Below are 114164 nucleotides of genomic sequence, written 5' to 3' on the forward strand. Positions count from 1 at the left end.
GCGCGCTGCCGCAGATCCCCCATGAGATCGACGAACATCGTGAGGCTGAGCTTGACCCGCCACGCCCAATCCGCCGCCGCCCGAAGCCAGAGATCGCCGGGCGCCTGCCCCTCGATGCCGATGGCCGCCGCCACGATGCCCACCAGACGCTCCTGACCCTCTTCGCCGGGCGCGATATCGAGCGTCACGATCCCCTCTTTCGAGGCCCGCAACAGCGCCAGCGCCCGGTGCGACGGGATCGTGGCCCAGGCCTCGCTATGGGCGAAATAATCGGAAAACTTGGCGCCTTCCTCTTCCTTGCCCGCCACGACCCTTGCGCTGATCTGCGCCTCGGCCTGCATCACCTCACGCAACCGTCCCAAGAGCGCGGCATTCTCCGCCAGCCCCTCGATCAGAATGTCCCGCGCCCCGGTGAGCGCCTCTTTCTCGCTCGGCACCGCCTCGCTGAGATAGGCCTTGGCCAGCACCTCAGGCACAGCCGACCGATCCGCCAAAATCGCCTCGAGCAGCGGCTCGAGCCCGTTCTCGCGCGCAATCGTCGCCTTGCTGCGGCGCTTGGGCTTGTAGGGCAGGTAGAGATCCTCGAGCGCCGATTTCGTCTCGGCCGCGTTGATGTCCCGCGCCAGCGTGTCGCTGAGCTTGCCCTGCGATTTGATCTCGCCCAGAATCGCCTCGCGCCGCTTTTCCAGCTCGCGCAGATAGTCGAGCCGCTCGGCCAGCTGGCGCAGCTGCGCATCGTCGAGCCCGCCGGTGGCCTCCTTGCGATAGCGCGCCACGAAGGGCACCGTATCGCCCCCGTCGAGCAGCGCCACCGTAGCCGTCACCTGATCGACACGGGCGTCGATATCCTTGGCAATGGTCCGAACGATACGATCTGCGGCTGCGGTCATGGGGCTCTCCTTTGGAACGGGCCTTTGAAACGGGTCTTGGGCACTGGTGCTGGGCACTGGGACGCATGTGATAGCGCCCCGCTGACGCGCCGCCAAGACCCCGCAGCATCGCATCGGCCGCATTTGGCCATGGCCAAGCCGCGCCCGCCCACCTATAGTCGCCGACCGACCAGACACCGACCGACCAGCCCCCTCTGACACGGGCCCGCCCGCGGCGACCCGGCCCTCCGGGGGGGATATTTGGGGCCAAAAGAAACATGGACGCGCTCAAACACAAGCTGATCGCACAGGCCGAGGCCGAAGGGTTCGACCTCTTGCGCGTCTGCCGTCCCGGCGATGTGCCGCAGGTGCCCGCGCGGTTGGCGGAGTTTCTGGCCGAGGGCCGGCATGGCCAGATGGGCTGGCTCGCCGAGCGCAGCCATTGGCGCGGCGATCCCGCCGCGCTCTGGCCCGAGGCGCGATCGGTCATCATGCTGGGCGAAAGCTACACCCCCGAGGAAGACCCCACCGCCACGCTGGAGCAGCCCGAGATCGGCACCGTCTCGGTCTATGCGCGCAATCGCGACTATCATGATCTGCTCAAAAAGCGGCTCAAGCGGCTGGCGCGCTGGCTCATCGCCGAGGCCGAGAAGGCGGGGGTCGAGACCCCGCAGGTCAAGGTGTTCGTCGACACCGCGCCGGTGCCGGAAAAGCCGCTGGGCGAGGCGGCGGGTCTAGGCTGGCAGGGCAAGCACACCAATCTGGTGAGCCGCGATCTGGGCAATTGGTTCTTTATCGGCTCGGTGTTCACCACGCTGGAAATCGACCCTGATACAGCGGAAAAGGACCATTGCGGGTCTTGCCGGGCCTGTCTCGACGCCTGTCCGACCGACGCCTTTCCCGCGCCCTATCAGCTCGACGCGCGACGGTGCATTTCCTATCTCACCATTGAACATCACGGCCCGGTGGACGAAGAGCTTCGGCCCTTGCTCGGCAACCGCATCTATGGCTGCGACGATTGTCTCGCCGCCTGCCCGTGGAACAAATTCGCCGTCACCGCCCGTGAGGCGCGGTATCACGCCCGCGCCGATCTCATCGCGCCGCCGCTGGCCGATCTGGCGGCGCTCGATGACGCGGGCTTTCGCGCGCGGTTCTCCGGCTCGCCGATCAAGCGCATCGGCCGCGACCGGTTTCTGCGCAATGTGCTCTACGCCATTGGCAATTCCGCCCGGCCCGATCTCCTGCCCGCCGCGCGGGCCCATCTCGACGATCCGGACCCCACGGTGGCCGATGCGGCGCGTTGGTCGGTTGCGAGGCTGGAAATTGCCGCAAACAGGCTGGATTCGGACGCATAAGCCGCATACCCCGGTCTGAGACAGGAAAGAGAAGGGCAGACCATGGCGCTATTGCTGGGGGTGGATACGGGCGGCACCTATACCGACGCGGTTTTGATGCGCGACGAGGAAGAGGTGATCGCCTCGGCCAAGGCGCTCACCACGCGCCATGACCTGGCCATCGGCATCGGCGGCGCCGTCGCCCGGGTGCTTGAACAGAGCGGCACCGATCCCGCCGCCATCGGGCTTGCCTCGCTCTCGACGACGCTCGCCACCAATGCGCTGGTCGAAGGGCAGGGGGGCCGCGTCGGCCTCGTCTATATCGGCTTTCGCGACCGCGATCTCGAAACCCATGGTCTCGCCGAGGCGCTGGCGGGCGATCCCTCGCTCGTCCTCGCCGGGGGGCATAGCCACGCCGGCGGCGAGGCGGCACCGCTCGACCTCGACAGCCTGCGTGCCTGGCTCTCCGAGGATCATGGCATCTCGGCCTTTGCCGTCGCAGGGCAATTCGCCACCCGCAACCCCGCCCATGAACTGCAGGCGGCCGAGCTGATCCGCGAGAAGACGGGACGACCGGTGTCCTGCTCGCATCACCTTTCGGCGCGGCTCAACGGGCCGAAACGGGCGCTGACCGCGGTGCTCAACGCGCGGCTCATCGGCATGATCGCCCGGCTCATCGACCGGGCCGAGGACGGTCTGCGCGATCTCGGCATCACCGCGCCGCTCATGGTGGTGCGTGGCGATGGCGCGCTGATCAGCGCCGACCAGGCCCGCGAACGTCCTATCGAGACGATCCTTTCGGGCCCGGCGGCGAGCATCGTCGGCGCGCGCTGGATGACCGGGGCGCAATCGGCGCTGGTCTCGGACATTGGCGGCACCACCACCGATGTCGCCGTGCTCCGCGATGGCCGCCCCGCCATCGACCCGGCAGGCGCGCAGGTCGGCCCGTGGCGCACCATGGTCGAGGCGGTGGCGATGCGCACCACCGGGCTTGGCGGTGACAGCGAGGTGCATGTGCAGGACGAAGGCCTCATCGGTGGCGTGACGCTCGGACCGCGCCGCGTCATCCCGATCAGCCTCATCGCGCATGAAGCCCCCGACGTCGTGCACCCCGTGCTCGACGATCAGCTGCGCAGCACCACCCCCGGCGAATTCGACGCGCGGTTTCTGCGTGCCGTGCCCGGTATCGACGCGGGCGGGCTGCAGGACCGCGACCGCGTGCTGCTCGACCGGATCGGCGATGCCGTGCGCCCGGTCTCCGAGGTGCTCAAGACCCGGATGGAGGCGCAGGCGCTGCGCCGTCTCGTCACCCGCGGTCTGGTGCAGGTGGCGGGCGTCACCCCCTCGGATGCGAGCCATGTCCTGGGCCGCGTCGACGCCTGGGATGCCGAGGCCGCGCGCAAGGCGCTCGATCTCACCGCACGCAAACGCACCGGCGCCGGCAACCGGCTTGCCCCGGACCCGGAAACGCTCGCCCGGATGATCGTCGACCAGCTCACCCATCAGACGTCATTGGCCTTGTTAGAGACTGCTTTTGCCGAGGACGCGCATGAGTTCGACCTGCCCCCCGAAACCCTCGCCCGGCATGTGCTGATGCAGCGCGGGCTCGACCTTCATCGCGGATTGGTCCGGCTCGATGCCGGGCTCGACGTGCCGGTGATCGGGCTCGGCGCCTCGGCCCATTGCTATTACCCGGCGGTGGGCGCGCGGCTCGGCACCGAGATGATCCTGCCCGAACATGCCGGTGTCGCCAATGCCATCGGCGCCGTGGTGGGCCGCGTCACCATCCGCCGCGCCGGCACCGTCACCGCCCCGGGCGAAGGCCGCTACCGCATCCATCTCGACAGCGGGCCGCAGGATTTCACACAGGAGGACGAGGCGCTCACCGCGCTCTCCGATCACCTCCTGCGCGAGGCCCGCGACACCGCCATCGCCGCCGGGGCTGAGGACATCCAGCACAAGATCGCCCAGGACATCCGCAAGGCCCAGGCCGAGGGCCGCGAGGTCTTTCTCGAGGCCGAGATCACGGTCGAAGTCTCGGGCCGTCCGCGCATCGCCGCCTGAGCGGCAGGAAACCATCGAATTTCGCGGGCGGCTTTGCCATGCTGCCCGCAGCCACAGATCGGAAACAGATCAGAAACAGATCAGAAGGAGCCCGCCATGAGCGCCGCCGACCGTTTCAACGACGACATCAACAGCCGCCTCGAGGGGCTCAGATCTGACGGGCTCTACAAGACAGAGCGCGTCATCACCTCGATGCAAAAGGGGCAGGTCTCGCTCGCCTCGGGCGACGAGGTGATCAACCTCTGCGCCAACAACTACCTCGGTCTCGCCGACAATCCCGATATCATCGACGCCGCCCATGCAGGGCTCGATCGCTACGGCTTCGGCATGGCGAGCGTGCGCTTCATCTGCGGCACCCAAGAGGAACACAAGGCGCTCGAATCCCGCATCGCCGGCTTTCTCGGCAAAGAGGACAGCATCCTCTACGCCGCCGCGTTTGATGCGAATGCCGGTTTGTTCGAGACGATTCTCGGCCCCGAGGACGCGATCATCTCGGACGCGCTCAACCATGCCTCGATCATCGACGGCGTGCGGCTCTGCAAGGCCCAGCGCCTGCGCTACGCCAATTCCGACATGAAGGATCTCGAGCGCTGCCTGCAGGAGGCAAGCGGCGCGCGCCACCGCCTCATCGCCACCGATGGCGTGTTCTCGATGGATGGCTATTACGCCCGGCTCGACGAGATTTGCGATCTGGCCGACCGCTATGACGCGATGGTCATGGTCGATGATTGCCACTCCACCGGCTTTGTCGGCCCCACCGGGCGCGGCACCGCCGAGAAATTCGGCGTGACCGACCGGGTCGACATCATGACCGGCACGCTGGGCAAGGCGCTCGGCGGCGCGTCGGGCGGCTATACCGCCGCCTCCGCCCCGGTGGTCGACTGGCTGCGGCAACGCTCGCGCCCCTATCTCTTTTCCAACACGCTCGCCCCGGTCATCGCCGCCGCCTCGCTCAAGGTCTTTGACCTGCTCGAGACCGAAGGCGACGCGCTCCGCGCCCGGCTTTGGGACAATGCCGCCTATTTCCGCGAGAAAATGTCGGCGCTGGGGTTCGAATTGCTGCCCGGCGAACATGCGATCATCCCGGTGATGCTGCGCGATCCGAAACTGGCCCAGGAAATGGCCGCGCGGCTCGGGGCCCAAGGCGTCTATGTCACCGCCTTCTCCTTCCCCGTCGTGCCCCGCGATCAGGACCGCATCCGCACCCAGATGAGCGCCGCCGTCACCCGCGACATGCTCGACCGCGCCATCGCCGCCTTTGAAACCGTGGGCCGCGACCTCGGCGTGATCGCATGATCCTGCCCTCGGTCATCGACGCCATCGGGGACACGCCGCTCGTGTCTCTCGATCGTGTCGTGACCGAGCTGGGGCTTTCGGGCCGCATTCTGGCCAAGCTCGACTATCTCCTGCCGGGCTTTTCCAAGAAAGACCGCGCCGCCCGCACCATCATCGAGGCGGCCCGCGCCTCGGGCGAGCTGCGCGACGGGCAGCCGGTGATCGAACTGACCTCCGGCAATATGGGCACCGGGCTCGCCATCGTCTGTGGCGTGCTCGGCCATCCCTTCATCGCGGTGATGAGCGAAGGCAATTCCCCCGAACGCGCCCGCATGATGCGCGCGCTGGGGGCCGAGGTGGTGCTCGTCCCGCAGGCCAAGGGCAGCCGCCCGGGCGAGGTTTCGGGCGCCGATCTGGCCCGCGTCGAAGAGGCCGCGCAGAGGATCACCCGCGAGCGCGCCGCCTTTCGCGCCGATCAATTCGCCCGCCCCGGCAACCCAGCGGCGCATTTTCACGGAACCGCCCCGGAAATCTGGGCGCAATCCGGTGAAACAGTCTCTGTTTTTGCCGATTTCGCAGGCTCCGGCGGCACGCTCGCGGGCTGCGCCGCCTATCTCGCCCCACGCGGCGTACGCTGCTACGCGGTCGAACCTACGGGCGCCGAGGCCATCGGCGGCGGCGACCGTTCCACCCCGGCCCACCCGATCCAGGGTGGCGGCTATGACATGGACGCGCTCGCCCATCTGAAATCCACAGATTCGGCTGGAACAGTGACTGTTTCCGGCAACGAGGCGCGCGATCACGCCCGGCTTCTCGCGCGCCGCGAAGGCATCTTTGGCGGCTTTTCCTCGGGCGCCAATCTCGCCGCCGCCGTGCAGCTCCTGCGCGGGCCCGAACGCGGCGGCACCATTGCCATCGTGATCTGCGACAGCGGCCTCAAATACCTCTCAACCGATCTCTGGGACGATCCCCCACCCCAATAGCCAGCCGGAGCCAGCCATGCCCTATCCCCGCCTGTCCTCGCCCTATCAGCTGCGCCACAAGACCGTGCGCAACCGGATCACCTTTGGCGCGCATACCGCCAATATGGCGCAGGACGGCCTGCCGGGGCCGCAGTTCGGGGCCTATCTGCTGGAACGCGCGCTGGGCGGCGCGGGGATGATCGTCTGCGAACCGGTCCCGGTGCACCGCACCGGCGTGCTCACCCGGGGCAATTTCCGCCACGAGGATGATAGCGTCATCCCCGCCTTCCGCCGCATCGTCGAACCGGTGCAAGACGCGGGCGCGGTCATCTTGCAACAGCTCTACCATGTCGGTGCCCATGGCGACAGCGACCTGAGCTTCGCCCCGCATTGGAGCCCCTCGGGCCAGCCCTCCTACCACGACAGCGACGGCAGCCACGCCATGACTGAGGCCGAGATCGAGGACATCATCGCCGCCTTCATCGCCGCCGCGCGCCGCTGTCAGCAGGCAGGCTTTGACGGGGTCGAAATCTGGGCCGCCTATCATTCGCTCCTCGATCAGTTCTGGACCCCCTGGAGCAACCGGCGCGACGACCAATGGGGCGGCTCGCTCGAAAACCGCACCCGGTTGTCGATGCGCATTCTCGAAGGCATCCGCCGCGCCTGTGGCGAGGATTTCATCGTCGGTTTGTCGGTGAGCCAATCGCACAGCACAGAGGTGCTCAACAGCCCCGAGGCGCTCTGCGACATCGTCGCCCGTCACGACGCCACCGGCCATCTCGATTATGTCACCTGCGGCGCCGGCGGCTATCTCGATTTCGAACATCTGATGCCCACTTTCGTGCTCGGGGAAAAGCCTACGGTCTCGACCACCGCCCTGCTGAAATCGACCCTAACGCACGCCAAAGTACAGGCCGAGGCCGGCATTCGCACGCCCGAGAACGCCGAATCCGTGCTGAGCGCGGGCGAGGCCGACATGGTCTCCATCGTGCGCGGTCAGATCGCCGACCCGCATCTCGCCCGCAAGGCGCTCGACGGCCACGCCCAAGACATTCGCGGCTGCATCTCCTGCAATCAGATGTGCTGGGGCCGCCGCTCGCGCGACTATTGGATTTCCTGCCTGATCAACCCCTCCGCCGGGCGCGAATATCTCTGGGGCGGCGACAGGTTCACCCAGGCTGACACACCGCACCATGTGCTCGTCGTGGGCGCTGGCCCCGCCGGGCTCGAGGCGGCGCGCGTTGCCGCCGAACGCGGTCACCGGGTCGAGATCCACGAAGCCGCGCCGCTCATCGGCGGTCAGTTCCGCCTCGCCGGGCAACAGCCCCGCCGCGCCCAGATCCTCGACCTGCTCGACTGGTATGAACGTCAATTCACCCGGCTCGGCGTCACGCTCCATCTCAACTCCTACCTCGAGGCCGAAGAAATCCGCACCATCGCCGCCGATCGCGTGGTGCTCGCCACCGGCTCGCTCCCCGACGAGGACGCGACGCAACGCTGGCTCCCCGATCTCGGCCCGCTGCCGGGGCGCGAGCGAGGCCATGTCTTTGCCCCCGAAGAGGTGATGCGCCGCGAGGCACGGCTCGGGTCCCGGGTTCTGGTCCTCGACGAAGGCGGCAATATGCGCGGCCTCGGCACCGCCTGGCATCTCGCCGAAGAGGGCCACGAGGTCACGCTGATCACCCCCGGCCCGATGGTCGGCGCCGAACTGGCCCGCACCTCCGCCGACATCCCGATCCGCGCCCGGCTCGCCCGGCTTGGCGTGTTGATGCTCACCGAACATGGGCTGACCCGCTGGCATGATCAGGGCGCGCGGCTGAAAAACCTGCTCACCGGTGTCGAGTTCGAACAGCCGGCCGACGATCTGGTCATCGCCACGACGAACCGCGCTTTCGACCCTATTTCAGGCGAAATCGCTGATTTGTCCCCGGTGATCCTCGGCGATGCGCAGGCCCCGCGACAGGCCCCTTACGCCTTCTACGAGGGCCGCGCCTGCGGTCTCGCCCTCTGACCACCACGAGGATCGGCCCGGCGGCCCCATGTCGCCACCGGGCCGCTTGCGTCGCAATTGGGCAAGCCGTTTGCCCCCGCGTCACTAGACCCGTGACAGCCACCCCCCCCGCGCGCAGGGCCGCCATGGACACCAAACCGAAACGCTATGTTTTTCTGCTCATCCCGGGCTTTTCCCCGCTTGGCATGACCTGCGCCCAAGAGGCGCTGGCGCTGGCCAACCGCTTTCACGGCGGCCGCCAATATTACGAATGGATGCTGCTGAGCCATGATGGCGCCCCCGTCACCGCCTGGAGCGGGCTACAGGTCGGCGTCGATGCCGGGCTCATCGACCTGCACCGCGACGACACGCTCATCGTCTGCGCCGGGGTCGACGCCCCGGCCGGCAGCACCAAGCGCATCCTCGGCTGGCTCCGCCGCGAGACCCGCAAGGGCATCGACTTCGGCGCGCTGTCGAGCGGCACGCTCACCCTCGCCATGGCCGGTCTGCTGGGCGGACGGCGGGTCACCACCCATTGGGAATATTCCTCGGCCCTGGCCGAATCCTACCCCGATGTCGAGGTCGACGATGTGATCTACGCGGTCGATGGCCGGGTCTTCACCTGCGCCGGCAGCGCCAGCTCGATGGACCTCATGCTCGACCGCATTCAGCGCGACTATGGCGCCGAGCTCGCCTCCTGGGTCGCCGATCAGATGGTCTATACCGCGCCGCGCCCCGAAACCCAGGCCCAGCGCGGCCCGCTCGCCGGTCAGATGGGCCTGCGCCACGCCTCGCTCAGCCACGCGATCGAAATCATGCGCCAGAATCTCGAAGACCCGCTGCCGCCCTCCGAGATCGCCACCATGGTCGGCGTCTCGACACGACAGCTCGAACGGCTCTTCGCCCGCTACCTCGGCTCGTCGCCCAACAAATACTATCTCGGCCTGCGCCTCGAAAAGGCCCGCAATCTCCTGTCGCAAACCACGCTGAGCCTGATGGAAATCTGCGTGCTCTGCGGCTTCAAAGCGCCGTCGCATTTCTCCAAAACCTATCGCAAGGCCTTCGGCGTCCCACCAAGCCGCGACATGGGCGGCTCCAATCTTCTTGGGTTGCGCAAATAGACCCGGATTTTTTCCTTTGAAATGGCTCCTTTACAGTTTCTAATGACGCTGGGTCAGGGGAGGGGCCCAGGGGATGGAAGAACGGGCATTGCTCGCAGGAGGAAGCTTTTGGGGGCTTCAACATCTCCTGCGTGATCTCGACGGGGTGCTCTCGTCGCGCGTGGGCTATACCGGCGGCGATAGCGCGCGCCCGACCTATCGCGATCACGGCACCCATGCCGAGGCGGTCGAGATCCGCTTTGATCCCCGCGTGCTGGGCTATCGGGCCTTGCTCGAATATTTCTTTCGCATCCACGACCCGACCACCCCCGACCAACAGGGCCCGTTCATCGGGCTGAGCTACCGCTCGGCGATCTATTACATGAACGATCCCCAGAAATTCGAGGCGATCCGCACCATAGCGGATATCAACGGCTCGGGCGTTTGGCCCGCCAAGCTGGTGACCGAGGTGCTCCCGGCGGGCGAATTCTGGGAGGCCGAGCCAGAGCATCAGGACTATCTTCAGCGGGTGCCGGACGCGCTCTGCTCGCATCATCTGCGCCGTCACTGGGTCTTGCCGCGCAAACGCTGACGGGGCCGCGCGGGGCCATCGTGGCGCAATGGGTATTTGCCACCAGAAAGAGCGCCCGGCTGCTCTTGACCTCTCCGGTCAAAGAGCGCAGCACTGGCGCCAGGAGGACCGCCCATGCACCCGGTCAAAGGCATCACCCTGAAACTCTGCGCCGTCATGATGTTCATAATCATGGCCTCGCTGATCAAGGCCACGGCGGATCATGTCCCGGCGGGCGAGGCGGTGTTCTTCCGGTCGTTCTTTGCGCTGCCGATCATCCTTGGCTGGCTGGTGATGCGCGGCGACCTTTCGACCGGGCTCAAGGTGAACTCGCCCATGGGGCATTTCTGGCGCGGCTTTGTCGGCACCGCCGCCATGGGGCTGAGCTTTCTGGCGCTGGGGCTGTTGCCGCTGCCCGAGGCCACCGCGCTTGGCTATGCCGCGCCGCTTCTGACGGTGATTTTCGCCGCCATGTTCCTTGATGAGAAAGTCGGCATGTTCCGCATCGGCGCGGTGCTTTTGGGGCTCGCCGGGGTGATCATCGTGCTGAGCCCGCGGCTCTCCACCTTTGCCGGGGAATCGGTCGAGACGATGCAGGCGGTCGGCGCGCTCTGTGCGCTGATGGGGGCGACCTGCGCCGCGCTGGCCCAGATCTATATCCGCAAGATGGTCGCCACCGAACAGACCTCGGCCATCGTGTTCTACTTTACCGTGACCTCGACGCTGCTGTCGCTGATCACGCTGCCCTTTGGCTGGGTCATGCCGGCGCCGCGCGAGCTGGTGCTGTTGATCTCGGCGGGTCTCTTGGGCGGTCTGGGGCAGATTTTCCTGACCTCCTCTTACCGCTTTGCCCATGCCTCGGTGGTCGCGCCCTTTGACTATGCGTCGATGATCTTTGCGCTGGGGATCGGCTTTCTCGTCTTTGACGAGGTGCCGACCGGGACCATGCTCGCAGGCGCGGCGCTGGTCATTCTGGCCGGCATCATCATCATCCTGCGCGAACGGCAGCTCGGGCTGAAAGAGGGGCGCGCGCGCGCGCGTTCGATCCGCACGCCGCAGGGCTGACCCGCGTCAATCGCCGCGCAGCGCCGCCCAGCCATAGAGCGGCCACATGAGCTTGCGCCGATAGGGGCCGAGCGGCATCCGCTCGGGCGGGCGTTTCATGATCTCGGGATGCAGATGGCCGCTGCGCCCGAGGATCTGATCGGCCAGAAGCGCCCCGGCATAGCTTCCCATCGCGACGCCATTGCCGTGATAGCTGATCGAACAAAACGCATTCGCCATCCCCGGAATCGGCCCGGTATAGGGCGTGCGATCGCGCGCGATGCTCAGCAGCCCGTTCCAGTAATGCGCCACCTCGACCCCGGCCCAGGCCGGGAACATCCGGTCGAAATGGCCCTTGATCACCCGGCCCATCCGGGCATCCCCGCCGGGCGAACAGCGCAGCCCCGCCCGCATCCCGAAAAGCATCCGCCCATTCGGCATGAGCCGGAAGTAATGCAGGAAAAACCGGTCGTCATAGCACATCTGTCGGCTGGTCCAGCCCTGCGCCGCGAGCTCGTCCTGCGACATCTCTCGTGTCACGATCACGTTCGACTGGGTCGGCAGATACCGCCCGCGCAGCCACTCCGGCAGATCGTCCGAGCTATAGCCATTGGTCGCCACCACGATCCGCCGCGCCCGGATCTGCGCGCCTTCGGTGGCGAGCGTATAGCCCCCCGCCTCGGCATCGATCCGGCGCACCGCGCTCTGCCCGAAAATCCGCACCCCCGCGTCCCAGGCCGCCTGCGCCAGACCGGTCACATATTTCGCTGGGTTGAGCGCCATGCCGATGGGCGTGGTCATCGCGCCGTAAAACGGCCCCGTCATGCCATGGGCCGCGAGGTCGCCTTCGCCGATCACCTGCGGTGTCACATCGTAATCGGCCTCGATCTGCCGGGCGCGCGCCTCGAACCCCTGCGCCGCCGCCCGGGTATGCGCCATGAGGGTCTCGCCCTCGGAATGGGCATCGACCTCCATCCCATGCCGCGCAATCAGCCCCCGCGCCAGATCGACCGCCGCGATCTCGGCCCGGCAGAACTCGCGCCGCGCCGCCTCGCCATAGCTGCGCCGCAACGCCTCTGCCGGGGCCGCCGATCCGCCGAGACAGCAAAACCCGCCATTGCGCCCCGACGCGCCCCAGCCGGGGCTTTCCGCGTCGAGCACCACCACATCGACGCCCGCCTCCGCCAGATGCAGCGCCGCCGACAGCCCGGTGAACCCGGCGCCGATCACCGCCACATCGGCGCGGATCTCTCCCCGCGCTTGCGGCGGGTGCATCATCTCGATGGTCTGCGGCCAATAGCACCCCGCCCGGGGCGCGGCGCTATAGGCATGGGCAGGGTAGATGCGCGTCATGTGCGGTCGGCGGCCCGTTCCTCGGCGCTCTGCCGCAGCATCGAGCGTTTCGAGATGAGCGAGGCGCTGATCACCCCCACCGTCACGATGCCGATCATGATGGTCGAGAGCGCGTTGATCTCGGGCGACACACCCAGACGCACCGCCGAAAAGATCTTGATCGGCAGCGTCGTGGCCGAGGGCCCCGCGGTAAAGGACGCGATCACCAGATCGTCGAGCGACAGCGTAAACGCCAGAAGCCAGCCCGAGATCACCGCCGGCGCGATGATCGGCAAGGTGACGAGCCGGAACGCCTCGAACGGCGTACAGCCAAGATCGAGCGCCGCCTCCTCCAAGGACCGGTCAAAGCTCACCAGCCGCGACGACACCACCACCGAGACATAGCACATGGCGAAGGTCGTATGCGCCAGCACGATGGTCATCACGCCCCGGTCCATGCCGATGCCGATGAACAGCAGCAGCAGCGACAGACCGGTGATCACCTCGGGCATCACCAGCGGCGCATAGATCATCCCCGAAAACAGCGTCCGCCCCGCGAACCGCCCCGCCCGGACCAGAACATAGGCCGCCATCGTCCCGAGGATCGTCGCCAGGGTCGAGGACATCACCGCCACCTTGACCGTCACCCAGGCCGCATCGAGAAACGCCTCGTTGCGCATGAGCTCGCCATACCAGCGGGTCGAAAACCCGCCCCAGACGGTGACCAGCTTCGACGCGTTGAAGCTATAGACCACCAGAATGACCATCGGCAGATAGAGAAAGGCAAAGCCAAGCGTCAGCGCCGTGGTGTTGAACCAGGTTAGCTTTCTCATCCTTCCGCCTCCCGCTGTTTCTGCTCGTTGCGCTGGAAGAGGATGATCGGCACGATCAGCAACAGCAGCAGGATCACCGCCACCGCGCTCGCCACCGGCCAGTCCCGGTTGTTGAAGAACTCTTCCCAGAGAACCTTGCCGATCATCAGCGTCTTGGACCCGCCAAGCAGCGAGGGGATCACAAACTCACCGAGCGCCGGGATAAAGACGAGGAACGACCCCGCGATCACCCCCGCCTTAGACAGCGGAAAGGTCACCAGCCAGAAGGCCGAGAACCGCGAACAGCCAAGGTCTTCGGCCGCCTCCAGAAGAGATCCGTCAAGCCGCTCGAGCGAGCTGTAGATCGGCAGGATCATGAAGGGCAGATAGGTGTAGACGATGCCGATATAGACCGCGACATTGGTGTTCAGAATGGTCAGCGGCTCGCCAATGATCCCGATGCTGATCAAGAGCTGGTTGAGATAGCCCTCAGTCGCCAGGATGCCCATCCAAGAATAGACCCGGATCAGGAACGAGGTCCAGAACGGCAAGATCACCAGAAGCAAAAGCGTCGGCCGCCAATGCTCGGGCGCCTTGGCCATGCCATAGGCAATCGGATAGCCCACCAGCAGCGTCAAAAAGGTCGAGATGGCCGCGATCTGGAGCGACGAGAGATAGGCCCGCCAGTAGAGATCGTCACTGGCCAGAAACTCGAAGTTTTCAAAATCGAGCCCCGCCAGAAACTCTTTCACCCCGGCCCAGCCCTCGCGCAGGTCGAGCTCGGGCGTATAGGGCGGAATGGCCAGCGCCGTGTCGCTGAGGCTGATCTTCACCACGATGAGAAACGGCACGAGAAACAGCGCCAGCAGCCACAGATAGGGCACGGCGATGAGGGTTAATCTCCGCATGGATCAGCCCTCCAACAAGACGGCGGCGGTGTCCGTCCAGCCGAGCCACACCTCGTCTTCCCAGGTGAACGGCCGGTTCGACAGCCGTCGCGTGTTGGCGGTCTGGCTCTTGATGATCTGCCCGTTCGGCAGCCGCACGTGATAGGTCGACAGATTGCCGAGATAGGCAATGTCGAGGATCTTGCCGCGCACCACATTGGGCAGGTCATCGGGCCGCTCGGTCGAAATCCGCACCTTCTCCGGCCGGATCGCGAGATAGGCGGTCGATCCCGCCTGCAATTTCTTGTCGCTCTTGGCATGCAGCGCCGGTTCGCCCTCGGCAAAGGCAATGTCATAGCCATCGCCGGCAGGCGTCGCGCGGCCTTCGATGATGTTCACATCGCCGATGAAATCCGCCACATAGACCGATCCGGGCATCTCATAGATGCGCGCCGGCGTGTCGGCCTGAATGATCTTGCCGTGATCCATCACCGCGACGCGGCTCGCCACGGTCATCGCCTCTTCTTGGTCATGGGTCACGATCACGAATGTCGTGCCGGTCTTTTCCTGAATATCCATCAGCTCGAACTGCGTGTCCTGCCGCAGCTTGGCGTCGAGCGCGCCGAGCGGCTCGTCGAGCAGCAAGAGCTTCGGCGCCTTGGCGAGGCTCCGCGCCAGCGCCACCCGCTGCCGTTGCCCGCCGGAACATTGATGCGGCTTGCGGCGTGCGAATTTCTCGAGCCGGGTGAGCTTGAGCATCTCCTCCACCCGTGCCGCGATCTGCTCCTTGGGCAGCCCGTCACGCTTGAGACCAAAGGCGATGTTTTCCCAGATCGACAGATGCGGAAACAGCGCATAGCTCTGGAACATCATGTTCACCGCCCGCTTGTTCGGCGGGATCGGCGCGATGTCCTGACCGCCCAGAAGGATCGTGCCCTCGCTCGGCGCCTCGAACCCGGCGAGCATCCGCATCATCGTCGTCTTGCCACAGCCCGACGGCCCCAGCAGCGCGAAAAACTCGCGCTCATAGATGTCGAATGTCTGATTGTCGATCGCCGTAAACTCGCCGAAACGCTTGGTTACATTTTTGAACTGAATGAGCGGCGTCTCATTCGGGTCAGTCCACGGCGCAAACACTTTCTCGCCCATCACGGCCCCCTGCTTGTCTTGAAAAAAGCCCGCACGACAATGCCGTGCGGGCCAACCTATGAGGTTCCGGGTCTTAGGTGCCCGATTTGATCTTGGTCCAGAGCCGCGTCACCACACGCTGCACCTTCGAATCGTAGGGCCGGGTGGTGTAGAGGTTCTGCAGGGTCTCTTCATCGGGATAGACCGCCGGATCGCCGATCACATCCTCGATGAGATGCTCCTGGCTCGCCTTGTTGCCATTGGCATAATAGACATAGTTCGAGGCCGCCGCGATATTCTCGGGGTCCATGATGAAGTTGAGGAACTTATGCGCGCCCTCGGGGTTCGGCGCATCCACCGGAATCGCCATCTGGTCGAACCACATCAGCGCGCCTTCCTTCGGCGCGAAATAGGCGATCTCATTGCCATTGTCGGCCTCTGCCGCGCGGTCCCGCGCCTGCAGCATGTCGCCGGACCAGCCGAACGCCACGCAAATATCGCCATTGGCCAGCGCGTTGATATATTCCGAGCTGTGGAATTTCTGCACATAGGGCCGCACGCGCGCCAGAATCTCTTCGGTCTTGGCGATCACGTCCGGGTCATGGCTGTCCGGGTCTTCCCCGATATAGGCGAGCGCGGCCGGGATCATCTCCACCGGCGCATCGAGGAAATGCACACCGCAGCTTGCCAGCTTTTCCATGTTCTCCGGCTCAAAGATCAGCGCCAGCGAGCCCATCGGCGCGTCTTCACCCAGAACTTCCTTCACCTTGCCGACATTCACGCCAAGCCCGGTGGTGCCCCACATGTAGTTGATCGAATATTCATTGCCGGGGTCGTATTTCTCGGTCCGCTCGGCGATCTGATCCCACATATGTTCGAGATTGGGCAGCTTGTCCTTGTCGAGCTTCTGGAACGCGCCGGCCACGATCTGACGCTGCAGGAACGTGCCCGAGGGCACCACCACGTCATAGCCCGACCCACCGGCCAGCATCTTGGTCTCGAGCAGCTCGTTGCTGTCGAACACGTCATAGATCAGGTCGATCCCGGTCTCGCTCTCGAATTTCTCGATCAGCGATTCGTCGATGTAATCGGACCAGTTGTAGACGCGCACCTCTTCGGCCTGGGCGCTGAGCGCGCCAAGCGCCACGGCGGCGGTGCTGGTCAGAATGAGCTTCTTCATGATATTCTCCCGTTGGGCGGCATGTTGGTCTGCCATGGTCGAGGATTTGATCAAAAAATTCCCCGCATGGCAATATGGTAATGTTTCCACGGGCCAGCTAAACTCGCAATAGATGCCGCGATCTAGGATTAAAAACAGTCCGTGACCATGCAAGACCTCGCAGATTTCCCAGGCCAGGCGACGCCCTCCAAGGGCAACCTCCCGGCGCATGAACTCGTCTATCGCAAACTGCGTGCGATGGTGCTCTTTGGCGATCTCGCTCCGGGGCAGGCGGTGACCATCCAGGGCCTCATCGACGAGCTCGACGTCGGCATGACCCCGGTGCGCGAGGCGATCCGCCGTCTCGTGCCACAAGGTGCGCTTGAATCGCGCGGCAACCGCCGGGTCAGCGTGCCGCTGCTCGAAGCCTCCAGCATTTCACAGATAATCGTGGCCCGCCAATGGCTTGACCCCCATCTCGCCATCAAGGCCTGCGAACGCGCAACCGATGCCAGCGTGGCCCAGCTCGCCGCCATCGACAGCCAGCTCGACGCCGCCATCCTGGCCGGCGATCACCGCGGTTACCTGCAGCTCAACTACCTCTTCCACCGCCGTATCTACGACATGGCCGAGGCCCCGATCCTCGCCGAAATGGCCGAAGGTCTGTGGCTCCGCTTCGGCCCCTCCATGCGGGTCGTCTGTGGCCGGGTCGGCACCCAGAACCTGCCCGACCGGCACAAGGAAACCGTCGAGGCCATGCGCGCCCGTGATGCCGAGGCCGCCGCCCATGCGATCCGCGAGGATGTGCTGCAAGGGATGGAGCAACTGCGCATCGCTTTCGAGGGCTCGGGCGGGTTAACCTGATTCGGTTGACATAAAATAATTTGATCATATTCTGCGCGGACCGGCCCGAAATTGAGGCAGGCTGTTAACATTCGCACCGCCCCTCGCCGGGCGACCGCAGAGGAAAGGCCCCGCGCATGAACATGATCACCAACCATATGCCGACCGCAGAGCTTCAGGCGCTGGATGCCGCTCACCATATGCACCCGTTCACCTCGGGCACCGAACTGGCCGCCAAGGGCGCGCGCGTCATCACCCGTGCCAGCGGCGTCACCCTGACCGACAGCGAAGGCAATGAAATGCTCGACGCCATGGCCGGTCTGTGGTGCGTCAACCTCGGCTATGGCCGCGACGAACTGGCCGAGGCCGCCGCCCGCCAGATGAAGGAACTGCCCTATTACAACACCTTCTTCCAGACGACCCATGTGCCCGCCATCGCGCTCTCGTCGAAACTGGCGGAACTGACGCCGCATGATCTGAACAACGTCTTCTTCGCAGGCTCCGGCTCCGAGGCGAATGACACCAACATCCGTCTCGTGCGCACCTATTGGGCCGAAAAGGGCCAGCCCGAGAAAAAGATCATCATCAGCCGCAAGAACGCCTATCACGGCTCTTCCGTCGGCAGCGCCTCGCTCGGCGGCATGCAGCCGATGCACGCCCATGGCGGCCTGCCGATCGAGGACATCCACCATATTGACGAGCCGAACTGGTACGCCCAGGGCGGCGACATGTCGCCTGCGGAATTCGGTCTCGAACGCGCGCGTCAGCTTGAGGCCGCCATCGAGGAATACGGCGCCCACCGCGTCGCGGCCTTCATCGGCGAGCCGATCCAAGGCGCCGGCGGCGTCATCATCCCGCCGGAAACCTACTGGCCCGAGATTCAGCGCATCTGCGATAAGCACAACATCCTGTTGATCGCCGACGAGGTCATCACCGGCTTTGGCCGCACCGGCAAATGGTTCGGCTGCGAAACCCTCGGCATCCGCCCGCATATCATGACCATCGCCAAAGGGCTGAGCTCGGGCTACGCGCCGATCGGCGGCTCGCTGCTCTGCGACGAGGTGGCTCAGGTGATGAATGATTGCGACTTCGCCCATGGCTACACCTATTCCGGTCACCCGGTGGCCTGTGCCGTGGCGCTGGAAAACCTGCGCATCCTGCAAGAAGAGAAAATCGTCGATCGCGCCGGGTCCGAGGTCGCGCCCTATCTCAAGGAAAAATGGGACACGCTGAACGATCACCCGCTGGTCGGCGAAACCGCGCTCTGCGGTCTGATGGGCTCGCTCGCGCTCTCGCCCGATCCGTCCTCGCGCGCCATGTTCGCCGCCGACAAGGGCACCGCCGGTCTGATCTGCCGCGAACATTGCTTCGCCAACGGTCTGGTGATGCGCCATGTCGGCGACCGCATGGTGATCTCGCCGCCGCTGGTCATCACCCATGCCGAGATCGACACGCTGGTCGAACGCGCCCGCAAGGCGCTCGACCTCACCCATGCCGAGCTCAAGGACAAGGGGCTGATGGTCGCGGCCTGATCGGCAAAACCGGCCAGCTGCAAACCGGCCAGCCTAACCCGAAAACAATGCGCGCGCCGTTACCCCGGCGCGCGCTGTCTTTTCAAACGGGGCTTTGCTCAATTTCCGGGCAAATCCATACTGTCGCAATACCGACGTCTTACCGACGCGATGCCGAACCCCCGGAAATCCGCCAAACCCCTATTTCTTAACGCGCTCACTTCACAAAGAGCTTGCGCGGCCGGTCACAGAAACATTCCGCCGGCCCTTCCTCCTTGATGAGGATGGATTCGGTGATCTCAAGCCCCCATTCGCTCATCCAGAGCCCGGGCATGAAATGAAAGGTCATCCCCGGTTCAAGAACGGTCTCATCCTCAGAGCGCAGCGAAATCGTCCGCTCGCCCCAATCCGGCGGATAGCTGAGCCCGATCGGATAGCCACAGCGCGCCCCGCGCTCGATCCCCGCCCGCTCCAGCGGCGCCGCCAGCGCATTGGCGATGTCACAGGCCCGGTTCCCCGCCCGCGCCATCTCGAGCCCGGCCTCCAGCCCTTCGACCAGTGCCGCCTCGGCGCGCAGGATCGTGTCATCGGGCTTTCCAAGGAACAGCGTGCGGCAGAACGGCGCGTGATAGCGCCGGTAACAGCCTGAGATTTCAAAGAAAGTCGCCTCACCTTCCGCAAAGGGCCGCCCGTCCCAGGTGAGATGCGGCGCCGCCGCGTCACTGCCCGAGGGCAACAGCGGCACAATCGCCGGATAATCGCCCCAGGCATCCGGCGTGCCATGGATCGCATCGCGGTAAATCTCGGCGACAATCTCGTTCTTGGGGATGCCCGGCTCGACCCGTTCCATCACCCCATCGACGATCTTTTCGGAAATTTTCGCCGCCTTGCGGATGAATTCCAACTCCACATCCGACTTGATCGCCCGCTGCCAATTGACCAGCGCCGTGGCATCGGCAAACCGCGCATTCGGCAGCTCGGCCTTGAGCACCTCATAGGCCTTTGCCGAGAAATAGTAATTGTCCATCTCGACCCCGATCCGCGCCGATCCGCGCCCCAGATCGTCGAGAAACGCCGCCAGATCCTGCATCGGATGGCGCACCGTGGATTGCACGAAATGGTCCGCATAGCCGCGCACCTTGCTGTCATCCATCCACACCGTGCGCAGCGCCCCATTGGCGTCCTGCCGCCGTCCCCACCAGATCGGATCATGGTCCGGCAGCACGATAACCCCTTGATGCACATAGAAAGACCAGCCGTCATACCCGGTGAGCCAATGCTGGTTCGACGGGTCCGTCACGAACAGGATATCCAGCCCCGCATCTTCCATCGCGGCCCGCGTCTTGGCGAGGCGGCGGTCATATTCATCCAAGGCGAAGGGGACGGATTTTCGAATCATGGGATTTGGCTCCGGGCAGGTGGTCTTTGCCCGGATGCTGGCCGAAACCCCGGCTCAGTCCTAGCGTTTTTTCGCTGCTGCCAAACCGTGCGATTACAATCTAGGCGCTAGTTTTCTGCGCCTGCACAGCCTCTTGGCGGGTGGCGTGTCGCAACTTCCCAGATTTTCGTCGCACTCCGCTTGCATCCTAGCCCCATTCGCGTTTTAGTTTCATTTGAACACAGAGAAACTGTGACTGATAAAAAACAGGGAGCCAGATTTGGCCGATAGTACAACGGGTGAGGCATTCGTCGAATTCGAACGGGTGCAGAAAAGTTATGATGGGGAAAATCTGGTCGTCAAAGACCTGAACCTCTCCATGCCGAAAGGCGAGTTTCTGACAATGCTGGGGCCCTCCGGGTCGGGCAAAACCACCTGCCTGATGATGCTTGCCGGGTTCGAAACCGCGACCCATGGCGACATCCGTCTCGGTGGCACGTCGATCAACAATATTCCGCCGCACAAACGCGGCATCGGCATGGTGTTTCAGAACTACGCCCTGTTCCCGCATATGACCATTGCCGAGAACCTGAGCTTCCCGCTCGAGGTCCGCAAAATTGGCAAGTCAGAACGCGAGAAAAAAGTTCAACATGCGCTGGATATGGTCGAAATGGGCGCCTTTGGCGGCCGTCGCCCGGCCCAGCTCTCCGGCGGCCAGCAACAGCGAATCGCTCTGGCCCGCGCCCTGGTGTTTGAACCCGAACTGGTCCTCATGGACGAACCTCTCGGCGCGCTGGACAAGCAGCTGCGCGAGAAGATGCAGTTCGAAATCACCGACCTCGCGCACCGTCTCGGCATCACCACGGTCTATGTGACCCATGACCAGACTGAGGCGCTCACCATGTCCGACCGCGTCGCCGTCTTCGACGATGGCCGCATTCAGCAGCTGGCCCCGCCAGACCTGCTCTATGAAGAGCCGGAAAACAGCTTCGTCGCGCAATTTATCGGTGAAAACAACACGATGCTCGGTGTCGTCAAGGAGATCCGCGGCGAAGAGGCGCTGGTCCAGCTTGACGGTGGCGAGCTGATCGACTGCAAGCCGGTGAACGTCACCGCGGTGGGCGATCGCACCCGCGTCTCGATCCGTCCCGAGCGCGTCGAATACAACCCCGAACGGCTCAAGCCGGGGGCGCATACGCTCAAGGCCGAGGTGCTCGAATTCATCTACATGGGCGACATCTTCCGCACGCGCCTGCGTGTGGCGGGCAATGACGAATTCATCATCAAGACCCGCAACGCCCCCGACCAGCGCCGCCTCTCGCCCGGCGAACAGATCGAAATCGGCTGGCTGCCGCAGGATTGTCGCGCTCTGGACGCATGATCAAAGGCTTTCCCGCACTCCGCCCGGGGTGTGGCGAAACAGGGGATTTGGGTCGAAACCCGTGACCAGGATCCCTGAAAAAAACAACGGGTAGACTTAGGGAGAATTTGAATGACTTTGACCAAAACTCTTCTGACGACGACGGCCCTGACCGTTGCCGCAGGGGCCGCTTCGGCTCAGGAAATGACCATCGTGTCTTGGGGTGGGGCCTACTCCAAATCGCAGCAAAACGCCTATCACGAACCCTATATGGAAAAGACCGGCGTCAAGATCATCAACGATGACAGCTCGAACGAAGCCGTGGCCAAGCTGCGCGCCATGAACGAAGCCGGCAACATCACCTGGGATGTGGTCGACGTTGTGGCCGCCGACGCGCTGCGCCTTTGCGACGAAGGTCTGGCGATGGAAATCGACCCGGACGAGCATCTCGCTGCCGCCCCCGACGGCACCCCGGCCTCCGAGGATTTCGGCGACCTGCTGGTGGGCGATTGCTTCATCCCGCAGATCGTGTACTCGACCACCTTCGGCTATCGCACCGACATGGTCGGCGACACGCCCCCGGATGACATCTGCGACGTGTTCGACCTGGAAACCTATCCCGGCAAGCGCAGCCTCGAGAAACGCCCGATCAACAACATGGAATGGGCGCTGCTCTGCGACGGCGTGGCCAAGGATGACGTCTATGACGTTCTCGCCACCGACGAAGGTCAGGATCAGGCTCTCGCCAAGCTCGACACCATCAAGGACAGCGTCATCTGGTGGTCCGCCGGTGCCGACACGCCGCAGCTTCTCGCCGATGGCGAAGTTGTCATGGGCTCGACCTATAACGGCCGTCTGTTCAGCGTGATCGAAGAGCAGAAACAGCCCGTCGCCATGCTCTGGGACGCGCAGGTGTTCGATCTCGACGGCTGGATCATCCCCGCCGGTCTGAGCGAAGAGCGCAAACAGCAGGCGCTGGACTACATCATGTTCGCGACCGACACCCAGCGTCTCGCCGATCAGGCGAAATACATCTCCTACGGTCCGGCGCGTAAGTCCTCGGCACCGCTGGTGGGTCAACACGCTGAGCTGGGCATCGACATGGCACCCCATATGCCGACCGATCCCAACAATGCCAAGAACACGTTCCTCTACAACTACGAGTTCTGGGCTGACTATCGCGACGACATCGACGCCAAGTTCCAAGCCTGGCTCGCACAATAAGATAGGGTCGGGGGCGCGCCTGCCGCGCCCCCATCCACCACCCAAAAGAGCACGGGCTGCACGCATGGCCCGCGCCGCATGACAGGGACGACCGCAGACCATGCCCAAGGGCTATATTATCGGCCATATCACCGTGCACGATCCCGAGGCCTACCAAGAGTATGTCGACCGGGACACGCCAATCCTCGAAGGAATGGGGGGCCGGTTCATCGTCCGGGGCGGGGCCTCGGAAACGCCCGAAGGCCGCTGCGAAGACCGTCATGTCGTGATCGAATTTCCAAGCTACGAGGCCGCGCGCGCCGCGTATAATGATCCCGCCTATCAACAGGTGGCCGAGATCCGCAAGCGCACCGCCACGAGCGTAATCACACTGGTCGAGGGGACCTGAGATGAGTGATGCAAGTGATGCCACCACCGCCAAGCGCGGCCCCACACCCGACGACGGGCTGAAGGTGGCCAAGAGCGGCCCGGTGCTGGCCGCCGACGGCACGCCGCTAAAGCGCAGCCTGGCCCGCGCCCTGCGGATGCAGAAGATGCGCGCGCTGATGCTCATCGCGCCGCTGCTGGTCTTTGTGCTGCTGTCCTTCATCGTGCCGATCGTCTCGATGCTGTTCCGCTCGGTCGAGAACGAGATCGTCGAAAACACGCTGCCCTATACCACCGAACAGCTCGCGCAATGGGATGGCACCACCGACCAATTGCCCGGCGAACCGGTTTATCAGGCGCTCTATTTCGATATGTTTCTCGCCGCCGAGCTCAAGCGGCACACCCGCCTCGGCACACGGCTGAACTATGAAAGCACCGGCATGTCCTCGCTCTTCCGGCAATCGGGGCGCAAGCTCGACGATCCGGGCAAGGACTACCGCAAGGCTTTCCAGGGCGTCGATGACGGCTGGACCGATTCCGCCACATGGCTGAGCCTGATGACCGGCGATCCCTCTGCCGACCGCGACACCGCTCTGGTCAAGGCGCAAAAGGCCCGTCTCGCCCGGCTCGACGACACCCGCCTTCCCGGTCTGCCGGAGTTCGCGCCAAGCACCGAGATTTCCGAACTGCTGCCGCTCACCGCGCGCACCTATACCGCCTTTGCGGTGATGACCGAACTGGTCGACGAAAAGGACATGGCCAAGGCCAAGCCGATTGAATCGGTCTATGTGGCGCTCGCCGCCGATCTCGCCGCGGCGGATGTCACCGGCTATTCCGGCCCCGAGGCCGACCGGCTCAAGGCGCTGGCCGCGAGCGGCGCGGCAACCGCCCCCGACTTTGCCGCGATCTTCGCCGATATCGACAAGGACTGGGCCAATGTCGCCACATGGCGCACGATCCAGACCCATGCCGCGCCCTACACCAGCGGCTATTTCCTGAACGCGGTGGACATGCGCAAAACGCCTGAGGGCGCGCAGGCCCAGCCCGAGGACAAACGTATCCTGGTCAAGCTCTTCATCCGCACGCTGATCATGTCGCTGATCATCACCGGGTCCTGCATCCTGCTCGGCTATCCGGTGGCCTGGATCCTCGCCAACCTGCCGATGCGCTCGGCCAACCTGCTAATGATCCTCGTGCTCTTGCCCTTCTGGACCTCGCTTCTGGTGCGGACCTCGGCCTGGAAGGTGATGCTGCAACAACAGGGCGTCATCAACGAGGTGCTCGTCTGGCTTGGCATGGTAAACGACGCCGACCGGCTGGTGCTGATCAACAACCAGACCGGCACGATCATCGCCATGACGCATATCCTGCTGCCCTTCATGATCCTGCCGATGTATTCGGTGATGCAGACCATCCAGCCGAGCTATCTGCGCGCCGCCAAGAGCCTTGGCGCGACCAACTGGACGGCCTTCTGGCGGGTCTATTTCCCGCAGACCGTGCCGGGCATCGGCGCTGGCTCGATCCTCGTCTTCATCCTGTCCATCGGCTATTACATCACGCCCGAGATCGTCGGCGGCACCAAGGGTGTCTTCATCTCGAACCGGATCGCCTACCACATCTCGAGCTCGCTCAACTGGGGCTTGGCGGCGGCGCTGGGGACGATCCTGCTGATCGTGGTGCTGCTGCTCTACTGGGCCTATGACAAGATTGTCGGCATCGACAACGTGAAGCTGGGGTAAGCGATATGAAACTGACAACCATTTCCCGCAAACCCCTCAGCTTCGTCGCCGCCACAACGGCGGCGGTGGGCGGGCTTCTCGGCCTCTTTGTCGGCACCGCCAATGGCTCTGGCGCCATCGGCATCCTCGCGGGTGGCGCGCTGCTCGCGGTGCTGGCGCTGATCCTGCCGCGCTTTGACAATGAGGCGCTGGCCCGCTGGCTGACCGTCGGTCTCTTCATCCTGCTCGGCTCGCTCTTTGGCGGGCTGCCCTTGATGCTCCTCGGCATCTTTGTCGGCTGGTTCTTCGGCTGGTTCATCTTCTGGCTCTATGAAGGCCGCTACCGGGCCAAACTGCCGCCCTATGCCACCGCCAAACAGGTGCTCTGGCATTATACTTTCCGGGTGATCTGTGGCGCGATCTTCATCTTCCTGATCACGCCGATCATCGTGGTCATGCCGCTGAGCTTCAACGCCGAGGATTTCTTTACCTTCACCCCGGAAATGCTCCGCCTCGATCCCGATGGCTACAGCCTCAAACATTACCGCGACTTCTTCACCAACAATGAATGGCAGCGCAGCTTCAAGAACTCGCTGATCATCGCGCCTATCGCCACGATCATCTCGGTGAGCCTCGGCACCCTCGCCGCCATCGGCCTGAGCCAGAGCCATGTGCCCGGCCGTCGCGCCATCATGGCGATCCTGATCTCGCCGATGATCGTGCCGCTGATCATCTCGGCCACCGGCATGTTCTTCTTCTACTCCGACATCGGCAACTTCCTCGAAGGCACCGTCGGGCTCGGCAAGAACTTCGTGGGTTATGTCAAAGTGATCCTCGCCCATGCCGTTCTCGGCATCCCCTTCGTGATCATCACCGTGACCGCGACGCTGGTGGGCTTCGACCGCTCGCTGACCCGGGCGGCGGCCAATATGGGCGCGAACCCGGTGACCACCTTCTTTCGGGTGCAGATGCCGCTCATCCTGCCCGGCGTGATCTCGGGCGGTCTCTTTGCCTTCATCACCTCCTTTGACGAGGTGGTCGTGGTGCTCTTCGTCGGCTCGGCGAGCCAGAAGACCCTGCCGTGGCAAATGTTCACCGGTCTGCGCGAACAGATCAGCCCGACGATCCTTGCCGTGGCGACGATCCTCGTGGTGATTTCCATCGCGCTCCTGACCACCGTCGAACTGCTCCGCCGCCGCTCGGAACGGCTGCGCGGCATGTCGCCAGGCTGACAGTCGTCTTACCGTCGTAATACCGACGCGTTGCCGACATGCAAAAAGGGCGGCCTCCGGGCCGCCCCTTCGCTGTCCGGGGGAGTTGATCAAAACGCGGCGACCTCGGGATCGAGCGTGATTTTCCAAAGCTCCTTGTCCGCCCGGTCCATCAACCGCACGGTCATTTGCTGCGTCTGGGCGTCGAGATCGACCAGCCCAAAGAACTGCAACCCGGCCGACGGCGGCAGGTTCTGCCCCTGCTCCTCGCTCGGCGCGCTGATGAATTTCACCTCCGGCCCAAAGGTCATATCGAGCGGGTTCGGCCCGAATGTCCCCGCATGAAGCGGCCCCGACACGAACTCCCAGAACGGCGCAAACTCCTGAAATTGCGCACGATCCGGGCTATAGTGATGCGCCGCGGTGTAATGCACATCGGCGGTGAGCCAGACGGTGTTCTTCACATCGGCATTCTTGATGAAGCGCAGCAGATCCGCGATCTCGAGTTCCCGCCCCTTGGCCGCACCATCATCGCCATTGCCCACGGCCTCTTGGCCGCCACCGACCACCAGACCGATCGGCATGTCCGAGGCAATGACCTTCCAGGTGGCGTTCGACCGGGTCAGCTCGCGCTTGAGCCAAGCCACCTGATCCACCCCGAGAATGCGCGTCTCATCCGACATCTCGGTCTGCAGATTGTCACTGTTCGGCCCCCGATAGCTCCGCATATCGAGGAAGAAAATATCTAGCATCGGACCGTAAGAAACCTTGCGATACACGCGGTTAGGCTCTTCTGGCGTGATGCGCAGCGGGGTCATTTCGTGGAAGGCGCGGGTGGCCCGGGCCTGCAGGTTGAAGACCGATTTCTCGCTATAGCGATCGTCCTCCATCAGGCTGCGCGACGACGACCAGTTGTTGACCACCTCGTGATCGTCCCACTGGTAATAGGTCGGCACCACGGCGTTCATCGCGCGCACATGCTCGTCCATCATGTTGTATTTCCACTGGCCGCGGAACTCGTCGAGGCTCTCGGCCACCTTGCGCTTGTCATCGGTCAGAACGGCGTTCTTCCAGATCACCTGACCGTCCTTCTCGACCTCGTCCTGCATCGGCCCGTCGGCATAGATCGTGTCGCCGGAATGGATAAAGAAATCAGGGCGATGGCTCGCCATGGTCGCATAGGTGGCCATGCCCTGATCGTCGATGCCCCAGCCCTGACCGGCGGTGTCACCGGACCAGGCAAAGCGGATGTTGCGCCGCGCGGTGGGGGCGGTGCGGAACTGACCGACCAGAGGCTCGCTCACCGCGTTGATGTCCGACAGGTCATGGGCGGTGAAGCGGTAGAAGATATCCTGATCCGCTGGCAGTCCGTCCACCAGACGCTTGATCGTCAGGTCGCTCGACGGCAGCGCATCGAGCGAGGTCAGACGCCGCGCATTGGCAAAGCTCTCGGTGGTGGAGACCTCCATCATCACCCGCGCCGGCCGGTCGGTGCGCGTCCAGATCATGCCCGAGCTGGCATCGACATCGCCGGACTGAACACCATGGGTAAAGACGGGGCGCGCATTGGCACGACTGATCGACGGTGCGGCCAGCATGGCGGTAAAGGCGGTGCCAGAGGCCAGTACGGCACGGCGGGTGGGGCGGATGAGCTTGGTCATGAGGTCCTCGCGAAAATCGGGTGAGTGGGTAGCGCGGACCATCGCGGCGCTTTGTAACCGCGGGCCGAATGGAAGTTGAAACTTTGGCAAAACTTCCGTGACAGCCGAGGCCCCAGACTTGGAGCCAGATACGCAAAAGGCCCGGTGTCTCCACCGGGCCTTGCAGGTCGTTCAGACGCGATGACAGCTTAGCTGCGCACCAGCTTTTCGTAGGCTTCCGCGATCTCGCGGGTGAGCGCGCCAACCTCGAACGTATAGTCGCCGATCTGCCCCACGGGTGTCACCTCTGCGGCGGTCCCGGTGAGCCAGCACTGCTCGAACCCTTCCATCTCTTCGGGCATGATGTGGCGCTCATGCACCTTGATCTGGCGATCCTTGAGCATGCCGATCACGGTCTGACGGGTCAGCCCGTTGAGGAAACAATCGGGTTTCGGCGTGTGCACTTCGCCATCCTTGACGAAGAAGATATTGGCGCCGGTCGCCTCGGCCACATAGCCGCGATAATCCATGAAGAGCGCATCCGAACAGCCCTTGGCCTCGGCCGCGTGTTTCGACGTGGTGCAGATCATGTAGAGACCTGCCGCCTTGGCATGGACCGGGATCGTCTCGGGGCTCGGGCGTTTCCATTTCGAGATGTCGAGCTTGGCGCCCTTCATCTTGGCATCGCCGTAATAGGCGCCCCATTCCCAGGCCGCGATGGCGAGATGCACCGGGTTGCGCGCCGAGGCGACACCCATATCCTCGCCCGCGCCGCGCCAGGCCACCGCGCGCACATAGGCATCGGTAAAGCCGTTGGCCTCGAGAACGGCCTGTTTCGCGGCCTCAATTTCGTCCACCGAATAGGGGATTTTGAAATCGAGCTCGCCCGCCGAGAAATGCAGACGCTCGGAATGTTCGCGGCTTTTGAAGATCTTGCCATTATAGGCGCGTTCGCCCTCGAATACCGAGCTGGCATAATGCAATGCGTGGGTCAGGATATGGACATTGGCCCCACGCCAATCGGTGAGTTCACCATCCATCCAGATTTTGCCGTCGCGGTCATCATAGCCAGCCATTGTTTCGATCCCTTCAGCCGATCTTTGCGATTGTTGCGCCAAATATGTCCGTATCGGGCATAAAGTTGCGCGGAAACTGCGAATCGCTACCAGTTTGCTCTTGGAGTGTCAACAAAGCTGACTTAACCTGTAAAAGGTAATGACGGGGTGAGGGGCTGTGATGGCAGAGGTGAAGGGCGGCGAAGCGCTGCTGTTTTTGACGGATGAGCAATTGCGTCAGGGGATCGAGGCAATGTTCTTTGCGTATCGCGGCTTCACCGCGGACCCCGACCGCATTCTCGAAACCATGGCCTATGGTCGCGCCCATCACCGCGCGATCCATTTCATCGCGCGCAGCCCGGGCACCACGGTCAACAATCTGCTGGCGATTCTCGGCGTGACCAAACAGTCGCTCAACCGGGTGCTGCGCACCTTGATCGAGGATGGTCTTGTCGAGAGCCGCGTCGGCACCCGCGACAAACGCGAACGTCATCTTTATCTCACCGAAGAGGGCGAGACGCTCGAGCGCAAGCTCAGCGATGCCCAGCGCGCCCGGATGCGCGCCGCCTTTCGTGCCGCCGGGCCCGACGCCGTCACCGGCTTTCGTCAGGTGCTCGAGGCGATGATGGACAGCGACATGCGCCGCCGCTACCACGCGATCCGCGAGGCCGGCACATGAGCGATCCCGCCCCCCATCTTCTCATCGTCGATGACGATGAACGTATCCGCGAACTTCTGCGCAAGTTTCTCATGCGGCACGGGTTTCTGGTCTCGGCCGCCCGCGACGCCGCCCATGCCCGCCGGGTTCTGGCCGGGCTCGAATTTGATCTCATCGTCATGGATGTGATGATGCCCGGCGAAGACGGGGTGAGCCTGACCCGCGATCTGCGCGCCACGCTGGCCACGCCGATCCTGTTGCTCACCGCCAAGGGCGAGACCAGCGACCGGATTGCCGGGCTCGAGGCGGGGGCGGATGATTATCTCGCCAAACCCTTTGAGCCGCGCGAGCTCTTGCTACGGATCAACGCCATCCTGCGCCGCATGCCCGAGCCGGAACCCGATGCGGTGCTGCCGAAGATCCTCAACCTCGGGGCGGCCCGCTATGACATCGAGCGATCCGAGCTTCTGCGCGGGGAAGAACTCATCCGACTGACCGCAACCGAAACCCAGCTCATGCGGATTTTTACCGACAACCTGCGCCAGCCGGTGAGCCGCGCCAAGCTTGTCGAGGATTTGGGCCGCGACAAGGGCCAGGCGCAGGAGCGCGCTGTGGATGTCCAGATCACCCGGCTGCGGCGCAAGATCGAAACCGACCCGAAACAGCCGCGATACCTACAGACCGTGCGCGGCGAGGGCTATATGCTCTCGCCGGATTGAGCGGGCAGGCGGGCGCCGGGGCTCTGCCCCGGACCCCGGGATATTTTGCGCCAGAAGAAACAGGGGCGCGGGGCAGCGGCTGGCTCTTGATAGACTCGGGCCGAGACTGTATCTGATCTGTCATGACACGGATTTTCGACATGGATGATCGCGCGCGCCTGCCTTGGCGGTTTTTTGGTGCGACCCTGACGATTCTAGCCAGCCTATAAGGCGGGCCGAGACAGATTACGCAAGTTTTCCATCCAAAATACGGGGAGAGGACGCATGTCCCCCAAAACGCTCTACGACAAAATCTGGGATGCCCATGTGGCGCATGAAGCCGATGATGGCACCTGCCTTCTTTATATCGACCGCCATCTCGTTCACGAGGTGACGAGCCCGCAGGCCTTTGAAGGGCTGCGCATGGCGGGCCGCAGCGTGCGCGCACCGGACAAGACCATTGCCGTGCCGGATCACAACGTGCCGACCACGCTTGACCGCGCCAATGCGGCCACCATGACCGAGGACAGCCGCATTCAGGTCGAGGCTCTCGACAAGAACGCCAAGGATTTCGGCATCCACTACTATCCGGTCAGCGACATCCGTCAGGGTATCGTGCATATCGTCGGCCCCGAGCAGGGCTGGACCCTGCCGGGCATGACCGTGGTTTGTGGTGACAGCCACACCGCGACCCATGGCGCCTTTGGTGCGCTGGCCCATGGCATCGGCACCTCGGAGGTCGAGCATGTGCTCGCCACCCAGACGCTGATCCAGAAGAAATCCAAGAATATGAAGGTCGAGATCACCGGCAAGCTGCGCCCCGGTGTGACCGCCAAGGACATCACCCTGTCGGTGATCGGCGAAACCGGCACCGCCGGCGGCACCGGCTATGTCATCGAATATTGCGGCGAAGCGATCCGCGATTTGTCGATGGAAGGTCGCATGACCGTCTGCAACATGGCGATCGAAGGTGGTGCGCGCGCCGGTCTCATCGCGCCGGATGAAAAGACTTATGAGTATGTCATGGGTCGCCCCCATGCGCCGAAAGGGGCTGCCTGGGAGGCGGCGCTGGCCTGGTGGAAGACGCTCTATTCCGACGATGACGCCCATTGGGACAAGGTCGTGACCATCAAGGGCGAAGACATCGCGCCGGTCGTCACCTGGGGCACCTCGCCTGAGGATGTGCTGCCGATCACCGCCAATGTGCCGAGCGCCAGCGATTTCACCGGCGGCAAGGTCGGTGCTGCGCAGCGGTCGCTCGATTACATGGGGCTGACCCCGGGCATGCCGCTCAGCGAGGTCGAGATCGACACCGTCTTTATCGGCTCTTGCACCAATGGCCGGATCGAGGATCTGCGCGCCGCCGCCGCCGTGCTCAAGGGACGCAAGATCAAGGAAGGTCTGCGCGCCATGGTGGTGCCGGGTTCGGGCCTCGTACGGGCACAGGCCGAGGAAGAGGGACTTGCAGATATCTTCAAGGAGGCCGGGTTTGAATGGCGGCTTGCGGGCTGTTCCATGTGTCTTGCCATGAACCCCGATCAGCTCAGCGAGGGCGAGCGCTGTGCCTCGACCTCGAACCGGAATTTCGAAGGGCGGCAGGGCTATAAGGGTCGGACCCACCTGATGAGCCCGGCGATGGCCGCCGCCGCCGCGGTGACCGGCAAGCTGACCGATGTGCGGGAGATGATGTAATGGAAAAGTTCGAAAAACTCACGGGCATCGCGGCGCCCATGCCGCTGGTCAATATCGACACCGATATGATCATCCCCAAGCAGTTCCTGAAGACGATCAAGCGGTCGGGTCTTGGTGTGAACCTCTTTGACGAGATGCGCTATGACCGTCAGGGCAACGAGAACCCCGACTTCGTGCTCAACCAGCCGGCCTATCGCGACGCGGAAATCCTCGTGGCGGGCGACAATTTCGGCTGTGGCTCGAGCCGCGAACACGCGCCTTGGGCGATCAAGGATTTCGGCATTCGCTGCGTCATCGCGCCGAGCTTTGCCGATATCTTCTACAACAACTGCTTTAAGAACGGCATCCTGCCCATCGCCCTGCCGCAAGAGCAGGTGGATGTGTTGATGAAGGACGCGGAGAAAGGGGCGAATGCCCGGATGACCGTGGATCTCGAGGCGCAGACCGTGACCACTTCGGATGGCGAGAGCTTTGCCTTTGAGGTCGATTCGTTCAAAAAGCATTGTCTGATGGAAGGGCTCGATGACATCGGCCTGACCTTGGAGAAGGCCAGTGCGATCGACAGCTTTGAGGCCACAATTGGGGCAGAGCGCCCCTGGGTCTGACCGGGCTATAAGGCAGGCCGCGACCTTGTTTGGCAGGGTCGCGGGCAGGCTTTCCCGCCTCTGAAGGGTCCTGAAGACAGCTTTAACGCGCATGTTTCGGCAGGGCCGGACAAAAAGATTAAACAGATATTAAGGCCGCCCGTCACGTTCGGGTGGCCTTTTTGGTGGTCGCTCAGAGGCGCTTGCCTACATCTTGTGGTTGCTCCGCGCCTTGCCACATTTGCGAGCTTTGCGTGATGTAATCCCGCACCAGTTGCGCCCTTAAATAGCCGTAAAAATTGAATTTGTTTCTACCGAGTCTTGAGGCGTCTGCGGAAAGAAGGCAAGATTTGGACATAATTGAGGCATATCGCCGTCACAGGCGACATCAAGTTGGGACACCGGCGAGGCAATGCACCGCGCTGGGCCAGTTTGAAGGGAAATGGCAGTGTTAGCACGGCTGACTGGCGCTTTGACGCGCGCATTCTTGATGGTGTTGCTGGTTGCAATGCCCTCGCTGATCGTCCCCGGCGTGGCCGAGGACACATCGCAGATGGTCGTGGCCACCGCCTTTGTGGCGGCCATCATGGTCTTTATCGAATATAACGGCAGCTCGACCAGCATCCTCGAATTCCGCTTTGCGCCCCCGTACAACCGGCTGAAATTCGGCTTTATCGCGGCCACGGTCCTGTTTCTGTCACTCACAGCGCGCAGCCCGATAGAAGCGGCGCCGATCTCGGATCTGGCGGCGGGGCTCGGCCGTGTGATCGGCAATGCGCTCGACTTCCCCTATTCGCCCGTGCGCTCGATGACCAACCTGATGCCGGTGGGCGCGGATGCCAAATCGATCGACGCCGTGCGCAGCGCCGCCGGGGTGAGCTATGCCGCCGCGATGATGATGGCGCTGACCTTCCTGATGATGGTCCTGTTCTTTGGTTGGCCCGTGCGCAATGGCGCGTTCAACGTCTGCCTCAACCTGCCGCTCTTTGACCCGACCGGCGGCGGCGATGTGGTGGACCGGCTGCAGCGCGATGCCGGGCTTAACGTTTCCTTAGGGTTTGTCCTGCCATTCTTGATCCCGGTCGGTCTCGTGCTGATCACGAATTTCGCGGAGAAAGTGGGATATCTGCTGCCTCTCAACCTGATCTGGATCACCTGCGCTTGGGCCTTTCTTCCGGCGAGCCTGATCATGCGCGGTGTCGCCATGTTCCGGATCGCCGGTCTGATCAGCCAGAAGCGCCAGCGCGCCTATGCCAAGGCCGAGGCCGAGCCCGAGCTGCAAATCGCCTAATCACTACCTTCGTCCTTTGGCTCAGCGTGCTCTTTTGGGCGGGCGGGGCAGGGGCTGACACGCTGCGTCTCGCCACATGGAATGTCGAACTCTCGCGTGCCGGGCCGGGGATCTTGCTCCGGGATCTGCGGCGCGGCGATGCGCAGGCGGATGCGGTGGCCGAGATCATCGCGGACCACGCCCCGGATATCCTCTTGCTGCAAGGCGTCGACCATGACGCCGATCACCTCGCGCTTCTGGCCCTGCAGAGCCGCATCGCCCAGGCGGGTTATAGCCTGCCCTATCGCTACGCCCCGCCACCCAATAGCGGCCTCGCCTCCGGTCATGATCTCGATGGTGATGGCCGCTTGGGCGAGCCTGAGGATGCGCAGGGCTTTGGCCGGTTCCGGGGTGAGGGCGGCATGGCTCTGTTGTCCCGCTATCCGATTGCGGCGGCGCAAGACCTGAGCGGATTTCTCTGGGTCGACCTACCCCATGCCCTTCTGTTCGAGGACACGGGCGCGCCGCTCTTTCCGGCCGCTGTGCTGCGCGATCTGCGGCTCGCTTCTGTGGCACAATGGCGGGTTGAGGTGACAGCGCCGCAAGGGCGGATCACCCTCTTTGCCTTTCACGCGGGACCGCCGGTATTCGATGGGCCAGAGGACCGGAACGGCCGCCGCAATCATGATCAGCTGATGTTCTGGCAACATGTTCTGGCCGGTGAGTTAGATGGCGGCCTCGGTCCGATGCCCGAGGGCCGCTTTGTGCTCATGGGCGATGCCAACCAAGACCCGCAGCGCGGCGAGGGGCGCAAGGCCGCGATCCGGACGCTTCTCGGCGATCCGCGCCTGCAAGACCCGAGGCCGTCTCATGGCGACGGCACTGAGATGACTACCGTCCACTGGCCCCAGACCGGACCGATGCGCGTCGACTACATCCTGCCGTCGCGCGATTGGGAGGTTGCCGCTTCAGGCGTGCATTGGCCCAAGACCGGGCCCAACACCGGGCCAGAGGCCGCGCGCGCAGAGGCCGCCAGCCGCCACCGGCTTGTCTGGGTTGATCTTACCTGGTGATGGGTGCGCGCGTCAGACCCACTTGGCCAGCGGCGGCAGTGACATCAGCACCGCATCCGGGTCGTGCCCGGTGGCGAGGCCGAATTTCGTGCCCCGGTCATAGACGAGGTTATATTCCGCATAGAGCCCACGATGGACGAGCTGCGCCTCTTTGTCAGCCTCGGTCCAGGTCTGACCCCGGCGCCGCTCGACCAGCGGCAGATAGGCGGGCAAGAAGGCGCGGCCGATGTCTTGGGTGAGCGCGAAATCCGCCTCCCAATCACCGCTGTTGCGGTCATCCATGAAAACGCCGCCCACGCCCCGCGCCCGTCCACGATGGGGGATATAGAAATATTCATCCGCCCAGCGTTTGAGATCGGGGTAAAGCGCCGGATCATGCGGGTCGAGATGGGATTGCAGCGTGCTGTGGAAATGCGCCGTGTCCTCGTCATATTCGAGACAGGGGTTGAGGTCCGCCCCGCCGCCAAACCACCATGCCCCGGGCGTCCAGAACATCCGCGTGTTCATATGGACCGCGGGCACATGCGGGTTCTGCATATGCGCCACCAGCGAAATCCCCGACGCCCAAAAGCTCGGGTTCTCTGCGATCCCCGGCACGCCACGCGCCGCCATGGATTTCTGCGCCGCAGGGCTCAGCCTGCCATGCACTTCCGAGACATTGACGCCCACTTTTTCGAAGACCCGTCCGTTGCGCATCACGCTCATCAGGCCGCCACCCGCGTCCGACCCGTCCTCAGCCGTGCGTTTGGTGTCACGCAGCTCGAACCGTCCCGCAGGCTGATCCGCGCGCGGGCCGTCCTCATGTCGGGTCTCCACCTCTTCGAAGGCATCGACGATCTCGTCGCGCAATGCGCGGAACCACGCGGCGGCGCGGGATTTTTCTTCGGGAAGATCTTGGGTCATCGTGTCTTAATGTGCCGGGGTTGAAACGGGGTCCAACAATGTGCGCCCGCCATCCAGCGTCACCACCTGACCGGTCATGAAGCTTGACGCATCGCTGGCCAGATATTGCACCGTTTCCGTGAGCTCGGTCGATGGGGCAATCCGTCCCACCGGGGTGTTGCTCTCGATCTCCTTGCGCGCCTCGGGGTTCTCCTTGAGCGCCTCTTGCAAGGACGCGCTCATCACCGAGCCAAAGGCCAGCGCGTTGACCCGGATGCGATGCGGGGCCAGCGTCACGGCCAGCGAGCGGGTCATCTGATCCAGCGCGGCGGTCGAGATCGAATAGGCCATCAGCCGCGGGTTGGCATGACGCGCGGCAATCGACGACAGGTTCACGATCGCGCCCGCCGAGCCGTTGCCCTCTTGGCCCTCGGATTGCTTGATCATCCGTTTGGCCACCATTTGCGACAGCCGCAGCGAGGTCATCAAGTTCTGCTGAAGCAGCATCTCGACGCCGTCATCATCGGGATCGAGCGGCTCGGATTCGACCACCTGACGCGAGGCATTGACCAGAATATCAACCGTCTCAAACGCATCCACCGTCGCCGAGAGCAGGTTTGCCAGCGTGAGCTTTTCGCGCAAATCGCCGGCGAAATAGCGTAGCGTATCGCTCTCCTCGGGGCTGCCAAGCTCCTTGATCAGCCGCTCTTCGTCCATATCGGCGAGCATCACATTCGCGCCCTTGTTGGCAAAGTGCCGCCCGATGGCGAGCCCGATTCCATTGGCCCCGCCGGTGACGATCGCGGTCTTGCCGCTGAGTGAAAATGCCATGGAAAACGTTCCTCTTCCGGTGCCTTCGCGGCGCAGCCTAGGTCAATTCATCCCGCTTGGCGAGATGGGCGGCGCGCGTGGAAAATCTTGAACCGATTGTCGCCGGTGACAAGCGCGACATCGCCGAAACAGCTGCCAAGCGTGGTCTCATAGGGCAGGTGGCGATTGGCCACCATCCAGAGCTGCCCCGACGGTTTGAGCAGCCGTGCCGCTGCCCGGATAAAGTCGCGGCCCAGCTCGGGCTCGGCGGTGCGGCCGGTGTGAAACGGCGGGTTCATCACCACCGCGTCGAGCCGCGCGTCGGGCGTCCAATTGCGTGCGTCCTGCCAGTGGAACTGCGCGCGCGCATCGTCGAGATTGCGCCGGGCACAGGCGAGGGCATCATGCTCGGCCTCGACCAGATGCACCGTCTCGATCCCCTCGATCTGCAGGATGCGGGAGGACAGGTAACCCCAGCCCGCCCCGAGATCGGCCACGTCACGGCCAAGCTTGGCAGGCAATGCATTGGCCAGTGCCTCGGACGCCGGATCGATCCCATCGGCGGAAAACACGCCCGGCAGCGTGGTCAGCCCCGGTGCCACTTCGCGCGGGCCTTGAGCGGCCCAATCGGCAAAGGCCGTCGCGTCACCTGTGAACCAGAAAAGCTTGCCATGCGCCTTGTTCACCGGGCCAGACAAATCGGCCCGCTTGCGGCAGTCGCGCAGCACCGCATCGACCCCGTCCGTCTTGACCCCGTCCACGACCACCACGCCGCTTTGCGCACTAGCGCGGGCGATGGCGGCGCGGGTCTTGTCCTTGGCCCGCGACAGGCAGACCAGCGTCAGCGCGGCGGGCTCATCCCACTCAGTGACACAGCGGAACCCCTGCTGTTCGAAATGGGTGAAATCGGGCTGAAACCCGGTGACCACCACCGAACGGTCGCGCGGCAGCGCCGACAGATCGGCCCCCTGCACGGGATTGCGGATCACGATGGCCCCGGCGTCGGGCAGGGACAGCCCGAACTCGTCGAGCGCAAGAGACAGTCGAAGACCGGTCACGTGGCTATTCTTTTTCCATGGTGCATTGCAGCGGATGCTGATGCTGGCGCGCGAAATCCATCACTTGCGCGACCTTGGTTTCGGCGATCTCATGGCTGAACACCCCGACCACCGCGACGCCCTTCTTGTGAACGGTCAGCATGATTTCGAAGGCTTCGGCATGGGTCATGCCAAAGAACCGTTCGAGCACATGCACGACGAATTCCATGGGCGTGTAATCATCATTGAGCAGCAACACCTTGTAGAGCGGCGGCCGCTTTGTCTTGGGGCGCGTCGCGACGGCGACGGAGATATGACCATCTCCATCGTCCTGTCCGCTGGAATTGAGCTGAAAAACCTGTCGTGTCATACCAACAAAGATTGGTCCCGGGGCGCCTGTGTCAACGGGGTGTATATAGCCTCTTGCACGGGTATGAAAAGAGGCGCGTCACCTGACAGAGGGAAGAACATGCCAAAATTGCAGACAATCGGCGTCGATGCGGATGACACGCTTTGGCATAATGAGCGGTATTTTCGCCTCACCCATGACCGGTTTGCCGATCTGCTCGCGCCCTATTCCGATGCGCTGGACATGGTCGAACGGCTCAAATCGGCGGAGAAGCGCAATCTCGGCCTCTATGGCTTTGGGGTCAAAGGTTTCGTTTTGTCCATGGTGGAAACCGCCGTCGAGGTCACCGATGGCGCGGTGCCCGGGCATGTGGTGTCCGAGCTGTTGCAGGCGGGCCAGGACATGCTGCGCTATCCGATCGAGCTATTGCCCCATGCGCGCGACACGCTTCAGCAGATCGCGGCGGAGTATCACCTCGTGCTCATCACCAAGGGCGATCTTTGGGACCAAGAGCGCAAGCTCGCGCAATCGGGTCTCGGCGATCTCTTCGATGCGGTCGAGATCGTCAGCGACAAGACGCCCGAGATTTACACGCGGCTCTTCGCCCGCCACGGCCCTGGACCAGATCGCGCCGCTATGGTTGGCAATTCTCTGCGCTCGGATGTGGCGCCGATGATTGCGGCGGGCGGCTGGGGCATCCATGTGCCGCAAGAGCTCAGCTGGGACTACGAGGCCGAGGCCAGCCCGCAAACCGCCCCGAGGTTTCGTGAGATTGCCGATCTCTCGGCACTGCCGGCGCTTCTCGACGAGATTGCCCGCGTCTGATCAGCCCTGCGCCCAGTCCTGTGACTGCATCTCGCGCAGCCGGCTTGCCGTGCGCTCGAATTCGAACGTGCCTTCGCCCTCGACATAGAGATATTCCGGGGCCGCCGCCGCCGAACAGATGAGCTTGACCCGCGCCTCGTAGAGCGCGTCGATCAGTGTCACAAACCGCTTGGCCTCGTTGAAATTCGACCGGCTGAGCTGCGGAATGTTTTCCAGCACCAACACCCGACAGGCCTCGGCCAGCGCCAGATAATCCGCCGGGCCAAGCGGCTTGCCGCAGAGATCGTAAAAGCTCGCCCGCGCCACCCCGTTGTGAAAGGCCGGGATCAGCACCTCGCGCTTTTGCACGATCAGACTGTGCGGCTTGGCCGCGCCGCCGGTCAGGCTCTGCCAGATGTCGTCGATCTTGGCGCGGCTTTCGGCATTCACCGGGGTGAAATAGGTCTGGCTCCCCGCGATCCGGTCCTGCCGGTAATCCTTGGGCGAGGCCAGCTCATGCACCACGAGATTTTGTTTGAGCTTGTCGATGAAGGGCAGGAACAGCTGCCGATTAAGCCCGTCCTTGTAGAGGTCATCCGGCACCCGGTTCGACGTGGTGACCACCACCACCCCCGCCGCAAACATTGCCTCAAAGAGCCGCCCGACAATCATCGCATCGGTGATATCGGTGATCTGCATCTCGTCCAGCGCCAAGAGCCGCAGCTCATCCGTCACCGATTTCGCCACCGGGGCCAGCGCATCCTCGATGCCCTTTTGGCGGGCCGCATGCATCCCGGCATGGATTTCCTGCATGAAGGCGTGGAAATGCACCCGGCGTGACGGCACATCGAGCGAGGCTACGAACATATCCATCAACATGGATTTGCCGCGCCCCACACCGCCCCAGAGATAGAGCCCCTTGGGCGGCTCTGGCGCCTTGCGGAACCAGCCCGTCTTTGCGGGCGTGTCGAGCGCGGCGCGAATGCGCTCGAACTCGGGCAGCGCAGCCAGCTGCGCGGGGTCGGGTGTCAGCTCGCCCGAGGCGGTCAGGCGATCATAGAGTTGCGGCAGAGTTTCCATGGTCAAGCCTTACCGCGCCACGTCCCGAGGGAAAAGTACCATCACGCCCGCGCATCCTTGGGCGAGCCCATGACCACATAGGAGGTGATGGCGTTGACCTGCGGCAAGGTGCCGATCACATCGGTATGAAACGCCTTGTATGCGGGCAGGTCGGCCACTTCGATGCGCAAGAGATATTCGACCGCACCGGTGATGTTATGACACTCGACCACTTCCGGCGCGGCCTCCATCGCCCGCTCGAACGCCTGCTGCGCCGCCTTTGTATGCGCGTTGAGCCCAACGGTCGCATAGGCGACAAAGCCGATGCCCCGCGCGCCCCGGTCGATCCGGGCGCGATAGCCCGCGATCACGCCGCGCCGTTCGAGATCCTGCACCCGGCGCAGACAGGCCGAGGGCGAAAGCCCCACTTTCTCGGCCAGCTCGATATTGCTGATCCGGCCATTGCGCGAAAGTTCTTGCAATATGTGGTCTGAAATCTGGTCTATCATGCCTAATAATTGCAGAATGAATTGTCCGGCGCAACAATTCGCAACCCGCTTGCGCCACGTTCAGCATAAGATTGTGCCTCAACCTGACCTATCCCCGGTGCCCCATGACCTTTGATCTGCTGACCGCGCTCGCCACCTTTGCCTTCGTGACCGTCATCACGCCGGGGCCGAACAACCTCATGCTGATGGCCTCGGGCGCGAATTTCGGCTTTCGTCGCACGGTGCCGCATATGCTTGGCATCACAATCGGCTTCCCGAGCATGGTGTTCCTCGTCGGGGTCGGGGTCATGCAGGTCTTTGATCTCTGGCCGCTTTCCTACACACTGCTCAAGCTGTTGAGCGTGGTCTACCTGCTCTATCTCGCGTGGAAGATCGCCAATGCCGCGCCCCCGGAACAGGCGGCGACCGAGGGGAAGCCGCTGAGCTTCCTGCAATCGGCGGCCTTTCAATGGGTCAATCCCAAGGCCTGGTCGATGTCGCTCTCGGCAATCATCCTCTATGCCACCGGCCGCAATCTCGAAGCGGTGCTCTGGGTCGCGGCGGTCTTTGTGGCGGTCTCGCTGATCTCGACGACAAGCTGGACGGTGATCGGTCAGGAAATGCGCCGCTTTCTCAAGAGCCCGCAGCGTCTGCGGATTTTCAACCGCGTGATGGCGGCCCTTCTGGTGGCGACGCTCATTCCCGTGCTATGGCCCGCGGGATAGAGCCAGCACAGAGGCACGCACGGAATGGCCCATACGATCCTGCACACCGCAGCCCTGCATCGCGACCGCTTCAAGGCGTTGCGCGATGCCATCGCGCCGGGCGCGCCGCTGACTCATAAGGTGCGCCCCGATCTTCTCGCCACCGCGCTCGATCAGGGACCAGAGGCCGTGCGCGCGGATCTGGCGCAGCTCATCGCGGCGGCGGACGGCCCCGTTATGTGCAGCTGCACGACGCTCGGCCCCTTGGCGGAAGAGCTGGGCGCAATGCGCATCGACGCGCCGATGATGGAACGCGCGGCGGTGCTGGCGGCAGAGAAAGAAGGCTCTATCCTCCTCGCCTATTGTCTCGACAGCACCCTCGCCCCGAGCGTCGAGCTGCTCGACCGGGCGCTCGCGGCACAGGACCGAAAGACACGGGTGCACACGCTCTCGCTTGCCCCGTTCTGGGCGCTCTTTGAGGCGGGCCAGCAAGAAGCTTTTGAGGCCGTCATCGCCACCCAACTGCGCGAAGCGGTCAAATCTGTCGATGATCTCGCGGCAATCGTTCTGGCTCAGGCCTCCATGGCCGGGGCGGCACCCCGGCTCGCCGATCTCGCCACGCCGGTGCTCGCTTCGCCCGAAATCGGCTTGCGGGCCTTTCTCGATCTGGGATGATTGCAAAAGAATGACGTAACGGCCATATAGGCCAACGCATCAGGTGGAGCGTGTAAATGACCAATTATCTCGACTTTGAAAAACCCCTGGCCGAGATCGAAGGCAAGGCGGCAGAGCTGCGCGCCATGGCGCGGGCAGGCGAAGGTGTCGATGTCGAAGCCGAGGCCGGCGCGTTGGACAAGAAGGCGGCAGAGCTGCTCAAGGACATGTACCGTGACCTGAGCGCGTGGCGCAAATGTCAGGTGGCGCGCCATCCCGAGCGGCCGCATTGCCAAGATTACATCAAGGCGCTCTTTACCGAATACACGCCGCTCGCCGGTGACCGGAACTTTGCCGATGATCACGCCGTCATGGGCGGTCTGGCCCGTCTCGACGATCAGCCGGTCGTCGTCATCGGTCAGGAAAAAGGCAGCGACACCAAGAGCCGCATCGAACGCAATTTCGGCATGGCTCGCCCCGAAGGCTATCGCAAGGCGATCCGCCTGATGGAAATGGCCGACAAGTTCAACCTGCCGATCATCACGCTGGTCGACACCCCCGGTGCCTATCCCGGCAAAGGTGCCGAAGAACGCGGGCAGTCCGAGGCTATCGCCCGGTCGACCGAGAAATGCCTGCAAGTGGGCGTGCCCCTCATCAGCGTCATCATCGGCGAAGGCGGGTCGGGCGGGGCCGTAGCCTTTGCCACCGGCAACCGTGTCGCGATGCTCGAACATTCCGTCTATTCGGTGATCACCCCCGAAGGCTGTGCGTCGATCCTGTGGAAAGATGCCGAAAAGATGCGCGAAGCCGCCGAGGCGCTGCGACTCACGGCGCAGGATCTCAAACGTCTCGGCGTCGTGGATCACGTCATCGACGAGCCGATGGGCGGGGCGCATCGCGATGGTCGCGCGGCCATCAACGCCGTGGGTGTTACGCTGCGCAAATTGCTGGGCGAGCTGAAGGGCAAGGACCGCGACGCGCTGATTCGCGACCGCCGCGAGAAATTCCTCGCCATGGGCGACAAGGGGCTGGCGGCCTGATCCGCCGGCCTAGCGCACCAGCATCCGCAGACCCTGCGTCACATCTGACCGCACGGCGAGCCGCAATGCCGGCTCGTCCCCAGCCTTGAGCGCGGCGATGATCGTGCGGTGATGCTGCGGCGCGGTTTTTCGGTAGAGCCGCCCATAGAGCGCCCGCATCGTCGGCCCCAATTGCAACCAGACGGTTTCCGCCATGGCCAGCATGGCAGGCGCTTGCGCCCGCAGATAGAGCGTGCGGTGAAACTCCAGATTGCGCCGGATATAGGCCACCGCATCCTGACGGGCGATTTCCTCGTTGATCCGCGCGTTGATCGACTGCAGCCGGTCGATGAGCGCGATATGGGCACGGGGCAGGGCGCGGCTGGCCAGCTCCACCTCCAACAACGCCCGCAAGGCCGCGAGCTCTTCCATCCGCTCGGGGCTCAGCTCCGGCGTCGAGACCCGGCCCGACGAGGACATCGACAGCGCGCCCTCCGCCGACAGCCGCCGCACCGCTTCGCGCGCAGGCGTCATCGACACGCCAAACTCTTCGCCGACGCCGCGAATGGTCAGCGCCTGACCGGGCGCGATCTCGCCATGCATGATTCGCGACCGCAAGCCGCGATAAACGCGGTCATGGGCCGAAGGCGAGGGATCGGTGCGGGGTGTGAGCAACATATCGCGACCATGTGCCTCAGCGCGCGTCGGCGTCAATATCAAAGCGATACCTGTGCAATGCTGCGCCATGCGTCCGAAGCCATCTCCGCGAGGCTTCGAACTCGGGGTCGAGCTTTTCAACCAGGGCCCAGAATCGCGCGGAATGGTTCATCTCTCGCAGATGCGCCACCTCATGCGCCGCCACATAGTCGAGCACCTCGGCTGGCGCGAGAATCAGCCGCCAAGAATAGCTCAGCCCGCCGCGCGACGAACAAGACCCCCACCGCGACCGCGTATCGCGTAAACTGATCCCGCTGTATTCTGTGCCGAGCAGCGCGGCATAGCGGTCCGAGGCTTGTACCAACCGGTCACGCGCCAGTGTTTTCAACCAGCTTTGCACCCGCCGCCCGACCTGTTCATCCGGTCCGGGCACCCATATCTTCCCCTCCGACACGCGAATGGCACGGCCCGACGAGGCAGGCGCGACGGTGAGCATCTCTCCCGCCACCGGTACATCCACCCCATGCGCCACCGCCACGAGATCGGGCCGCCCCGCCAGATGCCCACGCAGCCAGTCGGCCTTTTCGCGGGCGAAATCCACGCCCTGCGCTTCGGAAATTCCGCGCGGCAATGTCATCGACACCGTCCCGTCGATCCCCGAAACCCGCAGCGAAATCCGCCGCGCCCGGGCCGAGCGTTTTATCACCACATCAATCGGGGGGTTGCCCGGAAGTGTCACTTGCCCCATATCGCCGAATGCCTCATGCTACCTGCGGTGATCAAAGCCTTTGACACCTGTGCCTTGTTATGGCAGGTGGCGCGAACCGTCGACAAGACCTCAGAATTGAAAGGGATGACCCATGCCCAAGGAAGAATGGGGTGTAAAACGTGTTTGCCCGACCACCGGCAAGCGTTTCTACGACCTGAACAAGGATCCGATCGTCAGCCCCTACACGGGCGAAGTCGTTGAGCTGAACCTCGGCAAGAGCCGTTCGATCAGCGCCGACAGCGAGGATGCCGAGACCAAAAAGCTCAAAGAGGCGTCGCTTGATGGCGATGCAGAAGTGCTGGACGATGATGACGAAAACGTGTCGCTCGACGACATCGCGGATGTCGCGTCGGAAGACGAAGACAGCTGATATCTTCGGGGCGGGATTTTTCCGCTTGATCCCGCCCGAAGCTTTGCATAAGTAGCGGCGCACAGGCTGGTTAGCCTGACAAGATGGGGCCTTAGCTCAGCTGGGAGAGCGCTTGCATGGCATGCAAGAGGTCAGGGGTTCGATCCCCCTAGGCTCCACCAAATCCCATCCCGACAACGCGAATATTCTGCCGTACTCGGCTGAACCGGTGCCTCTGACCGGGCGATCTGTGTCGGGCGCAGGCCGGTCTTAGCGGTCAACCAATCGCCTTCACAACTACCCGACCGCACCGCCGTTCTCGTCCCAGTCGGACCAATCAGGGAATCGCAGCGGTTCGACCTCATCCAGCGCTGCGAGATGCGAGGCCCATGCGCCGAGGTTTCCCCTCAACCGCTCTTCGACAATGCTTTGATCCTCGTAGCTGTAGCCATGTCCCTGCACGCCATAGGAGACAAAGGGCGGCAGAACCGAGAACCCCATGTAATGCAGCGAATAGTGGATGGGCCAGAGCATCGTTTCGAAATCGCCCCCTCGGCTGCCTGGGCCAAATGCGGCGCGGGGGGCACCTGTGGTCACAGAGACGAGGGCGCGGCGCCCCCTGAAGTAGCCCGTGCCATAACGCATCTGACTGGTGTAGAGCCCACCGCTGACAAAGACGCGATCCATCCACCCTTTGAGAACCGCAGGCGCGCTGTGCCACCACAGTGGAAACTGCAAAATAACGAGGTCCGCCTGTTTAAGGTTGCCGATTTCCGTCAGGACATCCTTGGGCAAGCTGTCGGTGCGCCAAGCGTGGCGCTGCTCGGCGAGCGGTGCAAAATAATCGCCTGCCACGCGGCTCGCGTAATGCTGACTGCCCTCCACCGGGTCAAACGCGGGGTTGTATAGATCGTTGATGGTGACGCTGCCGCCGTGTTGTATCAGCGCCTTTTCTGCGGCGCGCGTGAGAGCGCCATTGTAGGATTTCGGCTCGGGATGCGCATGAACGATATGGGTGTGCATTTCGTCTCTTCTCAGGATTGGTTCAACTCGCCCTGACACTGCACGTTCATTTCTGATAAGTATTGAGAGGATTCAGAAGATCGGCCTTTCATATATGAACAGCAAACTCGACTGGAACGACTATCAGACGGTCCTTCTGATCGCCGAGGCAGGCACGCTTTCCGGCGCCGCCCAACGGAGTGGGACAAGCCACCCGACCATGTTCCGCAGGATCAACGCGGTGGAGCAAAAGCTTGGCGTTCGTCTCTTCGAGAGGTTCCGCACAGGCTATCGGCTTACAAGCGCCGGGGAAGAGGTCGCTACCACCGCACGCGAGATTGAAGAACTGACCAACGCCACCGAAAGACGCGTGGCGGGCCGCGACCTGCGGCCTTCCGGCATCGTGCATCTGGCAACGACGGATTCGCTCCTCTGGGGCTTGCTGGCCCCCGAGATCGCCCACCTACGACACGTAGAACCCGACATCGTGCTCGATGTGACCGTCTCGAACGAGATTTCCGATCTCTCCTTCCGCGAGGCCGATATCGCGATCCGCCCGGCCAGCGCACCCGAAGATCATCTGATCGGTCGGCGTCTCGGCCGCATACGGCAGGCCGTCTATGCCGCGCGGTCTCTGGACCTGAGCGAGGGCGACCAAAGTAACTGGGCGGGCCTTCCCTGGATCGGGCCGAACGCCTCCATGTCCTATCCTCAGTTGCACGCCTGGATGCGTGCATCCGGCGTCGAAGCCCGCTGCGTGGCCAAAACCGACAGTGTGCTGAGCATGCTGGCCGCCGTCCGCGCGGGCACCGGTGTTGCAATCCTTCCCTGCTATCTGGCCGACCCCGATCCCGATCTGCGCCGTTTAGGGCCCGAGATTGAAGACCTCGGCGTGGACCTTTGGATGCTCACCCATCCCGACCTGCGCCACACCGCACGCGTTCGTGCCGTGCTGGACTTCTTCGGCGGCCTCGGGTGGTCCATGTTGAAAACGGACATGTCACGGCCCAAGTAAGTTTGGACAGGGTAACCCGTGTCTAACTCTTCGCCGCCGGTTGCCGCGCCTTTCATGAAAATACCTCTGCGCGGCCACTGCAGCGCAGAAACGTCACCGAACTATGCTCCCCCAGCCGCACATTTGCTGGCGCTGCGAGTTCTCCCGCTCATCCTGCCACGCTCTGCTTGCATATGTTCCACGATGCTCTATGCAGCACTCCAGTCACCAAGGCGGGCCTATGAACGAACATTCCACCTCATCCGGCCCTTCGCCCGCACCGCGCGCCGCGAAGGATTGGGTCAAGATTCTCTCGCAATATCGCGAAGCGGACATCCGCCGCAGCTATTTCGAGCTCATCGTCACCCTTGGTCCCTTTGTTGCGCTCTGGGCGCTGGCCTGGTGGTCGCTCTCCTATAGCTATTGGCTGACCTTTGCGATTTCGCTGTGCAATGCGGGCTTTCTGCTGCGTCTCTTCGCGATTCAGCATGATTGCGGCCATGGTGCCTTTTTCAACAACCGTTTGCTGAGCGACTGGCTTGGCCGTGTCTTGGGCGTGCTGACCCTGACCCCCTATGACGTCTGGCGTCGCTCGCATTCGATCCACCACAGCGCCTCGGGCAATCTCGACCGGCGCGGCATCGGTGACATCCACACGCTGACGGTCAATGAATACCATGCCATGTCCCGGTTCAGCCGGCTCATGTATCGCCTCTACCGCCATCCGATCGTGCTCTTCGGGTTCGGCCCGGGCTATCTCTTCCTGTTTCAGAATCGTCTGCCGCTCGGCTTTACCGACAAGGCGAAATACTGGATCAGCGCCATGGGAACCAATGCCGCGATTCTGATCTGGCTCGCCCTTGTCATGTGGTTCGGCGGGCTGATGCCGGTGCTGCTGATCTTCCTGCCGAGCACGCTCTTGGCCGCCACGGCAGGCGTCTGGCTCTTCTATGTGCAGCATCAATTCGAGACGACCCATTGGGAGTCCGAGGAAGACTGGCAGCTACACGACGCCGCCCTGCATGGCAGCTCGCATTATATTCTGCCCGGCTGGCTGCAATGGCTCAGCGCCAATATCGGCATCCACCATGTGCACCATGTCCACAGCCGCATTCCCTTTTACCGGCTGCCCGAAGTGCTGCGCGACCACGCCGATCTGGCCGACGGCAACCGTATGACCATCCGCGAAAGCCTGAGCAACGCGCGGCTGCATCTCTGGGATGAACAATCCCGGCGGCTTTTGTCCTTTGCCCAGGCGCGGCGTCTGGTGGCGCAGCGGGGCTAGCCGATCAGGCCGACACCATCGCGCCAAGCTCCTGCATGTCCTGACAAAGCTGCGCCTTGTGGGTCTCAAGGCTCATGTCCTCGTCGCGGATGAAATCGAGAAACCGCGCGTTCCAGGTGCTATAGGCCACCCGCGCCAGTAGGGCGCTGCGGCTGCGCGATAACCCGTGCTGCCCAGACGTCCGGTGCAGGATCTCCGCGATATCACCGTGATGGGTCTTTTCGATCTGCGCATAGAGCTGCACCATCGGACTGTCGGGGTTGCGGATATTCGTGGCCTCGGCATAGCGCCAGACCCGTTTGCCCGCATAGCTCATGGTGAGATCGGCATAGATGCTGAAAATCTGACCAAGAATATCGCCAAGCCCGGCCCCCTCCGGCGGGGTCCAGCTCTGCATATATTCCTGCCCCGCCTCATGCGCCTCGAGAACCATCGCCACGACGAGCTGATCCTTGCTGCCGAAATAGTTGAACACGGTGGGCGCCGATACATCGGCCGCCCCGGCAATCTTGGCCATGGTGGTGGCGGCATAACCTTCGGTTTCGATCAGGCGACGCGCAGCCGCGAGGATATCCCGCCGGCGGCGTGATTTCTGCCTGTCGCGCAGGCCGGGGGAGGAAGATTCAACGGCTGCCATTTTTTTCACCTTATCCCAAGAAAGTGCGAAGTAAATAATTTTATCCGACTAAAAATTTATTGACGGCATGAGAAACACTATTAGGGTTGGCGGTTATGAACGCAAGGACAGGTGGGGCGGCCAATGATAGAAATTGACAGTGTTTCCAAGGTGTTTGGCTCTGGCGCGACGGCGTTTACCGCCCTCAATGACGTGAGTGTCACGATCCGGGAAAACGAATTCTTCACGCTGCTTGGCCCCTCTGGTTGTGGCAAGACCACGCTCCTGCGCACCATCGCAGGCTTTAACGCGCCAAGCTCGGGCTCGGTCCGGCTCGATGGCGAGGACCTCGTGGCGCTGCCCCCCTACAAGCGCCCGGTGAACACCGTCTTTCAGAATTACGCGCTCTTTCCACACATGACCGTGGCCGAAAATATCGGCTTTGGTCTCGACATGCTCAACCGCCCAAAGTCCGAGATCAAGGCCACCGTGGCCGAGATGCTCGAGCTGGTGCAGATGACCCCGATGGCCGACCGCCGCACGTCGGAAATCTCGGGTGGACAACAACAGCGTGTCGCGCTCGCCCGCGCCCTTGCGCCGCGTCCCAAGGTGCTCTTGCTGGATGAGCCCCTCTCGGCGCTCGACTACAAACTGCGCAAGGGGATGCAGGTCGAACTCAAACGCCTGCAGAACGAGACCGGCATCACTTTCGTCTTCGTCACCCATGATCAGGAAGAGGCGCTGTCGATGTCCGACCGGATCGCAGTGATGAGCAATTCGCGCATCCTGCAGGTCGGCTCGCCGCATGACATCTATGACCATCCCGCCGAACGGTTCGTCGCTGAATTCATCGGCGAGACGAATTTTCTCACCGGCAAGATTGCCGGGCAAGAAGGCGAGACGCTGCGCGTGGCCCTCGATGTGGGCGGCGAGATCATCGCCCGCCAACCGCCGGGCGACCCCGCCGGTCAGGCCGTGACCGTCGCCGTGCGCCCCGAACATGCCCATTTCTGCGCCCCGGACAGCGCCGAGGCCACCGTTACCGGCGAGGTGAGCAATGTGGTCTATCTCGGCACCGACACCCATTTCCATCTCGTGCTGAGCGATGGCACGCCCTTTGCGCTGCGCCTGCAGAACACGCCCGAACGCGCCGCCGATGCCAAGCTCGGCGATCGTGTCGGCATCCGCGTCGCCCCCGGCGTGGCCCAGGTCCTGAGGGACTGAGCCATGGCCAACGCAACCCACCGTCCAAGTTTCACCGAACGCCATTCGCAATGGGTTCTCCTCGCCCCGGCCCTGACGCTGCTCTGCGTCGCGGCCTTCGGCCCGCTCTTCATCGTGGCGATCTACAGCTTTCTCACCCCCGGGGATTACGGCGGCGTGGTGTGGAAATTCTCGACCGAGGCCTGGTTCAACGTCTTTGCCGAGCGGGACATTTTCGACGAAACCATCGGCTTTGCCGACGCCCATCTGGCGATCTTCTGGCGCTCGCTGCGACTGGCCTTGATCACCACCGTCGTCGCCTTCCTCTTCGGCTTCCCCACGGCCTATTTCATCGCCACCCGCCCCGCCCATCAGCGCAATCTGTGGATGCTGCTGATCATGGTGCCGTTCTGGACCAACCTGCTGATCCGCACCTTCGCGATCATGGAACTGATCCGAAACGAAGGCGTGGTGAACACCCTGCTCATGGGGCTCGGGATCATCAACGAGCCGATACAGATGCTCTACACCGATTTCGCGATCATGGTGGGGATGCTCTATGTCTACCTCCCGCTCATGGTGCTGCCGATTTATGCCTCGCTCGAACGGTTCGATTTCTCGCTCGTCGAGGCCGGCTATGATCTCTATGCCAACCGGCTCAAGGTGCTGCGCAAGGTCATCCTGCCGGTCACCCGGCCCGGCATCGTGGCGGGCTCGATCCTCGTGTTGATCCCGGCGCTCGGTGCCTATGTGACGCCAAGGGTGCTCGGCGGGGGCAAGCGGATGATGCTCGGCAACCTGATCGAATTGCAATTCGGGCAGGGGCGCAATTGGCCGCTCGGCGCGGCACTGGCGATGCTGCTTTTGCTGATCGTGATGGCGACAATGGTTTTCTATGTGCGTGCCGCCGGGCGCGAAGGGGGCGGTCATGGCTGAACCAAAGGGTTTTAACGTCAAGAAACAGCACGGCTTCACCACCATCGCGGTGCTCTGCTTTCTGCTGCTCTACACGCCGATCATCCTGCTCGTGCTCTATTCCTTTAACGCCGGCACTTCGATCGCCATCTGGGAAGGTTTTTCCTGGCGCTGGTACATCTCGACCTGGGGCAATGAACAGGTCAAGGAGGCGGCGCTCCTGTCGCTCTGGCTTGCCATCGTCTCCTCGGCCGTGGCCACCTCGGTCGCGGTGCTGGCGGCCCTCGCCACCACCCGGCGCGCCCCCTACAAGGGCCAGACCGTGGTCTTTGCGATCATCAACCAACCGCTGATGGTGCCCGAGATCGTGACCGCCGTGGCCCTTCTGATCTTCTTCGCGCTGATCAAGAACTACACCGGCTACACCGGTGGCGCGTATCTCTTCATCGCGCATTCGGCCTTCTGCGTGCCCTTCGCCTATATGCCGATCCGCGCCCGGCTTCAGGGCATGGACCTGACGCTCGAACAGGCGGCCTCTGATCTCTATGGCACGCCGCTGCGGGTGTTTCGCAAGGTGACATTGCCGCTTCTATGGCCCGGTATCCTCGCCGGGGCGATGCTGGCCTTTGTCATCTCGCTCGACGATGTGGTGATTACAGAGTTTGTAAAAGCCGCCGGTCAGGATACGCTTCCCACATATATGCTGGGTCAGCTCCGCCGAGTCGTCACCCCCGAGGTCAACGCCATCTCGACGGTCCTGCTCGCCATCTCGGTGACTATGGTGATCGTGTATTTCATCCTCAATCAGCGCAAGAACTGATGCCATTCCAACCCAACTCAGGAGGTCCCATGACCGCTCTTAAATCCGTCACAGCCCTGGCCACCGCGGCCATGCTCGCCAGCCCGGCTCTGGCCGAAGGTGAATTGAACATCTTCAACTGGGGCAACTACACCAGCCCCGATCTGATCGAGAAATTCGAGAAAGAATACGACATCGACGTCACGATCACCGATTACGACAGCAACGACACCGCGCTCGCCAAAGTGCGCGCCGGCGGTCATGGCTTCGACATCGTCGTGCCCTCGGCCACCTATATCCCGATCTGGATTTCCGAGGGCCTTCTCCTCGAGAGCCGCCCAGACGAGATGGAGAATTTCAAGAATGTCGCCAAGCGCTGGGCCGAGGTCGATTTCGATCCGGGCCGTCGCTACACGGTGCCATGGCAATGGGGCACGGTCGGTCTGACCGTCAACACCTCGATCTATGATGGCGACATCAACACTTCGGCCATCTTCCTTGATCCGCCCGAAGAGCTGCGCGGCAAGATCAACGTCGTGCCTGAAATGAACGACGTCATGCATCTCGCGATCCGCTATATGGGCGGTGAACAGTGCACCACCGACAAGGACGTGCTGCGCAAGGTCCGCGACAAGCTGGTCGAGGCCAAGCCGCACTGGATCTCGCTCGATTACGGCACGGTCGAGAAATATGCCAAGGGCGACCTCGGCGCCGGCGTCAACTGGAACGGCTCGTCCTACCGCTCGCGCCTGCAAAACCCCGACATCGCCTTCGGCTATCCCAAGGAAGGCTTTCCGATCTGGATGGACAACGTCGCCATCCTCGCGGACGCTCAGAATGTCGACAATGCCAAGCTTTTCCTGAACTTCATCATGGCCCCTGAAAACGCCGCGATGATCTCGGAATTCGCGCGCTACGCCAATGGCATCGACGGCTCCGAGGAATTCATGCCTGAGGACATGAGCACCGCCCCCGAGGTGGTCATTCCCGCCGAGCTCGCCGATGCCGGTGTGGTGTCCAAGACCTGCCCGCCCGAAGCCACCAAGATCTACACCCAGATTTGGCTCGAACTGCAGAAATAAGCCAATCGCTTGCACGCGGCTGAAACGTCAATGGGCGGCCTCACGGGCCGCCCATCTTTGTTGTCACGAGGCTATAGCCCGGGCTTACTCGACCCCGGCCTTGTAATAGACCTCGCCTTCTTTCGCATCGCCGCCAAAGGCCATCACGTCGAACTTGGCCTTGGGATCATCGCCCATGCCGGGCGATCCGGCGGGCATCCCGGGCACGGCAATACCGCTGATCGCGGGCTTGTCGCGCAGCATACGTTTCACCGCTTCGAGCGGCACATGCCCTTCGACCACATAGTCGCCGACCTTGACCGAATGGCACGAGGCCAGATCGTTCGGCACCCCGTGATCCGCCTTCATCCCGGCATAATCATAGGTCTCGATTACCTCGACCGTGTGGCCCTCGGCCCGCGCCAGATCGGCCCAGGCATCGCAACAGCCACAGCCGGGCGTCTTTGTCATCACCATCGCCGCCGGCTCCGACAGCGATTGCGCATGGGCCGCCGGTGCAAGGCTCAGCATCGGCGCGGCCACGAGGGCATAAATCATGGATTTCTTCATTGGATTGACTCCGTTTTCCGTAAGATTGGGTAAGTTCAGGAAAACAGCACCCCACGCGGCGGCCTGAGCGGGGGCAGGGAGCTACGCCCATTCTGCACAAGCCGCGCCGCAAAGAACTCAAACCGGCGCTCCGCGCCAAACCGCGCCGCGTGCCAATCCTCGGGCAGGACGAGACAGGCGGCACAGACCGACGGCCCCGCACCCATCTCGCTCGCGCCACAGCACTCATGCGGCTCCGACATCGACATGGCGTCGACGGCCGGTTGCTCCTGTGCCACCACAGGCGCCGACATGAGGCCGGTCATCACAATCAGGGCAAGGATCAAGAGGCTACGCATGTTTTATAGCTAGGCGGCGCGCCCCTCGGTCTCAAGAGGCAATCCGCCACAACCCGCCTCGATCGGCGGCATTCCGTCTCTTGCACCAGATCAAAACCCAGTTTAAACGGTGTCTCGCCGCCTCAATAGCTCAGCTGGTAGAGCAGGTCCTTCGTAAGGACAAGGTCGGGGGTTCGAGTCCCTCTTGAGGCACCACTTTCCCCCATTAATGTATTGATTTTAAAAGAAATATTTCCCGCTGCGTAAAGTCAATCCACCCCACGATCCACCCTATCATGGCTAGTCCACCTAGCTATACTTGAAGAGCGGACATAGTTTTTGACTACCAGTGACCAAGAAGAGCGGCTTCGAAGCATAACCCTCTGAATCAAGATTGTTAGCTTATAGTAGGTAGCATTGTATCGAAGCGAGGCATGTGTTCATCTGAGCCTGTTAAGGCTCAAACTCGATTGAAAGCCTGCCAAATTGGCTGCGCCTCTGCCTCCCAAGCGAACCAAGCAGCTCCCAAGGCGACCCCAAGTACGCTGAGTATGGCGATGAGAAAAAACGCGATGACAAAATTGCGCTTGGGGGTTAATGAAATAACAACTCGGAGCAGGTCGTGCTGAAGGTTGCTGGAGAAAAACTTTGATTTTGAGTAAGCTGACCGCATTGCCAAGAACGACACAAGAAACGCGCCGCCGACAACAACCAAAATATTAGCAGTTAGCCACTGAGCGACCCGCGTCACGGCCATTTGCTGCCCGCCAAAATGCTCATCAGATACCTGAAGGTACAACGGTGAAACGATTGAAATCAAAGCCGCGAAGCATGGTAGCCCTTTACTGAAAAAGGTAGAGCTAAAGCTTGGTCGCAGCAGCCGATCCCTTTGAGCTTCGATACTCGCGTTCACTGAGTCCATTGTGGTTTGATGATTGTAGGTAGGCAATTTAGCGAACGGGCGTCGCTTGGGCAGTGCGCGTTTAGTGCTGACATAAGAGCGAAGCGTGGCAGACCTTTGATCGCAGTGGATCTCCTCGAAAGCCTTAGCGTAGGAGAGCACCCCTTTGCAATTTACCAACTCAGCGAGCGATTGGTCTCGCTTCCTGTGAATCACCCAGCGGTATAAAGAGTATAACGTCTCTCTCTTCCACGCTTGGGGGCCTTCTGAGAGCGGCGTCACATCCAATATCGTGTCAGAAGAGGGAGAGTGATGTTTATGGCTGTGTGTGACATCCCTCAGAAAGAAAAAAACTTGTGAGGCACCCCTGTGCTCTGCCTCAACAGACAATTTATCATCGTTCTCGAAGATTACGCGTGTCTCACCGTTACGAAATATTTTGACCGCCGAGCTCGCCCCAGGTCGTTCGCTAGCCTTCTCAATAAAGAGGCTAGCAAGCTGGGTAAACTTAGCCTCTATTTCGCGCTCATTTTTGAGGGCCTGCAGCGCTTCTAGGTCCTTGCGTAGCTCGTCGAATCTTTTCGTTGAGAGTTCCACACATGGCCCTGAAAACAGGTTAAAATCAGTCCCCGAGTTCATCTCTCCAAAGAAGACAAATACTGAGAAGCCTTCGCGTTGTGCGAGCCAATTCAGCGCATCACCCACTTTGCCCAAAGCGGCGTCTGTTGTTCGACGCTTTTGCGCAACGACAGTAAGCCTCCGCGAGCCGACCGCGCGAAGATACTTGAAAACTTTCGGTGGGTTTTTTCCCGTACCAACCGTTGAAAAAGAAAGCCTGCCCGTAATGGTCGGGATCCAGCCGACGTACTCGCCCAAACTTTACCCAGCCAATCCGTTCAAATATTCGTCCGACAGTTTGCCTTGCGGCAACCAGTTTTCCGTCGCGGTGTCCCAAACTTTGCCCTTAGCGATGCGAGGATCCCGCAAACCATTCGGTTCCGCCACAACCTCGCCCATAATGACCTTTTTTGGTGATGGTGAAAGCCTGTGAGCCTCCCGCCAGCGACTGGAACTAACGGAACATACAATCATCAAAAAGCCGATCAGAAATGCCAAAAAAAATACGCTGATCACGGCGACACTAGCATAGAGTATCGTGCTCATGTTCATCACTCCCCTGATTCGGTCACTATGAATCGTTAGTACAATTGCGTCAATCTTCTTGAGCTGCCTCTACTTAGGATGTGAACGCTCGACAACACTAATTGTTCAGAGCGCTACTGAAACCTGTCCCTTTTTTCCGCCCGTCCCTTCTCGTTGAGGTCTCAATATTTCCGTTACCCAACTCAACATTTCTGTTACCTAACTCAACATTCGCGTTACCCGTGAGATGGAGTAACAGGGGGAGGAGACGTGTTGTCCCAAACCCTTTTTGTAAGCCCTTCAAACAACACAGCCCCCACAGGCCAAGTCCTTGCACCAGTCCGAAAGCTTAGGAGCTGGCGACGACCAAAGGCGGATCAGAGGGAAAGCTGCGCACATCAAACCACGTGAACTGCGTTCCATCGGCGTTTGATTTCCGCCCCCAGCTGAGGCCACTGGACCCTTTGCGGATCAACCCAGCGCGGAAGGCTCTCAGATCAATCAGCTTCCACGACTCCAGCCCTGTCTGAGCCGCGTTCGAATGGCCGTAGAACATCCAGTCGCCATTGCCGTTCACTATCTTGGAAAGCTCGGTCTGCGCCCCGGATGAAACCTGTGACCGGATGGTGAACTGGTAGGGATACCGCTGCGCATATCCTGGACGTCTCACCCGCGCAGCCACCCGCATATCTCTAGCTTCGAGCATCATGAGGTCGGTTGCCTGAAAGTGGTCGTAAGGATCCGGAGCAGCCTCAATAAGATATCCGCCGATCAGCCGCTTGACCTCAGGCAAGAAGCGATCAGACCATCGGCGATTGAGGTCATAATGGTAGGTCATGCGAAGTGTCCGTAGATCCCATGAGGAAGGACGCCCCCGTAAGTCCCGAGGCGTCCTCGTTGTTTGAGGTCAGCAGATCAGTGCTTACCCTCCTGCGCTTCACAGCGGCCAGCTTCCAGGTGTTCCACCAAATCGATCAGTTGACCGAACATCTCAGAGGCCATCTTAAGCGTTTGCTCGATCCCACGCCGATCATGGGGAACTGCTGTGTTCTCGTTCTCGTGAGCGAACAAACAGACATCGATCAATGATGCCAATTGATAAGCCAAAGAACTCGCGCGATCATTTTCAATCATGTTCTCAGTTTTCATGTTTATGCCTCCGCTTGATCAATAATCGTGGTGGCGAAGCTTTCCGCCCAGCGCCGCCCTTCCGGGTTAACGTCCTTGTCGAAAACATCGACGTGTGACCATGCCACGAGTGCTTGCGCCTTTATGAGCACGCCTTCCATCGTGGCGGCTTCGGCCTTGATGATTTCGCTTACATGTTGCCGAAGCTTTTCGAGCGCCTCACCTTGGCGTTCTCTGGCAGCCGCATAGCCTGACTGTTCCCGCAGCTGCGCAATTTGGGCGACATACTTCCGCGAGAGAGGAAGCGCCTCTTTTGACCGCTGGAGCCAACGCTTCTCGAACTCAAGCCCGCGCTTGCTCTTGGTGGTCCGGATGTGGGCAATGCGAGACTTGTGGTATTTAATCGCGCTCTCAAAGTACTCAGGTGTCCCGTATCTCCAGACCTGTTCGAAATCACCGCGTTCATCAACGATTCGACTGATGCTTGCTCCGGTCAGGTCACTTTCAGGAACGCTGCCGCTTCCGAAGGCGAGAATTGGTTCCGGAGCGAGAGGCCACTTCAAGGCATACTCGTCGACGATCCTTTTGCATTCAGCCCGTGCGGCCAAATAGCTTTCCTGTAGGGACAGAGTTTCATTGCCAATGGCCACCAATTTGGGGTTCTCACGAATGAGCCGTTCGCCCGCGTGTGTTCCGGTTGCAGCCGCTGTGCTTGCTGCCGCAAGGCCGAGCAGCATTTTTCGGCGAATGATGTTGTTCATAGTTACATCTCCATTTGGAAGGTTTGGTTACGCGGTGAAGCGATGCACCTGCCCGCCAACCGCGATGCGGGTGATGGTAGCGAGGTTCACAGAGCGCGGCGCAGAGGCTTTTGCATCCCAAACCGGCAGTAGGTGTGGATGGCGGGCTTTGCGGGTCTGTGTGGCCCGTTTTGCCGCGTCTGAGGCCGCATCGCCTTTGACATGGTAGCGGAGGGCTGCGGGCTGAACTTGCATCGTCCGCTCACTGCCATCGGCTTTGATGAAGGTGACCGCACAGAAGCGCCCACCAGAGGATGCGATAAGGTCGCGCTTGGCCGTGTAATTATCAGAAACGGTTTCCCGGCTCTGTGCGACCTGCAGGGCGGCGCGAAGAGCGCTCATCCGGGTATGATCCGACTGTTGCCAGTGGTCCTTGTTCTCCAGACCCATGATCTCCCGCTGCAGGTCTTCTACCGAACGGGATGCAAGAGCCTCATTTGCCTTCATCTTATGCTCGACAGCCTGAGCTACCGATACACGCTCTCGCGCCTTCCCCCATGCGAATTTCAGAGCGCGGGACATCAACGCACGGAACGGCTCACCATTCCCAAGAAAGCGGTGCACGATGGCCCAGGCGGATTTCATGATTTCGGCGCGGTCAAACATTGCGAACCCTTTCGTGTGCTGATAGCATAAATATGGGGCTGGCAGCATGTGCTGTCAATACACAAAATATGCTACTAGCACACAATGAGGGCGCGAATGACATCGGAGCAGTTTAAAATGGCGAAGGCCGCGCTGGGGTTGAGCAATCCTGAACTGGCTGAAATCACAGGGTTGCATCGCAATACGCTCAACAAAATTGACAAAGGCGAAGGCAAGGACTCCACTATCAAGCTTGTGCAGTTGACGCTTGAAGGTCGGGGAATCCAATTTCTTGACGACGGTCAAGTGGCCTCTGGACCGGGGGTCGCTCTGAAGTCTGAAGCCGAATGAACTAAGGACAACCAATGTTCCAAAGAAGCTCGAAACCTAAGCCCATTGATCGGTCAAGTTCCGCTTTGCGGCCCGTGAAAACATGCAAGGCAACAGGAGCAATTTTCTTCTGTGCCCTTGCGCTTATCGCCTCGACCAATGACGCTCTTGCGGGGCAGTGGATTGAAGGCCGAGTGACACATGTCCGAGATATAGACACCATCGAGGTTCAAAATCTGCCTGTCCGATTGAATGGCGTTGATGGTCCCGAGCTGGACGAGAAAGGCGGGCGGGATGGCAAGCGATGGATGCAAAAGCTCGTCCTCCACAAACCCGTGAAATGCTGGCTGAATGGCGACAAGACTTATGATCGCTGGGTCGGCACATGCTATGGGGCATCTGGCGAGGACATCGGCGCTCTGGCTATTGGCGCGGGAATGGCTCGCGACTGTCCAAGGTTCTCCGGTGGCAAATATCGCCAGTATGAAACGGCGGCGAGCCGAAAGCTGCCCTTCCATAGCTATTGTCGTTAGATTTTAGTTGGCTACCTCAGCCAAACTTCAACATTTCTGATCATTGTAGGGGGGAGGCCTATGTCGTCAGATCCATTCGAACTAGTTGCCGCCATTAAGCGGGTCGAGCGGGAGCGAGACGTTGTTACATTTTGCGGACCGGTTTTGTACGCGCTGGTTGCATGGTGGAACTTGTCAAAGCTATCGACGGGCGAAAGCTTGATCTTAGCCGCAATAGCTTTCATCGGCATTCTCGTGATACGGGAGACTAAAGCGGCGCAGTTGCAAAGCTTACGTGTGAGCCTGAGGCACATAGAGTTGATGCGCGACCCAGCGCTTGCCAGCAATGACAGCGCCGAACTCAGTCACCCAAGCTCGTGATCAACGCAACTTAGGACCCTTGAGCCTAGCCGCTTCGAACGCTCGCCGCGAAACGGGCTCAGCCTCACTGAGCCCAGCTTCAATTTCGCTGATCATTGTGTCCGGCCACAATGCGGACAATGCCTGAAACATACTCCAGGTCACCCACGCTTGATAGGCTGCGTAACTCTCGGATTGCTTCGAAACTTCGACGCCTTTAGGGTCTACGGCGAGACCTTCTGCCGCTTCCTTAATTAACTGGATGCGACTAGGTCTCATAGGCCGGTCAAATGGTTGCTTCCCATCGTGTCTCATCGGCTCACCTCTCCAGCAGAGCCCGCACGACTGCATTCGTGGCCTCATTGCCTCTTTCAGCCGGACTTGCCATTTGCTGTGCGACCAGAGCCGCGATGACATTGTTTTCCAAATCGCTTGCAGCCTTCTTAGGCAATGGTTTCCCATTCCGGATAAGCTCTCCCAAGCCAGAAATAGCCTTTCTGGTGCTACGCTCACCGAGCATCTTCGCACCTTGGCCAATAACCGAAGGGGCCAGCAGAAGGGGGTTCCCGGTCGCGCCCACGCCAGCGGCAGCGCCTGCAAAGCCGCCCAGAGGCAGCCCGCCAGAAGTCGGAGCCAGACGCCCCAGTAGTCGCAAGGCGTTTTGAGTGGGTGTGCCATCCGCGATTTCTCGCATGGCTTTCAGTTCGCTCTCGCTGAATCCTCTGCGCAACTTTGGATTTTCCAGCACCCGTCGGACATTTTGGCGAATGGCATTAATTTCATTCCCGCCCGTCCCTGTTGTAGCCGCGCGCCTTAGACCCTTTGCGATTGCTCCCGTATCCTCGGCTTCGAAAAGCTGCGACTTGTGGACCCGATGCGCTTTCTCCCTTGCACCTTGCAAAGTCGAAACGACCTCATGTGCACGATTTGTTCCCGAAACATCACTCGGAGTGAGAGTATCTAGATGGTTGTCTATGGCATTCTTCATTTGAACACCGATTGCCCGCTCCCCCGCCTCGTTGGAGCCCGCAACATTCTTGCCCACCCACTGGCGCACCTGATCCACTTCCGCGATTGTTGGCGGTGCGCTTCGCAGATCCTTACTCAAGGCGTCGGCAGCTATAGCGGCCCTGGGGTTGAGCTTGCGAGTGGCCGCTCTTTCACCAAGTGTTCCAGAAATTCTACCTGCTAGCGCATCCGCAGATGCTGGCGATAAGGTCGCGCCCGAGTTCCTCACTTCCTCATATGCCGCGTCAGCCTCTGCTTTGAGCATTTCTACAGAGGGGGCCTTAGGAGACGGGCGAAGGGCGCGAGAGGCGGCTACCGGTGACAAACCACCTGCCAGAGAGGCAATAGTGTCAGCTGTAGCATTGCCCGGCGCGATTTCTTGGGAGGTTTGGCCTGCCACGCCGGAGCCAACCGCGCTTACAGTCTCCATCGCCCCCAGCGCCAATGGTGCCTTTGCATTGCGTAACATGGCCCCACCAGGAACCGACATAGCCCCCACTTCCTGCCCGATACGCCGACCATACCTCTGAGCGGTATTTTGTGGCTGAACGTTTGAGATGGTTGGAGCAAGAAGGTCTTCGAATGTACCGCTGCCCCCGAACGCGTCAGTTATCGGCGGGAGATCAGTCCCGAATAGAGAGTTTACCCCTCGGCTGCCGTAATTGATAACGCCCGTCATGATGTCGACAGGTGCGCCAAGAATACCCGCGATGCCCTCGTTAACGCCGCTCATGGATTGCTCAAGCATGCTGGTTTCTGGTTGCTCACCCACGCGTTTTTTCTTTGCCGCAGCAGCGAGAGCCAACATATCGAGCATTTCTTGAATGGATGGATCATCTTGTGAAGGTCGCGCTGTCTCCAAGCTTTTATCAGGGGCTGATGACCCTTGGATTAGATCCAGCATCTGCTGAATCGAAAGATCATCGTCGGCGATTGGTGCCTCTTCCCACCATCGGTCAGGTACGCTGGAGCCCTCGGCTATCGGAGCTTCTTCCCACCATCTGTCCCCTTCCACGGCCCTCTTTAGCGCACTGGCAGCATCTTCCTTGCTCGGCGCGTCGACCTCGTAGATGGCCCCATTCGGGCCTTGAACTTCATAGATTGCCATACTGCTTTTCCTCGCTAGCCGCCGCTCCGGCCTTTTGTTTTAGCTTATCACATTCCGCTTCAAGCCCCAATGAAATAAGGGCGAAATAGCGTTCTTCGCGCCGCTGCCGTGCCGCTTTTTTTCGGCAGCTTTCTCGGCAAAAACGAGCATCAGCCCGCTTGTCAAAACTAAGCTCTCCGCCACACCAGCCACAGAACCAAGAGCCCTCAATCAAGCGCCGACCTATCGCTCTTACACGCCTGAGCCGGTTGCCCTTGTTTCCCGTCCAAAAGTACACTTGCATTTGAGCCGTGTATCCTTTGCCGTCTCGCTCAAGCCATATGGTGCCTGCCTCTGGTCCGGGCATGCCGTTCTCCTTCTCTATTTCGCCACACACAGGTGGGTTAATCGGTTGAGATTTCGTGCATTGGTGCGCGATGCTCCCCAAGCTCATCCTCCTGGAAAGAAGTACGCAGGGATTGATTTTGTCAGGCCCTAAAAGGCTGAACGGCGAGCCGCGCCCACATCTCGGGTTCGCTGCGCAGTGATACCTAAGGCCAGACCGTGCGGCGTCAGTGAGGCCCAGAAGCATGCGAAAACCGCTGTTTTGCCCCACCACCTCAATGGAACCACTCAGCGCACCACCACCACCCGCCCCCCCTTTAGGGGGCGGGGTGGTGGAGCAGTGGTTTTGGGGGGTATTTGCTCCACCCTGCTCCACTACAGATTTTAGGGTGGTGGAGCACATTATTGGGTCGCCCATTCACCCACCTCCAAGCAAGGGCGTGGGCGCCGGTTTCCATCATTAACCTGACACTTCGCCAGAGCGCCGGATTGCAACCAAGCCTCGATCATCTTCTTGATCCGGCGCTTGTCTTTGGTGGGGTCCAATCCGAGCACCTCTGCCACAATGACACCTGCCCACTCTATGCCCGCCTGGTCGGAGTAACGCGGCTGCTTCCCATCAATGGCGTTTTGAACCGCCAGCAGGTCTTTGCTGTCGAAGCCATCAAAGGTGTCAGGCCAATCCCAAACCTCGGCAACGCCAACGCTCTCCCCGTTCGCCAGCTCGACAGAGACCATGCGCCGCCAAGTGCGCTTACCTACGGGGGCAAGGTTTGATTTGTCGCGTGTGACCGTGAAGTAGGTAGTGAGATCATCCGGGGCGATGCCCGCTTGCTCTTTCTCATCGGCAGTCATGCGGTTTAAGACGCGGCCTGACCTAGCAGCCGCCAACAGGGCTGAACCGCCCCTGCTGTCCTCTGTGCTGGCTTCTGTGCCATTCGTCTTGCGGGTATGGTGGACCAGCTCAATTGCACAGTTGCACTGATCCGCGAGCCGCGCCCATTCCTTGGCAATCAAGTCGATTGCCACGTTGTCATTCTCACCCGCCCGGTGAGAGGAGACGAAGGGGTCAACGATTAGGACGTCAATCTTTCGGTCATTGATTTCCCGCGCCAACTCGTCAATCTCGGGCTTCACAATCATGACGCCATCACGACTCTGAACGGCAGTGCAAAGCTCGCGCTCGCGCCCGGTGTCAACAAACAGCCTGCCTTCAACCTCTTCGGGCCGCACCCCGTGGTGCTGCATCGCTGCTGTAATCCGAAGGTTCATCTCATCGCGCGGGTCTTCGAGATTGTAGAGCCAGACATTCAGGCCTTTAGCCATCCATTCGCCGAGCAACTCGCGTTCAGAAACCATTGCCAAGCCCTCAACGATTGTCAGGGAGGACTTGCCAACCCCTCCGGGGGCAACAGTCACCGCGACCTGATTTCGCAGAAGGTGCCGCCCGTAAATCCACGGGCGACGCGGCAAGCTGCTTGGGTCTTTCCAGATGAAGGGTGTTGGCAAGCGCGCACTGTGCACCGGGTGTTCTGCCCGGTGCTCAGCGAGTTGCGCAGCCATGTCTGAGAAATCACGCATCAAGCCGCCTGCCTCCCTTGAACAAAGTTCAGGAAGGCCGCTTGGCGCTGCGGCGGCATCGCGGCGAAGCTTGCGAAGCAGTACGCCTCATGCTCCTCAGGTTCGGCCAGATCAGCCCAGAAGGCTGCCTCATCCATGCTCGAAACCAGAGGGGCAATAGGCTGGCCCGCCCCACTCCAACCCAGCGCCGCGCTTGCAACAACACGTCCATCTTCTGGGGAAAGCGCCTTTAGGGTGACATAGGCCAATGCCGCTCGCTCAGGCGCGCTCAGACGAGACCGCAGGACTGCCGCGAGTCCCAGCCATGCATCTGTGTCGTTAAGAAGGAGGCAGTACCCCAGAGACCGGGATACGCGCTTGATGCGGTGAGGCATGTGCGCGGCCAAGGCCGTGCCTCGAGTGGAAGGGCTAGAGACGCTCGCAGCAGCCATCACGAACCCTCCCCATAGTGCAGGCCAGCAACAAGCCGGGCCTGGGCTGCGGTGAGGCCGTAGAGGCGCTGCAGATAAGCAATCTGGAGTTTGAGGGTACCGATCATTTGACACCCCCGAAGATCCGACGAACTTTCCCCGCGAGGAAATAAACGCCGAACCTGGCGCGGTCGGTTGCGGTGTCGTTGTCGTACATCTCCTTCGTGATCGGCACCCCGTAATCGTGACGCAGAATGCACACACGGTCGGAAATGCGCACCGGGCTGGCACAGTAGAGGGGCTGCTTGATTAGGGCGTCCAGAATGATCCTATTGCCCTTGGTAAGCGTAATGGTCTTAGCTTTGCCATCCTCGCCAATTATCTCATATCGCGCTGGGGCCGTGCCGGTGGGCATGTCGCTCCAACGTTCGACGCGAAGCGCGTTGGCGGGTGGTTTGTCTGTGGGCTTACTGCTCATGAACCGCGTTCCTTTCTGGATTGAAAGGCCGGGGCATTTGGGCTATTCTTCGAGTGTCGTCTTTCAGAATACCGCCTCTGCCCGTGCCTTGCGGGTGGGGGTTTTCTTTTAGGCGGCCTGCGACTGGCCAATGAGCGCGTCATCAACCTGGCTTTCGATCCAGTACGGACGACCGCCCAAGCGGATCGGTTCAGGAATGCGGCCAGCTTCTACGTCTCGATACAGGGAACTCCGAGAGCGCCCGCCGAGCTTCTGAGAGAGCTGATTGAGGTTCAGGTAGGTCATTGCTTCACCTTTCTGTTGCATGGTGAAGCAAGATTTAGAGATTACTGGGTGTCGCGCTTGTGGGGGATAATTTTTTATCTCTACACGGCCTTGGGAGGTTTGGTCCAAGTCGCGGCAATGTCGGGGCGTGACATCTTTATTCTCGTCGCTTCGCCAATCAAATACTGAGTCTCCTCACGCAGGCGGACGTCAGCCGGTTTCTTTGAGTGAAGCAGGTGTCTGATTGCCCCGTCGCTCAAGTGATACCCATTGAGCGCTAAGCCCTCGACCACAGCGTCACACGCGCTGTTTTTAATGCGTGTGGCGTCGCCACTTGAAAGGCGCAAATCAAATTCGTTGGCAACCTTCCAAGTAATACAAATCAAAAACTGATTTCTAAACCAAGTTTCCTTTCGCCGCTGTGCTGGCGGATCCTTCAAGAGGCCGCTCATAAATAAGTAAGAGAAAACACGTAATGGTTCCGGGAGTTCCCGGCCCTCGAACAGGAAGCACGCTGATATTTCCCGGCACAGTTGTCGCGCCCCAAGAGAGGTTTCATTCATGGACCAAAGCTTGGCCGCTGCCTCGTCGGAGACTTCAAACGTCCAACCGCCTGCCTGAGTAGGCTTAAAGTGAATATCTAGCGAAAGCTGAAGCAGTACTCGGTCGGGAGGATACTTTTCGCTCAGAAAGCCCTTCTCCGTGAACATAAAACGGGACGCTTTTTGCACCCACTCGACAGCCCGCGCGAAATTTTCCTGCCTTTCACTCAACTCACCGGCCCTCCACCCATTCGCTGATCGCACTCTCCCGCCAGCCGATGGCACGAAGCCCAAGCTTCTGAGGGGGCGGGAAATCCCCTCGGCCAATCATGCGATAGATAGTTGAGCGGCTCAAACCGATGATCTCCTGAACCTCACGGCAACGTAGTATTTTTTCAGTCATTGAATGTCCTTGTCCAAATGTTTGACAAGAACTTACTGACGGAGGGTTTCGGAAAAATTTATGGCGCGAGATCATGCGATGGCCACCACTTTCCCGGCGCTGTTTCCGGTGACAAAGTCAGCCCATTTCGCCATCAGGGGACGGCGCAGGTCGAGGAGGTCAGTCCGTTTGTATGCGCGGGAAACCTTGTTGCCAGTTGCATGAGCAAGCGCTGTTTCCGCCAAATCCTCGGAGAAGGTCGTTGCTTCTGCACACCATGTCCTAAAGCTCGACCGGAAACCATGTGGCCGTGCCTCCAGGCCTCGGCGTTCCATTAGGGTGCTCATGGTCGCATCAGAGATCACACCCTTCCTCGCTCCTGGGAAAAGAATGCCATCACGTGATAGCGGCTTCGCTTGTTTGATCACGTTCAATGCCTCCTCGGAAAGAGGGACGCGAAACTCCTGCTCTTGGCTCTTCTTTGCTTTCATTAGCTCGGCAGGCACAGTCCAGATATCTCCGGAAATCTGATCCAAGTGACAGAAGCGAATGGGTTTGGACCGAAGTCCGGTCAGGATCAAAAAGCGAAGGGCCAGATGTGTGACCGTGGCTTCAGACAAGCTTTGATAGAACGCAGGTACTTCTTGCCATGGAAGAGCCGGGATGGATTTCGGCTTATGTCGAGACTTGCCTAAGAGCGCTTTGGCCTTTTGAGTGGCCTGCATATCCACATCGAGCCCCATGGCAGCGGCATGCTGAAAAACGATGTTCAAGCGGTGCAAAGCTTTCCCGGCAGTTACTCCCTTGGTGTGCCAGATTTCTGCTAGAGTGTTTTTGATGTCTCTCTGGTCGATGTCCTCGATGGGCACTTTCCCGAGCTTGGGCAGGACGTGCAGTTCAAGGGGCGAAAACCACCGACCAGCTTTGCCATCTTCCCGGAGTTCCGGTTTGCGAGCTTCAAAGGCTTCTTTCGCCACGGCAGCCAGCGTGTGATCATCGCGCGCAGCCTTCCGCCGCTCTCGCTCACGTTCTTTGATAGGGTCTTTGCCATCCCGGACAACAGCCCGCCAACGCTCAGCCGCCTCCCTCGCTTCCTTCAAGCTGACAGATTGGCAGTTGCCCAACCCCATCTCTCTACGGCGGCCATGGATGGTGACGCGCAGAACCCATTGTGCGCCTCCGTCCTTGCGCTTGATCAGCCAGAGACCGCCACCATCGCAGTAGCTCCCCGGCGGGGCGTTTTTCACCTTCGCGGCAGACAGCCTATTCAGAGCGCCCAAATCTTATCCCCCTCTCAATCCACCCCTATATATAGTATATTACGGGATAGGATGAAACACTGTGAGACAATGGATTTGTTGTTTTTCAGACACCTATCGGATTTTGGAAACAGCCTGATACGCATTGATACAACAATTGGATGCCCTCTTGAGGCACCACTTTCTCAGTCCAGCCCTCCGCCCTAACGTCGGCTTTTGACAACAGTCGAGAGCAGAAGACCCCGCGCGAGATCCCCTATCTGCCCATTTCTCCACATGGTGAGCGAAAGGGGTTCGAGGGCGCACCGCATGCCTTGGACCCGACATTGCCTCGCGCCGAGACTGGATTTTTCCGCCCGCGCGGCCTAGTCATTCTGGCAATGTTCTTTCCAGATGACAGCAAGGGGCCTGATTGTGAACGGATCGCATCGCCGCATTGGCATCAGCGACGACACCGCCCAGGTCGTCGGCGTCACGGTGCAATATGTCATCGACACACTGACCAACCGCATCGTGTCGCGGGAATATGGCGTTGACGAGCGCCTCCCGTCAGAGCGGCAGATGGCGCTCGATCTCGGTGTGGCGCGCAACACGGTGCGCGAGGCGCTGGATAAGCTCGAAGAGCGCGGGATGATCCGCCGCCGTGCCGGTTCGGGCTCTTTCGTGACCTATGATCCCGAGGCCGTCACGACCTCTTCGGCCCCCGTCGCAGCGGAGACGGGCCCGCTGCATCTGCAAGTGGTGCGCGGCATATTCGAGCCCGAGATGGTGCGCCTTGCCATCATCACGATGTCGCCGCGCCAGATCGAGGCCTTGGGCGAGACCTTGTCGAGGATGGAGGCGGTCCAAACGGATGCCATGCAATTCGTGCGTCTCGAAGAAGAGTTTCACCGCCAGCTTGCCGAAGGCACCGGCAACCCGTTGCTGACCGCCTGCTATAACCTCGTGATCGATGCCCGGCGGCAGAGCTTTCGCTCGGCCATGTACCGTCGCCATCTGACGCCAAGCCGCATCGCAGCCTACCAAAGAGGCTATAACGCGCTCTTCAACGCCATCGCGGCGCGGGATGTCGAAGAGGCCAGCGAATTCATGAAACTGACCCTTCTCGAAGACCAAAAGCTGCTCATGCAGGAAGACTGATCTCGCTCTGCGCTACAGGCCGGGGCGACAGGCGCTGATGCCACATCTGGCCCAGCTCCGTCATATGCAACTTGAGCCGCGCCTCATGCGCGTCGAGCCACTCTAGAACCGACCCGAATTCCACGATCCGGGCGCGCCCGTCTCGGATCTTGACCACCGGCCAATCCCCCACCAGCGCGTTGTCGATGCCAAACAGCGGCGTGCCATACCACCGGGCGGGGCCAAAGGCATGCGGCATCTCCTGCCGCCGTTTCATCGCCGCAAGCACCGAGACCGGCGCGGTGGTGTCGGCCAGCTCGACCGCATTGTGCCACAGGTCAAGCACCGAGGCATATTCCCAGCTCACCGCGTTCCACTTGCCGGGATATTGCCGGTTGTAGCTGTCAAAAAACGCCTTGGGTCGACTAAAGAAGAAACTCGTATCGGCAAGCTTTGGATCGTCGAAATCGGGAAACTGAAACGTGTATTTCGCCATGAACTCGGGCGAGGTCCGGGCGATCATGCGGGGATAGTCATCCGCGGTACAGGCGAGGATCTCGCCGGCAAACCCCAGAGCATGGGCAGCTTCGGTCAGCGCCTGCATCATCGGCGGCGCGGCCGAACAAAAGCAGAGCACATCCGGCTGCTCTGCCAGCATCGCCGCCACGATCTCTTCGGCATTGGTGGCGCTGGGGGCATAGCGCACCTCCTTGACCATATCATGCCCCGTCGCCTCAAAGGCCGCCCGATAGACCGCGAGCGACGGCAGGCCGAGGCGATCGGACTGGCTGCAAAGGGCAACGCGGCGGGCCTGCGGCACGGCCCGGGCCAGCCATTCGACACCGGTGACATTGAACAGCGGATGCACCTCGGCCGGGGCGATCATATAGGGGGTGTCAGGCGACAGATCGCTGGGCAATAGGGTCGATACGAGCACCCGTTTCTGCATCAGATAGGGCAGAACCGGCGCAAAACTGTCGCCGCCGAGGGTCAGGATCAGCCGCACGCGCTGCCGCTCCACCATGTCGCGCGTGGCCGCCAGGGTGCGCTCTGCACCAAGCGCACTGTCATGCAGCACGATCTCGACCCGGTGGCGCCGCCCGGCGATCATCAACCCGCCCGAGGCGTTGATGCCATCGGCCCAGATCCGGCAGCCGTCAATGCCCTGATGGCCCCATTCCGCCTCGGGGCCCGAGAGCGGCGTGACGAATCCAATACGCACTGGCGAGTGATTCTGGGTGCCCAACATCCGGAGCGTACCGCTCACGGCAAGGCGCTGTGCGAATGAAACACTGCTCATGGATTCACCTTTCATCACGATTCCTGCTCAAATAATATCACATTTGCAGGAAATAAAGTTTCCACGTGGGAAAAAATTGACCCACGAGATCGGCCCCGGCTCACTGGTTCACACGAGTGGACCAGTTTTCAATCCTGGTATGGACCAAATTCCGAGCCGAGGGAAAGATCATGACGAAACGCGTGGCCGTTATTGGCGCAGGGCCCTCGGGCCTGGCACAGCTCAGGGCCTTTCAATCCGCCGCCGACCAGGGCGCCGAGATCCCCGAAATCGTCTGTTTTGAAAAACAGGCCAATTGGGGCGGGCTATGGAATTACACTTGGCGCACGGGGTTGGATGAAAACGGCGAGCCGGTGCATTGCTCGATGTACCGCTATCTCTGGTCCAACGGACCCAAGGAGGGGTTGGAATTCGCCGATTACTCCTTTGAGGAACATTTCGGCAAGCAGATCGCCTCCTACCCGCCGCGCGCCGTGCTCTTCGACTATATCGAAGGCCGGGTGCACAAGGCGGATGTGCGCAAGTGGATCCGTTTCAACAGCCCGGTGCGCTGGGTCAGCTATGATGCGGAGACCGCCAAGTTCACCGTCACGGCGCATAATCACGAAACAGACAGCACCTATAGCGAAGACTTCGACCACGTCATCTGCGCCTCGGGCCATTTCTCGACCCCGAATGTGCCGTTCTACGAAGGGTTCGACACGTTCAACGGCCGCATCGTCCACGCTCATGATTTCCGCGACGCGCGCGAATTCGAGGGCAAGGATGTGCTCGTCATGGGCGCCTCCTATTCGGCCGAGGACATCGGCTCGCAATGCTGGAAATACGGCGCCAAATCGATCACCAGCTGCTATCGTTCGGCCCCCATGGGCTATGCCTGGCCCGACAATTGGGAAGAAAAGCCAGCCCTCGAGAAACTGACCGGCAAGACCGCGCATTTCGCCGATGGCAGCACGCGGGATGTGGACGCCATCATCCTGTGTACCGGCTACAAGCATTTCTTCAGCTTCCTGCCCGATGACCTGCGTCTCAAGACGGCCAACCGGCTCGCGACCGCAGACCTCTACAAGGGCGTCGCCTATGTCCACAACCCGGCCATGTTCTACCTCGGCATGCAGGATCAGTGGTTCACCTTCAACATGTTCGACGCGCAGGCCTGGTGGGTGCGTGACGCCATCCTCGGCCGGATCACCTTGCCCAAGGACAAGGCGGCCATGCTGGCCGATGTGGCCGAACGCGAGACCCGCGAAGAGGCCAGCGACGATGTGAAATACGCGATCCGCTACCAGGCCGATTACGTCAAGGAATTGGTGGCCGAGACCGACTATCCCAGCTTTGACATCGACGGCGCCTGCGACGCCTTCTTCGAATGGAAGAAACACAAGGCCAAGGACATCATGGCCTTCCGCGACAACAGCTACAAATCGGTGATCACCGGCACCATGGCCCCCGTCCACCACACCCCGTGGAAGGAGGCCCTGGACGATTCAATGGAAGCCTATCTGCAGAACTGAAAGGAGCGCAGCCCGCCAGAGCGGGCTGCGACGTGCTGCGTGCTGAACGCCACCCCACCGGGCCCGCAGCACAAAGAGATCAAACGGGTCGACCCAAGGTTTTCGCCCTTCCCGCATTTCGACCCGAAGACAGAACGCCCCCGGTCCAACTCCGAGGGCAGGGAGGGAAATTCCACGCGGGCAACATGCCGCCCGTCATCTAAAAGGAGATTGGACGTGGAACAGGAACTGGCAACACTGGCGGCAACCGTCGCCGAGCTACAGGCGAAGGCGGCCGCCACCGGCAGCATCTTCTCCGAAACATTCTACTACCTGACCATCCCCCTCATGGTGCTGATCCATGTGGGCTTTCTGGCTTATGAAATGGGCGCGTCCCGGTCCAAGAACGCGCTGGCCTCGGGGATCAAGAACATCCTCGCCTTCGCGATGATCGTGCCCTTCTTCTACTATGTCGGTTGGTGGATCTACTGGGCCTTCCCCACCGGGCTGAGCGGCGCCATGGGGGCCATGGAAATCTCCGGCTTTGCCTATGCCAACGAAATCGCGAGCCCGACCAGCCCCTATATGGGCCCGAACCTCGGGGATCAGGCCTCCGGCGTGTTCTGGGGGGCGTTCGTGCTGTTCGCCGCCACCACCGCCTCGATCCTGTCGGGCGCGGTGATCGAACGTATTCAGCTGACCGGCTTCATCGCGCTCGCGGTGGTCCTGGGCGCGTTCATCTGGATCCTCGCCGCCGCCTGGGGCTGGCACGCCGATGGCTGGCTGGTCACGAAGCTCGGCTATCATGATTTCGGCGCCTCGGGCGTGGTGCATATGATCGCGGGTTTCTTCGCGCTGGGTGTCCTGATCAATCTCGGGCCCCGGATCGGCAAGTTTAACGCCGATGGCAGCGCCAACCAGATCGCCGGGCATTCCATGCCGATGACCCTGATCGGTCTCATGCTGATCATCGCCGGCTTCTGGGGCTTCCTGATGGGCTGCGTCATCGTTCCCGGCGAAGCCTGGTCCTGGAGCGGCAAGATCGAAACCTCGATCTATGGCACGCCGATGACCATGTCTGGCATGACCTTCAACGTGCTGATGGCCTTCGCCGGTGGGATCATCGGGGCCTGGATGACCACGCGTGATCCGTTCTGGATGATGTCCGGCGCGCTGGGTGGGATCATCTCTGCCGCCGCCGGGATCGATCTGTGGTGGCCGCCGCTGGCCTTCGTGATCGGCTTCATCGGCGCCAGCATGATGCCCTTCGTCGCGAGCTTCATCGAACGGATGAAGATCGACGATGCGGTCGGCGCCTTCACCGTGCATGGCTTCCTCGGCCTGTGGGGCGTGCTTGCGGTCGGCATCGTCGGCAGCGGCTACCCGGCGCTCTTCGGCGAGGCGGATGTGATCGAAATCTCCTTCATGGGTCAACTGGGCGGTGCCGCCGTCATGGCGCTGCTGGGCTTCGTGCCGGGCTATGCCGTGTCCTTCGTGCTGAAGGCGATGGGCATGCTGCGCGTCCCGGAATCGGCAGAGCTGCTCGGCCTCGACCTGACCAAGGTGCCGTCCTCGGCCTACCCGGAATCGATCCACCCCTCTGTCTCGCCCGCTGAATAAGCGGACGGGCCCAATCGCAAACAGAAAGGACACATGATGAACCCTGTAACCTCTGGAACCTGGGATGGATTTGAAGGCGCCTATTACACCGGCTTTGGCAGCATGGAGCTGATCTGGCTTCTCGCCACCATGGCGCTGCTGGCGATCGCCATCTTCCTTGGCAACAAGCACGAGAAATCGGCCTACGCCGCGGTCGAGAAAAAGTAGGGCCCCGGCCCTCGGTCCGGGGCGGTATCGCCGTCCCGGACCCCCGAAGATTTATCACAGTATGACGCATAGACTGATTAGGACGACATAGAAATGACCGCATCATGGAGATTCTCGGCCCTCGCCGAGCGACATCGCGCCCTGGGCTCCGATCTGGAAGACTGGAGCGGCATGGGCACCGCCTGGAGCTATGACAAGGATCAGACCGAGGAATATCTCGCGATCCGCACCAAGGCCGGCGTCATGGACGTCTCGGGCCTGAAAAAGGTCCATGTGATCGGCCCCCATGCCAGCCACGTGATCGACCGCGCCACGACCCGCGATATCGAAAAGCTGAAACCCGGCCGCTCGACCTATGCCTGCATGCTCAACGATCAGGGCAAATTCGTCGACGATTGCGTGATCTACCGCATGGGACCGCACAGCTTCATGGTGGTGCATGGCTCGGGCGCGGGACATGAACAGCTCACGATGGCGGCGACCGGACGCAATGTCTCGGTGCTGTTCGACGACGACATGCACGACATCTCGCTGCAAGGCCCGCTGGCGGTGGACTATCTCGAGAAACACGTGCCGGGCATCCGCGACGTGGTCTATTTCAGCCATATCCACACGACGCTCTTTGGCAAACCGGTCACGATCTCGCGCACCGGCTATACCGGCGAACGTGGCTATGAAATCTTCTGCCGCCGGCAGGATGCGCCGCTGATCTGGGACACGATCGTCGAAGAGGGCGCCGAGATGGGCATCATCCCCACTCGCTTTACCACGCTCGATCTCTTGCGGGCCGAAAGCTACCTGCTGTTCTTCCCCTATGACAATTCCGAAATGTACCCGTTCGAGGACGAACCCCATGGCGACACGCTGTGGGAACTGGGGCTCGACTTCACCGTGTCCAAGGGCAAGACCGGCTTTCGTGGGGCCGAGGAACATTACCGTCTCAAGGGCAAGGAGCGGTTCAAGATCTACGGCGTCAAGCTGGACGGTACCGAACCCGCCGCCGAGGGCGCGCCGCTGCTCAAGGATGGGGTCGAGGTCGGCGTTGTCACCATCGGCATGTACAGCCCGCTCAACGAGCACAATGTCGGCATCGCCCGCATGCCCGTCGACTGCGCGGTCGAAGGCACCGCCCTGACCGTCAAGAACCCCGATGGCGAGATTGCCGCCGTGGCGAGCCCGATGCCCTTTCACGATCCGGACAAGCTTCGGCGCACCGCGAAAGGCTAAGGCCCGCACCCCGGCGCATCGCGCATGCGCCGGGGCCGCCACCGGCACGACCCGAAGGATAGGCACATGACCCAAGTAACCTTTTCCCCATCGATCAAAACCCGCCCGGTCTATGCGCCATTGCAAAGCCAAGGCGACGCGCCTGCCATCCTCCTGTGCGAGGGCGACGGGGCGCTGGCCATTCTCGATCTGGCCGCCCGCGATGCCTCGGTTCTGGGCCGGGCGCATCTGATCCACATTCCCGCCGGCACCGCCCATGGCCCCCGGCTGCGGGCGCTCGGCGCGCGCATGTATCACGAAGCACCGAGCTTTGAGGCGCTCGCCGCCCGCTATGGCAAGGCGCTCGCCGATGCCACCATGAGCACCCGGCTCTATCTCGCGGGCACCGAAGGGCTGATCGCCAAGGCGACGGCTGCGGCCCTGGCCGCGGGGCTGCCACATCAGGCGATCCAGGCCGAACACCGCGGCTCCATCGCCCGGCGCATGCAATGCGTGCATTGCAAGGGCGTGACCGAAGAGGTGACCACCGATCCGTTCACCTGCTCGCATTGCGGGCTGACGCTGTTCGTGCGCGATCACTTCTCGCGCCGTCTTGGCGCGTTTCAGGGCGTCTGCGTCGATGCCGAAACCCCGGGCGACGTGCCCGCCACGCAGGAGATCCGCCCATGAGTGCCCGACTGCTGCGCGTGACCGAGGTCGCGCCGCTGACCCCGCTTGTCACCCGCTTCCGTTTCGAGGACCCCGATGGCGCCCCCTTGCCACTGTTTTCCGGCGGTGCACATGTGGTGGTCGAGATGCCGGATGAGGGCGTGCTGCGCCGCAATGCCTATTCGCTCATTTCCGCGCCGGATGACGGGTCGGGCTATGAAATCGCGGTGCGCCGCGAGGATACTGGCCGGGGCGGATCGCGCTATATGCACAGCCAGGTGACCCCCGGCACGCTGATGACCGTGACCAGCCCGGTGAACCTGTTCTCGCTCGATCTGCGGGCACGCAAACATGTGCTGATCGCTGGCGGCATCGGCATCACGCCCTTCCTGTCGCAACTGCGTCAGCTGGCACGCATGCAGGCCCCGTTCGAGCTCCATTATGCCGCGCGCAGCCGGGCCGAGGCGGCGGGGCTGGCCTTTCTGCCCTCGGCCCCGAACATCCATCTGCATATCAGCGACGAAGGCAATCGGATGGATCTTGGCGCCATTCTTACCGGTCAGCCGCTAGGAACCCATGTCTATACCTGCGGGCCCGAAGGGCTGATCACCTCGGTCGAACAGGCCGCCGCACGGCTGAACTGGCCCAAGGCGGCGCTGCATTCCGAGGCCTTTCTTTCGCCACCGCCGGGCAAGCCGTTCGACGTGACGCTGGCCCGCTCTGGCCGAACGCTCACCGTCGGCCCGAACCAGAGCCTGCTCGAAGCGCTGGAGGCCGCCGAGATCGACATCCCCTGGAGCTGTCGCGGCGGCGCCTGCGGCCAATGCGAAACCGCCGTGACCGCCTGTCATGGCCGCATCGACCATAACGATCATTGGCTAAGCGACGACGACCGCGCCGCCCAGCAAAAGATCATGCCCTGCGTGTCCCGTTTCCAGGGGCAGCATCTCGCTATTGACCGATAGGAGCCCGCGATGACCATCCGGTTCAACGACGAAACCTTCCGCGACGATTACACCTTCTTCAACTCGCCCGAGGCGATTGCGCGGTTTCCCTTCCCTTTTGATCGCGACGATTACATGTACTCGGTCAACATGGAGCCGCATAAAACCGGCCCCGAGGGCACGCCGTTCAACGTGCGCTTTGACGTGGACGAACATTACGTCAGCGAAATGCGCGACCGCGAGATCACCCTGACCGAGGACCCGCTGCGCTGCCAATCGCTGCCGCATATGGAACTGGCGGGCTGGGATCTGCTCGAACTCATCATGCGCTCCAAGGCCGAGGATTACCCCGAGCTTTTCGAGCTGCATTGCGATGGCGACCGCTGGCACTGGATCAACAGGCCGCTCGGGATCGATCAGCGTTTTACCTTCGGCGACGCGACCACGCTGCCCTATGGGCCGATGGAATATATCACCCGCCAGGCGCAGGGCGATTTCGCCGTGCTCGATCAGCGCGAAGACAATCTCTGGATGGATGCCGGCATGGTCACCAGCCAGGCGGATTGGAGCCTCGATTTCGACATCGGCATGAATTTCTTCGAATGGCACGCCCCGGTGCCAAAGGCGCATGAGATGGGCATTTTCCAGCGTGCGCTGAAATTCCTGATGCAGATCAATCAGGACAATCCGGCACGCCGCCTGAACTGGACCATGACCGTCAACCCCCGGCTCGACACCAGCCCCGAGAACTATCACAAATGGGGCCCGGAAAAGCGCACCATCACCTCCGAAAATGTCGGGCAAAAACAATATCTCCGGGTCGAGCTGCAAACCTTCTGGCGGCTGCCCCGATCGAATGCGCTGGCCTTTCCGATCCGGTGCTACCTGATCAATCTCGAAGATCTGGTGAGCGTCCCGAAATGGGGGCGCAGGCTGCACCGCGTGCTGCGCGACCTGCCCGACGAACTGGCCGATTACAAAGGCTTTGCCGTCAACCGGCCGGTGATCGTCGACTACTTGTCGCAGCATGACGATGGCGCGGCCACCTCTGCCGGGATCTACCCGACCGCGGATGACGCGCCCCGCACCCCCGCCTGAGGCGCGCATTTCATCAAAGTAAGGAGGCGCGTGATGGCCTGGATCATTCTCTGTTTTGCCGGGTTGCTGGAAATCGGCTGGGCCATGGGGCTGAAACTGTCCGACGGCTTCACCCGCCTCGTGCCCACGGTGCTGACCCTCGCCCTCGCGGTGTTCAGCATCTATCTCGTCGGCCTCTCCGCGCGCAGCATCCCGGTCGGCACCGCCTATGCGGTCTGGGCCGGGATCGGCGCGGTCGGCACGGTGATCTTCGGCATCGTGATCTTTGCCGAACCCGTCTCGCTCATGCGGATGGCCTGCGTCGGTTTGATCGTCGCGGGCATCGTCGGGCTGAAACTGGTGGACGGCAGCGCCTGAGCCCCGCCGCCCATGCCCTTTGGTTCAGCCTGCGGCGCAACCGTCAGATGAGCCCGCGCAAAATCTCGACCGCCTTCCGCTAGCGCGCGCCACGCCCCCGCGGGTCGCGGCGCTCAATCCGCTGGTGTCGCGGCCTTTTTCAGGCCCGGCCCCTCGGACTGTATTTGCATTCCCTCCCCCCGCTCCTCTATCGTGCAGGTGGTTGCCCAAGCAGTGAGAGCGATCAGGACCGCCGATGGTAAGCGCAAGCAACCCGCCGCTCCTGTCACAGACCAAAGGCCAATTCGATCCGGCCCGGCAAAATGCGACCCCAGTAAAGATCAACAAGGAGTATCTTATGATCAACACATTCAAAACGGCTGCGATCAGCGCGGTTCTGGCCCTCGGCATGGCCAGCACGGCTGTCGCGCAGGAGCTTCGCTTCTTTACCATCGGCACAGGCGGTACCGCCTATACCTATTACCCCATCGGCGGCGTCATCGCGAACGCCATCTCCAAACCCCCCGGTTCGCGCGAATGCGGCGATGGCGGCTCCTGCGGCGTCGAAGGGCTGATCGCCTCGGCGGTGTCCTCGCGCGGCTCGGTCGATAACGTCAACGCCATCATCTCGGGCCTGCGGGATTCGGGCTTTGCCCAATCCGACGTGGCCTATTGGGCCTATACCGGCACCGGCACCATGGAGGGCAGCGAGCCCGCAACCGATCTGCGCACCATCGCCGCGCTGTTCGAGGAGCATATCCACCTCGTCGCCATGGCCGACAGTGGCATCAACTCGGTCGCCGATCTGGCCGGCAAGCGCGTCTCGCTGGACGAGCCGGGCTCGGGCACCTATGTCGACGCGCTGCTGATCATGGAGGCCAACGGGCTCTCCATCGACGATCTGACGCCCGAGGCGCTCAAGGGCAACGCCGCCTCTGAGGCGCTGCGCAACGGCAAGATCGACGCCTTCTTCGTCGTCACCGGCTATCCGACCGGTTCGCTTGTCGAACTGGCCTCTGCCGCCGACATCAAGCTGGTGCCGATCGACGGCGATGCCGCCGCGACGCTGACCGAGAAATACGGCTTCTTCTCCTCCTCGGAGATCCCCGAAGGCACCTATGAAGGCGTCGCAGGCGTCGACACCGTCGCCGTTGGCGCCCAGTGGTTCACCTCGGCCAAGGCCGATGAAGAGCTGATCTACAACATCACCAAAGCCCTGTGGAACGACGAGTCGCGCAAGCTGCTCGACGTGGGTCATGCCAAGGGTCAGGCGATCACGCTCGACACCGCCCTCGCAGGCGTTGGCGTTCCGCTCCATGCCGGGGCAGAGCGGTTCTATCGCGAAGCTGGCGTGCTGAAGTAAGCACAGGCTTTGTCCTTCTGGCCTCGGGCGTCTCGGCGCCCGGGGCTTTTTCGAGTGCACCATCAGGGATTTGGACATGACCGCCGACACCACACCAGAGCTCACCCCGGAACAGCTGGCCGAGATCGAACGCAAATACGATCCCGAAACCGCCTTCCGGCCCACGGGGAAAATGCTCGGCCTCGTCATCGCCACCGCGCTGGTCGCCATGTCGGTCTATCATTTCTACGCCTCGGGCTTTGGCCTCGTGCGCGAGCTTCTGCACCGGGGCATTCACATCTCATTCGTGCTCGGGCTGGTGTTCCTGCTCTTCGGCATGCGCAAGGGCGATGCCACCCTGCCGCCCCGCGCCTGGTATCGGTTCGACGGCGTGCCGATCCTCGACATCATCTTCGCCCTCCTCGCCGTGGCGGCCGCCATGTACCTGCCGCTCCTGTCGCCCGCGGCGCTGGCACAGCGGGTCGGCAACCCGTCCACCACCGACATCTTCATGGGCACCGCGCTTCTCGTCCTGACGCTGGAGGCCACCCGCCGCAGCGTCGGCCCGACCCTGCCGATCATCGGCCTGATCTTTATCGCCTTCGCCTATTTCGGCCCCTGGATGCCCGGCGCGCTGAAACATGGCGGCTCGTCCTGGCTCGCCATCATCAACCATCTCTACATGACCAATCAGGGGATCTACGGCATCGCCATCGGTGTCATGGCGCAATATGTCTTTCTCTTCATCCTCTTCGGAGTGCTGGCCACGCGGATCGGGCTTGGGCAGTTGTTCATCGATCTCGCCATGGTCATCGCCGGGCGCTACTCCGGCGGCCCGGCCAAGGTGGCGATCTTTTCCTCGGCCTTCATGGGCACGATCTCGGGCTCGTCCATCGCCAATACCGTGACCACCGGGGCGCTCACCATCCCGGCGATGAAGCGGGTGGGCTATCCCGCGCATTTCTCCGGCGCGGTCGAGGCCACCGCATCGACCGGCGGCCAGATCACCCCGCCGATCCTCGGGGCTGCGGCCTTCATCATGGTCGAATATCTCGAAATCCCGCTGCGCGATGTGCTGGCGGCGGCGCTCTTCCCGGCGCTGCTGCATTACTTCGGCATTTTTATCATGGTGCATCTCGAGGCCAAGAAACTCGGCCTGCGCGGCCTGCGCGCCGAAGAGCTGCCCAAGATGGGTCTGGTGCTCAAGGACCATTGGCTGAGCCTGATCCCGCTGATCATCCTCGTCTATCTCATCCTCTCCGGCAAAACCCCCGATTTCGCGGCGGTTTACGGCATCATCGCCTGCGTCGTGGTGGGCTTTCTCAACCCGACCCACCGGCTGAGCCTGCGGGACCTCTGGGATGGGCTCGCCTCGGGGGCCAAGAACACGCTGGCCGTCGGTGCTGCGGCGGCGACCGTCGGCGTCGTCGTCGGCGTGGTGACCCTCACCGGCGTCGGCTTTCGCCTGGGCTATGTGGTGGTGCAGACCGCCACCGACATCGGCACGATGCTGAGCACGCTGCCGATCCTTGGCTATTTCACGGTGACGCAATGGGCGCTCTTCACCTCGCTCATCCTGATCGCCATCGCCTGTATCATCATGGGGGCGGGCATCCCGACCACCGCCACCTATATCATCCTCGTGGCGGTCGCGGCCCCGGCCTTGGCCCAGCTTCAGGTCGAACCGCTCGTCGCGCATTTCTTCGTCTTCTACTACGGGGTGCTGGCCGACATCACGCCACCGGTTGCCCTCGCCGCCTATGCCGCCGCCGGGATCGCCGGATCGAACCCGTTCAAGACCGGCAACACCGCCTTCCGCCTCGGCATCGCCAAGGCTCTGGTGCCTTTCGTCTTCGTCTATTCTCCGGCGCTCCTGCTGGTGGCCGACGGGTTCACATGGTGGGCCTTCACCGTGACGCTGCTGGGGGCGATGCTGGGCATCGCCTCGCTGGGCGTGGCCTTCTCGGGCTATCTGATCGCGGGGCTCAAGACATGGGAACGCTGGTGGGTGGCGCTGGTCTCCTTCCTCTTCATCGCGCCGGGCTTGATGACCATGGGGCTGGGGCTGGCGCTGATGCTGCCGATCCTGCTGATTCAGCTGCGGCGGCGAAATGCCACGACAGTCGAGGCGTAGCCACCGCCTCGACGCCCGCCAGACGCGAGTAGCGCCTAAAATTTATGCGAAACGCCCGCGAGTCGGGCGCTTCCGGCGATTTATTGCGCATTTTCGCCAATCGGCTCTGGTTATTTCCCACGGTTCTGCGCCTCATAATCCCGTAACAAGGAGGGGTTTGGTATGGTGGCAGCGCCGGGTTTCGATGAGATGTGGGGGTCAGATGAACGGCTCAGAGAGCCTTATCAAACCTTCAATGACTGGCTCGACGGTGAAGATCCCAAACGATTGCGGGCCAAGCAGCGCGAGGCCGAAGAGGTCTTTCGCCTGACCGGCATCACCTTCAACGTCTATGGCCGCGCCGAGGCCGAAGAGCGGCTCATCCCCTTCGACATCATCCCGCGCATCATCTCGGATCGCGAATGGTCGCGCGTCACCAAGGGGATCGAACAGCGGGTGCGCGCGATCAACGCCTTCCTGCACGACATCTACCACCGCCAGGAAATCATCAAGGCGGGCCGCATCCCCCGCGAAATGATCAGCGACAACGCCGCGTTCGAGCCTCGGATGATCGGCGTCTCGCCACCGGGCGGCGTCTACACCCATATCGTCGGCACCGATCTGGTGCGCACCGGCCCGGACGAATTCTTCGTGCTCGAGGACAACGCCCGCACCCCGAGCGGGGTGAGCTATATGCTCGAGAACCGCGAAACCATGCTGCAGATGTTCCCCGAGCTCTTTTCCAAGAACCGGGTCAAGGGCGTCCAGAGCTACCCCACCGATCTGCGCCGCTCGCTGGCGGCCTGCGCGCCTGCCGCGACCACCGACACCCCGGTGGTGGCGGTGCTGACCCCCGGCATCTACAACTCGGCCTATTACGAACATGCCTTCCTCGCCGATCAGATGGGCGTCGAACTGGTCGAGGGCCATGATCTGCGCGTCGTCGACGGGCGCGTCGCCATGCGCACCACCTGCGGCTACAAACCGATCGACGTGCTCTATCGCCGCGTCGATGATGATTTCCTCGACCCGCTCAATTTCAACCCCGAGAGCCAGCTCGGCGTGCCGGGCATTCTCGATGTCTACCGCGCCGGTGGCATCACCATCGCCAACGCGCCGGGCACCGGCATTGCCGATGACAAGGCGATCTACAGCTACATGCCCGAGATCGTCGAGTTCTACACCGGCGAACGGCCCCTGCTGCAAAACGTGCCGACATGGCGCTGTTCAGAGCCTGATCAGCTCGCCTATGTGCTCGACAATCTGCACGAGCTGGTGGTCAAGGAGGTGCATGGCTCGGGCGGCTACGGCATGCTCATCGGCCCCGCCGCCAGCAAGAAAGAGCTCGCCGCCTTCCGCCGCAAGCTCACCGCGCGGCCCGGCAATTACATCGCCCAGCCAACGCTGAGCCTCTCCACCGTGCCCATCTTCGCCCAGCGCGGGCTCGCCCCGCGCCATGTCGATCTGCGCCCCTTCGTTCTGGTCAGCCCGGATCAGATCAAGGTGACCGCCGGCGGGCTCACCCGGGTCGCCCTCAAAAAGGGCTCGCTCGTGGTGAACTCCAGCCAGGGAGGCGGCACCAAGGACACTTGGGTGCTGGAGGACTGAGATCATGCTGGGCAAAACCGCAAACGGCCTGTTCTGGATGTACCGCTCGCTCGAGCGCGCCGAGAACACAGCAAGGCTCATCGAGACCGGCCAGCGCATCGCGCTCACCCGTCTCGAATCCGGCGAAGGCGAATGGCAATCGGTGCTGCGCTCGGCAGGCAGTCTCGATCAGTTCGAGGAAAACCGCGACGAGATGACCAAAGAGGCGGCCATCGACTGGCTGCTGCGCGACCGGGCCAACCCGTCCTCGGTCATGTCCTCCATCGACAACGCCCGTCAGAACGCCCGCCTGGTGCGCACCGCGCTCACCCATGAGGTCTGGGAAGCCACCAACGCCGCCTATATGGCCGCGCTCGATCTCTTGGCGCGCAAGGTGGCCGAACGCGATCTGCCCGGCGTGCTCCGCGCCATCCGCCAGCGCACCTCGCTGGTGCGCGGCATGACCCATGGCACGATGCTGCGCAACAATATCTACAATTTCGCCCGGCTCGGCACCTTCATCGAACGCGCCGACAACACCGCGCGCATTCTCGATGTGAAATACTATGTGCTGCTCCCTTCGGCGAGCTCGGTCGGCACCTCGCTCGACAATGTGCAATGGGAAACCATCCTGCGCTCGGTCTCGGCCCGCGGCGGCTTTCGCATGGAATATGGCGCGAGCGGCGGCCCCCGCGAGATCGCGCAATTCCTGATCCTCGACCGGCGGATGCCGCGCTCGCTGGCCTTCTGCATGAACAAGCTTTGCGACAACCTGCGCTATCTCAACAGCGGCCAGCCCAAGCTCGGTGAGGCCCAGACCAAGGCCCAGCAGATCGAACGCACCTATCTGAGCCACGACATTGACGCGGTTTTCGACTATGGTCTGCATGAATACATCCAGAACTTCCTCGGGCTCCTGGTCGAGCTCTCGGGACAGATTGAAACCGACTTCCGGTTCTACGAGTAGATCATGCGCCTGACCATTCGTCACGAAACCCGCTACCAATTCGACACGCCGGTGAAATACGGGCTGCAACAGCTGCGCAAGACGCCGCCCAGCTCGGCGCAACAAGAGGTGCTGTCGTGGCGCACCGAGGTGACCGGCGGCCGCCGCGAATTGGGGTTTGAGGACCACCATGGCAACAGCGTCGAGTTGATCAGCTTTGACCGCGAGGCCAAGGATCTGACGCTGGTGAGCGAGGGCGAGGTCGAGGTCACCGACACGCATGGCGTGCTCGGGCCGCATCGCGGGGCAGCGCCGCTCTGGCTCTACGAGCAATCGACCCCGCGCACCAAACCGGGGCAGGGGATCCGCGCCCTCCTGCGCGACATCCCCGAGGCCGATCCGCTCGACCGGTTGCACCACCTGTCACGGCTCATCCGCGAACGGGTCGCCTTTGAGGTTGGCGCCTCCGACGTCGCCTGGGGCGCCGAAGAGGCCCTCGCCGCGGCCAAGGGCGTCTGTCAGGATCACACCCATATCTTCCTGACCTGCGCCCGCGCGCTGGGGTTTCCGGCGCGCTATGTCTCGGGCTATCTGATGCTCGACGACCGCACCGCCCAAGAGGCGATGCACGCTTGGTCCGAGGCCCATGTCGAGGGGCTCGGATGGGTCGGCTTCGACGTCTCCAACGGGATTTCCCCCGACACACGCTACGTTCGTGTGGCAACGGGGCTGGACTATGCCGAGGTTGCCCCGGTATCGGGAACACGTATCGGCGGCACGGGCGAATCCCTCTCGGTCGCCATTGACGTGGTTCAGCAATAGGAAGACCCGGATGACATATTGCGTGGGGATGATGCTCGAACGGGGCCTCGTGTTCATGTCGGACACGCGGACCAATGCCGGGCTCGACGACATCTCGACCTTTCGGAAAATGGCGATCTGGGAAACCCCGGGCGACCGCTCGATCACCTTGATGGCGGCGGGCAATCTCGCCACCACTCAGGCTGTGGTGAGCCTGCTGGACGAGCGCAGCAAATCCCCCGGCGACCGCGCGCCTTCACTGCTGGGCGTGCCGTCGATGTTTCAGGCCGCGCGCATGGTGGCCGACACGCTCAAAGAGGTGATCGCCCAACATGCCGACACCGGGCAGCGGGCCGACAGCACCTTCAACGCCACGCTCATCCTCGGCGGCCAGATCAAGGGCGGCCCCCACCGGCTCTTCCTGATCTACCCCGAAGGCAATTTCATCGAGGCCGGCCGCGACACGCCCTTCTTTCAGATCGGCGAGACGAAATACGGCCGCCCCATCCTCGTGCGCGCCTACGACCCGAAGATGAGCTTTCAGGCCGCCATGAAACTCCTGCTGGTGAGCTTTGATTCCACGCTCAAGGCCAATCTCACCGTCGGCGCGCCGTTCGATTTTCACTGCTACGAGGCCGACAGCCTCTGCACCGGCCAGACCGGACGCGTCGCGGGTGACGATCCGTATTTCCTGTCGATCTCGCAAGGCTGGGGGCAGGCCCTGCGCGAGGCGCTGGATATGCTGCCTGACTTCAAATTGGGCAAAGACCCGTCCGACGCCTGATATCCGTCTGATCGGCACACACAATTCCGTGGGCCGGGGCTGTCGCTTGTATACCGGGCAGGGTGATGCTGCTACACTGCCATGGCTATTTTATGCTATTCAAGCGCATGCGCCCGATCACGATTTAGAGACGGAACCCCGAACCGATGTCCATCTGGAAACAGATCCTCTTGCTCGCCCTTCTCGGTCTGCTGGCCTTTGCAGGTTATGAAACCCACCGGCGCTACATCGCGCCCGAGGACGGGGCAGGGCAGGCGGGCCGGCGGGCGTCCGGTCCGGCACAGGTCGAGGTCGCCAGCGCCACGGTGGAAACCATGCGCGAAACGGTCGAGGCGGTGGGCACCACGCGGGCCCGCCAATCGGTCGACATCGTGCCCGAGGCCGACGGCCGGATCGAGGCCATGGCCATCGCCCCCGGCGACCGCGTCGAAGAGGGCACGGTGCTGATCCGGCTCGATGATGTCATCGCCCGCGCCGATCTCGCCGAGGCACAGGCGCGGTTTCTCGAACGCGACCGCGTGCTGACCCGCCTCACCCAGCTGCGCCAATCCAACGCCGTCTCCGAGGCCGCCCGCGAAGAGGCCGTCGCCCGCCTCGCCGAGGCCCGCGCCCAGGTCGACCGCGCCGAACAGCGCCTCGCCGAACGCACCATCCTCGCGCCCTTTGCCGGCACTCTGGGCCTCGCCGAGGTGGACCAAGGCGCCCGCGTCAGCGCCGGCACTTTCATCACCCGGCTCGATGACCTCTCCGAGGTCGAGATCGAGTTTTCGATCCCCGAAACCCTCTTCTCCCGCATCAAAACCGGCATGAAGATCACCGCCACCAGCGTCGCCTTCCCCGATCAGGAATTCATCGGCACGATCAGCGAGGTCGACAGCCGCATCGACCCGGTGAGCCGCGCCTTCCGCACCCGCGCCGTGGTGCCCAACCCGGGCGACACACTGCCCGCCGGCATGTTCATGTCGCTGGAACTCGTGCTCTCGCAATCCGATGAAACCGTGGTGCCGGAAGAGGCCATCGTCTTTCAGGCCGCCGAAACCTATGTCTTCGCCGTCATCGACGGCAAGGCCCAGCGCGTCACCGTCAAAACTGGCCCCCGCCGCAACGGGATGATCTCGATCCGCGAGGGGCTCGAACCCGGCGATCAGGTCGTGACGCGCGGGTTGCACCGGGTCCGCGACGGCTCTGACGTGGATATCATCAACCTCTCCGGGCTCGCCTCGGACAGTGGCGAGATCAAATCGTGACATTGTCTGACATCTCCGTGCGCCGCCCGGTGCTTGCCACGGTCGCCAACCTCCTGCTGATCGTCTTCGGGCTGAGCGCGCTCGGCGGCATCGCGATCCGCGAATTGCCCGATGTCGACAACGCCGTGGTCACCGTCACCACGAGCTATCTCGGCGCCACCTCCGAAGTGATCGACACCGACATCACCGAAACCGTCGAAGGCGCGGTCGCCTCGATCTCGGGCATCCGCTCGATCAGCTCCGAGAGCCGTCAGGGCCAATCCCGCGTCACCATCGAATTCGAGGCCGGGCGCGATGTCGATGTCGCCGCCAATGACGTGCGCGATGCGGTGGGCCGCATCCGCGATGACCTACCCGAAGAGGCCGACGCGCCCGAGGTCGAGAAAAGCGATGCCGACGCCGATCCGGTGATGCGCCTCGCCGTGGTTTCGGACCGCATGACCACCGCCGAGATCACCGATTATCTCGACCGGTTCATCGCCGACCGCCTCGCCACGCTCGACGGGGTGGCGAGCCTGCGGATCTATGGCGAACGCTCCTTTGCGGTGCGTATCTGGCTCGACCGCCGCGCCATGGCTGCGCGCAAGCTCACCGTGGCCGACGTTCAAAACGCCCTGCGCCGCAACAATGTCGAACTGCCCGCTGGCGAAGTGACCTCGCAGGACCGCCAGCTGAGCGTCCGGCTCAACAGCCGCCTGCAGAGCATCGACGACTTCCGCGATGTGGTGCTCGACCGGATCGCGGGCTACCCGGTCCGCCTCGGCGACATCGCCCGGATCGAACCCGGCGTCGCCGATGATTCCACCATCGCCCGCAGCGATGGCCGCGATGCGGTCGGCATCGCCGTGCAACGCCAGAGCCAATCGAACACGCTGCAGATTTCCCAGGCCGTGCGCGCCGAGATCGACAAGATCCGCCCGACCCTGCCCGAAGGGATGGAAATCCTTGTAGGCTCGGATGACGCGCTCTTTGTCGGGGCCTCGATCCGCGAAGTGGTGAACGCGCTGGTCATCTCGCTCGGCCTCGTGGTGCTGGTCATCTTGCTCTTCCTGCGCAGCTTCCGCGCCACGCTCATCCCCGCGATCACCATCCCGGTGTCGCTGGTGGGCTCTTTCATGCTGATCGGCGCCTGGGGCTTTTCGCTCAACACGCTGACCCTGCTGGCGCTGCTCCTGGCCATCGGCCTCGTGGTGGATGACGCCATCGTGGTGCTCGAAAACATCCAGCGCCGCATCGAGAATGGCGAGAGCCCGCTCGTCGCCTCGATCAAGGGCGCGCGGCAGGTGACCTTCGCCGTGCTCGCCACCTCGGTCACGCTGATCGCGGTCTTCGTGCCGCTCTCCTTCATGCCGGGGCAGGTGGGCCGCCTCTTCATCGAATTTGGCTGGGTCATGGCGGGCACCGTCGCCATCTCGACCTTTGTCGCCCTTACCGCCTGCCCGGCGCTCGCCTCCAAAGTGCTGCGCAAGGGCCGCGGCACCGCCCCCCAGGACCCCGACACCCCCAATGGAAGGGTGCAGCGCGCCTATGCGGCGCTCCTGCATCGGGCGGTGAACATGCCGCTCGTGGTGGTGCTCTGCGCCGTGGCGGTGACCGGCGGCGCGGCCTTCTTCTATGACGCCCTGCCACGCGAGCTTGCCCCGCGCGAAGATCGCGGCGTGGGCTTCGTGCCGCTGACCGCTCCGCAGGGCAGCACCGTCGAATATTCCGACGCCGCCGCCCAAGAGGTCGAAGCCCTCCTGAAACCGCTGCGCGACGAAGGCGTGATCGCCACGGTCTTTACCTTCTCCGGCTGGGGCAACCGGGCCTGGCGCTCCTTCGTGGTCTTCCGCCTCGTGCCCTGGGACGAACGCGACATGACCGCCGCCGAAGTGGCCCAGGCCATCGCCCCCAAGATGGGCCATGTCACCCGCGCCCGCGGCTTCCCCGTAACCCCGGCGGGCCTCGGGCTGCGCGGCAACTCGACCCCCGTGCGCGTCGTGGTGAGCGGCCCGGATTTCGACAGCGTCAAGGCCTGGTCCCTCGCCCTGCTCGAGCGCGCCGAAGAGATCGACGGGCTCGTCAATCCCGAGATCAATTTTGAACAGAACATGCCGCAGCTCGACGTGCAGATCGACCGCGCCCGCGCCGACGACCTCGGCATTTCCATCGAAACCATCGCCTCCACCACACAGGCGATGCTCGCCTCGCGGCAGGCCACCACCTTCATCAGCCGGGGCCGCGAATACCCGGTGATCATTCAGGCCCGCGACGCCGACCGCCGCTATGCCACTGATCTCGAAAACATCCACATCCGCTCGGAAGATGGCGAAACCCTCGTCTCGCTCGGCGCGCTGATCTCGGTGCGCGAAAACGCCGCCGCGCCGTCGCTGCGCCGCTTCGACCGGCTGCCCTCGATCCAGCTCTCCGGCGCGCTCGCCCCCGATGCCGATCTCGGCACCGTGCTGGACGAGATCGAAGCCCTCGCCGCCGAGATCATCCCCGCCGAGGGCAAGCTCGGCTTCGAGGGCCAGTCGCGCACCTTCAAGGACACCGCCGCCGGGGCCAACGCGGTCTTTGCCCTCGCGCTCCTGATCGTCTTTCTGGTGCTCGCCGCCCAGTTCGAGAGCTTCATGCACCCGCTGATCATCCTGCTGACCGTCCCGGCAGGCGTCGCCGGCGCGATCTATGCCATGGCGCTGGGCGGGCTGTCGCTCAATGTCTATAGCCAGATCGGCATCATTCTCTTGATAGGGTTGGTGGCCAAGAACGGCATTCTCATTGTCGAGTTCGCCAATCAGCTCCGCGACGAAGGCCGCTCCGTGCGCGACGCCGTGATCCTCGCCGCCGTGCTGCGCCTGCGCCCGATCCTGATGACGGTGCTGTCGACCATCCTCGGCGCGCTGCCGCTCTTTCTCGCCACCGGCGCCGGCGCCGAGAGCCGCAACGCCATCGGCACGGTGATCATCGCCGGACTGGCGCTCTCATCCTTCCTGATGCTCTTTGTGACGCCGGTGCTCTACGATCTCCTCGCCCGCTTCACCAAGCCACGCGGCGCGGTGGAAAAGGCGCTGGAATACGAGCTGAAAGAAGCCTGAGCCTCGCCTTACCCGTCCAGCAGATTGGGCAGCCCCTTGCCCAACTTCGGATGCACATAGACCGTCTGCAACCGCGCCATCGCCGCCTCGGCCCGCGCCCGCGCCTGAGGGCCGAGCCGCGCCGGATCACAAACCGCTGCCAGGTCCCGCGCCTCGATGAGGCTTTGCCGCCCCGGACAGGGGGCCGCCCGCACCGACACCGCCGCTTGCAACAGCTCTGGTGTGAACACCGCGCCCTCGGACCAATCCGCCTCGCTCTCCGCCCCATGCCCCGCCTCGGCAGGCCTGCGTGTCGCGATGGAAAACGCCCCCTTCCGCTTTGGCGCAGCCGCGTCTGAACTCTCGAAACACCAATAGCTCCCGGCCCGTAGCCGCATCTGCGGCGGCGCAAACTGTCCCGCCCCGCGCGGCACGACACAGGGCGTCACGCGGTAGCCCTCGGAAAACCCCTGTTTCGCGCACATCGCATGGGCCGCCACGATGCTGTCGCCCCTGATCCGTGCCCGCGTCGCCGCATCTTGGGTAAACTCCAACCGGACCAGCGCCGCAGGCAGGCACTCCGCCCCAAGCTTGCGGGTATAAGGCTCCAGCGTCTCGGCCCAATAGCGGCTCTCCGCCGCCAGATGCAGCGCCAGCCGCTCCGGCACGCGGGCCTCCGGCGCTCCGGCCTCCGACGCCCCATGAAACATCCGGCAGATCGCGCAGGCCCCGTCATAGACGGCCTCATCATGATCGCCATGACAGGCTTCGGCCTCGACGCCCCGAGGCCCCGCCTCAAACACCCAAGGCTCGAGCCGCAGCTCCCCCTCCGCCGTCACCAGCGCGACAAGCGCCGTGTGATCCTTGGCCAGAATGGTCACGGTCCCTTGGCGCGGATCGACAAGATGGCAAAACGCCGGGCTCTGCGCATCTTCCGCCTCGGCCCGGTCATTCCAGCCATCCATCGTCACGCAGAGCTCGCCCAGCGTCAGCCGCAGTGGAAACTGCCGCGCCCGGCCCAGCGGCAGCTGCGCACAGAGATCGCGCAGCAACGCGCCTGCATGGTTGTCGGCCCCCTCGGCAAGCCGCAGATCGCCGCGCATCCGGCCGCCCTCGGCCCGCAGCTCCTCCGGCAAACGCGCCAGCCCGACCTCGGCCCCGGTGTCGTAAAACGCCTCGGGCGCGCGGCTGAACTGCTCGCCCGGCACGATCATCTCATAGCCGCCAAGATGCGGCCGCCGCAGGTAATTGACCTCGGGCCGCGCCTCGGCCCAGCGCTCCGCCTCATAGAGCGTCGCAAACCAGAGCCGCACCGGCTCAGCCGCCCGCGCGGTGGCCTCGTCCCGCGCCGCGCGCAGCTCTTGGGCGACGATCCCGTCGATCACCGCCTCGACATCCGCGCCGGCGCCGAACACATCCTGAAAATCGCCCATCGGTCCCTCATGTCGCTGTTTCACCAGCAAATCTGAGGGGCAATCCCGGTGATTTTAGGGCGCTTCCGGGGCGCTTACGCGGAACCCCGCGCCGTCAGAGATCCGCGGGCAGGATCTCCTCGGGCAGGTTCTGATAGCAGACCGGACGCAGGAACCGCCGGATCGCCAGCGTGCCGACTGAGGTGGCGCCGAAATTGGTCGAGGCGGGGTAGGGGCCGCCATGCACCATCGCGTCACAGACCTCGACCCCGGTCGGAAAGCCGTTGACCAGAACCCGTCCCGCCTTGCGCTCAAGGATCGGCAACAGCGCCCGCGCCGCCGCCGCATCGCCCGCATCCATCTGCAGCGTCACGGTCAACTGCCCCGCAAGGCTCTGCGCCACCTTGGCCATCTCCTCGGCATCGGCCACCCGCAGGACAAGCCCCAGCGGCCCAAACACCTCCTCCGACAGCACCTCCGAGGCGAGGTAACTCGCCGCATCCGTCTCGAAAAGCTGCGCCGCCGCCTCGCGCGATCCGGCCTCGCCGTGCAACAGCGTCTCGACACCGGGCACCTGCGCCATCCGCGCGCTGCCCGCGCGGTACGCGGCGGCAATCCCTTCGGTCAGCATGACCTGCGGCGCGACCTCGGCCAACGCCGCCCGCGCCGCCGCGACAAACGCGTCGCCCGCCGCGCCCTTTGCCACCACCGCGATACCGGGGTTGGTGCAGAACTGCCCCGCCCCCATGCTGAGCGACCCGGCCCAGCCCGCGCCGATCTCTGCGCCCCGCGCCGCGACCGCCTCGGGCAGAAGGAACATCGGGTTCACCGAGCCAAGCTCGCCAAAGAACGGAATGGGCTCGGGCCGCGCGGCACAAAGATCAAAGAGCGCCCGCCCGCCGGCCAGCGACCCGGTGAACCCCACCGCCTTGATCAGCGGATGCTGCACCAGCGCCTGGCCCACCTCGCGGGTGCCGCCCTGAACCATGGAAAACACCCCTGTCGGCATGTCACAGGCGCGGATCGCCGCAAGGATCGCCTCGGCCACGATTTCGCCGGTGCCGGGATGGGCGCCATGCCCCTTGACCACCACCGGACAGCCCGCCGCCAGCGCCGCCGCCGTGTCACCGCCCGCCGTGGAAAAGGCGAGCGGAAAGTTCGACGCGCCAAACACCGCCACCGGCCCGATGGGGCGCTGGATCATCCGCAGATCGGGGCGCGGCAGCGGCGCCCGCTCGGGCAGCGCCGTATCATGACGCCGGTCGAGATAGCCACCCGCCTCGATGTGATCGGCAAAGAGCCGCAGCTGGCCACAGGTCCGCCCCCGCTCCCCCTCGAGCCGCGCCCCCGGCAGACCGGTCTCACGGGTGCCGATCTCGGTGATCTCGGCACCACGCGCGTCGATCTCCTCGGCAATGCGGCGCAGAAACGCGGCCCGCTGCGCCCGGCTGCTATAGCCATAGCTCCAGAACGCCGCCTCCGCCGCCTCACAGGCGCGCGCCACATGCGCGGGCGTGCCGACCGACACCGGGTGCGCCGGGCCGACCACCGGGTCCGATGGCACCTGTTCGGAACCGGCCTGCCATGCGCCGTCGATGAGATGTTTGCCATGCGGTTGAAAAGTCATTTCGGCCTCGATTCTGTGGGCTGCGTCAGGGTCATGTTTAGTGGATAATGTATCCAAAATATGAACGCAAGCCAAAGCCCCAGCCGCGTTTCGCGCGCCATCCGTACGGGCAGGGGGCTAGCCCGCCTCGCTCGCCCGCTGCGCCGCCACCAGTTCCAGAAGATGCCCCTTGGGCCGCGCGATATGATGCGCAAGCGTCGCACAGGCCTCGTCGATCTTGCCCTCCCGCGCGAGGTTGAGAAGATCGCGATGCTCCTGCTTGATCGGCCCCCGTTCGGGCGTCGCGCTCAGATGCATCCGCACGTAACGATCCGACTGCAAGTTGACCCGCTGCAACAGCTCATGGGTGAGCCCGCGCCCCGCCGCCGCATAAAGCGCCGAGTGATACTCAAAGTTGAGAGCGCCCCATTTCCCAATGTCTTCCGCATCATAGGCCTGTTCCATTCGCTCGAGCACCGCCTCGCAAGCGGCAAAATCCTTGGGCCCCATGAGCGGGATCGCCCGCCGAAACAGATCGACCTCAAGCAAGATGCGCAGGTCGAAAATCTCGCCGATCTCGCGCAGCGAATGCTTGGTCACCGAGGCCCCGCGATTGGTGGTGAACTGCACCAGCCCCTCGGCATCCAGCCGCTTGAGCGCCTCGCGTATCGGCATCCGCGACACGTCATATTCATCGGCCAACGCCTCCTGCCGGATCACCTCGCCTTCGACCAGCTCACCATTGAGGATACGCTCGCGTATGTCATTGGCGATGGCGTCGGGCAGACTCTGTCTCGGGATGGGGCGTTTGCTGGGCAAGGGGCGTCTCCGGTCATGGCGCATTTTGGATACATTAAAATAACCCGCCCCGAAAACCAAGCCTCCGCCGCCCGCCGTCAAACGCGCGCCCTCACGCCCCCCAGGTATCGCGCAGCCGATAGCCCTCGGGCCAGGGGTCGCCGGGGTCGAGCATGTGCTGATGCGTCCCGGTGATCCAACCCCGGCCACTGATCTCCGGGATCACCGCCGCGCGGTCGCCGACCTGCGTCTCGCCCAGGATCCGGCCCTCGAATTGCGAGCCGATGATCGACAGCGCCTCATAGCGCGCGCCCGCCCCGATCTGCCCCCGCGCCGCCATCACCGCGAGCCGCGCCGACACCGCCGTCCCGGTGGGCGACCGGTCGATCTTGCCGGGCTGAATGGCCACCGCCTGTCGGCTGCGCAGCCCGTCCGCCATCGCCTCCAACGGGCCACAGAAGGCACAGAACGAGATATGGTCCCATTCCGGCTGCTCGGGATGACGAAACCCGATCTGCGCATTGGCCGCATCGGTGATCGCCACGCCAAGCTGGGCCAGCGCCTTGGCCTCCGACGGCTCGAGCGTAAACCCAAGCGCCGCCGCATCCACCATCACGAAACTGTCGCCGCCATAGGCCGTATCGACCCGCAGCGTCCCATAGCCTTCGACCTCCAAGGCCACGTCGAGCCGATCGGCAAAACAGGGCAGGTTGCGGATATGGATGCGCTCCGCCTTGCCATCCCGACATTCGGCCCGCACCCGCACCAATCCCCCCGGCGCCTCGAGCGTCAGATGCGTCTCGGGTTCCTGCATCGGCAGGAGCCCTGCATCGAGCAACACGGTCGAGACGCAGATCGAATTTGACCCCGACATCGGCGGCGTGTCCTCAGGCTCCATGATGATAAACGCCGCATCCGCCTCCGGATGCTTCGGCGGGACGAGCAGATTGACATGGCGAAACACCCCACCACGCGGCTCGTTGAGCATGAAGTTCCGCAACACCCCATCCTCGGCCACATGCCGCCGCTGATCCCAGAGCGTCGCGCCCGGCGGCGGTGCCACCCCGCCGACGATGACATCGCCAACCTCGCCCTCGGCATGGGCTGAAATCACATGGATGATCTTGCTGCTGCGCATTCCGGCTCTCCCTCTCTCCCTGCCGGATCATGCGGCAGGGATGGCCTCAGGAAAACCCGTCAATGCCAAACCGCCACGACCCGACCCAATTGCCTATCCCGGCGGCGGCACCGCGCTGCCGCCGGGCCCGCCTTACGCGCCCAATTGCGCGAGACAGCTCTCGATCACGCCGCCCTGTTTGCGCCAATCGGCAAACCAGCTGCGGAACAGCGCATATTGCGCCTCGCAATATTTCTGCTGCGACGGGCTGAGCGCATCGGTCTCGTTGAAATGCAGCCGGTATTCCTCCTCGCCATTCAGCACCAGAAGATGCTTGTAATAGAGCACCAGATCCGGCCCCTCATCAAAGCTCGACAGAACCTCGATCGCCTCGGTGAGTTCGAGCGCCCGCGCCCGCGCCTCGGCCGAGCCCTTCGCCGCCTCCTGCGACAGCGCCGCCAACAAGAGCGCCTCCTTGGGCAGCGCCGTGCCGATGCCGGTGATCGACCCGGTGGCACCGCAATTGACGAACCCGTGGAACACCTGCGTATCGACCCCCACCATGAGCGTCACCTTGTCATCCTGCGAGGTGATGTTTTCCGCCGCATAGCGCAGATCCGCCGCCCCGCCGAATTCCTTGAACCCGATGAGGTTCGGATGCTCGGCCCGCAGCGCAAAGAACAGATCGGCGCGCGTGGCAAACCCGTAATAGGGGCTGTTGTAGATGATCGCGGGCACATCCGGCGCGGCCTCGAGAATGGCTTTGAAATGGTGACGCTGCGCGGCAATGGACGCGCCCCGCGACAGCACCCGCGGGATCACCATGAGACCCACCGCCCCGACCTTCTGGGCATGCGCCGCATGGGCCACGGCCGAGGCCGAATTGATCGCCCCGGTGCCAACCACCACCGGCAGCCCCGCCGCCACCAGCCGCTCGACCCCTTCCATGCGCTCGGCATCGGTCAACAGCGGCCAATCCCCCATCGACCCGCAATAGACCACCGCCGACATGCCCGCGTCGATCATCTCCTGGCCCTTGCGGACCAGCGCGTCGAAATCGGGTTTGCGATCCGCGGTGCAGGGGGTCATCAGCGCCGGCATCGTGCCGGAGAAAACTGTTTTCGTCATCGGGCGTCCTTTCAATCTGGCGCGCGCGGGGACGTCTCTTGCGGCGAGCCGACCCCGGATATGTCTGTGGCAACCCGCCCTCAAGCCTCGGGGGGCCGAGCGGCGATGATCCCTCATTATCGGATAATGGATACAAAATCCACATGAAAAATAGCGCACCCTCCGAGACGGCTCCGCGCCGCCGATCTTCGCCCCTGCAATCAATGGAAACCGCAGAACTCAACGAGAGAGTTGACCTGCTAGATGCCCCACTTCTCGCCTCAGGAAAATGAGCCAGCCTTCACTTCCTGCCGCGTCCGTCAAAGCTCTTGAGCGTCGCCAGTCAAACCTATGCCAGAGCGCTTTCTGGCATAAAGCGGTCACTATAGGTCACAAAACCACTCCTTAGGCCAAACTCTGTATCGGCACCGGAGGAAGGGCCGTGTTTACGGTCTATCAATGTGGTAGAGGCATCAGCGGAACCAAGATCTCGCGTCAGTTCTGCGCCAAGTAAACATCTCCCCCACAACCCCATTTCCCCCACCGTCGTCCTGCAGCCGCAATACCGACGTGTTACCGACGTGGCATTTCACTCCCGAAAGGCCTTCGTGAAGTAATCAACCAGCGGCTTCGTCAAATAGTAGATCGGGGTGCGGTCCGAGGTCCTGATAAAGGCCTCCACAGGCATCCCCGGGACCAGCTTCACATCTTCCGGCAACCGCGCGCGTTCTTCATCACTGAGAGTGATCTCCGCCCGATAATAGGCGAGCCGGGTTGCCTCGTCCTCAAAAGCGTCCGCGGATATCTGGGCCACTTGACCAAACAACTCGGGGGTCTCTCGTTGATCGAGGGCCGAGAAACGCAACGAAACCTCTTGCCCCACAAAGACTTGATCGCGGTGAAGCGGATCAACCTGTGCCGCGATGACCAAGGGTCGATCCTGCGGAACGATAAAGAGCACAGGATCCGCCGGCCTCAACACTGAGCGCGGGGCAAAGACAGTGAGCCCATGCACGATGCCGGGAACGGGCGCGAGAATATCCAGACGGCTCAATTGCTCCGAAAGTGCCAAACGTTGTTCGTGCATTTCCAATTCGCGAAATTGTAGATCACGCAGCGTGGTGATGGCTTCCTCCCGCCGCGCTGAGGTCAATCGGAGCAACTCGATATTGATCTCGGTTATCCGCCCCTCCGCCTGTGCCTTGGAGGCATCCAGCTCGCCCAAGGTGCCGCTAAGCCGGGCTTCCTCTCGTTGCAGCGCCAAGATGCGCGAGGACTGCGCCAAACCCTTATCAAACAGGGACTGCTGCGCAGTAAGCTCTTCGCCAATGAGCTCAATCTGTCGCGCGAGGGCCCTTCGCTGGGCCACGATGCCCCCGATCTGATCCTGCGTTTGCTGACGGCGCTTTTCCAGCTGTTCGCTTTCCTGCGCGATGGTTTCCGCCCGGGCTGCATGCAGCCTAATCTGCCCATCCATCATCGCTTGTGCGCTATTGGCCCTCGTCGCAACCGACAAAAGCATCGGGTCGAACGTGATCTCGCTCCGACCATCGCGTTCAGCCTCCAACCGCCCGCGACGGGCCATGAACTCGGCAAGTTGGTTCTCGGTGATGGTGAGTTGGGACGTAAGCTGCGTCGCATCTAACCGTATGAGCACATCCCCAACTTCGACAGCCGTACCCTCATCTACAAGGATCTCGGCGACGACGCCGCCATCGGGATGCTGAACCACTTGGCGATTTTGGTCGACTTCGATCTGGCCATTGGCAATGACGGCACCCGCGATATTGGTCAGGACGGCCCAAGACCCAAACCCGCCCAAGAGCAAAGTGGTGGCAAACACTCCAATGAATAACGGACGGCGCGCAGGCCAGCTGTGATGAGTCTCCAGATCATTGCTCACTGTATACCGGCCTTTCCAGTATTCTGAACGATCTGAGTGCTGTTCCTGACCACCTCACGAAGGACTTCGTCTTTGGGCCCAAAGGCGCGCACCAAGCCTTGCTCGAGCATCAAAAGCTTGTCGCATTCCTGAATCGCAGCAGGACGATGCGCCATGATGAGCACGGATTTCCCAGCTTCCTTAAAACCGCGGATGGCTCGGTTGACGGCCTCACTGCCTTCATTGTCGAGATTGGAGTTCGGCTCATCCAGCACAAGTATGACCGGATCCCCGAACATTGCTCTGGCAAGCCCAATGCGTTGAATCTGCCCACCAGACAGCCGCCCTCCTGAAGCCGTGACCGCGGTGTCATATCCTTTCGGAAGTTTGAGTATCATGTCATGCGCATCGGCACGCTGGGCCGCCGCGACCACCTGTGCTGAATCGGGGGTGTCGGCGAGCTTGGCGATATTCTCCGCGATGGTCCCGTCAAAAAGCTGTATCCTCTGAGGTAGATAGCCGACATGTTGTCCCAGGATGCTCGGCGCGTATTGATCCAATGCGGCCCCGTCCAGCCGCACTTCACCGGCAGCGGGTCTCCAGACACCGGTGATCGCCTTCGCGAGCGTCGATTTGCCTGATCCTGATACGCCAATCACGCCAATCGCTTCGCCTGGCGCGACAGAAAAATTGATGCTCCGTAAGGCAGGTTGGTTCTCTCCCGGAGGGACGATGGTCACCCGATCGAGCTCTAGTCGGGCCTTCGGTTTGGGAAGATCGGTACGTGAATGTTCAGGAGGCACCTGCGCGAGAAGCTCTCCCAGATTGGTCCAACCCTTCATGGCCCGCTGGACCAAAGCCCATTGCCCTACGGCCAGCTCGACTGGGGCGAGCGCACGACCCAACAGGATCGACCCTGCGATCATCGCCCCCGGTGACAGTTCATTCCTCAGAACGAGATAGGCCCCCACGGCAAGCATTGCCGATTGCAGGAACAAACGAAAGGTTTTGGTGGTGACCGAAAACGTTCCTCCAATATCGGCAGACCGTATCTGCTGGGCGAGCGTCTCGCCCCGCATCCTTTGCCAGCGATCAAAGGCGGCGTCGCGCATTCCCATCGCCTGGATAGGCTCCGCTTCGGATCGGATCTGCGCCGCCATGGTCTCAGAGCGCACCGAGGCGGCAGTGGCCTTGTTTACCGGGCCGCGCGTTACCAGCTGATTGAAAACTGCCACTAGAATCAGGATGCTCCCCCCCACCAAAGCCAGCGTGCCAAGCCATGGATGAAAGATCCATATCCCCGCCAGAAAGATGGGGGTCCAAGGAAGGTCAAAAATCGCCATGAGAACAGGCGACGTAATCAGTCGTTGCACCGCCTCTAGGTCGCTCAGACCCGTGGCGGAGCGTTCATCAGGCTGGATGGCTGATTTGCGGATCACCGCATCGAACGCACGCCGGTCAAGTCGTGCCTGAAATCGCGCACCAACCCGGCCCATCACCCGTCCCCGGGCATAGTCGAGAAGCCCCATCATCCCATACAGAAACGCAACCAGACCAGTCAGTGCCACCAGCGTTTCTACGGATCGGCTTCCCAAAACCCGGTCATAAATCTGCAGCATGTAGAGCGGACCTGTCAGCATCAACAGGTTCACCAGCACACTGAAAAGACCTACGAACCAATAGAGGCCACGCGAGGCACGGCGAGCCGCACGAAGCTCGGCAGGGCCGGGCGCAATGAAACGATCATCCATGTAGATCAAGAACCTCAGACAAACACAAAGTCGTCATGATCCAGCACCGTGCCATCCGCAAACTCGAATTCCTCGATCTGCTCGCCCATATTGGCCAGGCGTACCTCACCCGAAGCCCCGTCCTTGGACCAGAGCATGCGCAGCGAGACCCCTTCCGCAGAATTGACCGTGCCGCCTTGGGTGTAATCGTAGGTGGTGAAGGTGAAATCCTCGAGATTGAGATCGGTAAAGACGAACCGATCCGCCTCGCCGGATGTGGCGGTTTCTGCGGAGCTCGAGAGATAGACGAGGCTGCCATTCATCGGGGCGCTATAGCGATAGGTATCGTTCCCGCCATGGCCGTAGATATATTGGAAGCTGGTATCACCGCTGAAGGTGATGACATCGTCACCGCCCATCGCAAAGACAAAGTTCAACGCGCCGACATTAAGGGTATCCGCCTCTTCTGTAGCATAGATCCTGTCCCTTGTGTCACTCGCGTGTCTCGCCGATTGGACAGAATCGCTGGAGGCGCCGTAGCTCGGATGATACTTCAGCCAGTCCGCGTCGATCCGGCTGAGCACCGTGCCATCCGCAAACTCGAATTCCTCGATCTGCCCGCCCATATTGGCCAGGCGTACCTCACCCGAAGCCCCGTCCTTGGACCAGAGCATGCGCAGCGAGACCCCTTCCGCAGAATTGACCGTGCCGCCTTGGGTGTAATCGTAGGTGGTGAAGGTGAAATCCTCGAGATTGAGATCGGTAAAGACGAACCGATCCGCCTCGCCGGATGTGGCGGTTTCTGCGGAGCTCGAGAGATAGACGAGGCTGCCATTCATCGGGGCGCTATAGCGATAGGTATCGTTCCCGCCATGGCCGTAGATATATTGGAAGCTGGTATCACCGCTGAAGGTGATGACATCGTCACCGCCCATCGCATAGACATAGTTCAGGGAGCCGACATTGAGAGTATCGCTCTCGCCTGTAGCATAGATCTTGTCCCTCGTATCACTGGCAAATCTCGCCGATTGGACAGAATCGCTGGAGGCGCCGTAGCTCGGATGATACTTCAGCCAGTCCGCGTCGATCCGGCTGAGCACCGTGCCATCCGCAAACTCGAACGCCTCGATCTGCTCGCCCATATTGGCCAGGCGCACCTCACCCGAAGCCCCGTCCTTGGACCAGAGCATGCGCAGCGAGACCCCTTCCGCAGAATTGACCGTGCCGCCTTGGGTGTAATCGTAGGTGGTGAAGGTGAAATCCTCGAGATTGAGATCGGTAAAGACGAACCGATCCGCCTCGCCGGATGTGGCGGTTTCTGCGGAGCTCGAGAGATAGACGAGGCTGCCATTCATCGGGGCGCTATAGCGATAGGTATCGTTCCCGCCATGGCCGTAGATATACTGAAAGCTGCTTTGACCGCTGAAGGTGATGACATCGTCACCGGCCCCCGCATAGACATAGTTCAGCGAGCCAACATTGAGAGTATCGCTCTCTCCAGTGCCGTAAATCCGTTCCCTTGTGTCGTTGGCGTATTTCGCCGATTGGACAGAGTCGCTGGAGGCGCCGTAGCTCGGATGATACTTGAGCCAGTCCGCGTCGATCCGGCTGAGCACCGTGCCATCCGCAAACTCGAACGCCTCGATATGTTGAGCGTTGTTCGACAGGCTCAGCTGACCGGTGACACCATTAACCTCCCAGTTCAGATAGACGATTATCCCATAGGGATTGTCTGCGCCGGCATTGTGGCTGGTGATAGAGGTCAGATCGTTTAGCGCGATGTCATCGAACACGATCCGATCAAAGCCGCCATTCGCGACCTCGCCGCTATAGGTCATCCTCACAGAGCCCGAATTCGCTTGGATGTGGAACGTGTCATCGCCAGAGCCGCCATAGATCATCTGGCTGCCACCGTGGATGTTGCCGCCGACCTTCAAAACATCGTTGCCGGCATCACCGCGCAGATCATCCTGCCCCGTCTCGCTGCCGATCAGCGTGTCATTGCCCGAGCCCCCGAAGATATAAACCATATCTCCCAAATCGGGGGCGCGAATGACGTCATCACCACTCGTGCCATCTAGGCGATCCCGGTCATCACTGGCATAGAGCTCCGCCCGATCGGGGTCACTGGAGGCGCCATAGCTCGGATGTCGCCGGAACCAATCCGGTTCGATCCGGCTGAGCACCGACCCATCCGCAAACTCGAATTCCTCGATCTGCTCGCCCATATTGGCCAGGCGCACCTCACCCGAAGCCCCGTCCTTGGACCAGAGCATGCGCAGCGAGACCCCTTCCGCAGAATTGACCGTGCCGCCTTGGGTGTAATCGTAGGTGGTGAAGGTGAAATCCTCGAGATTGAGATCGGTAAAGACGAACCGATCCGCCTCGCCGGATGTGGCGGTTTCTGCGGAGCTCGAGAGATAGACGAGGCTGCCATTCATCGGGGCGCTATAGCGATAGGTATCGTTCCCGCCATGGCCGTAGATATATTGGAAGCTGGTATCACCGCTGAAGGTGATGACATCGTCACCGCCCATCGCATAGACATAGTTCAGGGAGCCGACATTGAGAGTATCGCTCTCGCCTGTAGCATAGATCTTGTCCCTCGTATCACTGGCAAATCTCGCCGATTGGACAGAATCGCTGGAGGCGCCGTAGCTCGGATGATACTTCAGCCAGTCCGCGTCGATCCGGCTGAGCACCGTGCCATCCGCAAACTCGAACGCCTCGATCTGCTCGCCCATATTGGCCAGGCGTACCTCACCCGAAGCCCCGTCCTTGGACCAGAGCATGCGCAGCGAGACCCCTTCCGCAGAATTGACCGTGCCGCCTTGGGTGTAATCGTAGGTGGTGAAGGTGAAATCCTCGAGATTGAGATCGGTAAAGACGAACCGATCCGCCTCGCCGGATGTGGCGGTTTCTGCGGAGCTCGAGAGATAGACGAGGCTGCCATTCATCGGGGCGCTATAGCGATAGGTATCGTTCCCGCCATGGCCGTAGATATACTGAAAGCTGCTTTGACCGCTGAAGGTGATGACATCGTCACCGCCCATCGCATAGACATAGTTCAGGGAGCCGACATTGAGAGTATCGCTCTCTCCAGTGCCGTAAATCCGTTCCCTTGTGTCGTTGGCGTATTTCGCCGATTGGACAGAGTCGCTGGAGGCGCCGTAGCTCGGATGATACTTGAGCCAGTCCGCGTCGATCCGGCTGAGCACCGTGCCATCCGCAAACTCGAACGCCTCGATATGTTGAGCGTTGTTCGACAGGCTCAGCTGACCGGTGACACCATTAACCTCCCAGTTCAGATAGACGATTATCCCATAGGGATTGTCTGCGCCGGCATTGTGGCTGGTGATAGAGGTCAGATCGTTTAGCGCGATGTCATCGAACACGATCCGATCAAAGCCGCCATTCGCGACCTCGCCGCTATAGGTCATCCTCACAGAGCCCGAATTCGCTTGGATGTGGAACGTGTCATCGCCAGAGCCGCCATAGATCATCTGGCTGCCACCGTGGATGTTGCCGCCGACCTTCAAAACATCGTTGCCGGCATCACCGCGCAGATCATCCTGCCCCGTCTCGCTGCCGATCAGCGTGTCATTGCCCGAGCCCCCGAAGATATAAACCATATCTCCCAAATCGGGGGCGCGAATGACGTCATCACCACTCGTGCCGTTCAGTTGCTCTCTCGTGTCATTGGTATAGAGCGCCACTCGTTCCGGATTCCTTGAGGTCTCGGAAACCGGAAGCCGTCGGAATGAGGCCGGATCAATACTGCTGAGCGTTGACCCATCTGCAAACTGGATCGCTTCAATATGATCGCCAAACCCATCGATCACCACGGTGCCGTTTCCGGTTTCATCCGCCCAATCAATCTGCAGATTATCCTGCCCATCGATATTGCGAAGCGATAGCGTGACATCGTCTTGGTTCAGGTCACGTAGAATAAGCCTGTCCGCATTTCCGCTCGCTGCCGTCTCGCCGAGCAAGGTGAGATTGCCCATATCTTTGCGGTAGATGTAAAGGTCATCACCCCCACTGCCGTAGTAGTACTTTGTCGCCTGATTGCCCTCCGGAAGGGCGCCGTGTTCTAGGTAGTCAGAGCGGTTGCTTCCGGAGAGGCTATGCTCGCTCCCGTCACCTTGCTTAATGTCATCGAGTGCAATCTCGATGATCTGCTCGTTGCCGTCATTGTCCGGAAGAAAGCGATAAGCGATGGCCTCGACGCCTTGCGCTTTAATCGTGCTATGCCCCCAGCTGGCGACGAACCCGTTGGCATCTTCATCAAACTGGATGTCCACACTGCCAAATCGGGCATCAAACAAAATTAAGTCGTGCCCTTCATTGGCGCGTTCAACAATCGTGGTGCTGGTTGCGCCGTTTGAATTTACGACAAAGGTATCGTCGCCGGAATTCCCATAGACGATATTGTCGCCAGACCCCGCGTTGAGCGAGTCATTGCCGGTGCCACCATAAATCGTATCATCGCCAGAATAGGTGCGGATATCGTCGTCCCCGCCTGCGCCGCGTACAACGTCATCACCTTCTGCGGTGAAGAAATTGTTCCCGATGGCATCCCCGGTCTCATCATAGGACCCGGTCAGGCCCATCATTTCGGCGTATTGAATGGTCTGGAGCCAGCCCGCAGCCAACGCACTGCTCGGCGACAAGGTAATGAGAAGGTCGATCTCATCCTTGTTTTCCATGTACTTGTGGTAGTCGGATGCGATCTGAAGCGTAGAGGCGACCTTAGTGTGAATTGCCTCATCATCGAATGTGGATTCCGTAAAGCCACCAAGAGCCAGAAGCTCGTCATAGGTTTCGAAATCATAATTGGCCAGCAAATCGCGGAGCGATTGTGATTGCGTGAGCTGCTCAAGTGCAAACTGCAGGTCAATATCTGGGCGGGCTCTGATCACACGCCATGCTGTGCCGCCTTCGCCTTCGCCACCAGAGACATAAACCGTGTGCACCGTATCGAGGACGTTCACGACGATTGCCGGTACCCGGCCTTCGCCCTGACCTGACGCCGGGACAAGAGTAACACTGCCCCCATCCGTCGCGAGATACTCGATTTTCTCTCGCAGGTTCTCGGCGAAAATCGGCGTCCTTGTCGTTTTGTAGTTACCACCCTCACCGCCCCAAACCCGCACGGTCTGAACATCCACTGCGGTCAGGACGTCAACAGCATCCAGCGCTTGGATCAAGAGCTTCAGGCGGTGATCGATACGCAGCTGGGCGACATTGAGATCTTCGATAGCCTTCACAGCCACCATCTGGCCATCGTTGACCTGAGCACGGGTCAGATCTTCGACATAGGCGTGAAGATAGGCATCCTGAAACTCGCCAAAGGTCTTGCCCCGGATACCAGCATTCTTCAGCGCACTCTCGTAATGGCCAAACGACCATTGCCCCAGTTCATCGAAGTTGTTGGATTGGGATTTCACCTCTTGGACAAATCCGTTGATCGCGTCGACATAGGCCTGCGCCAGATCTTGCGACAGCTGGGCGTTGCCGCCGTCATCGGTCCAAGTGCCTGTCAGCTCAAACAGGCCGGTTTCCTCATTGAAGCCAACCTTGGTCCAGGCTTGGGGATGCTTTTCAAAAATCTTGTCGAAAATTTTCCCAACAAGGAAGGAGACTACAATTGTTATAGGTCCCCCTGCGTTGAAGGTGTTCTGAATGACGCTCCATGCGCTTAGGAGTGCCCCGGTGATTGCCGATGCGACATTACCTTCCAGTGTTTCAATAGGTGGTAGTGTCTTCTGAATAATTAGGTTTATGACAAGACTAACGGGATCAAAGCCTATTGCATTGGTGATGCCTTCCGTTCCTGAGAATATTGCCCTCCCTGATCCAAAGGAACCGATTATGCTTCCGATTTGCTCATCGCTGAAGCCGATGTTGATGAAAAGATCTTTAAGGAACTGCGAATTGAACAATTGCTGCGCGCCATAGGTCAGCACACTGTTGATGGAGGCGCTTGCCAAAGCTTGCACAATGGAATCGCCAACGTTATCTGCGCCGGCACTGCCAAAAATCTCTGCCATGATCAATTGGTTCACGGCACCGATTGAGGCGTTCACCCCGTTGACGACCAATTCTTGACCAATATCCTCAAAGACGCCCTTGGAAATGGTTTGGAACTGCTGTCCAAAATCAAAAGTGCCATGATCTTGGATGCCGCGATCAATCAGCGCACCAACGGTTCCCGCAAAGTTCTCCATGATCGTGCCAAGGAATGTCTCCGCTGCGATCTCTTGGAAAACACTTCCGTCATTCCCGATAATCGCTCGGGTTAGGAACGGGGTCAGCGCCTTGCCCACGGCCTCCCCTTGGAATTGACCAAAGAGCGGCTGCAACTCACGCACAACCTCTTCTCTTCCATCAGCATGGCGTATGACACGTTCGTACAGCACAGTGCCGAGACCATCTGAAGTCGTGGTTTCGACAACGCCTACAAGCGTGTCGCCCTCAGTGGATTTTATGATGGTTTCCGCTTCGGTATTGCCTATATTTGTACGGGTAACGACGAAGTCAGGCTTGCCATTTTCGTCTAACTCGATCCGTTTAATCGCGTTCAATTCCTCAGGTTTGAGCAAAGACAGGATAGATTGGTTGTGAACCCGAACACCTTGAGCAACATAGTTATGGTGTTTGGCGACTTCGAAATTATATGTCCGCCAGCTCGAGCTGCCTGGCTCTACCCATCCGGTTTCGGACCCAGAAAGTGCGGCCTCATCAAGTGGTTCCCCAAGCAAAGCGGAATGTGCCGCTAAACTAGCGCGGAAAGTGGGAACTGTTTTCGGCGAAGACGCATCACAGGCTCCACCAGCTTTGCCATTTTCAATAAGAATCTCTGCGCAGGATGCGCGCTCTGTGGCGTGTGGTGTCATGTCGGTTTCTTTCCTGATGGCATCTGGAAGGCGCATGCCGGTGAGGCCGCCGTTTCTCGGAGGTCGTGAGGCTTCAGGTTTTTTGCGGAAATTGTGAGCGTAGCCAATGGCTTAATGGGCGGGAAGATGTAACGGCACAATTCACCATCGCGCCCATAGGGCACCGAATTGCAAAGTAAATTTTTGAGTGGAGATTTTACTGTACTTCTGGGGAGCAAAATTTGCTTTCCCAGATTGCCTATCGCGCTACCCAATTGCGTCACACAACTACCTCGTCAACCAATCAAACACTCGTCAAAGCAACGCCCCTAAATTCTAAATCTTCTGGCCGCGTTTACACAGCCGGCCTTCAGCTTTTGGGGTCTAGCTTAACGATTATCACATCATATCTCCGAGAGTGCCAGAATTTTAAAGTTCTTGTCGGAGGTTTCTTCGATTGAAAGGCTGTCTCGGGTTAATTTTCAGCGCGACGAGATGCGATACTGAAATACGCGAATGGAGTTTTCTGTAGCTTCGAATCACCATTCCGATTAGAGGCGTCGTCTACGGCGAGCTATGTGGTGAGAGAATTCAGGAAGTGAATTTCACATAGGCAACATTTTCGGATATTCTATTGCTACCGGGAAGCAGTACGCAGAAGGCTTTCGCATCCCAAAGCGCCGCGCTACTGCCTTAAGCGTCCGCCTGCACCGCTTTCCAGAAGCGTTGCCGGAAAACCTCCGCCGGGTTGAAGGGCGACACAACATCCACCACTGTCAGGTTTTTGCCGGATCGCCAATCTTCCAAACCCAACGTTTCGCCTGCTTCCAGCCGCGCCTTGGCATCCTCAGAGAGGCTGGCCCAAGTGAGAAAGGCCACCGGCTGATTATCCTTGGAATAAAGCTTGAATTGCCGCAGCAAAATCGGGGTGGCCACGATGGCCTCAACCTCTCGGATTTGCCGGTCTCGATAGGCCTTATCCATCGTCATCAACCACACGGCATTTCCCATGGTGGATCCAAAGGTTTGCGCATCCATGCGTTCATCGTCCTGTGCCATGCTCGTCTCCACCCACAATACATCTACCCAGTCAGGTCCAGCTAACGGACCCTTGAGGTTCAGGGCAATTTAGGTCTGATCGCGCAACGCGTCGACTGTTAATTGTCGCGAAGAGGGAATACCGTCGCTCAAAGGTGTTTATAAAACCGGATCATTTTACTGCCATGGCCGGTTGCAGATTGTGTAGAGGGCAGCATGACGAAAAGACCGAAAAAACCGAAATTTACCCGCCTCATCATGCTGTCCGGTGGGATCGACAGCACCTTTCTTCTGGCTCAGGCCTTGCGGGAAACTGAAGATCTTGTGCTCGTCCACCATGTGCATCTGATCAATCTCGAAGGCCGCCATAGGGCCGAGGCACATGCCTGCAAAAAAATCGTTGAATATTGCCGAAGGAATTATCGCGATTTTGTTTACACGGAGAGCACGGTGGACCGAAGTGGCCTCTACGCCATGGGCTATGATGTCATCACGGTGGCATCAGAGGCAGGAATCGCGGCGACCAACCATCTTCTCGAAACCGGAGGTATGGCCGATTTTTGGATGCTCGGGTTCAATCTGGAAGAGGCGCATGACGCCGAAGAGGAAAACGACGAAGTCGGGCTCTCCGCTTCAGGGGATCAGGCCGCTCAGAGACCTGCGACCAATCGGCTCCCCTATATCCTCGCAGCCATTGCGGCGACATGCTTTCCCAACGCGCCGCCAAAATACCTGCGGCCGATCCTCCAACCCAAACGCGAACTGATGGACTATATGGGGCAGGATCTGGTCGATCTATGCTGGACCTGCCGCCGACCGGTGAGAACCGACCAGGGGTTCCACGAATGCGGCGAGTGCAAGACCTGCAAGCTGATGATCTCTATCCGCGACAACAAATCCTGACACAGCTCCCGTGTCGTCTCAATCAATCTGACCCGCGCTAAGCCGCGCCGAACCCTTGGCGAGTCACGCGCTTTGCGGCTTGGCGGAAACCACAAGCGAATGCACCACCCCAAGCGGCTCGTTGCGCGGCATGGCCTGTCGCGCAACGCCAATGAGCGGCTGAACAGGGCCGCGATCCAACACCATGGGCGCGCCCATTCGCGGGCCTTGGCTTTCCCATTCCGCCGCTCGATAGATGTCCTCTAACGTCGTTCCCGAACAGGCGAGCACGAAATCTTCGGGCTTGGGAAGCGTGTCACCAAACTCCCACAGGAATGGCATCGCAGGGCCATCGCCGACGCGGATAAGCTCGTCCTCCCCGACGGCACCACCGCCCGCTTGGATCAACTCCGCCACGGAAAACGATCTCCGTTCCTAACCATGCCCGACAATAAAGCGCGTCCCAAGGCGAATGCGGCCTTTCACCTCCCCCGCAACCCCATTTCCCCCACCGTCGTTCTGCCGCCGCAATACCGACGTGTTACCGACGTGGCATTTCACCCCCTCAACCCGCATCGCCCACCGGGCCGGTCGACTGCCGTGCCATCACCCGCAGCCGGCATTTCCGCGCCACGCTGCCGTCATTCTCGCCGGTCACCGCCGCCGCGATATGATCCGCCGCTAGCGTCCCGATCCGCTTGGCCGGGATGCGGATCGTGGACAGCGACGGCTCGATCTCGCTCGACCCTTTGAAATCGCCGATCCCCATCACCGACAGATCCTCCGGCACCCCAAGACCCAGATGTTTCGCCGCATAGAGAGCCCCTTGCGCGATGATGTCATTGCCGCAAAGCACCGCCGTCGGCCGCCGCGCCTGACCCAAGAGGCGCAACGCCCCGCGCTTGGCCTCCGAGATGCTGTAAGGCGCCTCGAGCCGCCAGTTCTCCGGCACCTCGATCCCCGTCTCCCGCAGCGCCGCCTCCGCCCCGACCATCCGACCCCGCGCCCGGTCATTGCCGGTAGGGTCCGGAAAAATAAGGCCAATATCGCGATGCCCGAGGTCCAGCAAATGCCCCACCGCCATCCGCCCCGCCTCGTCATTGTCGACCCCGATACACGGCAGCTCGGCCCCGTCCCGATAGTTCCAAAGCGCCATGCTCGCGACGCCCTGCCGTGCGATGAGCTGATAGGTCGCCTCCGAATGTTCGAGCCCGATCAGCACCAGCCCATCGACCCGATGCTCCAAGAGCTTGCGGGTCATCGCGTATTCCCGGTCGAGATCGAACCCGTGGCTGACGATCAACATGGTGAACCCATGCGCATCGAGCCGCTGCGAAAAGCTCTGGATCACCTCGGCGAAAATCGCGTTGTCGATGGTTGGCACCACAAGGCCGACGGTGCCGCTGCGCCGCCCATGCATCACCTGCGCCGCGCGGTTGCGAATATAGCCCAGACGCTGCACCGCCCGGTCAATCTTCTTGCGAGTCGCCGGTTTGAGAAGCTCGGGGTGGTTGAACGCCCGCGACACTGTCGAGGCCGACACGCCCGCCGCCTTTGCAACATCGGTAATATCGGGTGTACCGCCTTGTTTTCGCGACATGAATCTGGCCTCCACAGGGGCAAAAATGAAAACATTTGCAAAACTATTTTCATGCCCTAGCCTTAACTGTCAACAACGACATGTCAGAGGGAGGAATGACGTGGAGTTCTTGAATTACTTCGGTGCTGTGTTCGAACCTGTGGCCTTTGGGCTGCTCCTGATCGGAACGATCGGGGGGCTGATCCTTGGCGCCACGCCGGGGCTGTCGCCGACCATGGCGGTCGCGCTTCTGATCCCGTTTACCTTTCATCTCGCACCGGTGCAGGGGCTGATCCTGTTGGGCGCGGCCTATACCTCGACGGTGGCGGGCGGCGCGGTGAGTGCCATCTTGCTCAAGATCCCCGGCGCGCCGGCGAATATCGCCACCACGCTCGACGGTCACACCATGGCCCAGAAAGGCGAGGGCGCCCGCGCCCTGCAGCTGAGCTTTCTGGCCTCGGCGGTGGGCGGTGTGATCGGCGTTCTGCTGCTGATCTTCCTGACACCCTATCTGGCGCAATGGGCGCTGGCCTTCGGGCCGAGCCACCTGTTCTGGCTCGCCATTCTCGGCGTCACCGTCATCGGCTCGCTCGACAGCGCCTCGGTGGTCAAGGGGCTCTTGTCCGGCTGTATCGGTCTCTGGCTCGCCACCATCGGCTTTGACGACATCATGGGTGCGCAGCGGTTCATCTTTCACCCCGCGCTTGGCGGCGGCATCAATATCATCGCCGCGCTGATCGGCCTCTTTGCCATCCCACAGGTCATCACCATGTTCGCCAAGGGCCGCCGCCCCGACGAAACAGAGGTGATCGCGGTGCAGAAACACTCGATCATGGCCGCCGTGCGCGAAATCATCCGCCGCCCCCGGGCGCTCAGCATCGGCACCATCACCGGCGCGATCATCGGGTTGATCCCCGGTGTCGGCGGTCAGATCGCCGGGCTCGTCGCCTATGATCAGGCCAAGAAATTCAGCCCCGAACGCGCCAAGTTCGGCAAGGGTCATTCCGAGGGCGTCATCGCCGCCGAGAGCGCCAACAACGCCATGGTCGGGCCGAGCCTCGTGCCATTGCTGACCCTCTCGATCCCCGGCTCGCCCACGGCGGCGGTGCTCTTGGGCGGTCTGCTGATCCACGGGATTTTCCCGGGCACCGATCTCTTTGACAACCACCCCGACGTGGCCTGGACCTTCATCAACTCGATGCTGATCGGGCAGGTGCTGATGTGCATCTTCGGCCTCTATGTGGCGAGCCTCGCCGCCCGGGTGGCGCAGGTGCCGCAATATGTCATGGCGGCGATTGTCCTCGGCCTCGCGGTCTTTGGCAGCTACTCGATCCAATCCTCGATGGGCGATGTCTATGTCATGGCCGCGCTGGGCATCATGATGTATTTCCTGGAACGCTTCGGCTTTTCGGCCGCGCCGCTGGTGCTTGGCCTGATCCTTGGCCCCATTGCCGAGGCCAACTTCATCCAGGGCAGCATGATCGCCGAGGCCACCACCGGCATGGGCAGCTACTTCTTCGGTGGCACCATGAACATCGCCCTGATCGCCATCGTGATCGCCTCCATCGCCTATTCGGTCTGGATGGAGCTGCGCTCGCGCCGCTACATTTCGAAAGAGGAGATCTACGGATGAGCACCCCAAGCCTGCCCCGTCTCCAGCATATTTGCGCCTCGGGGGCCATCGCGGCCATCGGCATCTGGATCACCTGGCTGAGCTACACCCAGGAGCCCGCCGACGCCTTTCTCTTTCCGCGGCTGATCTCGACCGTCTTCGTGGTGCTGGCGCTCTGGACCTTTGGCAAGGCCCTCTTGGGTTGGACCAAGGTCGGCAACGGTCTCTCGACCGTGGCGCTGCGCCGCCTCGCGCCGGGGCTGCTGGTGGCACTGGTCTATCTCTTCTGGGGGGCCGAGACGCTCGGGTTCTACACCGCCGGGGCCATCGCGTTTTTCCTGCTGCTGACGCTCTACGATCCGGCGCCGCATAACGAGGCAAAGACCTGGATCAAACGCGCCGTGATGACCGCCGTCTATGTGGCGGTGATGTACGCGCTCTTCGCCATGCTGCTCAAGATCTACACGCCGCGCGAAATCTTTTTCTGACATATCACAGAGCGCCCGAGTGAAACGGGGCCGATCAACCATCCTAGGGAGGATAAGAGAATGAAAAAACTGATCGCAGGGGTCGCCTTGGCCCTGACCACATTGACCGGGGGCGCGGCGCTGGCCGAATATCCGGAACGGCCCATCATGATGATGGTGAGCTATGGCGCCGGCGGCGCGACCGATTTCCAGGCCCGCATCGTCACCATGACCGCGGGCAACGAGGACGCGCTCGGCATGCCCATCGCCATCCTCAACAAACCCGGCGCGGGCGGCCGTGTCGGCTGGAACTGGTTCGCCACCCAGGCCGAGGCCGACGGCTATACGCTCGGGGCCTATAACATCCCGCATTTCATTGCCCAGTCGGTCAAGGGTGGCGTCTCCTACAGCGCCGACAGCTTTGAACCCATTGCCAACTGGGGCGCCGATCCGGCGGTCTTCGTGGTCGCGGCAGACAGCCCGATGAACTCGATGGACGACGTGGTGAACTATGCCAAGGAAAACCCCGGCAAGCTCACCTTCTCGGGCGCGGGCCTCTTTGTGGGCCACCATATCGCGGCGCTGCAGCTGGAAAAGGCGGCGGGGGTCAAGATGGCCTATATCCCGACCAAAGGCGGCGGCGCGGCCGCGATGAAAGCGGTGATCGCGGGCGAAGTGATGGGCGGGGTCAACAACCTCTCGGATGCCTATCGCGCCGAACAGGCCGGCAATATCAAGATCCTCGGCGTCTTCGATCTCGAACGCAGCAGCTTCCTGCCCGATGTGCCGACGCTCAAGGAACAGGGCTATGACATCGACGACGCCTCGGTGAACTTTCGCGGTGTGATGGTCCCCAAGGGCACCCCGCAAGAGGTGATCGACGTGCTCGCCGCCAAAGTCCCCGAAATGTTCCGCAACGACGCCGTCGCCAAGAAGATGGAGGCCGGCGGCTCGCCGATGCACATCATGACCCGCGACGAGGTCAAGAAGATGTGGGAGGCCCGCGAAACCACCCTGAAGGACCTTCTCGCAGGTCTCTGACCTGTCTCTCCCTGGGGCATGGCGGCCCGGTCCCGGCCGCCCGCCATGCCCATCCAGATAAGGATGCTCCCGATGAACGCACATGACGAAACCGCCCAGGTCGAGGCCATCATGGCCCGCGCCCGCACCGCCCAGCGCGCCTATGAAACGGACGCGAGCCAAGAGCGCTATGACCGGGCCGCGCAGGCCGCCGCCTGGGCCATCATGGAGCCCACGCGCAACCGCCGCCTCGCCGAACTTGCGGTGGAAACCACCGGTCTCGGCAATGTGCCCGACAAGATCACCAAGAACCATCGCAAGACGCTTGGCCTGATGCGCGACATCAAGGGCGTGGCGACCCATGGCATCCTGTCAGACGACGCCGCCACCGGCATCACCACCATCGCCCGGCCCATCGGCGTGATCGGCGCGGTCGTGCCTTCGACCAACCCGGCGGCAACCCCGGCCAACAACATCATCAACGCGCTCAAATGCGGCAATGCCGTCGTCGTGGCCCCCTCGCCAAAGGGCGTGGCCGCCTGCGAATTGCTGCTCGAGTATATCCATGCCGAGCTGGGCAAAATCGGCCTCGACCCCGATCTCGTCCAGATGATCCCCGCCCCCGGCTCCAAGGCCAAGACCCAGGCCATGATGGAGCTCTGCGACCGGGTGATCTGCACCGGCAGTCAGAACAACGTCCACCGCGCCCAGACCTGCGGCACCCCCGCCGTCGCGGTGGGGGCGGGCAATGTCACGGTGATCGTCGACGAGACCGCCGATCTCGCGGCGGCAGCGGCCAAGATCACCGCCTCCAAGACCTTCGACAACGCCACCTCCTGTTCCTCCGAGAACTCGATGATCGTGGTCGATGCGATCTATGACGAGTTCATCGCGGCGCTCGCCGACGAGGGCGGCGCGCTGGTCCGTGACGCGGCGCAGATCGTCTCGCGGCTCTGGCCCGACGGCCATCTCAACCGCGAGGTCATCGCACAGGACGCGGACAAGATGATCGCGGCGCTGGGGCTCGCGGGCCAAGTGCCCGACGACACCAAATTCCTCGCGGTCGAAACCGACGGGATCGGCCCCGATCACCCGCTCTCGGGCGAAAAGCTGAGCCGCGTCGCGGCCCTCTACCGCGCCCGCGATTACGACCATGCCGCCGAGATCGCGGCCCGCATCCTCGCCTATCAGGGCGCCGGCCATTCCATCGGCATCCACACCGCCCGCGACGAGCGCGCGGTAGAGCTTGGCCGTCACATGCCGACCTGCCGCGTCATCGTCAATCAGGCGCATACCTTCGCCACCGGCGGGGCGTTCAACAATGGCATGCCGTTTTCGCTCTCGATGGGCTGCGGCGGCTGGGGCGGCAACGCCATCGACGAAAACCTGCATTGGAAACATTTCCTGCAAACCACCAAAGTGGTGCGCGAAATTCCCGCGAACGAGCCCTCGCTCGACGAGATTTTCGCCGAGTACTGGGCGGAGGCAGGGCAATGAAGATCGACGCGCAAACGCCGCCCGCGGGCACGCTGCGCGACTGGCTCGACCATCGCGCCGCCACCACCCCGGACCGCCCCGCCTTTCTGTTCTTCGACGGAGGCGATCCGCTCACCTGGGCGGCACTGCGCAACCGGGCGCGGCAATTGGCCCAGGCGCTCACCGTGCAGGATCTGGCCAAGGGCACCAGCGTCGCCATCCTGCAGCCCAACGGACGCGCCGCCATCGAATCCCTCTTTGGCGTGCTCTATGGCGGCTTTCGCGCCACGGTGATCAACCTCGTCGCCGGGGACGAGGCCATCGCCTATGCGCTCGACCATTGCGAGGCCCCCGTGGCGCTGGTCGGCGAGGCCCAGCAGGATCTCTTTTCCCGCACCCGCCCCGACGGCCAGACCGCCTTTGCCCCGCGCGACGGGGTCGGGGCCGAGCTGCACCCGCTGCGCCCCGAGGATGACGCGCTCTTGATGTACACCTCCGGCACCACCGGCCGCCCCAAGGGCGTGATCCACAGCCATGCGAGCCTCTTGGCCGGCGGCTGGACCCCGACCATCGCGCATGAGCTGAGCGCCTCGGATTGCGGCCTCTGCGTGCTGCCGATCTATCATATCAACGGGCTCTGCGTGACGGTGATGAGCACGCTGATCTCCGGCGGCACCCTCGCCGTGGCCGAGAAATTCTCGGCGAGCCGGTTCTGGGACCAATGCGAAACCGCCCGCGCCACCTGGTTCTCGGTGGTGCCAACGATCATCTCGCATCTTTTGCATTCCGACATCACCCCGGGCGAGGCCACCCGCGCCCGCCTGCGCCTTGGCCGCTCGGCCAGCTCGGCGCTGTCGCCCGATGTCCAGACCGCCTTTGAAACCCGCTTCGACGTGCCGATCATCGAAACCATGGGGCTCACCGAAACCGCGGCCCAGATCCTGTCGAACCCGCTGCCCCCCGGCGTGCGCAAGATCGGCTCGCCCGGTCGCGCCTATGGCAACGAGGCCTGCATCCTGTCGCCCGCGCTCACCCCGCTGCCGCCCCACACCCAGGGCGAGATCGCGGTGCGCGGCCCCAACGTGATGCGCGGTTATTTCAAGAACCCCGAGGCCACGCGCGACACCTTCGGCCCCGATGGCTGGCTCCGCACCGGCGATCTCGGCCATATCGACGCCGATGGCTATGTCTATGTCACCGGCCGGCTCAAGGAGCTGATCATCAAGGGCGGCGAAAACATCGCCCCGCGCGAGATCGACGAGGCGCTCTACGCCCATCCCGACGTGGTCGAGGCGGCGGCCTTTGCCCGGCCCTGCAAGACCTATGGCGAACGGGTCGAAGCGGCGGTGCGGCTCTGCGACGGCTCGCCCCTGACCGAGGCCGATCTGATCGCGCTGTGCCACGACCGTCTGGGCCGGTTCAAATC

105 protein-coding genes and 2 tRNA genes (2 of these 107 cut by a window edge) are annotated in these 114164 nt (G+C 62.1%); 59 read left to right on the forward strand and 48 right to left on the reverse strand.

Annotated features, from left to right (window positions below):
* Nucleotides 1-890, reverse strand: the start of a protein-coding gene (locus ISM_RS07765; protein WP_009813583.1) for a Tex family protein. The gene continues 1495 nt to the left of window position 1, outside the view; the window shows 890 of its 2385 coding nt (coding positions 1-890); it begins with the start codon at nucleotides 888-890; the stop codon falls past the left edge of the window.
* A 257-nt stretch (nucleotides 891-1147) separates the two neighbouring features.
* On the opposite strand from ISM_RS07765, the gene queG reads away from it, so the two are divergent.
* The 8 genes from queG (at nucleotide 1148) to ISM_RS07805 (ending at nucleotide 11230) form a co-directional block, all read left to right on the forward strand.
* Nucleotides 1148-2224 (forward strand): tRNA epoxyqueuosine(34) reductase QueG, encoded by a 1077-nt coding sequence (gene queG, locus ISM_RS07770; RefSeq protein ID WP_009813584.1) that lies wholly within the window; start codon nucleotides 1148-1150, stop codon nucleotides 2222-2224.
* A gap of 42 nt (nucleotides 2225-2266) precedes the next feature.
* Complete coding sequence (locus tag ISM_RS07775) at nucleotides 2267-4267, forward strand: hydantoinase/oxoprolinase N-terminal domain-containing protein (RefSeq protein WP_009813585.1); 2001 nt, start codon at nucleotides 2267-2269, stop codon at nucleotides 4265-4267.
* Between the two features lie 96 nt (nucleotides 4268-4363).
* The gene (locus ISM_RS07780) at nucleotides 4364-5563 is read left to right on the forward strand and encodes a glycine C-acetyltransferase (RefSeq protein WP_009813586.1); all 1200 of its coding nucleotides are present in this window, start codon (nucleotides 4364-4366) and stop codon (nucleotides 5561-5563) included.
* On the forward strand, nucleotides 5560-6525 hold the full coding sequence (locus tag ISM_RS07785) for a PLP-dependent cysteine synthase family protein (protein ID WP_009813587.1): 966 nt from the start codon (nucleotides 5560-5562) through the stop codon (nucleotides 6523-6525). The genes ISM_RS07780 and ISM_RS07785 overlap by 4 nt, the downstream gene beginning before the upstream one ends.
* A 16-nt stretch (nucleotides 6526-6541) precedes the next feature.
* Nucleotides 6542-8515, forward strand: coding sequence for an oxidoreductase (locus tag ISM_RS07790; RefSeq protein WP_009813588.1), 1974 nt, complete (start codon nucleotides 6542-6544; stop codon nucleotides 8513-8515).
* A 125-nt stretch (nucleotides 8516-8640) separates the two neighbouring features.
* Complete coding sequence (locus ISM_RS07795; RefSeq protein WP_009813589.1) at nucleotides 8641-9615, forward strand: GlxA family transcriptional regulator; 975 nt, start codon at nucleotides 8641-8643, stop codon at nucleotides 9613-9615.
* Between the two features lie 73 nt (nucleotides 9616-9688).
* Nucleotides 9689-10186, forward strand: coding sequence for a peptide-methionine (S)-S-oxide reductase MsrA (gene msrA, locus ISM_RS07800; protein ID WP_009813590.1), 498 nt, complete (start codon nucleotides 9689-9691; stop codon nucleotides 10184-10186).
* Between the two features lie 114 nt (nucleotides 10187-10300).
* Nucleotides 10301-11230 carry a DMT family transporter gene (locus tag ISM_RS07805; protein ID WP_009813591.1) on the forward strand — a complete coding sequence of 310 codons (930 nt, stop codon included), beginning with the start codon at nucleotides 10301-10303 and terminating at the stop codon, nucleotides 11228-11230.
* 6 nt (nucleotides 11231-11236) lie between these two features.
* Here ISM_RS07805 and ISM_RS07810 read toward each other — a convergent pair whose 3' ends face one another.
* The 5 genes from ISM_RS07810 to ISM_RS07830 all read right to left on the reverse strand — a co-directional run bounded on the left by ISM_RS07810 (nucleotide 11237) and on the right by ISM_RS07830 (nucleotide 16548).
* Nucleotides 11237-12562 (reverse strand): NAD(P)/FAD-dependent oxidoreductase, encoded by a 1326-nt coding sequence (locus ISM_RS07810; protein WP_009813592.1) that lies wholly within the window; start codon nucleotides 12560-12562, stop codon nucleotides 11237-11239.
* Nucleotides 12559-13374, reverse strand: coding sequence for an ABC transporter permease (locus tag ISM_RS07815; RefSeq protein ID WP_009813593.1), 816 nt, complete (start codon nucleotides 13372-13374; stop codon nucleotides 12559-12561). The genes ISM_RS07810 and ISM_RS07815 overlap by 4 nt, the downstream gene beginning before the upstream one ends.
* Complete coding sequence (locus ISM_RS07820; protein ID WP_040617950.1) at nucleotides 13371-14261, reverse strand: ABC transporter permease subunit; 891 nt, start codon at nucleotides 14259-14261, stop codon at nucleotides 13371-13373. Before ISM_RS07820 ends, ISM_RS07815 begins: the two co-directional genes overlap by 4 nt.
* A 3-nt stretch (nucleotides 14262-14264) precedes the next feature.
* Nucleotides 14265-15389 carry an ABC transporter ATP-binding protein gene (locus tag ISM_RS07825; protein WP_009813595.1) on the reverse strand — a complete coding sequence of 375 codons (1125 nt, stop codon included), beginning with the start codon at nucleotides 15387-15389 and terminating at the stop codon, nucleotides 14265-14267.
* A 73-nt stretch (nucleotides 15390-15462) separates the two neighbouring features.
* On the reverse strand, nucleotides 15463-16548 hold the full coding sequence (locus ISM_RS07830; protein ID WP_083780957.1) for a polyamine ABC transporter substrate-binding protein: 1086 nt from the start codon (nucleotides 16546-16548) through the stop codon (nucleotides 15463-15465).
* Between the two features lie 147 nt (nucleotides 16549-16695).
* Between ISM_RS07830 and ISM_RS07835 the strand changes: the two genes are divergently transcribed.
* Both ISM_RS07835 and ISM_RS07840 read left to right on the forward strand, forming a co-directional pair.
* Nucleotides 16696-17391 carry a GntR family transcriptional regulator gene (locus ISM_RS07835; RefSeq protein ID WP_009813597.1) on the forward strand — a complete coding sequence of 232 codons (696 nt, stop codon included), beginning with the start codon at nucleotides 16696-16698 and terminating at the stop codon, nucleotides 17389-17391.
* A 116-nt stretch (nucleotides 17392-17507) separates the two neighbouring features.
* Entirely contained in the window at nucleotides 17508-18902 is a 1395-nt protein-coding gene (locus ISM_RS07840; protein WP_009813598.1) for an aspartate aminotransferase family protein, read from the forward strand.
* A 196-nt stretch (nucleotides 18903-19098) separates the two neighbouring features.
* Here ISM_RS07840 and ISM_RS07845 read toward each other — a convergent pair whose 3' ends face one another.
* Nucleotides 19099-20280, reverse strand: coding sequence for a M24 family metallopeptidase (locus ISM_RS07845; protein WP_009813599.1), 1182 nt, complete (start codon nucleotides 20278-20280; stop codon nucleotides 19099-19101).
* Nucleotides 20281-20539: 259 nt separating this feature from the next.
* Here ISM_RS07845 and ISM_RS07850 point away from each other — a divergent pair, with 259 nt between their 5' ends.
* The 5 genes from ISM_RS07850 to ISM_RS07870 all read left to right on the forward strand — a co-directional run bounded on the left by ISM_RS07850 (nucleotide 20540) and on the right by ISM_RS07870 (nucleotide 26159).
* Entirely contained in the window at nucleotides 20540-21640 is a 1101-nt protein-coding gene (locus ISM_RS07850) for an ABC transporter ATP-binding protein (RefSeq protein ID WP_009813600.1), read from the forward strand.
* A gap of 111 nt (nucleotides 21641-21751) precedes the next feature.
* Nucleotides 21752-22843, forward strand: coding sequence for an extracellular solute-binding protein (locus ISM_RS07855; protein ID WP_040617951.1), 1092 nt, complete (start codon nucleotides 21752-21754; stop codon nucleotides 22841-22843).
* A gap of 100 nt (nucleotides 22844-22943) precedes the next feature.
* Nucleotides 22944-23231, forward strand: a complete 288-nt coding sequence (locus ISM_RS07860) for a DUF1330 domain-containing protein (RefSeq protein WP_009813602.1) — start codon at nucleotides 22944-22946, stop codon at nucleotides 23229-23231.
* Nucleotide 23232: 1 nt separating this feature from the next.
* Complete coding sequence (locus ISM_RS07865; RefSeq protein ID WP_009813603.1) at nucleotides 23233-24948, forward strand: ABC transporter permease; 1716 nt, start codon at nucleotides 23233-23235, stop codon at nucleotides 24946-24948.
* Between the two features lie 5 nt (nucleotides 24949-24953).
* Nucleotides 24954-26159 carry an ABC transporter permease gene (locus ISM_RS07870; RefSeq protein ID WP_009813604.1) on the forward strand — a complete coding sequence of 402 codons (1206 nt, stop codon included), beginning with the start codon at nucleotides 24954-24956 and terminating at the stop codon, nucleotides 26157-26159.
* 89 nt (nucleotides 26160-26248) lie between these two features.
* Here the strand turns inward: ISM_RS07870 and ISM_RS07875 are convergent, their stop codons facing one another.
* Together ISM_RS07875 and ISM_RS07880 are read right to left on the reverse strand one after the other, a co-directional pair.
* Complete coding sequence (locus ISM_RS07875) at nucleotides 26249-27799, reverse strand: alkaline phosphatase D family protein (protein WP_009813605.1); 1551 nt, start codon at nucleotides 27797-27799, stop codon at nucleotides 26249-26251.
* Between the two features lie 188 nt (nucleotides 27800-27987).
* Complete coding sequence (locus tag ISM_RS07880; RefSeq protein WP_009813606.1) at nucleotides 27988-28854, reverse strand: branched-chain amino acid aminotransferase; 867 nt, start codon at nucleotides 28852-28854, stop codon at nucleotides 27988-27990.
* 160 nt (nucleotides 28855-29014) lie between these two features.
* On the opposite strand from ISM_RS07880, the gene ISM_RS07885 reads away from it, so the two are divergent.
* The 6 genes from ISM_RS07885 to ISM_RS07910 all read left to right on the forward strand — a co-directional run bounded on the left by ISM_RS07885 (nucleotide 29015) and on the right by ISM_RS07910 (nucleotide 34808).
* The gene (locus ISM_RS07885; RefSeq protein WP_009813607.1) at nucleotides 29015-29512 is read left to right on the forward strand and encodes a MarR family winged helix-turn-helix transcriptional regulator; all 498 of its coding nucleotides are present in this window, start codon (nucleotides 29015-29017) and stop codon (nucleotides 29510-29512) included.
* Nucleotides 29509-30210: a response regulator gene (locus ISM_RS07890; protein WP_009813608.1), complete on the forward strand. Its 702-nt coding sequence runs from the start codon at nucleotides 29509-29511 to the stop codon at nucleotides 30208-30210. The genes ISM_RS07885 and ISM_RS07890 overlap by 4 nt, the downstream gene beginning before the upstream one ends.
* A gap of 264 nt (nucleotides 30211-30474) precedes the next feature.
* Nucleotides 30475-31881, forward strand: coding sequence for a 3-isopropylmalate dehydratase large subunit (leuC, locus tag ISM_RS07895; protein WP_009813609.1), 1407 nt, complete (start codon nucleotides 30475-30477; stop codon nucleotides 31879-31881).
* A complete protein-coding gene (gene leuD / locus ISM_RS07900) occupies nucleotides 31881-32486 on the forward strand; it encodes a 3-isopropylmalate dehydratase small subunit (protein WP_009813610.1) in 606 nt (201 codons plus the stop codon). Before leuC ends, leuD begins: the two co-directional genes overlap by 1 nt.
* Before the next feature lie 469 nt (nucleotides 32487-32955).
* Nucleotides 32956-33756 (forward strand): hypothetical protein, encoded by an 801-nt coding sequence (locus ISM_RS07905; RefSeq protein ID WP_254655666.1) that lies wholly within the window; start codon nucleotides 32956-32958, stop codon nucleotides 33754-33756.
* Nucleotides 33757-33782: 26 nt separating this feature from the next.
* Entirely contained in the window at nucleotides 33783-34808 is a 1026-nt protein-coding gene (locus tag ISM_RS07910) for an endonuclease/exonuclease/phosphatase family protein (RefSeq protein ID WP_009813612.1), read from the forward strand.
* Nucleotides 34809-34820: 12 nt separating this feature from the next.
* Here ISM_RS07910 and hemF read toward each other — a convergent pair whose 3' ends face one another.
* The 4 genes from hemF to clpS are packed head-to-tail and all read right to left on the reverse strand — an operon-like array spanning nucleotide 34821 to nucleotide 37907.
* Nucleotides 34821-35711, reverse strand: a complete 891-nt coding sequence (hemF, locus tag ISM_RS07915; protein WP_009813613.1) for an oxygen-dependent coproporphyrinogen oxidase — start codon at nucleotides 35709-35711, stop codon at nucleotides 34821-34823.
* Nucleotides 35712-35717: 6 nt separating this feature from the next.
* The gene (locus ISM_RS07920; protein ID WP_009813614.1) at nucleotides 35718-36521 is read right to left on the reverse strand and encodes an SDR family NAD(P)-dependent oxidoreductase; all 804 of its coding nucleotides are present in this window, start codon (nucleotides 36519-36521) and stop codon (nucleotides 35718-35720) included.
* 47 nt (nucleotides 36522-36568) lie between these two features.
* Nucleotides 36569-37558 carry a class I SAM-dependent methyltransferase gene (locus tag ISM_RS07925; protein WP_009813615.1) on the reverse strand — a complete coding sequence of 330 codons (990 nt, stop codon included), beginning with the start codon at nucleotides 37556-37558 and terminating at the stop codon, nucleotides 36569-36571.
* A gap of 4 nt (nucleotides 37559-37562) precedes the next feature.
* Complete coding sequence (gene clpS / locus ISM_RS07930; protein ID WP_009813616.1) at nucleotides 37563-37907, reverse strand: ATP-dependent Clp protease adapter ClpS; 345 nt, start codon at nucleotides 37905-37907, stop codon at nucleotides 37563-37565.
* A gap of 99 nt (nucleotides 37908-38006) precedes the next feature.
* Here clpS and ISM_RS07935 point away from each other — a divergent pair, with 99 nt between their 5' ends.
* The gene (locus tag ISM_RS07935; protein ID WP_009813617.1) at nucleotides 38007-38711 is read left to right on the forward strand and encodes an HAD family hydrolase; all 705 of its coding nucleotides are present in this window, start codon (nucleotides 38007-38009) and stop codon (nucleotides 38709-38711) included.
* Here the strand turns inward: ISM_RS07935 and zapE are convergent, their stop codons facing one another.
* Both zapE and ISM_RS07945 read right to left on the reverse strand, forming a co-directional pair.
* On the reverse strand, nucleotides 38712-39770 hold the full coding sequence (gene zapE / locus ISM_RS07940) for a cell division protein ZapE (RefSeq protein ID WP_009813618.1): 1059 nt from the start codon (nucleotides 39768-39770) through the stop codon (nucleotides 38712-38714).
* A 41-nt stretch (nucleotides 39771-39811) separates the two neighbouring features.
* Nucleotides 39812-40258, reverse strand: a complete 447-nt coding sequence (locus ISM_RS07945) for an Lrp/AsnC family transcriptional regulator (protein ID WP_040617952.1) — start codon at nucleotides 40256-40258, stop codon at nucleotides 39812-39814.
* A gap of 104 nt (nucleotides 40259-40362) precedes the next feature.
* On the opposite strand from ISM_RS07945, the gene ISM_RS07950 reads away from it, so the two are divergent.
* Genes ISM_RS07950 through ISM_RS07960 form a run of 3 tightly spaced genes read left to right on the forward strand, consistent with a single transcriptional unit; the run spans nucleotide 40363 to nucleotide 42635 of the window.
* Nucleotides 40363-40962: a LysE family translocator gene (locus ISM_RS07950; RefSeq protein ID WP_009813620.1), complete on the forward strand. Its 600-nt coding sequence runs from the start codon at nucleotides 40363-40365 to the stop codon at nucleotides 40960-40962.
* Between the two features lie 24 nt (nucleotides 40963-40986).
* Nucleotides 40987-41616: a hypothetical protein gene (locus ISM_RS07955; RefSeq protein ID WP_009813621.1), complete on the forward strand. Its 630-nt coding sequence runs from the start codon at nucleotides 40987-40989 to the stop codon at nucleotides 41614-41616.
* A gap of 56 nt (nucleotides 41617-41672) precedes the next feature.
* Complete coding sequence (locus ISM_RS07960; protein ID WP_009813622.1) at nucleotides 41673-42635, forward strand: acetyl-CoA carboxylase carboxyltransferase subunit alpha; 963 nt, start codon at nucleotides 41673-41675, stop codon at nucleotides 42633-42635.
* A gap of 9 nt (nucleotides 42636-42644) precedes the next feature.
* On the opposite strand, the gene ISM_RS07965 is transcribed toward ISM_RS07960, so the two are convergent.
* Entirely contained in the window at nucleotides 42645-43292 is a 648-nt protein-coding gene (locus tag ISM_RS07965) for a GntR family transcriptional regulator (RefSeq protein ID WP_009813623.1), read from the reverse strand.
* A 16-nt stretch (nucleotides 43293-43308) separates the two neighbouring features.
* Complete coding sequence (locus ISM_RS07970) at nucleotides 43309-44019, reverse strand: M48 family metallopeptidase (RefSeq protein ID WP_009813624.1); 711 nt, start codon at nucleotides 44017-44019, stop codon at nucleotides 43309-43311.
* A 112-nt stretch (nucleotides 44020-44131) separates the two neighbouring features.
* Here ISM_RS07970 and ISM_RS07975 point away from each other — a divergent pair, with 112 nt between their 5' ends.
* Nucleotides 44132-44410, forward strand: coding sequence for a TIGR02300 family protein (locus tag ISM_RS07975; RefSeq protein ID WP_009813625.1), 279 nt, complete (start codon nucleotides 44132-44134; stop codon nucleotides 44408-44410).
* Nucleotides 44411-44495: 85 nt separating this feature from the next.
* Nucleotides 44496-44571: transfer RNA gene (locus ISM_RS07980), tRNA-Ala, on the forward strand.
* 115 nt (nucleotides 44572-44686) lie between these two features.
* On the opposite strand, the gene ISM_RS07985 is transcribed toward ISM_RS07980, so the two are convergent.
* Nucleotides 44687-45412 carry an NAD(P)H-dependent oxidoreductase gene (locus ISM_RS07985; RefSeq protein WP_009813626.1) on the reverse strand — a complete coding sequence of 242 codons (726 nt, stop codon included), beginning with the start codon at nucleotides 45410-45412 and terminating at the stop codon, nucleotides 44687-44689.
* Between the two features lie 94 nt (nucleotides 45413-45506).
* On the opposite strand from ISM_RS07985, the gene ISM_RS07990 reads away from it, so the two are divergent.
* On the forward strand, nucleotides 45507-46406 hold the full coding sequence (locus ISM_RS07990; RefSeq protein ID WP_009813627.1) for a LysR family transcriptional regulator: 900 nt from the start codon (nucleotides 45507-45509) through the stop codon (nucleotides 46404-46406).
* Between the two features lie 220 nt (nucleotides 46407-46626).
* Nucleotides 46627-47670, forward strand: coding sequence for a fatty acid desaturase (locus ISM_RS07995; protein WP_009813628.1), 1044 nt, complete (start codon nucleotides 46627-46629; stop codon nucleotides 47668-47670).
* 4 nt (nucleotides 47671-47674) lie between these two features.
* Here the strand turns inward: ISM_RS07995 and ISM_RS17720 are convergent, their stop codons facing one another.
* Nucleotides 47675-48307 (reverse strand): TetR/AcrR family transcriptional regulator, encoded by a 633-nt coding sequence (locus ISM_RS17720; RefSeq protein WP_156783342.1) that lies wholly within the window; start codon nucleotides 48305-48307, stop codon nucleotides 47675-47677.
* Between the two features lie 123 nt (nucleotides 48308-48430).
* On the opposite strand from ISM_RS17720, the gene ISM_RS08005 reads away from it, so the two are divergent.
* The 4 genes from ISM_RS08005 to ISM_RS08020 are packed head-to-tail and all read left to right on the forward strand — an operon-like array spanning nucleotide 48431 to nucleotide 52285.
* Nucleotides 48431-49510, forward strand: coding sequence for an ABC transporter ATP-binding protein (locus ISM_RS08005; protein ID WP_009813630.1), 1080 nt, complete (start codon nucleotides 48431-48433; stop codon nucleotides 49508-49510).
* Between the two features lie 3 nt (nucleotides 49511-49513).
* Nucleotides 49514-50425: an ABC transporter permease gene (locus ISM_RS08010; RefSeq protein WP_009813631.1), complete on the forward strand. Its 912-nt coding sequence runs from the start codon at nucleotides 49514-49516 to the stop codon at nucleotides 50423-50425.
* Nucleotides 50418-51224, forward strand: coding sequence for an ABC transporter permease (locus tag ISM_RS08015; RefSeq protein WP_040618392.1), 807 nt, complete (start codon nucleotides 50418-50420; stop codon nucleotides 51222-51224). The genes ISM_RS08010 and ISM_RS08015 overlap by 8 nt, the downstream gene beginning before the upstream one ends.
* Before the next feature lie 29 nt (nucleotides 51225-51253).
* Entirely contained in the window at nucleotides 51254-52285 is a 1032-nt protein-coding gene (locus ISM_RS08020) for an ABC transporter substrate-binding protein (RefSeq protein WP_009813633.1), read from the forward strand.
* Between the two features lie 84 nt (nucleotides 52286-52369).
* Here ISM_RS08020 and ISM_RS08025 read toward each other — a convergent pair whose 3' ends face one another.
* Nucleotides 52370-52834: a DUF411 domain-containing protein gene (locus ISM_RS08025; protein ID WP_009813634.1), complete on the reverse strand. Its 465-nt coding sequence runs from the start codon at nucleotides 52832-52834 to the stop codon at nucleotides 52370-52372.
* 35 nt (nucleotides 52835-52869) lie between these two features.
* The gene (locus tag ISM_RS08030) at nucleotides 52870-53172 is read right to left on the reverse strand and encodes a hypothetical protein (RefSeq protein ID WP_009813635.1); all 303 of its coding nucleotides are present in this window, start codon (nucleotides 53170-53172) and stop codon (nucleotides 52870-52872) included.
* A 119-nt stretch (nucleotides 53173-53291) separates the two neighbouring features.
* Between ISM_RS08030 and ISM_RS08035 the strand changes: the two genes are divergently transcribed.
* A tRNA-Thr gene (locus tag ISM_RS08035) sits at nucleotides 53292-53367 on the forward strand.
* A gap of 244 nt (nucleotides 53368-53611) precedes the next feature.
* On the opposite strand, the gene ISM_RS08040 is transcribed toward ISM_RS08035, so the two are convergent.
* The 6 genes from ISM_RS08040 to ISM_RS08065 all read right to left on the reverse strand — a co-directional run bounded on the left by ISM_RS08040 (nucleotide 53612) and on the right by ISM_RS08065 (nucleotide 57729).
* A complete protein-coding gene (locus tag ISM_RS08040; protein WP_156783343.1) occupies nucleotides 53612-54928 on the reverse strand; it encodes a hypothetical protein in 1317 nt (438 codons plus the stop codon).
* A 3-nt stretch (nucleotides 54929-54931) separates the two neighbouring features.
* The gene (locus ISM_RS08045; RefSeq protein WP_156783344.1) at nucleotides 54932-55216 is read right to left on the reverse strand and encodes a hypothetical protein; all 285 of its coding nucleotides are present in this window, start codon (nucleotides 55214-55216) and stop codon (nucleotides 54932-54934) included.
* A 328-nt stretch (nucleotides 55217-55544) separates the two neighbouring features.
* Nucleotides 55545-56033 carry a hypothetical protein gene (locus ISM_RS08050; protein ID WP_009813637.1) on the reverse strand — a complete coding sequence of 163 codons (489 nt, stop codon included), beginning with the start codon at nucleotides 56031-56033 and terminating at the stop codon, nucleotides 55545-55547.
* 77 nt (nucleotides 56034-56110) lie between these two features.
* Nucleotides 56111-56344, reverse strand: a complete 234-nt coding sequence (locus tag ISM_RS18240) for a hypothetical protein (protein WP_009813638.1) — start codon at nucleotides 56342-56344, stop codon at nucleotides 56111-56113.
* A 2-nt stretch (nucleotides 56345-56346) separates the two neighbouring features.
* Nucleotides 56347-57084: a hypothetical protein gene (locus tag ISM_RS08060; RefSeq protein WP_009813639.1), complete on the reverse strand. Its 738-nt coding sequence runs from the start codon at nucleotides 57082-57084 to the stop codon at nucleotides 56347-56349.
* Nucleotides 57085-57111: 27 nt separating this feature from the next.
* Nucleotides 57112-57729 carry a hypothetical protein gene (locus ISM_RS08065; RefSeq protein WP_040617956.1) on the reverse strand — a complete coding sequence of 206 codons (618 nt, stop codon included), beginning with the start codon at nucleotides 57727-57729 and terminating at the stop codon, nucleotides 57112-57114.
* 96 nt (nucleotides 57730-57825) lie between these two features.
* Between ISM_RS08065 and ISM_RS08070 the strand changes: the two genes are divergently transcribed.
* A complete protein-coding gene (locus ISM_RS08070; RefSeq protein WP_009813641.1) occupies nucleotides 57826-58059 on the forward strand; it encodes a helix-turn-helix domain-containing protein in 234 nt (77 codons plus the stop codon).
* A gap of 14 nt (nucleotides 58060-58073) precedes the next feature.
* Nucleotides 58074-58571 (forward strand): thermonuclease family protein, encoded by a 498-nt coding sequence (locus ISM_RS17950; RefSeq protein WP_254655667.1) that lies wholly within the window; start codon nucleotides 58074-58076, stop codon nucleotides 58569-58571.
* Between the two features lie 658 nt (nucleotides 58572-59229).
* Here the strand turns inward: ISM_RS17950 and ISM_RS08090 are convergent.
* The 9 genes from ISM_RS08090 to ISM_RS08115 form a co-directional block, all read right to left on the reverse strand.
* On the reverse strand, nucleotides 59230-61026 hold the full coding sequence (locus tag ISM_RS08090; RefSeq protein ID WP_009813644.1) for a hypothetical protein: 1797 nt from the start codon (nucleotides 61024-61026) through the stop codon (nucleotides 59230-59232).
* A complete protein-coding gene (locus ISM_RS18245) occupies nucleotides 61013-61372 on the reverse strand; it encodes a hypothetical protein (RefSeq protein WP_156783345.1) in 360 nt (119 codons plus the stop codon). Before ISM_RS18245 ends, ISM_RS08090 begins: the two co-directional genes overlap by 14 nt.
* A 380-nt stretch (nucleotides 61373-61752) precedes the next feature.
* Entirely contained in the window at nucleotides 61753-62931 is a 1179-nt protein-coding gene (locus ISM_RS08095; RefSeq protein ID WP_009813645.1) for an AAA family ATPase, read from the reverse strand.
* A complete protein-coding gene (locus tag ISM_RS18475) occupies nucleotides 62931-63068 on the reverse strand; it encodes a hypothetical protein (protein ID WP_009813646.1) in 138 nt (45 codons plus the stop codon). The genes ISM_RS08095 and ISM_RS18475 overlap by 1 nt, the downstream gene beginning before the upstream one ends.
* A 397-nt stretch (nucleotides 63069-63465) precedes the next feature.
* On the reverse strand, nucleotides 63466-63819 hold the full coding sequence (locus ISM_RS08100; RefSeq protein ID WP_009813648.1) for a hypothetical protein: 354 nt from the start codon (nucleotides 63817-63819) through the stop codon (nucleotides 63466-63468).
* A 108-nt stretch (nucleotides 63820-63927) separates the two neighbouring features.
* Nucleotides 63928-64104, reverse strand: coding sequence for a helix-turn-helix transcriptional regulator (locus tag ISM_RS08105; RefSeq protein ID WP_156783347.1), 177 nt, complete (start codon nucleotides 64102-64104; stop codon nucleotides 63928-63930).
* 80 nt (nucleotides 64105-64184) lie between these two features.
* Nucleotides 64185-64856, reverse strand: coding sequence for a hypothetical protein (locus ISM_RS08110; protein WP_040617958.1), 672 nt, complete (start codon nucleotides 64854-64856; stop codon nucleotides 64185-64187).
* Nucleotide 64857: 1 nt separating this feature from the next.
* Entirely contained in the window at nucleotides 64858-65103 is a 246-nt protein-coding gene (locus ISM_RS17955; RefSeq protein WP_338053141.1) for a helix-turn-helix transcriptional regulator, read from the reverse strand.
* Nucleotides 65100-66287, reverse strand: a complete 1188-nt coding sequence (locus ISM_RS08115; protein ID WP_040617959.1) for a tyrosine-type recombinase/integrase — start codon at nucleotides 66285-66287, stop codon at nucleotides 65100-65102. Before ISM_RS08115 ends, ISM_RS17955 begins: the two co-directional genes overlap by 4 nt.
* A 372-nt stretch (nucleotides 66288-66659) precedes the next feature.
* Between ISM_RS08115 and ISM_RS08120 the strand changes: the two genes are divergently transcribed.
* Nucleotides 66660-67406, forward strand: a complete 747-nt coding sequence (locus tag ISM_RS08120) for a FadR/GntR family transcriptional regulator (RefSeq protein ID WP_009813652.1) — start codon at nucleotides 66660-66662, stop codon at nucleotides 67404-67406.
* Here the strand turns inward: ISM_RS08120 and ISM_RS08125 are convergent.
* Nucleotides 67390-68685, reverse strand: coding sequence for an ABC transporter substrate-binding protein (locus tag ISM_RS08125; RefSeq protein WP_040618395.1), 1296 nt, complete (start codon nucleotides 68683-68685; stop codon nucleotides 67390-67392). The two genes, ISM_RS08120 and ISM_RS08125, sit on opposite strands and share 17 nt — an antisense overlap.
* Before the next feature lie 170 nt (nucleotides 68686-68855).
* Here ISM_RS08125 and ISM_RS08130 point away from each other — a divergent pair, with 170 nt between their 5' ends.
* The 16 genes from ISM_RS08130 (at nucleotide 68856) to ISM_RS08200 (ending at nucleotide 88155) form a co-directional block, all read left to right on the forward strand.
* Entirely contained in the window at nucleotides 68856-70199 is a 1344-nt protein-coding gene (locus ISM_RS08130; RefSeq protein WP_009813654.1) for an NAD(P)-binding domain-containing protein, read from the forward strand.
* 216 nt (nucleotides 70200-70415) lie between these two features.
* A complete protein-coding gene (locus ISM_RS08135) occupies nucleotides 70416-71798 on the forward strand; it encodes an ammonium transporter (RefSeq protein WP_009813655.1) in 1383 nt (460 codons plus the stop codon).
* Between the two features lie 33 nt (nucleotides 71799-71831).
* On the forward strand, nucleotides 71832-72005 hold the full coding sequence (locus ISM_RS18255; RefSeq protein WP_156783348.1) for a hypothetical protein: 174 nt from the start codon (nucleotides 71832-71834) through the stop codon (nucleotides 72003-72005).
* 93 nt (nucleotides 72006-72098) lie between these two features.
* Nucleotides 72099-73232, forward strand: a complete 1134-nt coding sequence (locus ISM_RS08140; protein WP_009813657.1) for an aminomethyl transferase family protein — start codon at nucleotides 72099-72101, stop codon at nucleotides 73230-73232.
* Nucleotides 73233-73298: 66 nt separating this feature from the next.
* Entirely contained in the window at nucleotides 73299-73901 is a 603-nt protein-coding gene (locus tag ISM_RS08145) for a dimethylamine monooxygenase subunit DmmA family protein (protein ID WP_040617960.1), read from the forward strand.
* Nucleotides 73898-74845, forward strand: coding sequence for a PDR/VanB family oxidoreductase (locus ISM_RS08150; RefSeq protein WP_009813659.1), 948 nt, complete (start codon nucleotides 73898-73900; stop codon nucleotides 74843-74845). Before ISM_RS08145 ends, ISM_RS08150 begins: the two co-directional genes overlap by 4 nt.
* 9 nt (nucleotides 74846-74854) lie before the next feature.
* Nucleotides 74855-75922, forward strand: coding sequence for a heme-dependent oxidative N-demethylase family protein (locus ISM_RS08155; RefSeq protein WP_009813660.1), 1068 nt, complete (start codon nucleotides 74855-74857; stop codon nucleotides 75920-75922).
* 33 nt (nucleotides 75923-75955) lie between these two features.
* Nucleotides 75956-76279, forward strand: a complete 324-nt coding sequence (locus tag ISM_RS08160) for a DMT family transporter (protein WP_009813661.1) — start codon at nucleotides 75956-75958, stop codon at nucleotides 76277-76279.
* Nucleotides 76280-76616: 337 nt separating this feature from the next.
* The gene (locus ISM_RS08165) at nucleotides 76617-77621 is read left to right on the forward strand and encodes a TAXI family TRAP transporter solute-binding subunit (RefSeq protein WP_040617961.1); all 1005 of its coding nucleotides are present in this window, start codon (nucleotides 76617-76619) and stop codon (nucleotides 77619-77621) included.
* A 76-nt stretch (nucleotides 77622-77697) separates the two neighbouring features.
* On the forward strand, nucleotides 77698-79734 hold the full coding sequence (locus ISM_RS08170) for a TRAP transporter permease (protein ID WP_009813663.1): 2037 nt from the start codon (nucleotides 77698-77700) through the stop codon (nucleotides 79732-79734).
* A 162-nt stretch (nucleotides 79735-79896) separates the two neighbouring features.
* Nucleotides 79897-81321, forward strand: a complete 1425-nt coding sequence (locus tag ISM_RS08175) for a circularly permuted type 2 ATP-grasp protein (protein ID WP_009813664.1) — start codon at nucleotides 79897-79899, stop codon at nucleotides 81319-81321.
* 4 nt (nucleotides 81322-81325) lie between these two features.
* Nucleotides 81326-82267 carry an alpha-E domain-containing protein gene (locus ISM_RS08180; RefSeq protein WP_009813665.1) on the forward strand — a complete coding sequence of 314 codons (942 nt, stop codon included), beginning with the start codon at nucleotides 81326-81328 and terminating at the stop codon, nucleotides 82265-82267.
* Nucleotides 82268-82270: 3 nt separating this feature from the next.
* Entirely contained in the window at nucleotides 82271-83068 is a 798-nt protein-coding gene (locus tag ISM_RS08185; RefSeq protein WP_009813666.1) for a transglutaminase family protein, read from the forward strand.
* Between the two features lie 10 nt (nucleotides 83069-83078).
* A complete protein-coding gene (locus tag ISM_RS08190) occupies nucleotides 83079-83831 on the forward strand; it encodes a proteasome-type protease (RefSeq protein ID WP_040617962.1) in 753 nt (250 codons plus the stop codon).
* Nucleotides 83832-83977: 146 nt separating this feature from the next.
* Nucleotides 83978-85078 (forward strand): efflux RND transporter periplasmic adaptor subunit, encoded by a 1101-nt coding sequence (locus ISM_RS08195; protein WP_009813668.1) that lies wholly within the window; start codon nucleotides 83978-83980, stop codon nucleotides 85076-85078.
* The gene (locus tag ISM_RS08200; RefSeq protein ID WP_009813669.1) at nucleotides 85075-88155 is read left to right on the forward strand and encodes an efflux RND transporter permease subunit; all 3081 of its coding nucleotides are present in this window, start codon (nucleotides 85075-85077) and stop codon (nucleotides 88153-88155) included. Before ISM_RS08195 ends, ISM_RS08200 begins: the two co-directional genes overlap by 4 nt.
* Nucleotides 88156-88163: 8 nt before the next feature.
* Here the strand turns inward: ISM_RS08200 and ISM_RS08205 are convergent, their stop codons facing one another.
* The 9 genes from ISM_RS08205 to ISM_RS08245 form a co-directional block, all read right to left on the reverse strand.
* Nucleotides 88164-89567, reverse strand: coding sequence for a hypothetical protein (locus ISM_RS08205; RefSeq protein WP_009813670.1), 1404 nt, complete (start codon nucleotides 89565-89567; stop codon nucleotides 88164-88166).
* Nucleotides 89568-89661: 94 nt separating this feature from the next.
* A complete protein-coding gene (locus ISM_RS08210) occupies nucleotides 89662-91173 on the reverse strand; it encodes an aldehyde dehydrogenase (NADP(+)) (protein ID WP_009813671.1) in 1512 nt (503 codons plus the stop codon).
* Between the two features lie 117 nt (nucleotides 91174-91290).
* The gene (locus tag ISM_RS08215; protein WP_156783349.1) at nucleotides 91291-91971 is read right to left on the reverse strand and encodes a GntR family transcriptional regulator; all 681 of its coding nucleotides are present in this window, start codon (nucleotides 91969-91971) and stop codon (nucleotides 91291-91293) included.
* Nucleotides 91972-92062: 91 nt separating this feature from the next.
* Nucleotides 92063-93088 (reverse strand): trans-3-hydroxy-L-proline dehydratase, encoded by a 1026-nt coding sequence (locus ISM_RS08220; protein WP_009813673.1) that lies wholly within the window; start codon nucleotides 93086-93088, stop codon nucleotides 92063-92065.
* Nucleotides 93089-93220: 132 nt separating this feature from the next.
* Nucleotides 93221-94195 (reverse strand): dihydrodipicolinate synthase family protein, encoded by a 975-nt coding sequence (locus ISM_RS08225; protein ID WP_040617963.1) that lies wholly within the window; start codon nucleotides 94193-94195, stop codon nucleotides 93221-93223.
* Between the two features lie 568 nt (nucleotides 94196-94763).
* The gene (locus ISM_RS08230; protein ID WP_254655669.1) at nucleotides 94764-96077 is read right to left on the reverse strand and encodes an HlyD family type I secretion periplasmic adaptor subunit; all 1314 of its coding nucleotides are present in this window, start codon (nucleotides 96075-96077) and stop codon (nucleotides 94764-94766) included.
* On the reverse strand, nucleotides 96074-97807 hold the full coding sequence (locus tag ISM_RS08235; RefSeq protein WP_040617964.1) for a type I secretion system permease/ATPase: 1734 nt from the start codon (nucleotides 97805-97807) through the stop codon (nucleotides 96074-96076). Before ISM_RS08235 ends, ISM_RS08230 begins: the two co-directional genes overlap by 4 nt.
* A 14-nt stretch (nucleotides 97808-97821) precedes the next feature.
* Nucleotides 97822-104685, reverse strand: coding sequence for a calcium-binding protein (locus tag ISM_RS08240; protein ID WP_156783350.1), 6864 nt, complete (start codon nucleotides 104683-104685; stop codon nucleotides 97822-97824).
* 672 nt (nucleotides 104686-105357) lie between these two features.
* Nucleotides 105358-105723 (reverse strand): toxin-activating lysine-acyltransferase, encoded by a 366-nt coding sequence (locus tag ISM_RS08245; RefSeq protein ID WP_050754127.1) that lies wholly within the window; start codon nucleotides 105721-105723, stop codon nucleotides 105358-105360.
* A gap of 195 nt (nucleotides 105724-105918) precedes the next feature.
* Between ISM_RS08245 and ISM_RS08250 the strand changes: the two genes are divergently transcribed.
* Nucleotides 105919-106605: an adenine nucleotide alpha hydrolase family protein gene (locus tag ISM_RS08250; protein ID WP_009813679.1), complete on the forward strand. Its 687-nt coding sequence runs from the start codon at nucleotides 105919-105921 to the stop codon at nucleotides 106603-106605.
* Nucleotides 106606-106668: 63 nt separating this feature from the next.
* On the opposite strand, the gene ISM_RS08255 is transcribed toward ISM_RS08250, so the two are convergent.
* Together ISM_RS08255 and ISM_RS08260 are read right to left on the reverse strand one after the other, a co-directional pair.
* Nucleotides 106669-107001, reverse strand: a complete 333-nt coding sequence (locus ISM_RS08255; protein WP_009813680.1) for a hypothetical protein — start codon at nucleotides 106999-107001, stop codon at nucleotides 106669-106671.
* A gap of 148 nt (nucleotides 107002-107149) precedes the next feature.
* Nucleotides 107150-108184: a LacI family DNA-binding transcriptional regulator gene (locus ISM_RS08260; RefSeq protein ID WP_009813681.1), complete on the reverse strand. Its 1035-nt coding sequence runs from the start codon at nucleotides 108182-108184 to the stop codon at nucleotides 107150-107152.
* 100 nt (nucleotides 108185-108284) lie between these two features.
* Between ISM_RS08260 and ISM_RS08265 the strand changes: the two genes are divergently transcribed.
* The 5 genes from ISM_RS08265 to ISM_RS08285 all read left to right on the forward strand — a co-directional run.
* Nucleotides 108285-109796, forward strand: a complete 1512-nt coding sequence (locus ISM_RS08265) for a tripartite tricarboxylate transporter permease (RefSeq protein WP_040617966.1) — start codon at nucleotides 108285-108287, stop codon at nucleotides 109794-109796.
* Nucleotides 109793-110263 (forward strand): tripartite tricarboxylate transporter TctB family protein, encoded by a 471-nt coding sequence (locus tag ISM_RS08270; protein WP_009813683.1) that lies wholly within the window; start codon nucleotides 109793-109795, stop codon nucleotides 110261-110263. The genes ISM_RS08265 and ISM_RS08270 overlap by 4 nt, the downstream gene beginning before the upstream one ends.
* 60 nt (nucleotides 110264-110323) lie before the next feature.
* The gene (locus ISM_RS08275; protein ID WP_009813684.1) at nucleotides 110324-111283 is read left to right on the forward strand and encodes a tripartite tricarboxylate transporter substrate binding protein; all 960 of its coding nucleotides are present in this window, start codon (nucleotides 110324-110326) and stop codon (nucleotides 111281-111283) included.
* 72 nt (nucleotides 111284-111355) lie between these two features.
* The gene (sauS, locus tag ISM_RS08280) at nucleotides 111356-112759 is read left to right on the forward strand and encodes an acylating sulfoacetaldehyde dehydrogenase (protein WP_040618398.1); all 1404 of its coding nucleotides are present in this window, start codon (nucleotides 111356-111358) and stop codon (nucleotides 112757-112759) included.
* A protein-coding gene (locus ISM_RS08285; RefSeq protein WP_009813686.1) for a class I adenylate-forming enzyme family protein crosses the window boundary here: on the forward strand, nucleotides 112756-114164 show its 5' portion. It continues 103 nt past the right edge of the window; 1409 of the gene's 1512 nt are visible here — the first part of the coding sequence; its start codon is at nucleotides 112756-112758; its stop codon lies off the right edge, out of view. Before sauS ends, ISM_RS08285 begins: the two co-directional genes overlap by 4 nt.

It is taken from the genome of Roseovarius nubinhibens ISM, from assembly GCF_000152625.1.
Classification (GTDB): domain Bacteria; phylum Pseudomonadota; class Alphaproteobacteria; order Rhodobacterales; family Rhodobacteraceae; genus Roseovarius; species Roseovarius nubinhibens.

Excerpts from the sequence above, each read along its gene's own strand:
- queG (WP_009813584.1), top strand. The coding sequence starts at position 1,148 with ATGGACGCGCTCAAACACAAGCTGATCGCACAGGCCGAGGCCGAAGGG.
- ISM_RS07775 (WP_009813585.1), top strand. The coding sequence starts at position 2,267 with ATGGCGCTATTGCTGGGGGTGGATACGGGCGGCACCTATACCGACGCG.
- ISM_RS07780 (WP_009813586.1), top strand. The coding sequence starts at position 4,364 with ATGAGCGCCGCCGACCGTTTCAACGACGACATCAACAGCCGCCTCGAG.
- ISM_RS07785 (WP_009813587.1), top strand. The coding sequence starts at position 5,560 with ATGATCCTGCCCTCGGTCATCGACGCCATCGGGGACACGCCGCTCGTG.
- ISM_RS07790 (WP_009813588.1), top strand. The coding sequence starts at position 6,542 with ATGCCCTATCCCCGCCTGTCCTCGCCCTATCAGCTGCGCCACAAGACC.
- ISM_RS07795 (WP_009813589.1), top strand. The coding sequence starts at position 8,641 with ATGGACACCAAACCGAAACGCTATGTTTTTCTGCTCATCCCGGGCTTT.
- msrA (WP_009813590.1), top strand. The coding sequence starts at position 9,689 with ATGGAAGAACGGGCATTGCTCGCAGGAGGAAGCTTTTGGGGGCTTCAA.
- ISM_RS07805 (WP_009813591.1), top strand. The coding sequence starts at position 10,301 with ATGCACCCGGTCAAAGGCATCACCCTGAAACTCTGCGCCGTCATGATG.
- ISM_RS07810 (WP_009813592.1), bottom strand. The coding sequence starts at position 12,562 with ATGACGCGCATCTACCCTGCCCATGCCTATAGCGCCGCGCCCCGGGCG.
- ISM_RS07815 (WP_009813593.1), bottom strand. The coding sequence starts at position 13,374 with ATGAGAAAGCTAACCTGGTTCAACACCACGGCGCTGACGCTTGGCTTT.
- ISM_RS07820 (WP_040617950.1), bottom strand. The coding sequence starts at position 14,261 with ATGCGGAGATTAACCCTCATCGCCGTGCCCTATCTGTGGCTGCTGGCG.
- ISM_RS07825 (WP_009813595.1), bottom strand. The coding sequence starts at position 15,389 with ATGGGCGAGAAAGTGTTTGCGCCGTGGACTGACCCGAATGAGACGCCG.
- ISM_RS07830 (WP_083780957.1), bottom strand. The coding sequence starts at position 16,548 with ATGAAGAAGCTCATTCTGACCAGCACCGCCGCCGTGGCGCTTGGCGCG.
- ISM_RS07835 (WP_009813597.1), top strand. The coding sequence starts at position 16,696 with ATGCAAGACCTCGCAGATTTCCCAGGCCAGGCGACGCCCTCCAAGGGC.
- ISM_RS07840 (WP_009813598.1), top strand. The coding sequence starts at position 17,508 with ATGAACATGATCACCAACCATATGCCGACCGCAGAGCTTCAGGCGCTG.
- ISM_RS07845 (WP_009813599.1), bottom strand. The coding sequence starts at position 20,280 with ATGATTCGAAAATCCGTCCCCTTCGCCTTGGATGAATATGACCGCCGC.
- ISM_RS07855 (WP_040617951.1), top strand. The coding sequence starts at position 21,752 with ATGACTTTGACCAAAACTCTTCTGACGACGACGGCCCTGACCGTTGCC.
- ISM_RS07860 (WP_009813602.1), top strand. The coding sequence starts at position 22,944 with ATGCCCAAGGGCTATATTATCGGCCATATCACCGTGCACGATCCCGAG.
- ISM_RS07865 (WP_009813603.1), top strand. The coding sequence starts at position 23,233 with ATGAGTGATGCAAGTGATGCCACCACCGCCAAGCGCGGCCCCACACCC.
- ISM_RS07870 (WP_009813604.1), top strand. The coding sequence starts at position 24,954 with ATGAAACTGACAACCATTTCCCGCAAACCCCTCAGCTTCGTCGCCGCC.
- ISM_RS07875 (WP_009813605.1), bottom strand. The coding sequence starts at position 27,799 with ATGACCAAGCTCATCCGCCCCACCCGCCGTGCCGTACTGGCCTCTGGC.
- ISM_RS07880 (WP_009813606.1), bottom strand. The coding sequence starts at position 28,854 with ATGGCTGGCTATGATGACCGCGACGGCAAAATCTGGATGGATGGTGAA.
- ISM_RS07885 (WP_009813607.1), top strand. The coding sequence starts at position 29,015 with ATGGCAGAGGTGAAGGGCGGCGAAGCGCTGCTGTTTTTGACGGATGAG.
- ISM_RS07890 (WP_009813608.1), top strand. The coding sequence starts at position 29,509 with ATGAGCGATCCCGCCCCCCATCTTCTCATCGTCGATGACGATGAACGT.
- leuC (WP_009813609.1), top strand. The coding sequence starts at position 30,475 with ATGTCCCCCAAAACGCTCTACGACAAAATCTGGGATGCCCATGTGGCG.
- leuD (WP_009813610.1), top strand. The coding sequence starts at position 31,881 with ATGGAAAAGTTCGAAAAACTCACGGGCATCGCGGCGCCCATGCCGCTG.
- ISM_RS07905 (WP_254655666.1), top strand. The coding sequence starts at position 32,956 with ATGGTGTTGCTGGTTGCAATGCCCTCGCTGATCGTCCCCGGCGTGGCC.
- hemF (WP_009813613.1), bottom strand. The coding sequence starts at position 35,711 with ATGACCCAAGATCTTCCCGAAGAAAAATCCCGCGCCGCCGCGTGGTTC.
- ISM_RS07920 (WP_009813614.1), bottom strand. The coding sequence starts at position 36,521 with ATGGCATTTTCACTCAGCGGCAAGACCGCGATCGTCACCGGCGGGGCC.
- clpS (WP_009813616.1), bottom strand. The coding sequence starts at position 37,907 with ATGACACGACAGGTTTTTCAGCTCAATTCCAGCGGACAGGACGATGGA.
- ISM_RS07935 (WP_009813617.1), top strand. The coding sequence starts at position 38,007 with ATGCCAAAATTGCAGACAATCGGCGTCGATGCGGATGACACGCTTTGG.
- zapE (WP_009813618.1), bottom strand. The coding sequence starts at position 39,770 with ATGGAAACTCTGCCGCAACTCTATGATCGCCTGACCGCCTCGGGCGAG.
- ISM_RS07945 (WP_040617952.1), bottom strand. The coding sequence starts at position 40,258 with ATGATAGACCAGATTTCAGACCACATATTGCAAGAACTTTCGCGCAAT.
- ISM_RS07950 (WP_009813620.1), top strand. The coding sequence starts at position 40,363 with ATGACCTTTGATCTGCTGACCGCGCTCGCCACCTTTGCCTTCGTGACC.
- ISM_RS07955 (WP_009813621.1), top strand. The coding sequence starts at position 40,987 with ATGGCCCATACGATCCTGCACACCGCAGCCCTGCATCGCGACCGCTTC.
- ISM_RS07960 (WP_009813622.1), top strand. The coding sequence starts at position 41,673 with ATGACCAATTATCTCGACTTTGAAAAACCCCTGGCCGAGATCGAAGGC.
- ISM_RS07965 (WP_009813623.1), bottom strand. The coding sequence starts at position 43,292 with ATGTTGCTCACACCCCGCACCGATCCCTCGCCTTCGGCCCATGACCGC.
- ISM_RS07970 (WP_009813624.1), bottom strand. The coding sequence starts at position 44,019 with ATGGGGCAAGTGACACTTCCGGGCAACCCCCCGATTGATGTGGTGATA.
- ISM_RS07975 (WP_009813625.1), top strand. The coding sequence starts at position 44,132 with ATGCCCAAGGAAGAATGGGGTGTAAAACGTGTTTGCCCGACCACCGGC.
- ISM_RS07985 (WP_009813626.1), bottom strand. The coding sequence starts at position 45,412 with ATGCACACCCATATCGTTCATGCGCATCCCGAGCCGAAATCCTACAAT.
- ISM_RS07990 (WP_009813627.1), top strand. The coding sequence starts at position 45,507 with ATGAACAGCAAACTCGACTGGAACGACTATCAGACGGTCCTTCTGATC.
- ISM_RS07995 (WP_009813628.1), top strand. The coding sequence starts at position 46,627 with ATGAACGAACATTCCACCTCATCCGGCCCTTCGCCCGCACCGCGCGCC.
- ISM_RS17720 (WP_156783342.1), bottom strand. The coding sequence starts at position 48,307 with ATGGCAGCCGTTGAATCTTCCTCCCCCGGCCTGCGCGACAGGCAGAAA.
- ISM_RS08005 (WP_009813630.1), top strand. The coding sequence starts at position 48,431 with ATGATAGAAATTGACAGTGTTTCCAAGGTGTTTGGCTCTGGCGCGACG.
- ISM_RS08010 (WP_009813631.1), top strand. The coding sequence starts at position 49,514 with ATGGCCAACGCAACCCACCGTCCAAGTTTCACCGAACGCCATTCGCAA.
- ISM_RS08015 (WP_040618392.1), top strand. The coding sequence starts at position 50,418 with ATGGCTGAACCAAAGGGTTTTAACGTCAAGAAACAGCACGGCTTCACC.
- ISM_RS08020 (WP_009813633.1), top strand. The coding sequence starts at position 51,254 with ATGACCGCTCTTAAATCCGTCACAGCCCTGGCCACCGCGGCCATGCTC.
- ISM_RS08025 (WP_009813634.1), bottom strand. The coding sequence starts at position 52,834 with ATGAAGAAATCCATGATTTATGCCCTCGTGGCCGCGCCGATGCTGAGC.
- ISM_RS08030 (WP_009813635.1), bottom strand. The coding sequence starts at position 53,172 with ATGCGTAGCCTCTTGATCCTTGCCCTGATTGTGATGACCGGCCTCATG.
- ISM_RS08045 (WP_156783344.1), bottom strand. The coding sequence starts at position 55,216 with ATGAGCACGATACTCTATGCTAGTGTCGCCGTGATCAGCGTATTTTTT.
- ISM_RS08050 (WP_009813637.1), bottom strand. The coding sequence starts at position 56,033 with ATGACCTACCATTATGACCTCAATCGCCGATGGTCTGATCGCTTCTTG.
- ISM_RS18240 (WP_009813638.1), bottom strand. The coding sequence starts at position 56,344 with ATGAAAACTGAGAACATGATTGAAAATGATCGCGCGAGTTCTTTGGCT.
- ISM_RS08060 (WP_009813639.1), bottom strand. The coding sequence starts at position 57,084 with ATGAACAACATCATTCGCCGAAAAATGCTGCTCGGCCTTGCGGCAGCA.
- ISM_RS08065 (WP_040617956.1), bottom strand. The coding sequence starts at position 57,729 with ATGTTTGACCGCGCCGAAATCATGAAATCCGCCTGGGCCATCGTGCAC.
- ISM_RS08070 (WP_009813641.1), top strand. The coding sequence starts at position 57,826 with ATGACATCGGAGCAGTTTAAAATGGCGAAGGCCGCGCTGGGGTTGAGC.
- ISM_RS17950 (WP_254655667.1), top strand. The coding sequence starts at position 58,074 with ATGTTCCAAAGAAGCTCGAAACCTAAGCCCATTGATCGGTCAAGTTCC.
- ISM_RS08090 (WP_009813644.1), bottom strand. The coding sequence starts at position 61,026 with ATGGCAATCTATGAAGTTCAAGGCCCGAATGGGGCCATCTACGAGGTC.
- ISM_RS18245 (WP_156783345.1), bottom strand. The coding sequence starts at position 61,372 with ATGCCCGGACCAGAGGCAGGCACCATATGGCTTGAGCGAGACGGCAAA.
- ISM_RS08095 (WP_009813645.1), bottom strand. The coding sequence starts at position 62,931 with ATGCGTGATTTCTCAGACATGGCTGCGCAACTCGCTGAGCACCGGGCA.
- ISM_RS18475 (WP_009813646.1), bottom strand. The coding sequence starts at position 63,068 with ATGGATGAGGCAGCCTTCTGGGCTGATCTGGCCGAACCTGAGGAGCAT.
- ISM_RS08100 (WP_009813648.1), bottom strand. The coding sequence starts at position 63,819 with ATGAGCAGTAAGCCCACAGACAAACCACCCGCCAACGCGCTTCGCGTC.
- ISM_RS08105 (WP_156783347.1), bottom strand. The coding sequence starts at position 64,104 with ATGACCTACCTGAACCTCAATCAGCTCTCTCAGAAGCTCGGCGGGCGC.
- ISM_RS17955 (WP_338053141.1), bottom strand. The coding sequence starts at position 65,103 with ATGATCTCGCGCCATAAATTTTTCCGAAACCCTCCGTCAGTAAGTTCT.
- ISM_RS08120 (WP_009813652.1), top strand. The coding sequence starts at position 66,660 with ATGACAGCAAGGGGCCTGATTGTGAACGGATCGCATCGCCGCATTGGC.
- ISM_RS08125 (WP_040618395.1), bottom strand. The coding sequence starts at position 68,685 with ATGAGCAGTGTTTCATTCGCACAGCGCCTTGCCGTGAGCGGTACGCTC.
- ISM_RS08130 (WP_009813654.1), top strand. The coding sequence starts at position 68,856 with ATGACGAAACGCGTGGCCGTTATTGGCGCAGGGCCCTCGGGCCTGGCA.
- ISM_RS18255 (WP_156783348.1), top strand. The coding sequence starts at position 71,832 with ATGATGAACCCTGTAACCTCTGGAACCTGGGATGGATTTGAAGGCGCC.
- ISM_RS08140 (WP_009813657.1), top strand. The coding sequence starts at position 72,099 with ATGACCGCATCATGGAGATTCTCGGCCCTCGCCGAGCGACATCGCGCC.
- ISM_RS08145 (WP_040617960.1), top strand. The coding sequence starts at position 73,299 with ATGACCCAAGTAACCTTTTCCCCATCGATCAAAACCCGCCCGGTCTAT.
- ISM_RS08150 (WP_009813659.1), top strand. The coding sequence starts at position 73,898 with ATGAGTGCCCGACTGCTGCGCGTGACCGAGGTCGCGCCGCTGACCCCG.
- ISM_RS08155 (WP_009813660.1), top strand. The coding sequence starts at position 74,855 with ATGACCATCCGGTTCAACGACGAAACCTTCCGCGACGATTACACCTTC.
- ISM_RS08160 (WP_009813661.1), top strand. The coding sequence starts at position 75,956 with ATGGCCTGGATCATTCTCTGTTTTGCCGGGTTGCTGGAAATCGGCTGG.
- ISM_RS08165 (WP_040617961.1), top strand. The coding sequence starts at position 76,617 with ATGATCAACACATTCAAAACGGCTGCGATCAGCGCGGTTCTGGCCCTC.
- ISM_RS08170 (WP_009813663.1), top strand. The coding sequence starts at position 77,698 with ATGACCGCCGACACCACACCAGAGCTCACCCCGGAACAGCTGGCCGAG.
- ISM_RS08175 (WP_009813664.1), top strand. The coding sequence starts at position 79,897 with ATGGTGGCAGCGCCGGGTTTCGATGAGATGTGGGGGTCAGATGAACGG.
- ISM_RS08180 (WP_009813665.1), top strand. The coding sequence starts at position 81,326 with ATGCTGGGCAAAACCGCAAACGGCCTGTTCTGGATGTACCGCTCGCTC.
- ISM_RS08185 (WP_009813666.1), top strand. The coding sequence starts at position 82,271 with ATGCGCCTGACCATTCGTCACGAAACCCGCTACCAATTCGACACGCCG.
- ISM_RS08190 (WP_040617962.1), top strand. The coding sequence starts at position 83,079 with ATGACATATTGCGTGGGGATGATGCTCGAACGGGGCCTCGTGTTCATG.
- ISM_RS08195 (WP_009813668.1), top strand. The coding sequence starts at position 83,978 with ATGTCCATCTGGAAACAGATCCTCTTGCTCGCCCTTCTCGGTCTGCTG.
- ISM_RS08205 (WP_009813670.1), bottom strand. The coding sequence starts at position 89,567 with ATGGGCGATTTTCAGGATGTGTTCGGCGCCGGCGCGGATGTCGAGGCG.
- ISM_RS08210 (WP_009813671.1), bottom strand. The coding sequence starts at position 91,173 with ATGACTTTTCAACCGCATGGCAAACATCTCATCGACGGCGCATGGCAG.
- ISM_RS08220 (WP_009813673.1), bottom strand. The coding sequence starts at position 93,088 with ATGCGCAGCAGCAAGATCATCCATGTGATTTCAGCCCATGCCGAGGGC.
- ISM_RS08225 (WP_040617963.1), bottom strand. The coding sequence starts at position 94,195 with ATGACGAAAACAGTTTTCTCCGGCACGATGCCGGCGCTGATGACCCCC.
- ISM_RS08235 (WP_040617964.1), bottom strand. The coding sequence starts at position 97,807 with ATGGATGATCGTTTCATTGCGCCCGGCCCTGCCGAGCTTCGTGCGGCT.
- ISM_RS08240 (WP_156783350.1), bottom strand. The coding sequence starts at position 104,685 with ATGACACCACACGCCACAGAGCGCGCATCCTGCGCAGAGATTCTTATT.
- ISM_RS08245 (WP_050754127.1), bottom strand. The coding sequence starts at position 105,723 with ATGGCACAGGACGATGAACGCATGGATGCGCAAACCTTTGGATCCACC.
- ISM_RS08250 (WP_009813679.1), top strand. The coding sequence starts at position 105,919 with ATGACGAAAAGACCGAAAAAACCGAAATTTACCCGCCTCATCATGCTG.
- ISM_RS08260 (WP_009813681.1), bottom strand. The coding sequence starts at position 108,184 with ATGTCGCGAAAACAAGGCGGTACACCCGATATTACCGATGTTGCAAAG.
- ISM_RS08270 (WP_009813683.1), top strand. The coding sequence starts at position 109,793 with ATGAGCACCCCAAGCCTGCCCCGTCTCCAGCATATTTGCGCCTCGGGG.
- ISM_RS08275 (WP_009813684.1), top strand. The coding sequence starts at position 110,324 with ATGAAAAAACTGATCGCAGGGGTCGCCTTGGCCCTGACCACATTGACC.
- sauS (WP_040618398.1), top strand. The coding sequence starts at position 111,356 with ATGAACGCACATGACGAAACCGCCCAGGTCGAGGCCATCATGGCCCGC.